Genomic DNA, 114,313 nt, shown 5'->3' with positions numbered 1-114,313 from the left:
CGGCCGCGCAATACGGCCGCTTATGGAGCGCCGTCGCAGATGCGCTCGACGATGAATTCTTCGGCCAGGACAGTCATCCGATGCGCCGTGGCAGCTTCGCGCTGCTTTCGCATGCTGCGCTGGGTTCCCGCGACGGCGGCCAGGCGCTGACCCGCATCGCCGGCTTCCTGCGGCTCGTGCTGGACGACCTGCGATGCGAGATCGACACCAATCCCACGCGGGTAAGAATTCGTCTCGTCGACACCGGTACTGAAAGCCCCTCACCCCGCCCAATGTTCGCTTACGCAACCGCGTTCATCATGATCTATGGTCTGTTGTGCTGGCTGGTTGGGCGTCGCATCCCGGTGCTGGCCGCGCATCTGCGCTGCCCGGAACCGGCGGCAAGCGACGAATACCGGCTGATGTTCTGCGATGCAATGTTCTTCGACCAACCCGCGTCGTATGTCGATCTCGCGCCGGACTGCGTCTCGTTGCCGGTCGTTCAGACCGCCGCTACGCTGAAGGTTTTCCTGCGCGAGGCGCCGGCCAATTTCATCGTTAAATATCGCAACCCCGATTCGCTCGCCGCGCGGATTCGCCGCAAGTTGCGGCAGGCGCCGCCCGTCGACTGGCCTGATAGTGAAGAGATCGCGGCGGCGCTGAACATGGCCGAAGCCACACTAAGACGCCGCCTGAAACAAGAGGGCGCGACCTATCAGTCGATCCGCGATGCGCTGCGGCGCGATCTCGCCATCGCACGGCTTGCCGACACGACGCAGACCCTCGCGGAGATCGCGCATGCGCTCGGGTTCGCGGAACCCAGCGCATTTCATCGCGCATTCAGGAAGTGGACGGGGGTGCGGCCGGCGGCATATCGCGGCGTGCGCGCTGACGCCGACATCGGCCCCGATGCATGACAGCACGCACAACTTTGCGCTGCTATAGTGATATCTGCTGGTCCATTGAAGGAGCGTTGCCATGCCGCAACCGAAAACACCACCGCATAGCAAGCCGAAAGCGTCGGCGGAGGCGAACCATCGTGAGGACGCGCTGGACGAAGCGCTGGACGAGAGTTTTCCCGCAAGTGACCCGGTCGCGATCTCGGTCGATCACGAATCTGCTCCCGAACCGAAACGCCACGACAGCCACAGCAAACGGGCGCGTTAGCCCGCTCTGGCTGTTAGTCGTTAGCCGCGTTAGTCGTCGAGCCCGGTCAGCAACAGGGCCAGCTTCTCCACATGCTGTATCAGCATCGCCCGGTGTTTGTCGATCTGCTCGATCCGGCCGGCTAGATCGGCCTTCACCGGATCGTCCAGTTTTCCCGACGCGCGCAAATCCTCCGCCTTCGCATTGATGCCATCGAGCTGGACCATCGCAAGCTGCCGCTCCACGCGGCGCAGGTCAGTCAACAGCAGGTCGCGGTTGCGCCGGAACATCTGGTCGCGCCGATGCGTCTCCACTTGCTGGAGCGCCTGGTCGGCAATGCGCCGGGTCGCTTCCGTCTGAGAGAGGAGCGGCTCCGGCCCACGCAGGACGGGCCGCTTGGGCGCCGGGTGCGCATTGCCGCGGAACACGGCAGCGGGCGTTTCCTCATCCATTGCGCGCTGGGTCTCGGGCGGAATGTCACGCCGGTCGCGGCGCTCGTCCAGCCAGCGCGGCGGCAAGCCGGTGACGGTTTCCACCCCGCGCACGAACTCCTCACTGAAATCACGCCTTCCGGCCAGGATCAGTTTCATGTGCGACGGGGAAAAACTCATCATGCGGGCAATCCTCGCGCCGCCAGCCGGCGATCCTGCGAGCACATTCAGGTTGGCTCGCCACACGAGGTACAGCGTTTCATCGAAATCTTCCATGGGCTAGTCTCCAAGCAGACGGACTCGCAAACGCCGCGCAGTTGGTTCCGATGCGCTTGACGCTTAGGTCCTGGCGAGCCCGTCATTACGGCAACGAGCCGGATCGTGATCGGGGGCATCGCCTGAGTGGGGCATCTGATCGCAATCTTACCGTTATCTCAATAATGCGCGTTTTGTCTGAGCAGGCGGTAAAAACCCGCAGAATCAACAGCAAACACGTGGTTTAAACGCACCCCACGCAAAAGAGGCGGGGAGTTGAGGGTGCGGGGGCGGAAGTCTGATCCACTCTATCCGCTCCACGCGCCGGTATCGCTTGCTGCCAGCGTGTCTCGTTCAAGAATATCTGCCACACGAATAAACGACAATTATTCGTGTGGCAGATAATCGCCAAATATTTGCCACACGCATATTTGACAATTATCTCTCTCACGAATAAAGTTCGTTTATTCGTGAGAGAGATAATTATCATGCAGCAGACCGTGGCAACGCCTTACCAAATGGGTCAGATTCTCGCGGCCGGCCGCCGGCGCGCGCGCCTCACCCAAGCCGAAGCAGCCGCGAGGCTTGGCGTTACCCAAAGTCGTATATCGACGCTCGAGGCCGATTCCGGCGCGTTGACCCTCAATCAGTTGCTGACGCTTTTGGGTGCATACGAGCTGCAACTCCAGGTTCTCGACAAGGGCTCGTCTCCTCCGACCTCGCCCGCACCTGTACTGGAGTGGTAATGCCGGGACGCAAACCGCATTCCCGAGCGCTGTCGGTATGGGTCAACGGCTTACGGATGGGCGTCTGGCGCATACCCACTCGCGGCCCGATGGAACTCGCGTACGACCCCGAGTGGGCTGCCTCCGACGCCAGCCGGCCCCTCTCACTGTCGTTGCCTATCCCGCTCGATAACGCCCCGCTCAAAGGCGATCGGGTACTTAACTACTTCGACAACCTGCTGCCGGACAGCGAAGCCATTCGAAAGCGTATCGGCCAGCGATTCCGCACTGACACGCTGGATGCGTTTGATCTTTTGCAGGCCATTGGCCGGGACTGCGTCGGCGCAGTCCAGCTTCTGGGCGTCGACGAAGAGCCCGCTGGTGTCGAACGGATCGATGGTACCCCGCTCAGTGACACGGAAATCGAGATGCTCCTGAACCAGACTGCTGGCAGCGGCACTTTTGGCCCCCAGGACGACGAAGACGACTTCCGCATTTCCCTGGCCGGCGCGCAGGAAAAGACGGCGCTCCTCTGGCACGAGGGTCAGTGGATGAAACCCCACGGCGCCACGCCCACTACACATATCTTGAAACTTCCGCTTGGCCTGGTGGGTAACCGGCGCGCGGACCTCACCACGTCGGTCGAAAATGAATGGCTGTGCATGCATCTCCTGCGGGCCTACGGCGTTCCGGTCGCCGAAACGGAGATCAAGACCTTCGGCCGGCAACGCGTGCTGAGCGTCAAACGCTTTGACCGCCAGATGCACTCAAGCGGCAAGTGGATCTTGAGGTTGCCGCAAGAGGACTTTTGCCAGGTAATGGGTCTGCCCTCGCACAAAAAGTATGAAAACGAAGGGGGCCCGGGAGTCATCGATCTGGCACGGGTGCTTCAGCAGTCGGAGACGGCGAGCGACGACATAGAAACATTGTTGACCGTGCAGATACTTTTCTGGCTGCTGGCGGCGCCGGACGGGCACGCAAAGAACTTCAGCATCCGGCTGCTTCAGGGCGGACATTTCCGGCTGACGCCGCTTTATGACGTCATGTCCATCTGGCCAGTCGAGGGCAAGGGAGCGAACCAGTGGTCGTGGTACAAGGCCAAGCTCGCCATGGCTGTGTCGGGCAGGAACCGGCACTACGCTTTTCGCGATATCCAGCGCCGCCACTTCAACGCAATGGCACCGCGATGCTCATATGGACGAGATGCCGAACCGATTATCCAGCGGTTGATTGAAGACACGCCCGGTGTTATCGAACGTGTCTCGGCTGAGTTGCCGGAGGGCTTTCCGGCCAGGGTCGCGGATCGTATCTTCGAGGGACTGCGGAGGAACGTGGCCGCACTCGACGCCATGCCCGCCAGATTGGTTGCCTGATAGTTACCCGGTAGCTACCTGAGCGCCGCAATCGATCCATCGGACTATCAATTGCAGTGCAATCCGATGTGCGCGATTCAGCAGCAAACCCGGCCCACGCCGGGTTTGCCTTATGCCACTAATGCCGTCAAGGCACGTCGCGCAAATACCCTACCTTCGACGAATCGCGCATCCGCAGCGAGACGATCCAGGAAATCGCGCACAGTGCCGTCACGTACCAGTAGAAGGTCGACTCGCTGCCGATCGACTTCAGGAACAGCGCGACATATTCCGCCGAGCCGCCAAATACCGCATTTGCAACCGCATACGACAAACCCACACCCAGCGCGCGCACTTCCGCAGGGAACATTTCGGCCTTGATCAGTCCGCTGATCGACGTGTAGAGACTCACGATAGCCAACGCAATCACTACCAGCACAAACGCCATCACAGGACTCGTGACGTCCTTCAACGCGTACAGGATCGGTACGGTGCAGAAAGTGGCGAGGCCGCCAAACCAGATCATCGACTTACGCCGGCCGATCCGGTCCGACAACGCGCCGAACGCGGGCTGCATGATCATGTAGATAAACAATGCCGCGGTCATCACATTGCTGGCCGTCTTGGCATGCATGCCTGCGGTGTTCACCAGATACTTCTGCATATACGTGGTGAACGTGTAGAAGATCAGCGATCCGCCCGCCGTGAAACCAATCACGGTGAGGAATGCGCCTTTATGTTGCATGAGACCGCGAAGGGTGCCGGCTTCCTTCAGCTTGCGGGTTTCGGCCGTGGTGGTTTCATCGAGCGATTTCCGCAAATACAGCGACACTACCGCCGCGAGCGCGCCGATCCCGAATGGGATGCGCCAACCCCACGCCCTCAATTCTTCTGTGGTCAATAACTGCTGCAGAACGACCAGTACGAGCAACGCGGCAAGCTGTCCGCCGATCAGCGTCACGTACTGGAACGACGCGAAGAAACCGCGCCGCCCCTGCAGCGCCACTTCGCTCATGTAGGTCGCGCTCGTACCGTATTCGCCGCCCACCGACAAACCCTGGAACAGCCGGGCGATCAGCAGGAAGAACGGCGCCCATGCGCCAATGCTCGCGTAGGTAGGCAAGAAGCAGATCACGAGCGAGCCCGCGCACATCATCAGCACGGAAATCATCATCGAGGTGCGGCGGCCGTGTTTGTCGGCGATACGGCCAAACATCCAGCCGCCAATCGGCCTCATCAGGAAACCCGCTGCGAACACGCCCGCGGTGTTGAGCAACTGCGTGGTCGGGTTGCCACTTGGAAAGAACGCCGGCGCGAAGTACAACGCGAGGAACGAGTAGATATAAAAGTCGAACCACTCGACGAGATTTCCCGATGAAGCGCCGACGATCGCGAGGACGCGTCGCCGGGTGTCGGCTGAAGTTGAGAGGGCGATGTCGGCCATACTGGGTGAAACTCCTGTCGCGTGTTGAAAACGGCGGCTTGTGGCCGCTCTTGAGCCGGTCTGATGCCGGAGACGGTCCGCCCTGAGCGGCGTTGGCGCGCAGTTTATACGACGAGAAACAGGTTGACGCAATATGACGGTCAGTAAAAATTCAGCTTACAACTTAACCCAACAAGAAAGTTTTTTGTCAGAAAATGAATTGAGCAAAATTCAGCAAAAGCCTTTTTTGGCTTTGAATTTCCACTAGATCAATGGCTTGCGCCCGACTGAGTGAAGCATGAAACGCTCACGAATAAACCTTACAATCGATCATTTTGAAAGTGATTAGTAATTACCCTAAGTAACCAAAAATGTGCTCTTGCCGCCGCGTTGCCGCTCTCTATTCACACGGTTCCTGAGCCGAAGTCTTGCCATAATTGCGGACGCCTGGTTTTTCTGGAGAACCGCATGAATCCGCAGTCCGATCAAACGCATCAAACGCATCGCACGCTCGACGCCGCCCTGGCATCGAAATTCGCCCGGCTCGCACTTGGCCACCTGACGCGCGAATATCCGAACAAGCTTGACCACGTGATGGGCAGCGCCGCCGATGCACAAGGCCCGCGCGCCCTCCATCCGATCTTCTACGGCAGCTTCGACTGGCACTCGTGCGTTCACGGCTACTGGTTGATCGCGCGGCTTGTTGACCGCTTCCCCGCCTTGCCGGAAGCGCCTGCAATTCACGCGTTGATCGACTCGCATTTCACCCATGCCAATGTCGCCGCCGAAGTCGCGTACTTGCAGCGTCCCGAGGCGCGTGGTTTTGAACGTCCGTACGGCTGGGCTTGGCTGCTCTCGCTTGCCGGCCAGCTCCATTCGATGCAGTCAGGCGAAGGCCAACGCTGGTCCATGGCGCTGGCGCCGCTTGCGCACGCATTTGTCGAGCGTTTCACGGAGTACCTGCCGAAATTGACGTATCCGCTGCGGGTGGGCACGCATTTCAATACGGCGTTCGCGCTGACGCTGGCTATCGGTTATGCGCGGCAAGTGGGTGATACGGCGTTTGAAACGCTGATCATCAATACCGCGCGCCGCTGGTATCTGAACGATGCCGGTTGCCAGGCGTGGGAACCGGGCGGCGATGAATTCCTGTCGTCGTCGCTGATGGAAGCCGAGTTGATGCGGCGGGTGTTGCCCCCGGCCGAATTCGCCGGCTGGTTCGACAGCTTCCTGCCCCGGTTGGGCGCGGGCGAACCCGCCACGCTGTTCACCCCGGCCACCGTGACGGATCGCAGCGACGGCAAACTGGCCCACCTCGACGGCCTGAACCTCAGCCGTGCGTGGTGCCAGCGTTCGCTCGCGCGTGCACTGCCGGCGGGCGACGTGCGTATCGGCTTGCTCGACGCCACGGCGAACGCTCACCTGACCGCGGGCCTCGCGCATGTGGCAGGCGATTACATGGGCGAGCACTGGCTCGCGACGTTCGCCTTGCTGGCGCTAGAAGCCTGAGCAAACCGACGCCCGCGCGTTTCAGCCGCGCCTACCCGCGCGGCTGAAACGCAATCACGCTCATGCCGGCCAGCGCGATCGCGACGCCGGCGAGATCCCAGCTCGTTGGGCGAATCCGTTCCACGATCCATAGCCACATGATCGCCACGGCGATGTAGACGCCGCCGTACGCGGCATACACGCGGCCGGCAGCGCTGGCATGCAGGGTCAGCAGCCATGCGAAGAGTGCGAGCGCCACGGCACCGGGGATGAGAAGCCAAGGGGACCCGCCCTCCTTTAGCCATCGGTAGGGGAAATAGCAGCCCACTATCTCGGCAATGGCCGTCACAACATACAGCAGGAACGTCTTCATATAGGGAGCCGGGGTTTCGTGCGCACGAGATGGTTTTTATGAGCTGTTTCTATAAGCGCCGTCTCAATGGCCATTCTCACCAAGCGCTGCCAGCCCTGCGAGCAATGCCTGATGAAACGCGCGCGGGTCCTGCATCTGAGGCGCATGCCCCAAGTCCGCAAACTCGACCAGCTTCGCACCCGGGATCGCCTCCACCGCGCGTTTAGCCAGCTCCGGATAACGCCCGAGCGTCGGCCGGATCTCCGGCGGCGCGAGATCCTTGCCAATCGCGGTCGTGTCTTTATCGCCGATCAGCAACAAAGTGGGTGTCCTGATCTGCCCAAACTCATACACGACCGGCTGGGTATAAATCATGTCGTAGAGCAAGGCAGAATTCCAGGCAACAACGTCCTTGCCCGGCCCGCGATACATTCCCGCCAGCATCTGCACCCACGGCTCGTAACGTGGGTCCCAGTGACCCGCGTAGTACGTGGCTTGCTCGTATTTTCGAATGCCGTCCGCGCTGGTTTTCAGCTCGCGCGCGTACCAGTCATCAATCGAGATGGACGGCACGCCCTTCGCCTTCCAGTCCTCCAGCCCGATCGGATTCACCAGCACAAGCTGCTCGGTCTCCTGCGGATACATCAGCGCATATCGCACCGCAATCATGCCGCCAGTGGAATGCGCGACGAGCGTCGCTTTTTTCACGCCAAGCGCCGCAAGCAACGCGTGCGTATTGCGCGCCAGTTGCTGGAATGTGTACTGATACCGCACCGGCTTGGTCGATTTGCAAAAGCCGATCTGGTCCGGCGCAATCACGCGATACCCCGCTTCGGTGAGCACGTCGATGCTCTCCTTCCAGGTCGCCGCGCAAAAGTTCTTGCCGTGCAGGAGGACCACGGTCCGTCCGTTAGGACGCTTGGATGCGACGTCCATATAAGCCATGCGCACGATTTGCCGCTGCGATGAAATCGCGAATTGGCTGACCGGATACGGATAGTCGAAGCCCTGGAGTTCTGGGCCGTACGCAGGACCGTCGTTGTCGGACAGTGCCGGAGATGAAGCGACCGATGGCGAGGACGCGGCCTCATCGTTGGAAGCAGCCTCATCGTTGGAAGCGGCAAAAGCGGGCGATGCAACCGATACGGCTAAAGCTAGAACAACGCAAAGCATGCGGCTAATCGAAGTCATGGGCGCGGAAGCTCGCAAATGGAAACAAGGGAATAGTCAGCACGGTCGCGGCAAAGTCACAGCGGAGTTGCAGCGGAGTTGCAGCAAATCGGACAAGGATCGTCGCGGCCCCACGATGCAAGCATGCACCATGCAACGGCGAGGGATTTTATCGCGTGCGCGTTTTGGCCGCCGGCAGCATGCATGCCGTCAATAGCATCGATCTCATCGCCACGTGATGGACCCCAGCGCCTTATACTCCCGCCTCGACGAAACCCGCGAAACCCGACCCTGCACGCCGCATGAAAATCCGCCTCACGTTTTTAGTATCTTTGTTGGCCGCGCTCGGCGCTACCGTGTCACTCAATGCCCTCGCGGCCAGCGACTGTCCCCAGTTCAGCCCAGGCGGCCGCGCGCCTATCGTCGCAAACGCGAAGATGCGCGTCTCGACGCAGCAACTCTGTTATTCCGACTTCGCTGTCCTGCATTCCGGCGTGACGCACGGGCCGTTGTGGTCGGCGGAACACTTGACGGCGGAGCACATGGACGATGCCCGCGACAACACCCGCACCAATCGTTTCTTCGTCGATAAAAAACTGCCGCCCGGCGACAGCGCCACGCTCTCGGACTACAAGAAGAGTGGCTACGATCGCGGCCATATGAGCCCGGCTGGCGACCGCTGGGACAAGAAAAGCATGGCGGAATCGTTTTCGCTGGCGAACGTCGTGCCGCAAAATCCGTCGAATAACCGGCGCATCTGGTCGCGTATAGAACAGTCCGTGCGGCGGCTGGTGGAGCAGTCCGGCGATGCCTACGTGGTCACCGGCCCCCTGTTTTCCGGACGGCAGTTGCAGACCATTGGCGAGTCGCGCGTGCTCGTACCCACGCAGTTGTATAAGGTGGTGTATCTGCCGGGACGTGACCTGGCGTTCGCCGTGGTGGTCGACAACACGCCGACGAACGAATACACAGTCAAGACGGTCCATGAACTTGAGGCCATGAGCGGACTGCAATTTCCAGGCATTCCGGACACGCTGAAAGATCAACGCATTGGAGGACTGAAAGGTGTTTAAGCCATTTGCCAACGATACCGATACCCTCAACATCAACGGCGACGCGCTCGTGATCGCCAACGACACCGCGCGGCTTTCCATTTCCGGCGACCTGGAAATAGCACGCGACAAGACTGGCTTGACCACGGCGCTTGCACTGCAAAAGGCGGTAAACGCCATCGTCGATGCGTTGCAGAATGACGCAAGCCTACCCGTGAAACTCGCCGATGAACCGCCGAAGCCCGCGGGCAAGACGGATAATCCGTTTATCTGAGCGTTAAAAAATTGGCTGGAGACGTATCTTGATCGAATGCCACATTGCACCGAGTCCGCTGGGCCACCTCGCGTATCGCGCGGAGGACGACTACCTGACGGGATTGTTTTTCGTCGGCCAGAAACATTTTCCCGCCGGTCTCCTCGATACAGGTCCGCCGAAGTCACGTGCGATCATTGCGGCGAAGGAACAGATCGCCGAGTACTTCGCCGGTGAGCGCACGGTGTTTTCCGTACCGCTGCGGCTCAATGGCACCGAGTTCCAGCAGCGTGTATGGGCGGCATTACAAGAGATCCCGTTCGGCACCTCCTGGACCTACGGTGACCTTGCGCGCCGGATGGGCGTCGCCGCGGGGGCATCGCGCGCCGTGGGCGGAGCAAACGGGCGCAATCCCGTGGGGATCATCGTGCCGTGTCATCGCGTGATAGGCGCCGATGGAGAGCTGACCGGCTACGCGGGCGGCGTAGAGCGCAAGCAACATCTGCTGACGCTTGAAGGCGGCCCAGGACGCGCGCAACTCACGTTGTTCTGAATGTTCTTGAATAGCAACCGATAGATCGGGTACACGCCTCAAAAAACCCCCGCAGGCGCGACGCGCCTGCGGGGGTTTTACGCTTCCGGATGCTTGGCAACATCATCCGGGGCGTTGAAACTACTACATCGATTATTGCTGCGTGCTGACGCGAATTTCCACGCGGCGATTCTTGGCGCGGCCGGCGACGGTCGCGTTCGACGCGACCGGATTCGACGCGCCAAAACCTTGTGCCGTGTAGCTTTGCGAATGCAGGCCATGGCTCTTCAGATACTGCATGACCGATTCCGCACGGCGTTGCGACAACTGACGGTTGTGCGTTGCCGAACCCGTGGAATCCGTGTAGCCCGCGACTGCGACCTGGCGCAACGTCACGCCCTGGGCGGCAGACACGAACTCGTCGAGCGTGTCGCTCGCTTTCGCCGTCAGCGTAGCGCTGTCGGTAGCGAAGTTAGCGTCGCCGCTCAAATCGATCTGGCGGGGCATTTCCGGCGCGGCCTGCGGGACCGGAGCTGGCACGGGCGCCGGCGCGACTTCAGGCTGAGCGGGCGCGCCGCACTGGAACGTCAGGACGCGCGGATCGGCCGAATCTTCGGACGGTGCGCGCAGGCGTTCCATGGTTTCGAGCTTGTATGCGGGCTTGTCGCCGCAGATTTTCTGGGCCTGCTTCACGCATGCCGCCACGCTTTCGAACAAACCATGACATTCAACGCGATAAACCTGGGCGCCGTTGGACGTCTGGATCTCGTTGGCGTTGAAAGTTGGGCCCGAAGCGCTGGAGCAGCCAGCGAGCACACCGATTGACAAAAGACCTGCAGCGATTAGTTTATTGGACATCGTGTTTACCATTCTTAAATTGACGTGTGACTGAGATATCGAGACAAATGCGTACTGGATGGGTCATCAGACAGTTACCCGATTTTCACAGCCACCTTATTCGCCTCAAGCCTTCGATCCGGATCTTGAAAATGATCTGGAATCCGAAATCGCGCGGCATGTTAGCACGCACAAACTAGCATTCCTAACTGGATAATTCCTAATTAGCGAAACACTTTTGAGCGATTTTTGAAATAACGGATAAACATGAACAATCAGAAAACTTTTGCGACGCCATTACCGCGTGGGAAATAAAAAGCGGCCGCGAATGCGGCCGCTTTTTCACAGTTTGAAACGCGCTGCGTGCGATTGAAGCACAGGTGAAAGGCGAACTGGGAAGCCTGAACCGTCAGGTGCGCTTCACTTTGGCAACGGCATCATGTCGACATCCGACTGGCGTTGCAAATCCTGCACCTTGGTTTGCAATGCACGCAATTGCGCTTGCGCGGCGTCCTGTTCCGCGCGCAGCGAACGGATCGCTTCCTGTTGCTCCGCCTGCCGGTCGGCGACCTGACTTTGCTGCGCCCGCGCGACGTCGAGGTCCGCCTGCAGGCGATTTGCGCGCCCTTGCTGAACCGCGATCAGCCGGTCAGCAAAGTTTTTCTCGGCTTCGAGCTTGGTCCGGCGGATCTCGGTATCGGCGAGCGCCGCACTGTTCTTGGCAAAGTCCGCGTAGATGGTTTCCGCTCGCGAATCCACTTGGGTCTTGACCACGCGCCAGAATTTCTTTTGCTGAAACAATGCGATATAGAACGTCATTTCATCGGGGTAAAACAGCATGCTCGCGCCATAGCTGCCGTTATACGTAGTGCGCAATTCCTTTACCTTTCCGTCGCGAATCATTTGCTGCAGTTCCGCGATGTTGCCATTCACCGTTGCCTGCGGTTCGTCGGCTGCGCCGTTGGTCAGAAGACTGCGACGCGCGCTTGAGTCCCCAAGTGCATCGGCTGCCGGGGCACTGCCTTGCATGGGCGCTGTGGGCCCGGCGGCACACGCTGCGCCGCACAGGACGAACCATGCCAAGACCAGGGCCCCGCCTCTCGTTGTAATGTTGGAGTTCATGGAATTTCCGGGTTGAACGCAATTAAGAATGCGAAAGCACCGGAATTATGGCAGATAGAAAAGCTAAAGCGGCAAATGCGTGAAGAGGCTTTTTTACAGTCTCACCATTGACTGAAAACACTCAACGGTTTGAAACGATTCTTGAAGCGATTTGCGCATTTCATCAACGCTCTTCATCGGTATTCCTGCTGCTTTTATAGATCGTGACGCAAGCGCACGTGATCCTGAACGCGCTTCGGGGCACGCGCGTCGCCCGGCATGTCGATAGGCGAGAAGATGCGCCCGTCTACTGGTTGTGTCGGCACTCCGGAAAAGATGCCGCGATCCGCCTTGAAAACGAGTGGCGCGTCGGAGTAGATACCCGGATCGACGGAGGTGTCCGCCATGCTCGGCGAGACCTGCAACAAACCGCCCAACCCAATCAGGCCGGCGATGAAGAAAACTGAACGGATATGCGAAGACATGAGGAGAACTCGCCGCAAAAAATGCCTGCGCGCGAACAACCATTGAACCGCGTACTCGTGACAGGCGTGAACCAGAGATGGAACCTGCGCGCGCCGAATGACCAGCGCTCGCAACCAACCAGCATGAGACCATCACGGTGCCGCCCGGACCATGAGCGAGTTCCGAATTTCTCCTGGATGGCGCTTATCGTTTCCATCCTTTGCGGGTCAGTTGATCCAGCGCAAAACCCACCGGCAACAGGACCGGCACCACGAATGCCGTGAACAATCCGTTCAAGCCCATGCCAAGGCCGGCGAATGCGCCTATTTCCATCGCTGCCCTGGAAAGCGCGCGCCATCCCTTGACGAGCGAAAAAAATTAGGCCGGGAGACGACGTCGCATCACGCCAGGCATCGCGCCGAGCGGCTCGCGCGCTGACCAGGGCGACCGGGCGCGAAAAGTGCACGCCATCAGCCCGTGCGACGGGGGCTAATGCGGAACTCCATGCGGCGCGGGCTCGGATCAAGCCCTCAACTCCCGTTTTCGGTGGATTTGATCGACGGATTCAATCGACGCCGCCATAAAACTTTACAAATACCAACATCGCCCGCCATCTCGGCGATAATCCGTTTCTACGCGACAAGGGCACGAGCCGGGCGACGGCACACGAGATATCCATGACCGACCAAGCAACTCCATCCAGCCAGACCGATTCCGACCCACGCTCCGTGACTACCGTGACAACAGGCGTGCCGGGACTTGACGACATACTCGGCGGTGGCCTGATCAAGGGCGGCTTGTACCTGATCGAAGGCATGGCAGGCGCGGGCAAGACCATCCTGTCCACGCAGATCGGTTTTCATCGCGTGGCCGAGGGTGACTCGGTGCTGTACATCACACTGATCGCGGAGTCGCATTCGAAGCTGCTGTCGCACCTGAAAGGCTTGTCGTTCTACAACGCCGACGCCATCTCGGACAAAATGCTGTTCGTCTCCGGCTACCACGAACTGATGCGCGACGGCCTGAACGGTTTCCTCGCGTTGATCGCGTCGACCATCAAGACAAGCCGCCCACGTTTCATGGTGATCGACGGTTTTCGCAGCGCTCGCGAATTCAGTTCCACCGAATTGGAGTTGTCACAGTTCATCCACGAATTGAGCGCGTTCGTGACGGCCGCGGGATGCACCACGTTGATCCTCGCGCCGCTCTCGGGCAACGAGCCGCATCCGGAACACACGCTCGTGGACGGGCTGGTCGAACTCAATCGTTTCGCCACGGGAATGCGCCGCGCGCGGGAAATCGAAGTGCATAAACTGCGCGGCCGCGATCATCTGCTGGGACGCCACTTCTTCAAGATCACTGCCGATGGCCTCGTCACTTTCCCACGCCTGGAAGCGCGCTCGATGCTGCTCGAAGGAGCACCGGACCTGAAGTCGAAGCTGTCGTTCGGCCTCCCCGACTTCGACACCATGCTCGGCGGCGGCGTAGTGAAAGGCTCGACCACGACGCTGATCGGGCCGTCGGGGATCGGCAAGACGCTGCTGTCACTGAAATTCCTCGAAGCCGGGGTCGCTAACGGCGAACGCTGCGTGTATTTCGGCTTTTACGAATCGCCGGAGCGGCTGGTCGCCAAGGCGGAGTCCGTGTCCATTCATCTTGCCGATGCAGTCGCCGACCGTCGCCTCATTGTCGAATGGCGACCGGCGGTGGAACTCGCCATCGACGAACTGGCGGCCGAGCTGATTGCGGTGGTGAAGCGCGCGGGCGCGTCGCGGCTGGTGGTGGACGGGATTGAAGGGTTCCACGATTCGGCGAACCGCATGGAGCGCTTCGGGCTGTTCCTGAACGCGTTGACGCATCGTCTGCGTCAGGAAAGCGTCACGACGCTGCTCACCGAGGAACTGCCGCTATATGCCGACATGGCGCATGGAGGTTCGATCCGCGCGTCGGCGATGACCGAGAATATCGTGTTGATGCGATACGTGGAGACAAGCACGTCGCTGTACCGCATTGTCTCTGTCGTCAAGCAGCGCGAAAGCGCCCACGATCCGTCCATCCGCCGCTTCGTCATCGATGAAAATGGCTTGCATCTCACGGACGCTTTCATTGGCACGACCACGTTGTTATCGGCGCGCGGCACAATCCCGCTCTCGCTGTCCGACCCGGACACCGGCACGCGGACATGAAAAAAATCCTCGTCGTAGACGATGAATTTGACCTCCTGACCACCTGGCGTCTCGTGCTCCAGATGGAAGGATACGAGGTCAGCACGGCGTCAAACGGCTTGTTGGCGCTCGAGTCTGTGCGTGCCAATCCGCCCGACCTGATCATCACGGACTGGATGATGCCGACCATGGACGGCGTCGCGTTATGCCACGCACTCGCCGCCGACAAAACCCTCGCACAGATTCCCGTCGTGCTCTCCAGCGCCGCCGCGCGCACGCCGACGGTCACGCACCCGCATCTCGAATTCCACCGAAAGCCGCTTTCCATCGATGAGCTCGTAGAAATCGTCGCGCGCCTGCTCGGCACGGCTTGAGGGCGGCCCGCGTAGTACGGGCTCTCCTCCTGGGCACGATCCCTGCTGAATCAAACGCTCCGGTTAGCCGGATTATTCGATAAACCGCTTCAACTAGAACGGGAGGCACCATGGTGCAAGATCAGGTAGAAGGCGCGGCGCAAACCGTCGTGGGCAAGGTGCAGGATGCCGTCGGCGGTTTGACCGGCGACACGGCGACGCAGGCTGAAGGCAAGGCGCGCCAAGTGCTCGGCAAGATTCAGCTCAACTACGGCGAAACCATCGACAACGTCCGTGAGGCGGTCATCGCAAAGCCGATCAATGGCGTGCTCGTGGCAGGTGCAATCGGATTCGTGCTCGGCGCAATCTGGGCGCGGCAACGGTAAGTTGGACGCCACGGGTTGTGTGAAGTTGTGTGAAAAACGGCTGGCCATGCTGAAAAGCACGGCCAGCTTTTTTGTGTCTTGATCAGCGGGATTTCAGGCGAGCTTCACGGATCGGGGCGCGGTTTTCGTTGGAGGTTCAGTTACTTCGACGGCTTTTGGTCCTTGTCGTTAGTCGCGGGCATCGGATCCACCCGCCTTTGATTTGATACCCCTACCGGCTCCGAACTGTGCGATCCAAACCCGCCGCGACCACTCGCTTCGGGCGTGTTGCCGCTGCCCAGCGGGACTTCGGCAGTCTGCTCTGGATGCTGCGTAAGATTGCGGTCGTCCGGCTCACCGGGTTCAGCTTTCGCGCTCGATGGCTGCGGCGCGTCGGCCGGCCTCACCCCTTGGCGCGCATCGCCGCCCGTTGCCGCCCCGCCCGGCAGATTACCTCCGGAGCCGCCGCCGCTCGCGCCAGTGCCGGAGTCGCCAAGCGGTTTGCTGTTATCGAGGTCGCGTTGCGTTGTGGTCGGTGTAGTCATTATGTGCTCCTGTCCTGATGGTTTGAGGTCCCATCATTCGAGCAACAGACGTTCCTCGTCGCGCTTTCCCCGGCGTTTTCCCGCTCGGAGCGACCGGGGTCTCAAAGCGCAACTACCGCGCGGAGCGCGAATCCGCATTGCGGCGGTTTTGCCGTGTCACCCAATCCGCCAGCAGATTCGGCACACGTGGCAGCGCGTGCGGCCAGTGCACGGCTTCCTTCGCCAGTTGCGCGACGAGGCCATGCGAACTGAACTGATCCAGCGCCAGACGCATGATCACCCGGCGCGCGATGGGCCACACGTCGATATCTGGAGCAATCCGCCGTGCCATTTCCTCGATGCTCTGCGCGGAGCGCGCAAGCAACGCCGCCCGGGACGCAATGCCCGTATGGGCGTCGCCAAATGCGTGCTCCAGCGGTCCTTTGCCCAGTGCCGTGAAAAGATCGGCCGCTGTCCGATGTCGATGGGCATCGCCGGCAAAACGCTCCGCCTCCCGCCGATAAGTCGCTTCCACGCGCACCGCATGCTGCGACTCGTGTTCGTCGGGCCGGCCATGCCGCATGTGTTCACGCGCAGCCGCCTTGTGATCGCCGTGCAACAACGCGTTCGATCCGGCAACGAGGAAACTGCGCTCGTGTGCGGCGAAAAACGTGAGCGGGGAATCTCCGTCAAGCACGAGCGCCCCGAAGGTGTCCGGCTCAATGCTGACCGCGGCGCCCGCCGCCTCCAGACCGGCGTGGAACACGCCCTCGCCGAGCGCCGTCTCGAAAAAAACCTCGATCCACATGGCAATCAATTGTGCCGGGTCCAGACCATGGGCGCGCAGCGCCTTGGCGTCCGAGAGCGGCACGGTGCGCACGGCGCGCGTGACGAGCGCCGTGTCGCTGCAAAAATCCCAGAGTACTTCGGGCACGACGACGCGCGAGTCGTGGTTCACCTCGCGCAACCGGTAACGGAGGAAACTTTGATCGGCAGCACGCTGGCGCAAATCAAGCATCCCGGTAATTGATTCCGTCAGGCGTGCGATAAGCGCGCCGACATTCTGCCCCCGAACCTCACGTGAAAAACGCCCGGCCAAACGCGCCGCCGCGTTCGCCACGTCCAGGTCTTGCATCAGTTCGGCGCGGGTATCGGTACGAATCAACGTGACACGCACAGCTACCGGCGCTGCGCTCGCATTGATGCCGGGGGACATGTCCAGCGTGATCCGCGCATGGTGCGTCTGCTGCGCAATTCCGCAGCGTTCAGGCTCGGCGTCCACATCGGTCAACGCGGCAACCCGTCCCGGCGGAAGTGCGGTCGCCAGCGCCTGGCGCAGCGGCGCGTCTTTCAGCGGCGCCTTGAGGGTGTCCAATTCGGCGAGCGCGACGCGCACCGCTGTCTCGGCCAACCCCGGATGTTGTGCCAGCAAGCTCGACGTCATGGTCAGCACACCGGACAGGTTCTGCAACACCGGCACCCGCTGGGCCAGACTGGTGGCGCCACGGCTACGCACGCCGGCGGCGAACGAGCGCAGGACGCGATGGAGCGGGGCGTCGGCGGCGGACTTTACGCGGCTTTCCCGCACGAATAGCGTCGCGAGGCGCCAGATTGCACGCACGCGCTGCATCATAGGTTCACCTGGAGGTTCACCCGGCACATGCTCGAATAACTGATTTTCCGCTCCTTGGATGAGGTGAATACAGGTGGCAGGCAGTAGCGCCCACGCGAGCCAAACCTCAAGAGAATGATCCTTGCGCAATTCACGTTGGTCACGCAAGTGTTTGGAGAATTCTCATGGATAACACTCAGGGCACCGGTGGGTGCCGCCGAGTTGAACAAGATAGAGCAGAACGGCCCGACGCGTTGAACCCGGACTCCCGGACTGGACGATCTGCAGCGTGCATGACGAGCTGCTTGCAAGTCAGCGCGGCCCGAAAGCCAATTGTCCGGCAAACGGTCTGAGCAGTTTTTCGTCACTACGATGTAATTGCGAACCTGAACTAAACAAATTAATTGTCTGATGTTTAAAATGCAATTCTCTTCGCAAGCTGTCAATTTCCGGAATTGTTTCGAATTTCGATTTAAGCTACTAATCCTTCATGCGAATTTCATCACGCCAAAGGACGACCCATGCAATGGATCGCGCCGGGTTCTACCAAGATGCACACCAATATGCGTTTTGGCCTTGAAATCACCATATATATAGCCGCACGTTAAAATCCATGAAGGCCGCCTCGTGCGGCCTTTTTCAAGGGGACCACCCGCTCCCCCGGCGCAATAACGCGCCACTCCGCCAAAAGCGATACCTGCACCATCAGTTGCTCTAACAGGCTGCGGAAATACCTCACCCCGGAGTCACCCAAAAGGTCAGTTCAAACGTTGTTAGTGAAGACCCCACAACTGTGAGAAGCGATGCGATGCGCGGCGCGGATACCTTTACCGAGAATTTGTTCACGTTGCGTAAGCTGGAGGACTTTGTTCCAGCCGATCATCCGCTGCGCTCGATTCGCAAGATGGCCAACGCAGCATTGGCCAAGATGGATCGCTTGTTTGCCGGCATGTACGAGGCTGATATCAAAGGTGGGCGGCCCAGCATTGCCCCGGAGAAGTTGCTGCGCGCGATGCTATTACAAGTGCTCTATAGCGTTCGCTCGGAGCGCCAGTTGATGGAGCAGGTTCAATATAACCTGCTGTTTCGTTGGTTCATCGGGCTGTCGATGGACGATGCCGTTTGGGTGCCCACTGTCTTCACCAAGAACCGCGAGCGCCTGATCAAGCATGACGCGGTCATCGAGTTCTTCAACGAGGTTGTGGGCATTGCCGAGAAGAAGTGCTGGCTTTGCGGTGAGCACTTCAGCGTCGATGGCACGTTAATTCAAGCATGGGCCGGCCATAAAAGCTTTGTGCGCCGCGATGATGATCAGGACCCCGAAGACGGTGGGAGCTTCAAGGGTGAGACGCGCAGCAATGAGACGCATGAATCGAAGAGCGACCCCGATTCGCGGCTGTATCGTAAGGGCAAAACGGCAAGCGAGCTACGCTACATGGGCCACACGTTGAGCGACAACCGCCATGGGCTGATCGCCAGCGCCGTGGTGACGCTGGCCGACGGCTATGCCGAACGCGAAGCGGCCAAAGTGATGATCGACGATGCCCGTCAGGCGCTTGGCGATCCGACGCGCGAGATCACGCTGGGGGCAGACAAAGGCTATGACGCGGCGGAGTTCATCGAGGCCTGCAAGACCATGAAAGTCACGCCTCACGTGGCGCAAAACAACTCAGGCCGCCAGTCGGCGGTGCCCGAGTCAATCGCCCAGAGTGCGGGCTATGCGGTTTCCCAGCAAAAGCGCAAGCTCATCGAACAAGGTTTCGGCTGGGCTAAGAGCATCGGCGGTATGCGTCAAGTGATGGTGCGCGGCTTGAAGAAGGTCGATCAGATGTTTGTGCTGACCATGGCCGCGTACAACCTCGTGCGCATGCGCACCTTGGGAGAGATCCGGCCGTTGCAGCCGCTGTGAGCCAAAAATGCCCAAGAGAGCGTCATAAACAGGTCCGAAAACCGAAATTAACCGGTCCGCATTTCAAACTATGAGAAATTCCTCGCTGAAAATTCTGATTAAGCTCACGGCTCAGTAAAGTCGGCCTCTATTTCCGCAGCCTGCTAAGCGAGTTCAATTCTGCAACGACCTGCGGATTTGATTCTCTTCGTCACAACACACAAACCCGTCAAACCAGTGAAATAAACATGCAAACAATTTAACTGTTTCTTGTTTGGAGAATTTTCATGGCATCTGCGAATAATTTACACGTTTCGGAAATTTAGACACGAGTGTGTTTTCCAGAACCCTACATGACGATTACTAAATCTCGGCGATTACCGTGAATGGAGACAATTTATAAGCTGCAACGTCTCAGAAATCTATTTCGACGCAGTAAACGTTATGGCATTCGAATCGGTAATTTTATCCTTTCGACATGAATTATCTGCTTCGGATGAGCAAAATTGACCGGAATTTCTGAAGCGTCCGAAATGGGATCCATCCAGACGCATTGTTTCCTCCTCCTGTCTACCTGAGCGTTATAGCGTCGAACTCTGTAACGGCCTATCGGTAAGTCCCGCTTTCATGATTGGCCCGTTTCATGCTTGCTGTACTGAATTGGCACAGTCAGTTTTTGTCCACCCTTGATTATCACTATGCTAACTACTCCAGTGATCGAAACACACCTGAGTGCCTTCCATGAAGTAATTGCAGAATGCACCGACCTCAAAACCCGTGTTGAGACGGAGCGCGTCGCGGTGTCGGCTATTACAGCCGCGATCGTCAATGCAAGTGAAACCCTCGCCAGGCGGGGGTACATGACGCCGCAAAAGGTGGAAGGGCTGACCTTGTCGATAGAAGAGAACGCGCTGGACCTGAAAGCCGCGCTCGATGAAGTCGACGCCTCCATTCGCACGGCCATCGGCCCTGTCGAGAAATTCGCCGCAGTGACGGAACGTATGAGGCTGCTCCAGAGAGTTGCACTTCCGGTTCACGTCACGGCGGTGCCGGGTCACTCAGAAGGGTCGGAAGCGTCGATGTTCGATTCAATGACGGCCCAACATTCCGCCTTGTGCGAGCATTTGCTGGAAAGCGTGCGGGAACTGGCCAACAAAGCCGCGTACCGGCTCGATGATCTGCGGGAAAAGATCGACCGGCTGCAGTCGTCTTATGGAGAAATCACTGCAGCAATGGCCTCCTGAAGCGTCGCGCGACGACGCCGGTGGCATGCGCATGTCGCGCCGCGTTACGTTGCGGACGTAACTGCGGACGTAACGTCGGCCGGAACAGGCTTAGGACCCCGGCGGTTGGAAGCTGGGCCCTCCAAGGGTCGACGGAGAGGCCCGCTTAAGCATCCTGCCCAGCACCCGCAGTGCAAAAGCCGGCAGAGGCAGTCCGGTTCAGCCCGCCAAGCCAGCAGCCGCCCAGCTCGCTACCGCGCCTGTTCGCCGCCGAACGCACGGCGGAAATGGAGGATTCCGCATTGCACCGTGGCATGCTATCGTTTTCATGCCGGAATCAGAACGTCCGGCACATGTCAATCATCTTCGTGAGCTCCGCCATGAACGATGTACGCCACAATCTCAGCCCGACCGACCGCGTGGAATTGCTCTGCTGGCTTACGTGCGGGAGCCTCGGTGCCTATTATCTGAACGGCTCCTGGCCCACTTCAGCTTTTCACGTGCAAGCGGCTCACAAGTGGCTGGACAGGCATAAGCGCCAAGCTGAATGGCTCGCCATTGCGAAGCTATCGGCCATTGCAGCCGACCTCGCCCAGCGCCACTCAGAACTCGTGGATGCCGACTGGGCTCGTGATGCCGTGGAAGAGATCCTGGACAGCGACGACCTCAACTATCAATCGGAGTTGGTGTTGCGCGTGCTCGATGAATGCAAGCGCGCGCTCGCCGACAAACGGCCAGCCGACTGACCCGGCAAAACCAGGGGCCTTTCGTTGATCGGGAATCATCGATTCGACGAAAGACCAGCACGTCGGCCGGTTTTCAGGGCATCAGCCTCAGAACTCGAGGAACGTCAATGCAAACGCCCGCGTGGGCGGGCGTCGAGTTTCCGGACCGTCCGCGCGCGGTCATTGCGTCGGGGTCGCTATTGCCGACCATCGCGCAAGCACTCGCCGATACTTCCAACGAAGGCTGCGCGCTGATCGTTTCTCACGCGCAAGACGACATCCTTCCGGGCGAAGGCGTATTCAAACGCTTGTGTCAGAAGCCAGGCCACAGCTCATACCATTCGTAAGCAATGCACATTAAATTTTGTTGTTGCATTCGTCAGGCTCAACGGGCAAGCCTAAAGGCGCCATCCATACGCACGTGAACCTGTACTGGACCGCGGAACTGTACGCGAAGCAGGGGCTAGGTATCCGTGAAGACGATATCGTGTTTTCCGCGGCTAAGCTGTTCTTTGCAGATGGGCTGGGTAACACGTTGACTTTCCCTCTTTCAGTCGGCGCAACGGCAATCCTCATGGCCGAGCGGTCCACGCCAGCTGCCGTCTTCGCACGCCTCGCCCAACACAAGCCGGCCATTTTCTGCGGCGTGCCCATGCTCTACGCCGGCATGCTTGCTTCGCCCGCGATGCCGGCGCGCGCCGATCTCCGCTTGGCGGATGTGCACGTCAGCGGGAGAAGCGTTGCCGCGCGAGATCGGCGAGCATTTTGCGGTCCATGCGGGCTGCGAGATTCTGGAAAACCGCGACTGGTAAAATCCAGAGGTTTAAATTACGCGAACCGGCACTCGATGCCTGAACGTCCCCCTCCATTGTCTGGCTGCGAGTCATGGAACGATTAGTACAGCACATCCCTGCAATCTGTGTGGCCAATCTGCCCGCAACAGACGACCGGGAATCGCTTCGTCTTGAGTATCAATGGTTGAACGCCGACCAGACCGATGCGCCTCTCGCCGTCTTCCTGCACGAAGGGCTCGGCTCCATTTCAATGTGGAAGGACTGGCCGCAGAAGCTATGCGAACAACTGGGGTTCCGTGGTCTCGTCTATTCGCGGCCGGGTTATGGCGGCTCGACCGCGCGTGCAGCGAACGTGAAATGGCCGCTCGATTTCATGCAACGGCAGGCTCATGACGTTCTGCCGGCAATGCTCGACGTTCTCGGCATAGGCAGCGCCGAACGTGCCCGGATGTGGGTTATTGGCCATAGCGACGGCGGTTCTATTGCGTTGCTTTATGCGGTGGCTTTCCCTGACGCGCTGTGTGGCGTGATCGCAATTGCGCCGCATGTATTTGTTGAAGATAAGTCAGTCAAGGCGATAGCGGAGGCAACCGCTCTATATACGCAAGGCGATTTGCGAGCCAGGCTGTCGCGGTATCACGCCGACGTCGATTCAGCTTTCTACGGATGGAACGATATCTGGCTGAATCCCGACTTCAGGCACTGGAACATTACGGCCCTGCTGCCTTCCATCCGGTGCCCGCTGCTTGCTGTGCAAGGATATGACGACGAGTACGCAACGATGGCGCAGATCGACGCCATTGCATCGCACGTGCCGCAAGCACAGCTCGCCAAGCTGCCGGCTTGCGGACATTCTCCGCATCGTCAATGCCCCGCCATGCTCGATGCCGCGATCGCGGCGTTCGTTAAGAGTATTTGAAGCTCCGGCATGAACCACGACCGCTGAAGGACGCGGCGCGCTGACTTGGGAAGACCGAAATCTCGATACAATCGGTCACCCTCCAACACTCTTCGCATCCTTTCAAAACGCATGACTGGTTCCTCGCTGCTCAAACCGAAGGTTTCACCCAGTCTGCGTTGGCTCACCCTGTGGGGACCGGGCCTGCTCGTCATGCTCGCCGACTGCGACGCCGGTAATGTGGTGACAGCGGCGCAGAGCGGCGCGCAATGGGGCCCTCAGCTACTGCTGGTTCTGCTCGCGCTCATCCCCCTGCTCTATATGGTCCAGGAACTCACCGTCCGGTTGGGTATTTTCACCGGGCAGGGTCATGGCGAGCTCGTTCGCTCGCACTTCGGTCCCGCATGGGCATGGGTCTCGGCAGTCGGGTTGGGCGTCGCCGTGCTCGGCTCTCTGGTGACCGAGTTCACCGGGGTCGCTGGCATAGGGGAAATGGTCGGCGTCTCGCGGTCCGTCACGTTGCCGCTCGCCGCCGCATTCCTGGTGGGCATTGTGTTCACTGGCTCGCACAAACGCGTGGACAAGCTCGCCATCGTCATTGGCGCTTTCGAGCTGTCATTCTTCGCGGTCGCCTGGCATGCCCACCCGGACATTCCCGGCATGTTCCGGCAGATGACCCAGCTTCCTCTCTCCGACCATCATTACGGTTATCTCGCGGCTGCACTGATTGGCGCGACCTTCAATCCCTGGATGATCTTCTACCAGCAAGCCGCGGTCGCCGATAAAAAGCTGGGCGCCCAGGACTATTCCGCGGCGCGAATCGAAACTGCCGCCGGTGCGGTTCTCACGCAGTTGCTAACAGCAGCGGTGCTGGTTGCCGTTGCGGCGACGCTGTCGAGAGACGGTCAGCGGCACTCTTTTCAAAGCGTAGGCGAAATCAGCGATGTCCTCACAATGGCCGTAGGACCGCGCGCCGGACGTTTTCTGTTTAGCGCGGGTGTCCTCGGGGCATCAATGGTAGCGGCCATTGTCTGCTCGCTATCGCTCGCGTGGGGGCTGGGTGAAGTGGCGGGATACAAGCGCTCGCTTGAGGGCGGACCGGCGAATGCGCCATGGTTCTACGGTGTGTACGTAGTCTCGGTCGTTGGCAGCGCGACCGTCGTCTGGCTCGCGCCCAACCTCGTTTCGCTGAACGTTGCCGCGCAAGTCGTCAACGCGCTAATGCTGCCACTAGTGGTCGGCTTGCTGATTGCGCTCAGCGTGACCGCGCTACCGCCTCAGCACCGGCCTCGCGGCATCTACCTAGGGCTTGTATGCGGCATTGCCGCGCTGGTGTCCGCCTCTGGTGTCCTGGGTGCCGCCCTGAGCTTTTTCTCCTGATAAGCGACTGCACTGTCTCGCGTCAATTCCGTATTTGATTGCCACACTACATGCCTTGTGTGGCGCGCAGTCGGTATTGAATTCCGGATCACATCTCTGTAGTCCGTCAAAACGACCATCTGAAAAGATTCACCGTCTTCCATCGGGTAATCACTCGAAATATTTTTGATCGCGTACGCATCCGTCTCACGGTCGACATGCGTATCCACCCGTACGTGACATGAGAGACGCCAGATCAGCCCTGCTGCTGCGCGTCATGCTTCGTCACGAGTTCGTGATTCACGTTTGACACAGGCAGCTCGCCTGGCGCCTCGTCGTCTGTTGTCCGCTGCTCTTCTGACTCTGGTTTTCATCGGGCACAGTCGCCGTATTGGTTAGTTCACAGAACGGTTCAAGGAGATATCATGTCAGAAGATTCAAAGGTCATGGATGTGCTCGTCCAGCGTTCCGACAAGCTCGCAAAACGCAGGCAGTTCTTCAGAAGCGCAGGGGGCGTCGGTCTTGGACTTATCGGCGGCACGATCCTTGGCGCATGCGGCGGCGGCTCGTCGAGCGCATCGGCGCAAAGCGGCCCGACCGATCCGGAGATCCTCAACTTCGCGCTTAACCTCGAATACCTCGAAGCAACCTTCTATGCGTATGCAACGACCGGTGCGGGCCTTCCGGCTAGCCTGATGAGCGGTGCGGGCACTGCGGGCACAGTCATCCCAGGCCATGCAGTAACGTTCTCCGACCCGGTGGTTCAGGCCTATGCCAACGAGATCGCTAAAGACGAACTTGAACATGTCACGTTCCTGCGCACGGCGCTCGGTGCGTCGGCGGTAGCCATGCCTGCCCTCGATGTCGGCTACCAGAATCCAAACGGCGCCTTCTCCAAAGCAGCGCAGGCAGCCGGACTGGTTCCTGCGGGCACGGCGTTCGACCCTTACCTGAACGACGAAACGTTCTTGCTCGCCGCCTTCATCTTTGAAGATGTTGGTGTGACGGCTTACAAGGGGGCCGCGCCGCTGATCTCGAACTCGACCTATTTGTCAGCTGCCGCGGGCATCCTCGCTGCCGAGGCTTATCACGCTGGTCTGGTACGCACGACGCTTTATGCAAAAGGTATTGCGACCCCGTCGCTTGGCCTTATTGCAGCGGCAGGCGCCATCTCCAACGCACGCAACGCGCTCGACAACGTGGGCAACGACGACCAGGGCATTGCAGGAGCGACGCCGAGCATCTCCAACATTGTGCCGCTCGATTCCAACGGCATCGCGTTCAGCCGCAATTACGGGAATGTCCTGAACATCGTCTACCTGACGAATGCGTCAGTGACTCAGGGCGGCTTCTTCCCGGTAGGCGTCAACGGTACGCTGCACATGAGCGCCTGATAGAAGTCGGGAGCATCCTGGCCTCACCGCGCCGGTTTCTATCACTTGTGATGGGAACCAGCGCGGCTTTGATTTACGTCGACAATTGAATTGAAGCTTTCAAATAATAAAGCATAACTAACTTTTTCAATCAACAGGGTACGGAATCAAACCGTGTTCTGAATAGAGCCTGGGCAATCCTCGCCGTGGCGCTATGGCAACGTGCGCGCTCACCATCGCCACGCTGGCGGACGCCAAGCGGGTGTAGCCCGTCCATTGCGCTCGCATGGCATCCGTAAGGGAAACGAAATATTTCCGGTTCGCCTTAGCCCTTCAAAAATTCTCAAAAACCTTCAAAAAGCCGACAAGCACGTTCAGCATCAAGATGCATTAAGCAGATGCTGACCTGTCCCGGGCCCCTGTTGCTGCACCCGCTTGCCTGTGATCTCCGGCGGACCACCCCCATAGACCGGATCATCGCGGCAAAAAACGGAACTGTTTCACCTCCGAGGTTGTGCCTGAAACACGGTTTGTAGTAGTGTCGGGCCGTTCAGAAAGAACGGTCGAAATTACCCGGACAAAATCGTGTCCAGACTAGCCGCGCGCATGCCATTGCCTAGCCGCATCCCTTAACCACCAACGACGATCAAAGCTTACAGTTCACGTTTTTATCGCGGCTTAGTCGCATGCTGATGCCCTCATATGTTTGCATCGGTGAATCAACGCATGGCGGCATCCAAGGCTCGGACCTCGAAGGGCACGCCGCCATGTTTTCATGCATAGCTGTTCGGAGAATATATGGACTTCGGATTCAACCTGAACCGCACGGCCAACGCGTCTGCCTGGCGCTTGTTGCCTAATCGATGGGACTTTGTCGCGTTCCCTCTGATCATTTGCGTGATTGCGATGGCCGCCATCGGCTTCCATCAGACCATGGCGCCCATCGCCACGCTCAAGACGCAAGTGATCTCGCTCGCGCCGTCGAACCTGCCTGAATATGCGCTGCGCACAACATTGCGGATGCTCGCCGCCATGATTGCTTCGCTGGTATTCACGCTCATCTACGGCACCCTTGCGGCCAAGAGCCGTCGGGCAGAAAAGGTGCTCGTGCCGATCCTGGACATCCTCCAGTCGGTTCCTGTACTTGGCTATATCTCGTTCACGGTCACGTTCTTCATCGCGTTGTTTCCGACGCGCGTGGCAGGTGCCGAATGCGCGGCGATCTTCGCGATCTTCACGAGCCAGGCGTGGAACATGACGTTCAGTTTCTACCAGTCGTTGCGCACAACGCCGCGAGACCTGGAGGAAGTCGCCCGCAGCTTCCACCTGACGGCATGGCAGCGATTCTGGAAGCTGGAAGTCCCCTTCTCAATGCCGGGCCTCATCTGGAACATGATGATGTCGATGTCCGGCGGCTGGTTCTTCGTGGTTGCCTCCGAGGCAATCACGGTCGGCAACAACACGATCACGCTGCCGGGCATCGGCGCGTATCTCGCGCAGGCGATCACCGAAAAGAACATGGGCGCGGTCGGCTGGGTCATCCTCACGATGACCATTGTGATCCTTGGCTACGACCAATTGCTGTTTCGTCCGCTCGTTGCCTGGGCCGACAAATTCCGCATGGAAACGTCCAGTTCCGGTATCGCCCCGGAGTCTTGGGTGCTCGGCCTGGTTCGACGCACGCGCCTGATTCACCGCTTGCTCGTGCCAGCCGGCTGGGTCTTCGCCAGCGCGGCACGCATCCCGATGCGACTGCCTTCGTTCGACCGGGTGAATTTGCGCATGACGAAGCGCAAGACGCCGTCACGTGTCGGCGACATTGCCTGGAGCATCGTGGTCATCGCGGTTACGCTTTATGTGGTGTGGCGCGTGGTCACCTACGTCCGCACCGGCGTGGACCTGCATGAGGTAGGTCACGTGGTTGTCCTTGGATTGATCACGTTGTTGCGCGTGGTGATCCTGATCGCGATCTCATCGGTGATCTGGGTCCCGCTTGGCGTGATGATCGGATTGCGTCCCGCGCTTGCCGAGAAAGTGCAGCCAATCGCGCAATTCCTGGCGGCGTTTCCGGCGAACCTTTTGTTTCCCATCTTCGTGATCGTGATTGTCCGCTTTCACCTGAACCCCGATATCTGGTTGTCGCCGCTCATCGTGCTCGGAACGCAGTGGTACATCCTGTTCAACGTGATCGCGGGCGCGACGGCTTACCCGAACGACTACCGCGAGGTGGCCACCAACTTCCGGATTCGTGGCTGGCAATGGTGGCGTCAGGCCATGCTGCCAGGCATCTTCCCGTACTACGTGACGGGCGCGATCACCGCTTCAGGGGGTGCGTGGAACGCCAGTATCGTCGCCGAGTTCGTGCAGTGGGGCGACACCAAGGTCGTGGCGCATGGCCTGGGCGCGTACATCGCGCAAACCACCGCTGCGGGCGACTATCCGAAGATCATCCTGGGCATTGCCGTCATGTCGTTGTTCGTCACCCTTTTCAACCGCCTGCTGTGGCGCCCCATGTACACCTTTGCCGAAGCCAAGCTTCGAGTCGATTGAGGACCTATCAACATGCCAAATTCAGACTTCAACGTGGTTTCCCCCGTGACGCCGGCGAGCCCTGCTTCCCGTGCTGCCGAAGAGATCCTGAACGTCAAGGGTGTGTCGCGGGGCTTCAAGAAAAGCCAGGGCGACCTGCTCGTGCTCGACGGCGTCAACCTCTCATTGCGAGAGGGTGAGATCGTCGGCTTGCTAGGACGCTCGGGCTCGGGCAAGTCAACGCTGCTGCGTATCATCGCAGGCTTGATCGAGCCGACCACCGGCGACGTCACCTATAAAGGCAAGCCGCTCGAAGGTCCCGCCGATGGCGTCGCCATGGTGTTCCAGACGTTCGCGCTGTTCCCGTGGCTGACTGTGCTTCAGAACGTGGAAGCGGGGCTGGAGGCGCAGGGAGTGGGTGCTGCGCCGCGCCGGGCGCGGGCGCTCGCCGCAATCGATCTGATCGGGCTGGACGGTTTCGAGAACGCGTATCCGCGTGAACTGTCGGGCGGGATGCGCCAGCGGGTGGGTTTCGCCCGTGCGCTGGTAGTCGACCCGACGCTCTTGCTGATGGACGAGCCCTTCTCCGCGCTCGACGTGCTGACGGCCGAGAACTTGCGTACTGACCTGCTTGACCTCTGGACGCAGGGCAAGATGCCGATCAAGTCGGTGTTGATCGTGACGCACAACATTGAAGAAGCGGTATTCATGTGCGACCGGATCATGGTGTTGTCGTCGAATCCGGGTCGGGTGATTGCCGAGATCGAGGTGCCGTTCAAGCATCCTCGCAATCGTCTCGATCCGGCGTTCAGATCGCTCGTCGATGAAATCTACGCCAAGATGACGGCGCGGCAATCCGGTGAGGCGACCAAGCAGACGCTCGAGTTTGGCAGCCGGTTGCCGCATGTGTCGACCAACTTGCTGGCCGGCCTGATTGAAACGCTTGCCGCCGATCCGTACCATGGCCGCGCCGACATGCCGGAGATTGCGCGTTCGCTGCATCTGGAAGTTGACGACCTGTTCCCGATCGCGGAAACGTTGCAGCACCTGGGTTTCGCCGAACTGCGCGAAGGGGATATCTATCTGACGCCCGCGGCCCATGTGTTTGCCGATCTGGGTACTCACGAACGCAAGATGATGTTCGCCGATCATCTGTTGAAGCACGTGCCGCTGGCCGCCCGCATCAAGAAGGTGTTGAATGAGCGGCCGGGGCATCGGGCTCCGCGCGTGCGCTTTGAACAGGAACTGGAGGATTTCCTGACCGACGGCGCCGCGGAAGACACGCTGGATTCGGTGATCAACTGGGGGCGTTTCGGGGAGGTGTTTTCGTACAACGACCAGACTGAGTTGTTCAGCCTGGAAGACGTGGAGGTCTGAAGGTTTTCGCTCGCGCCGGTGGACGGGTTTTGGATCCTGGCGGGTAGGGGTTAGCGGTTGGGTTAGTGCCGGCGGGCCAGGTGCCGAAAGCAGCAACCCGGCATTGACCCCGACCGCTAACCCGGGAACCTGGCAACCTGGGATCGACTCCGCCCACTACGCCCCAAACCACCAAACCCCGCCCACCGGCGCGAGCGAACGTTACGTCCGTCCCATGTGTTCAAAGAACCTGATAGCGCGCGCATCGTGGGTATGGGCCGTGTTGATCCGCACCCATGCCGACACCTCGCCATTCGGGCGGTAGTAGCTCCCCGGCGCGAGCGTGATACCAAACTTCAGCGCGTGATCGACGAGGACCATCGAATCGTCTATGCCCGGCACTCGCGTCCACACAAAATTGCCGCCGCTGGGTTCATCGAAGACCTCCCAGCCGTTTTCCTCAAGACGCTGAACGGCCGTTGACAGCGTATCGTGAATCCGGCGCCGCAAGCGCTCGAGGTACTTGCGATACGTGCCTCGCTCAAGCAACGCCGCCACCACGCATTCGCTAAAGCGCGAACCGCCGAGGCTGGTGAGCACCTTCACGTCTACCAGGTCCTTGATCAGGTCGCGCTTGGCTGCCAGATAACCAATCCGCAACGACGACGACAGCGTCTTCGACAACCCGCCCACATAGATCACATGATCGAGTTGATCGAGCGACGCAAGCCGTTGAGTCGGCGTCGCCTGGAAGTCCGCATAGATATCGTCTTCCACGATCATGAAGTCGTGCTGCTGCGCGAGCTGCAGCAACTTGAACGCGACCTGCGGCGCTACATTCGTCGCGGTCGGGTTATGAAAGACGGTATTGATGAAGAACAGTTTCGGCTTGATGGTCTTGAGCAAATGCTCCGCGACATCCACATCGGGCCCGCTCGCCAGGCGCGGAACGCCGACAATCCTGACGCCTTGCAGCTTGAGCAAGCCGAACAGGTTGTAGTAGCCGGGGTCTTCCACGAACACGGTATCGCCCGGCTTTAGCATGAACCGGACGACCAGATCGAGCGCTTGGCTCGCACCGCTCGTGACAATGACGTTCGAGATGTCCGCTTCAATGCCGACTATCCCGAGGCGCATCTGGATCTGGTGCCGCAAATTCGCATCGCCATGCGGCATGGCGTAGTCGATCACGCAACTTGGGTCCATTCGCATGACCTGGCGCACGGTCTGGGCAATGCCCTCAATGTCTCGCCACGCTTCCGGCACGAACCCGCTGCTCAGCTTTAAAGTTTCACCGGGATAGTTGAACTGCTGCAGGATCTGATGCGACTCTTCTTCGGCAAGACGAGGATCCGAGCCACCCGACGCGCTGTCCTCGCCTCCCATGTGGTTCGCCACGTAGAAGCCCGAACCATGCTTCGGCACGATAAAACCCAGCGACGAAAGCCTGTCGTACGCTTCAATAACCGGAAAGCGGCTAATCCGCTGGGCGGCCGCCAGCGCCCGGATGGACGGCAGCTTCACGCCGGCCAAAAGCTGCCGCGACCGTATCAGACCTGAAATGCCGGTCACAAGCTGGTCGGTCATGGGGACGCCGCTTTGTGGATCGATGACGAGGTTCATCGCGTGATCTCTTGAAGTGTGCAGGGAAAATCACTGAACAGTACGGCACAACTGTTCGCGACTGTACATTCCTAAGATTGAAGTTTAAATAAATAATGCAGTCAAGAGGCCGTCTCTTTGTGAGTGGCCGTGATGGGAGAGGGACATGCGCGAAATCCGGACCTTGGAGCAAGAACCCCATGATGAGCCAGCCTGCTGGCTCATCGATCGGCCTCATACCCTGACGGTTTGCCGGGGTACAGTGTGGCTGACCATTGAAGGCGAACCGGAAGACTGGTGGCTGCGGGCAGGCGAAACGCTCGAGCTTGCGCCGCGTTCGAAGGTCTGGATCACCGCATCCGAGCCAAATAGCCGTTTCGTTTTGGCCTCTGCACCGGTATTCTCGCCCACGTGGCGATTCGCGTTCTACTGGTTGCTGATGCGTTTCGGCCAGCGCAGAACACGGGCAATGTGAGCGGGTCCCGGCCGTGTACTGCAGCTTAGCCACCCGACAACGCCTTTATTAAGCGAACCCTGATGAACGACCGATACCCCTTCGCCGCAGATTCCGGCACGCCGGATACGTTCAGCATCGCGTGTCCGACGGTCCTGCCACTCTCTTCAATTCTTCCTGAAGAACCTCTGCTGATGATGGGCGCCGGCCCCGTACCGATTCCCGACGCCGTAGCCAAAGCCAACGGCGTCGTGATCAACCATCTTGGCTCAACCATGGCCGCGGTCATCGGGCAGGTCAAGACAATGGCCCGGTATGTGTTCCAGACCGAATCGAAATGGGTGATGGGCGTGGCGGGACCGGGATCGGCAGCCATGGAAATGGCTATCACGAACCTTGCATGGAAAGGCTCGCGCGTACTCTGCATCTGCAATGGCTTTTTCAGCGAGCGCATGGCGGAGATGGCGAGGCGAACCGGTGCTCAAGTCGAAACGCTGAACGTGGTCGACGGCACCGCCGCGGACACGCAGCTAGCGGCGGAAGCTATCGACCGGTTTCGTCCGGAGATCGTGACGATCGTGCATGGCGAGACGTCCAACACCGTCTGGAATCGCAGCCTCGAATCAATTGCCTCGGTTGCCCGCGCCGCCGGCGCGCTGGTGATTGTCGACGCGGTCTGCACGCTGAGCACCATGCCATTGCCAATGGACGCATGGGGTATCGACGCCGTGATCACCGGCGGCCAGAAAGGGCTGTCATCAATCCCCGGTGTTTCGCTGCTCGCGTTCTCTGAAACGGCCTGGCAACGCATCATGTCGCGCCCGGTCCCACCCACGCACTGGTGCCTCGATGCGTCCTTGGCAACGAACTTCTGGCACAACGCGTCCTACCATTACACGGCGCCAGTGTCGGGCGTGCTCGCGCTCCATGAGGCGCTGCGACTGGTGTGCGCCGAGACGCTCGAGCGCCGGTTCGCAAGGCATCATCGATGTTCGAACGCGCTGCAAGCGGGCGTTGAAGCGCTCTCGCTCTCACTCTATGTTCCGAAACCGAGCCGGCTGAATTCGGTCGTGGGTATCGCGTTGCCGCAGGGCATCAGCGGTTCAGACGTATGCGCCCATATCTCGCGCCATCATCATGTCGAGATTGCAGGCTCGTTCGGCGCGCCGATCGTACGGATCGGTCAGATGGGCGAGCAATGCCGCGAGCATCATCTCTTCAGGACCATCCATGCCCTTGGCCGCACGATGATCGACCTCGGCGTGCCGGTGGATCTTCCCGCTGGCGTGGCCGCGCTGGAGCGGTCGTTATCGGCGGCTTGATTTGCGCGAGCACGTGCCGGCTTTCGGGGTTCAGCTCACAAGCGCCCTCGAACGCCGGCGGCTCAGCCACTTGACCGCCAGAAGCCCCACCACCATCACCGTCAGCGACAACATCGTGGTCATCGTGCCGAGCGCATAGATCACGGGTGTGGTGACGGAAGTCGTGAGCCCCTGAAGTTCCAGCGGCAGCGTGTTCTGGTCGCCGATCGCCTGCGACGTGCGCGCGATCTCGTCCCACGACAGTGTGAAACCGAACATCCCGACTCCAATCACCGACGGCCCGATGATCGGCAAAACCACGTGGCGAAAGCTCTGCCAGGGCGACGCGCCAAGGTCGCGAGCCGCCTCTTCATACGCCGGGTTGAAACGGTTGAAGACGGCAAACATCACAAGCAGTCCGAATGGCAGCGTCCACGTCAGATGCGCACCGAGCGCCGAGGTATACAGGCCCATCGAGGTGGTGTAGTTGTCGACGAATGACTGATGCCCCCACGCGCCGGCAAGATACTTGACGCCGTTATCGAGCAGCCGGAACGTCAGGCCGATTCCCAGCGACACAATGATCGACGGCATGATCAGGCTCGCGACGGACACGTAGAACACGGCCGTGTCACCGCGAAAGCGTTTGCGAAACGCGAGCCCTGCCGCGACCGAGAACAGCACTGTCAGCACCGTGGCGACTGCGGCAAGACGCACCGAGCGTCCGAACGCGGCCCATATGTCGATGTCGCCTACGCCTTGACGCAACACGGCGAACCAGTGCAGCGAAACACCGCGCATGGGGAACGTGAGGCCGCCCTCCGGTCCCTGGAACGACAGGATGAAGATTGTTATCACCGGGCCATAGAGGAACAGCACGAATAGGCCGAACACCAGCGCGAGCCAGTAGAAACTGGTGGGACGCGGCTCGCGGTGCTGCTTCAGACTGCGGAGAATCGCGGCCATGTCAAAGCTCCTTGCGAATATCGACTACGCGTGTCAGTGCCCAGACAATCATCAGCACGACGGCCAGCAGGATGATCGCGTTGGCCGCGGCGGCGGGAAACTGGAGGTAGCCGGTCTGCACCTGGATGATTTTTCCGACCGACGCAATCTGCTGCCCACCCATGACACCTACCGTAAGGAAATCGCCCATGACGATGGTGATCACGAAGATCGAGCCGATCACAATCCCCGTCTTCGACAACGGCAACACCACTTCCCGGATCACTTGCCAGCCGCTCGCACCTGCGTCGCGCGCGGCTTCGAGCAACGACCGGTCAATGCGCATCATGGCGTTGAAGATTGGTACGATCATGAAGAACGTATAAAGATGCACGAAGGCGAGCACGACCGAGAAGTTCGAATAGAGCAGCCATTCGAGCGGCTGATCGATCATATGCGATGACAGCAGTGCCTGATTGACGAGCCCGTTGCGGCCGAGTAGCGGTATCCACGAGATCATCCGGATCACGTTGGAAGTCCAGAACGGAATCGTGCACACAAGGAACAAAACCGTCTGCATACCTGATGACCGGACGTGAAACGACAGGAAGTAAGCGATTGTAAAACCGATCACCAGCGTCACCGCCCAGACGATCGCGCAGAACTTGATCGTCGACCAGTAGGTCTTGAAGGTCACGCAAACATCGGTCATCGAAGAACAGCCATCGAAGATCGCCGCGTAGTTCTTGAACGTGAACGCAGGGATGATCTGGTATTCATTGAAGTCCCAGAAACTGACGATCAGCGTGATGACCAGCGGCACGAGAAAGAACAGGACGAAGGTCAACGCGAGCGGCGTCGCCTGCAGCCAGGCGGCCGCACGCCGGTGCTTGACGATCGCCTCCAGCGGTCGGATGGGAAGCTCGATCGATGCCATCGTGGATTACCTATCGGATAAACAGAAGCGGCCGGCTTGCATGATGTTCAGCACGCCGACCCTGTGCACTAAGCCGCGCTAGGCTGCAATAAACTCGTTCCACTTCTGGACCATGTAGATGTTCTCGTCCATCACGGCATTCCAGCACGCGATCGCCCCCATGCGCTGGTTGTACGAACCGCCGTCGCGCACCGTGCCGACCTTCTCGAGCAACTGGCCGTCAGGCGCCTTGATGTCCTGCGCCGCCGGCTTGCCTTCGATCCAGTAGTCCCATTCATACGGCTGCATATGGGTCTTGGCGGTCTCGAGCACACCCGCATAATAGCCCTGGCGCATGAGGTAAGCACCGGCCCAGCCGTCCTGGAACCAGTTGATGAACTCATAGGCTGCGTCAAGCTTGCGGCCCTGCAATGAACGCGGCAGCCCGAAGCCCGACGCCCATGAGCGATACCCTTCTTTCAGCGGCTGGAACTTGCACGCAACTCCCATTGTGCGGACCTTCGTGACGGCCGGGGACCACATCGACTGGATCACGACCTCACCGGACGCCATCAGGTTGACGCTTTCGTTAAAGTCCTTCCAGAACGCGCGGAACTGGCCCGCGCGCTTCGCTTCGATCAGGATCTTGATGGTCTGGTCGATCTCGGCCTTGGTCATGTTGCCCTTATCGCCGTACTTGACATGCCCCATTGCCTCGATCGCCATGGCCGAATCCATGATGCCGATCGCGGGAATGTTCAGGAGTGCGGCGCGTCCCTTGAATTCAGGGTTGAGCAACTCGGCCCAGCTATTGATCGGGCGCTTGATGAGGTCAGGACGGATGCCTAGCGTATCGGCGTTGTAGGTGGTCGGGATCAGCGTCATCCATTCGGTGGGCGTCGCGGAGAACTCGGTCGAGCGTGCGCCCGTCAGGAACATCACCTTCCTGGGGGCCGTGCCCTGGTCGCCGATCTTCTTGCCGTCGACCTCGCCGCGCGTGAGCACCGGCGTGATCTTGTCGGCGAGCTTGATCTTCTTCGCGTCCATGCCCGCCAGCGTGCCGGCGGGAATCAGCTTCTTCAGCGAGAAGTATTCGGTATCGACAATATCGAATGAATTGGGCTGCGTGATGATGCGCTTGGCGACGTCGTCGGTAGTCACCGGGATGTACTGGATCTGGATGCCGGTATCTTCCTGGAATTTCTTGGCGATATCCGAACTCTGGTTCACCGCCGTGCCCAGATAGCGAAGTGTGATCTTTTCCTGCGCATGCACGTACGGAAACCCGGCAATACCGGCCGCGGCTACCGCGCCCTTGAGCCACGTACGGCGCGACATGCCCTTGCCCGTGGCGAGGCTGGATTCCGTCGTGGCGGCACTCGCCGGCGTCTCGCTCGTGCTGGGTTCGGACGGGTGTTCGTAACGCTCGGTCATGGCCATCTTCCTTGGTTGAAATTGTCGTTCACTACAACGCAAAGCGGTCTCTTATGCTGCCAATGCATGGGCGTCCTGTTCGTTCCACCAGACCACGACACGCGCATCGGGCCCCAGGCGCTGCGGGTCGTATTCGTTATCGGGTAGAAGAGAAACCAGGTCGGGTGAACCGTCCAGCGGTGCCAGCGTCATGCGCAAATGGGTACCCTGATATTCGGTTTCGCGGACCGTGCAAGGGATGCCGCCGATCCGGCTGAAGCCACTTTCGCTCATGGGCGGCTGGACCGGTGTGAAGCCGTGCGGCGCTATGCGCAGATGATCGGCGCGTACGGTGAACGCACGGCCGTTTGCGCCGAGCACGTTGTGTCCGCCAAGAAAACGCGCGACAAATTCCGTGCGCGGCCGGTTGAAGACTTCGTGCGGCGAGCCGCTTTGCTCAATGCGCCCGTGGCTCATGACAACGACCATGTCCGCGAGCGCGAGCGCCTCTTCCTGCGAGTGGGTCACGTGCACAAAGGTGATGCCCAATTCCTTCTGCCAGCGCTTGAGTTCGGCGCGCATCTGAACACGCAGGAACGGGTCGAGTGCGGAAAGGGGTTCATCTAGCAGCAGGCAGCGCGGTTCATTCAGCAGCGCGCGGGCGAGTGCGACACGCTGCTGCTGGCCACCCGACAGTTGCGACGGCTTGCGTTCGGCATAGGCGCTCATCGCGACAAGTTCCAGCAGTTCACCCGCCCGCTGGCGGCGTACGTCCTTGGCGACGCCACGCATCTTCAGGCTGAACGCGACGTTGTCGAGCGCGGACAGATGCGGGAACAACGCATAACTCTGGAAGACCATCGCGGTGCCGCGCGTGGCGGGTTGCGCCCGCGTGACGTTGCGCTGGCCAATGAGGATGTCGCCGTCGCTGATCGACTCGTGGCCGGCGATCATCCGCAACGTCGATGTCTTGCCGCAGCCCGACGGCCCGAGCAGGCAGCAGTACTGGCCGCCGGGAATCCGCAGGTCGATCGAATCGACGGCGAGCGAGTCGCCATATTGCTTCGATACATGCACCAGTTCGATATCGGCGGCCTCGGTTTTAAGCACGGCTGAAGTGGGCTGGCTCATTAGTAGGAACTCGTGCAAGAACTCATGCGGGGCGTTTCCTTTTTCTTGATAAGGGCGCGGCGAGCGGCAATCAACGTCAGCGATAACGGCTCCGCAAGACGCCAAATGCAAGACGTATGCCAATTCGTTCTCATACCGACTATTACATCGCAGGCCATTACGCCTATTGAACGCAGACGATATGGCGTGTAAATTGCACACAATTGGAAATCCAACCGTCGGCGATCAAGCCCGTCAACCCGCACAACCGCGGTGCGCCGCGGGTCCGCCACGGGGCGTGATCCCCCAAAAAGGTTCACGCGCGGCACGTTTGTCACTCAGGGCTTTTTGCACATGGACACCATCCGCAACGCTTGCGCGTCGCACGCTCCTGCGTTCGGCCCGCTCGCCACGCATGGCCGTTTTCCTTACCGGCCGATCACCGACACCGACGCGTTTCGTTGGCCGGGCGACACCGGCCTCGCGGTCTATCTTGGCTTCAACATCGAACACTTTGCGTTCGGCGAGGGACTTGGCGCGGCCCTCGGCCCGGTCTCGCCGCAGCCCGACGTGCTCAATCACAGCTGGCGCGAATACGGCAACCGCGTGGGCGTATGGCGCTGTATCGAACTCTTCGATCAGCTCGACCTGCCGTCGGGCACGCTGATCAATACATCGCTCTATGACCACTGCCCGGAAGTCATCGACGCTTGCCTCGCACGCGGCGACGAACTGATCGCGCACGGTCATACGAATGCGCACCGTCAGAGCGACCTTGACGAGAACAGCGAACGCGCGTTGTTACTGCACTGCCGCGAACGCATCGCGGCGCATGCCGGCACGCCGCCTTCGGGCTGGCTCTCGCCCTGGATCTCCGAGTCTCGCGCAACGCCCGACCTGCTCGCGGAAACCGGCTACGGCTACACGCTCAACTGGTGCCACGACGACCGCCCGGTGCGCATGGCAACGCGCTCTGGGTCGTTATGGTCCATCCCCTACCCGCAAGAACTCAACGACTTGCCGATGATGGTCGGCCGCCATCTCGACGCCCGCGATTTCGCCGACATGATCATCGACCAGTTCGACGAAATGCTCGAACAGGCGAACCGCGGCCAACATCCACAGGCGCTCGTGATGGGCATCGCGCTGCATCCTTACCTCGTTGGACAGCCCTACCGGTTGCGCCATTTGCGTCGCGCGCTACAGCACATTGCCGCCGCCCGCGCGAACGGCGACGTGTGGATGACAACGCCCGGCGCAATCGCCCGCCATATGGACGAGATGGAACGCCTGGGCCTCGTCGGCACGCGGCAACAGACCCTGCTCGCGGCAGACAAATGACGCCGAAACCCACATTGAAGCCGGCTGCAAAGCCCCAAAAAGAAGCCGGACGGAATACCGCTCAGGATGCCGACGCTCGCCTCTACCAAGCCATCTTCGACGGTGTGCTCAACCATCGTCTGACGCCCGGCACCAAACTTCCAGAGCCAGAGTTGTGCCAGTTGTTCGGCGTCGGCCGAGCGGTCGTGCGACGCGTGCTGGAGAAGCTCGCCTACGACGGCATCGTTGCATTGCGGCCGAACAAGGGAGCGGTAATCGCCGAGCCGACGCCCGAGGAGACACGCGAGATTTTTGAAGCGCGCCGCTCGATGGAGCGCGTGCTGGTGGAGTTGGCCGTGCAGCGTGCAACCGCGCGCGACATCAAGGAACTGCGCCGTCAGCTAGCCGATGAACATGAAGCCATGCATCGCTTCGACCAGCCTTCCTGGGCGCGGCTTGCAAGCGACTTTCATCTGCGTATTGCGGCGCTTGCCGGCAATTCGATCCTGCAACGCTACCTGAGCGAACTGGTGTCGCGATGCTCGCTGATCGTGGGCGTCTATGAGCCGCCGGGCAACGCACCGTGCGAGCACGAGGAGCATGCGGCGATTGTCGACTGCATTGAGGCGCGTGATGCGGCAGGCGCCATTGCACGCATGGAAGCGCATCTCCGCGAACTGGAAGAGCGCATTGAGACCTCGCGCATGCTGGGCGAAAAGAGCCTCGGGCAACTGCTTGGCATGACTTAGAACCAGACCATCTGGCGCAAGCTCACCAATCCAGGCCATCATGGAAATCGACTTCGAAGCCATCACCGAATATCAGCGATACAAGCTCATGGCGAGCCTGATCGTGCCGCGCCCGATCGCACTGGTCACCACCTTGAGCGCAAGCGGCACGATCAACGCCGCGCCCTTCTCGATGTTCAACATGCTGGGCGAGGAACCGCCAATTGTGATGATCAGCATCAACCGGCTCGACGATGGCTCGCTCAAGGACACAGCCGTGAATATTGCACGCGGCCGCGAGTTCGTCGTGCATCTCTGCGACGAAGCGATGGCCGAAAAAATGCATCAATGCGGGGAACGTCTGCCGCCCGATGTCAGCGAGCTCGAGAAGGTCGGGCTCACGCCGGTTGGTAGCTCGCGGGTCGCGCCGCCACGGATCGCAGAAGCGCCGGTGGCATTCGAATGTACGTTGTGGGAGACGCTGGAAACCACGAGCCGGCAGATATTCATTGGATGCGTTCACCGGCTGCATGCACGCGACGAACTGATCGATACCGAAACCTGGCGCGTGCGCCTGCAGCACTACTTCCCGGTCGGACGGTTCGGCGCGAGCGACTATGTGACCACCCGCGAGCGCTTCACGCTCGGCTGACCGACCACGGAGCAATCATGCGCAACACGACCCTCGCGACGTCCACCGAAGGTATGGTCACCAGTCCCCACAGGCTTGCAAGCGAAGCGGGACTCGAAGTGCTGCGCGCGGGTGGCAACGCCATTGAAGCAGCCATCGCGATCGGCGCGGCGCTGAGCGTGACCTATCCGCATTTCACCGGTCTTGGCGGCGATGCGTTCTGGGTGATCGGTGACCGCACGGGCATGCTGCGAACGTTGTCGGGCATCGGGCAGGCAGCGCAGACATTGCCCGCGTTCTCCACCGCTATTCCGTCGCGCGGCGCCGGTTCTACGCTGACCACTGGAGCAACAGTGGATACCTGGCATCAGGCGCATTCAATCAGCCAGACGTCATGGGGAGGCCAACGCACGTGGTCGTCGCTGTTCGATCGCGCGATCGATTACGCGTCGGAGGGATTTCCGGTCACGCCATCGCAACATTTCTGGCAGCAGTTTCGCGCCGATGAATTGCGCGCAATGCCAGGCTTTTCAGCAGTATTTGCACCCGACGGCCACGCTCCCGAGATTGGCGAGCGCTTCGTTCAACCGGCGCTCGCGCGCAGTCTTGAACGCATCGCAACCTACGGCGCGCGCGAATTCTACGAAGGCGAACTCGCCGAGCGCATTGCACGCGGCCTGCAACAGGCCGGCTCACCGCTGACGCAATCGGACCTTGCGAAGACCCGCGCTCGCGACGAGGCGCCGCTACGCGTGGCGTATCGCGGCGGCGAACTCGTGAGCCTGCAACCACCCACGCAAGGTGTCACCACGCTGCAGATCATGGGCACGCTAGCGCGCTTCGACCTGTCGTCCATCGTCGAGGGCAGCCCCGACTACTATCACTTGCTCGTGGAGGCAGTGAAATGCGCGTTCGTGGATCGGGACCGCTGGGTCTCTGACCCAGAGTTCAACCGGGTTCCTGTCGGTGACATGCTCTCGACCAACACGCTCGACGCCCACGCGCGCTCGATCAGCCTCCACCAAGCGCGACCCTGGCCGCACGTATTCCGCCCCGGCGATACGGCGTTCATCGGTGCATCGGACGGGCAAGGCCGCAGCGTCAGTCTGCTGCAGACGGTCTACTTCGATTGGGGCAGCGGTGTGGTGGCAGGGGACACCGGCATTCTCTGGCATAACCGCGGCGCGTCGTTCAGCGTTGATCCGACGCATCACAATGTCGTGCAGCCGGGCAAGCGGCCATTTCATACGCTCAATCCCGGCATGTACCTGAAGGATGGGCGGCCGCATCTGCTGTTCGGCACGCAGGGGGCGGACGGCCAGCCGCAGACGCTGGCGGTGGTGTTGACGCGGTTGATCGACTACGGCATGGACCCGTTGAGCGCGCTGGCTCGGCCGCGTTTCCTGCTGGGCAAGACCTTCTCGGATACCCGGGATGCGCTGAAGCTGGAACAAGACGCCGGTGCCGAGGTGTTCGCCGCGCTAGCGGCGCGCGGGCATGAAGTGAGCGCTATTGCAGCGCAGAGCCCGCTTGCGGGCCATCCGGGGGTGATTCGAATTGAATCGGATGGTGCACTGTCCGGGGCTCATGATCCGCGCAGCGACGGCCAGGCCATGGGACTTTAATCTCACCACGCGCGCCGTCGGGAACCCATATTGCTTTTGACGGTGCGTGAGGAGGATTATTGAGCAGGATTATTGAAATGTCCTGTCACTTTGTTCTTGGTTCGTCCTCACTCAATTCGAGATTGATTATTTCAGCTCGTCAAAACGTTTATATCGATATTTCTATAAATCATCGATTTGAATATTCCATTTCTCGTTGCGTTAATAATTCCATTACGTCTTCTAGAATCAAGCATAGTATTCGAACGAATCAGTAAACCCGAAAATTAAAGGCTTGTCGAAAGCAATGTCAATTGTTAAGTTGACGTAATTCTCGGTACGCGCGGCATGCCATTCATCGCCAAGCCAGCTGGTTACTGTGAAGCGTTCTTACTCATATCAACCGAGCCGTGCGAATTGCAGTTGAATTCATACCGGAGATTGCCGCAATGAATCTCGATCCATCCATTGCATCAACGACCTGACGTTCCGGGAAGTTTTTATTTCTTTTTTTAAAACGCGATTATTCGATCGCGGGCTTGCACTCGCCTGGAGAAAATCCTATGAACACCGTTTCATCGAAGCAAACCCAAATCGTATCCTTTCAGCTCGGTGGCCCACGAGCGTGGTGGATCTGGGCGCTTTCCGTAGCATTCGTCATCTATCTGTTCAGCGTCCAGACGGGGTATTCAATCGTCAATTCCGATGTACAGAAGAGCGCGTCGCTAAGCGTCGACCAGGTCGCCACCGTGGCCGCTGTTTATACCTGGGTATTCGCCGTCTGCCAGTTCTTCGGCGGCGCTTTGCTCGACCGCCTCGGGGCGCACAAGGTATTGCCAATTTCGGTCGTGCTGGTGACGGCCGGCGTGTTCCTGTTTGCCAACGCGCAGAGCTACGGCACGCTGCTTGCCTCCCAATTCGTCATGGCGGTCGGCGCATGCACGGGTTTTGTCGGTGCTGGATATATAGGCGGCCAGTGGTTCGGCATGTCCCGCTTCAACTTCATGTTCGGACTCGTGCAATTCTGCGCGTCGCTGTCTTCCGCGTTCTCGGTCAATGCACTGCAGCTAGGACTGAATGCAATGCCCTGGCGGGAACTGTTCAACATAGTGGGCGTGGCTGGAATCGTGCTGTCGGTTCTCGCCTTCCTCTTCCTCAAGAATCCGAAGCCGGTCGAATCAACCGGTGGTGGTGCCGGCGCGTTCGTGCATTCGGTCCTGGACGCGCTGTTGCAAGTCATCAAGATCCCGCATGTCTGGCTGTCAGCGTTGATCTGCGCTGCGTTGTTCGGCAGCATGCTCGCAGCCGGCGTAGTCTGGACACCTAAACTCATGGAAATTCGCGGAGCCTCGCCCGCTACGGCAGCATTCAGCTCCTCGCTCCTCTGGCTTGGTCTGGCGGCAGGCTGTCTCGTGGTTCCCGCTCTCTCCGACAAGATCGAACGGCGCAAGATGCCCATCGTGATCGGCATCGCCGTCCAGCTTTTGAGCGCGGGCGCGTTGCTGTATTTGCCGTCTGTATCGATTCCATTCGCGATGGTGCTCAACTTCGTGTTTGGTTTCGCCAACGCAGCGCATATGCTCACGTTCAGTAGTGCGGCCGATGTGGTGCCGCCCCAGTTGATAGGTACGTCAGCCGCTTTTGTGAACGGCCTCGCGTTTATTGCGGGCGGGATCATGATCGCCGCGCCGGGCTCGCGAGTGGTGTCCGCAGTCGCCGCAGGCCTAACGGACCATACGCTGGCGGTCGCCGAATATGCCGCACAGCCCATCATGTTCGCGCTAGTGGCATCGCTCGTCATTGCCCTCATCATGAAGGAATCGCATCCGGCGCGCCGCTGATTCATCGCTTCCCTCCGATCATCGTGGCCTCGGGCCGCACACCAGCACCCGTAACTATCCGGAAGATTGACATGACTACCTTAAAAGCTTTGCGCGCCGACGTGGTTACCTTTCGCGGCGACCCCTTTCTTGACGCCGCCGAAAAATGCCTGGTCCACATTCCTGACGCAATCGTCGTGATCGATGGCGGTCATATTGTTGATGTCGGGCCTGCGTCGGAAGTGGCCTCGCGGCTGCCTCCGGGCGTCAAAGTCCAGCACTATCCCGATGCGATCATCTCGGCGGGTTTCATCGATACGCACATCCACTATCCGCAGACGGAAATGATCGGTGCGTACGGCCAGCAACTCCTCGAATGGCTCAACACCTATACGTTTGTCGCGGAGCAAAATTTCGCGGACCAGCAGCATGCGCAGAAAATTGCGAAAGTGTTCTTACGCGAGCTCTTGCGTTGCGGCACGACGACCGCTGCTGTTTATTGCACGGTTCATCCGGGGTCTGTTGATGCATTCTTCGAGGAGTCGGCGCGTTTCAACACGCGCATGGTCGCGGGCAAGGTACTGATGGACCGCAATGCGCCGGCGGCGCTGCTCGATACCGCCGAACTCGCGCACACCATGAGCTCGGAACTGATCGCGAAGTGGCATAAGCGCGGGCGGCAGCTGTATTGCATTACACCGCGCTTCGCCCCCACCAGTACGGACGCTCAGCTAGATGTGTGCGGCACGTTGCTCAAGGAGAATCCCGACGCCTACGTGCAGACTCATCTGTGCGAAAACGTGGATGAGATCGCATGGGTGATGGAATTGTTCCCGAAGCGCAAAAGCTATCTGGACGTCTATGCGCATGCGGGCATCGTGGGACCGCGCTCGATCTATGGCCACGGCATTCATCTGACCGAAGACGATCTGTGCACGTGCCACCAGACCGGTGCGGCGCTGGCGCATTGCCCAACGTCAAACCTGTTCCTCGGCAGCGGCCTGTTTCGTTTGTTCGATGCAAAGAATCCAAAACGTCCGGTGCGTGTCGGACTGGGCACCGACGTGGGTGCGGGCACGAGCTTTTCGCAATTGCAATCGCTCAACGAGGCGTACAAGGTCGCGCAGATGAACCAGACGAAGCTCAACGCGATCCAGGCGTTCTACCTGGCCACGCGCGGCGGTGCCGAGGCGCTATACCTGCAGGACAGGATAGGGACTGTCGCGAAGGGGTATGAGGCCGACCTTGTCATACTCGACCGCAAGGCCACGCCGCTGATGTCGTTGCGATCGGAATACTGCAAGGACATTGTCGAACAGCTTTTCGTGCTCATGACGCTCGGCGACGATCGTGCAATCAAGGCGACGTATGTGGCCGGCGAGCAGGTGTATGAGCGCAACACATCGGGCGACGGTTTCCGTTATCCGGCGGCTGCGTAGTTGTCTGGGAAAGGCCGGCGCACATTGGACCATCCGACCATCCAGCGCCGGTTCATGACGTTCGCCTGCTTTATGGCAGCTTGCCCAGAATCGTACCCACTTCATCTTTCGTGAAAGCACGCAGCGTCTGCGTGCGGACATTGCCGGCGGAGCCGAGCGCGAAGCCAAATGCCGAGAGGCTTTCATCGTCCGGAGCCTCCATGATCACGACAAGGTCGTGGTGGCCCAACGTCCAGTAGATCTCTTTCATTTCGCAGCCAAAGCCCTTGGCCATTTCCGCCGCCTGACCTGCGCGTTGCGTGGTGTTTTTAACGGAGCGGATACCTTGGTCGGTGAAGTTTGCAAGAACCACATAAGTCGCCATGTCGATTCTCCCTACGATTGAAACGTCTCGGGATACATCCGCGCTAGCGGGACGCGTTTGCGCGTAACTTGATTCTAGGCAATGGAATCGTGCACGGCCGGCCGTTTTCTCAGGGTTGCGCCAGTCGCGGCTGGGAACAGGAAAACGTGTCCTTCGTCGTGCATCCACGCCACCTATACTGAAAGCGGTGGTCCTTCACGGCAACGCGTCACGAGTTGTCATCGGGCCGCCAAGCCGAAATGGAGCCACTCCATGACAAGCGTTGCGCAAATTCTCAAATCCAAACCGAACCAGAGCGTCTATACGATCACGGCATCGGAATGCGTCTACGACGCGATCAAACTCATGGCGATCAAACAGATCGGTGCGCTGGTCGTCACCGACGGCGACAGCATTGTCGGGATCATCACGGAGCGTGACTACGCGCGAAAAGTGGTGCTGATGGACCGCTCGTCAAAGTCGACGCCGGTGCGCGACATCATGACCCAAGCGGTGCGTTTCGTGCGGCCTGATCAGTCGAGCGACGAATGCATGGCGCTAATGACCAACCACCGCATGCGCCATCTGCCGGTGATCGATCAGGAACGGCTGGTCGGCATGATTTCGATTGGCGACCTGGTGAAAAACATCATCGCGGAACAGGAGTTCACGATCCAGCAACTCGAACACTACATTACGGGCGAGCGGACCTGAGCCGGGGTCTGCGCGAGGCGCGCCAGAATGCTCGCGTAGTCCTCCGGGGTGTCCATATCGACGATAAAGCGATCATGCGCGGCTTCATGAATGAACACCTCGTCCGGATGCTCCGCGATCAGCTTGCGACACCCGGGATTGACGTGTCCGCTGATGACCTCGGCGGCATAGCTGGCGGAAAAAGCCACAGGGTTCCCTCGCTGTCCGTTGAACATGGGAATCAGGATCGACCCGCGCGGCATCGCGGCAAAAGCGTCGACCAGTTCCCGATAGTCAACGGCTTCCAGCAGCACCTGATCGGCAAGGCACACCAGCACGACGCTGCACGGCGCGTGAAGCGCGGCAACACCCGCGGCTACCGACGTCATCTGCCCTTCCTCATAACGCGGATTGCACTGGAACGTGACTGGCAAGCCGTCCAGCGCCTCCATGACGGCGCGCCCCTTGAAGCCCGTCACCACCACGATTTCCTCGGGGCCCGCAGCGGCCAGAACGCTTACCGTGCGCCTGACTGCGGGCTGCCCATCGACTGGCAACAGCAGCTTGTGCGAGCCCTTCATCCTCGATGACAGCCCCGCGGCCAGCACGACGGCCGAAAACGCGGGGCCGGCCATGTTCCGTGCATCGTTCATGTCTTCTCCCGTTCCCGCCTGCCCCGCGCAATCGCAAGATATTTGTCGGGCGAATGTTCGAACTCGATCTTGCAACCATCGCAGCAAAAATAGACACGCTGTCCGCCATAGTCGACAACATGCTTCGCCAACGCGATATCAACGGGCATGCCGCACACCGGATTGAGATAGCGTGGGACCACGGGCTCAACCGATGCCATCGCTTCGCATGGCGGCACGCTTGGCACGGCATTGTCTCCGGCAGTACACCGTGCGCAGGCGTCGGCCGCTGCCAGCTCGAGTTCACGGCGCAGCGTCACCAGTCCCGCGACGGCGCCCAGCGCAATCTCCGGCGGAGTATGCGCATGGATATGGGGGCCAGCGGGCGCATGCAACGCTTTAAGGCGCTCCTGCGCGATGCCGCGCGAACGCATTGCATCGCGCAATTTTTCCGCTTTGCGCTCACTGGCCACAAGCAACACGGCCGATGCCGATGTACGCAAAGCAGCCTCGAGCGCGTCCTCGTCGCAGTCACCCTGCGTGGCAACCAGAATCAGTTGTGGCTTGACCTCGGCCAATGCTTCGGCGTTAAAACCCTGAATAACGTTCGTGAGGCCGAGTGCGATAAGCGGCGCGCTGACATTCGCTGCCGCGCACACGCGCAGCCCCACGCGTTGCGCCAGAACACACGCTTCCAGCGCAGTCGGCGTCGAGCCCAGCACCAATACCAATGGCGCGGGCAACGTCGGCTGGATGAAAAGTTCGAGCGTGCCATTACTCGCGCAAGGCATGGTGTGGAGTTCAACATCCGCATCGGGCATTGCCGCTTCGTTGCTGATGCGAATGCGTTTGGGCTGTCCCGAGCGGATCGCTTCGAGCGCGGCCTGGATCACGATCGCCCGCGAACAACCACCGCCAATCCAGCCGTGCAGCAGCCCCCCGCCGTCGACCAACGCCTGCGCGCCGACCCACGCGGACGTGGGCGGCCCGGCCCGTATCACGGTGACCACCGCAAACGGCTGCGCCTCTGCGATCAGCCGTTGCTCGAGTTGCAGAAGGGTATCAGCGCTCATTGCAGTGTGGACAGTACTTGAGGCAGCACACGCTCGAGACTCGCCAGATCGCGTGCGCCCGCCAGCAGATCGATATAAGGCATCGCAGCCTGCATGCCGACGCTCGACGGTGTGAAGTCGGCCCGGTCCGCGAGCGGATTGAGCCAGACCAGACGGCGGCAACGCCGCCGGATCGTGGCGAGCGCCTGCTGCAGGCTATCGGGTTCGCCGGCATCGTAGCCGTCGCTGACAATCACGACTGCGGTGCGCGAGTGCAGCAGCCGGGTCGCATGCTGCTGAATGAATTCACCTAGACTCTCTCCAATGCGCGTGCCTCCCGCCCACCCCGCCGACAGCATGTGCAGCCGCTCCTGCGAGCGTCGCGGGTCGGGGTCCCGCAACGCTTGCGCGACACTCACGAGCCGCGTGTGGAAGATGAAGCAATGAACGTCTGTTACCCGGGCGCTCAGAACCCTGGCCAACCTCAGATAGAAAAAGCTGTAGAGGCTCATGGAGCGACTGACGTCCAGCAACAGCACGATCCGCGGCCGCAGACGCCGCTTCCTGCGCCAGCCGAGGTCGAGCGGCAGCCCGCCACGCGAGACGCTGCGACGGATCGTCCACGCCATATCGATCACACGTCCGGCGTTCGCGCGGCGTTCACGGCGAATCTGGATGCCTCGCAGCCGAAGGGCAAAACGCCGGATGGCGTCATCGATTGCAAACAGTTCATCCGGCTCGTTGAGATGGCGGAAGTCCGCATGCGAGAGCGAGGTTTCGCCTGAGGCGCCCTGGTCCCCCACGCTACCGTCTGCATGCACGAAATCCCCACCGCGTCCGGCCAACGACAGCGGCATGCCTTCGCTGTCGTCATGCTGGCCAGCGTTCTTATCCCTCTCGATCTGGCCCGTGCCGCCGGCACGCGTTTCGGCCAGCACCCGCCGATTCGGCATCAGGAAGTAAGCGTCGAACAGGTCATCGAAGCGCCGCCATTCTTCGGCACGAGAGCACAGCACGACGCGCAGGCTCCAGCGTAAGATCTGGCTGTTTGTCTGGCCAGTGAGCTGCGCGACTTCCATTGATGCCGCAATGTCGCTTGTCGTCACGCGAAAATCATTCGCGCGCAGCCACCCGGCGAACCCCGTGTAACGGGCGACCAAAACCTCCTCAACGCTCGATGGAAGCGCACGATCACCGGTGCAGTTATTCACGCTCAACATGCGGCCACCAGTTTCTCAACGATCGGGCGCGTCAGGCCCGCCTGATCCTCCCGCGTCTTGACGAGCGCGGACAACGAATCCATGATCTGCTCAACGCCATCCGTATCAATCACGCTCACTCCCAAACGTAGCAGCGCAGACACCCAGTCAAGCGTCTCGGCCAGACCGGGCTTCTTCTGCAAATCCATCTGCCTGACCGACTGTACGAATTCGACCATCTGCCGCGCCAGTTTGTCTGGCACTTCCGGAATCTGAGTACGCACAATCAGCAGCTCCTTTTCGAATCCGGGGTAGTCGATGTACTGATACAGGCAGCGCCGGCGCAACGCGTCGGAGATCTCGCGCGTTCCGTTTGAAGTAAGGATGACGAAAGGCTTTTTCGTGGCGCGTATCACACCGAGTTCGGGAATCGACATCTGGAAGTCGGACAATAACTCCAGCAAATAGGCTTCGAACGCTTCATCAGTACGGTCGATCTCGTCGATCAGCAAGACAGGCGCCGGCGTGGTGGTGATCGCTTCGAGCAGCGGCCGCTTGAGCAGATAGCGCTCAGAGAAAATATCCTGCTCCTTGTCGAGAACCGATCGCTCGTCCTGTTCAAGCAACTTGATCGCGAGCAGTTGATGCTGGTAGTTCCACTCGTACAGCGCGGAGTGCGCATCAAGGCCTTCATAGCATTGCAGCCGGATCAGCCGCGTATCCAGGAGCCGCGCGAGCGCTTTCGCCACCTCGGTCTTGCCGACTCCGGCCTCGCCCTCAAGCAACAAGGGCCGGCGCATTTCCATCGTCAGAAGGAGAGTCGCCGCAAAGCTGCGCTCGGCGATAAAACCATGCCTCTCCAGTCTCTGCTGCAGGCTCACGACATCATTCATCCGGTCGGTCACCATGGCTGCCTCTGTCCGGTTTCAGACCGACTTGCGGGCGAAAATCCCGCGTAACCATTCGCGGATGACGGCCCACGCCAGCGCAAATCCGTTCAGCTCGGAGTGCGGGACGTGAGCGGCTTCGGGCGTGATGGCTACAGGGGCGCTCGTGGATGCGTCAGACCCCGCAGGAGTCATCTGCGGGGTCTGAAATGCCTGGAGCCGTGCCGCAAAGTTAGCGACGAACTGCTTGAGCATCTGGTCCGCGACCGGCCCCATTAGCCGGCTGCCGAGCGCCGCGGCCTTGCCGCTCATCGTCACCTCGCTCCTGCCGGTGAGCTCGCATGCATCGGCGGCGGGCTGCACGCTCGCGACCAGATCCATCGACGCGGCCGAGCTGCCCGTGGCATCCGTGCCCTTGCCGACCAGATGAAGACTGCGCGCCGCTGCATCGAGGTTCAACACCTCGATATCGCCTTTGAACGACATCGTGGCAGGACCGAGCCGCACAGTAATCGTCCCTTTGTAGTGGGTCGCGTCCACGCGTTCCGTAATCTTGGCGCCGGGCATGCATCCCGCCACCGTCTCGATGTCCTGCAGCAATTGCCAAGCGCTATCGGACGAGGCGGCTAACGGAAACACTTTTTCGAGTACGACTTTCATTCAGTCATCCTTTACATAAACTAGCGTTGCGGGCAACCCGCTACTGCCTCGTCAGCCCCAACGAATGGCACTGCTGCCACACGCGATACGCGTTGTGCGGCATATTCATATGCGTCACGCCCAGATGCGCGAACGCATCGACCATGGCCGATGTAAAACATGGAATCGATCCAACGTGCGGCGATTCAGCCACGCCCTTGGCGCCAATCGGATGATGCGGCGACGGCGTCACGGTGAAATCGGTTTCCCAATGGGGCGTCTCAACCGAGGTCGGCACGAAGTAATCCAGCAACGTCGCGCCCAGCAGGTTGCCCGCTTCGTCGTAGGGCATTTCCTGCCCCATTGCCACCGCGAACCCCTCCGTCAAGCCACCGTGGATCTGCCCTTCAATAATCATCGGATTGATCCGCGTGCCGCAATCGTCGAGCGCATAAAAGCGGCGCACGCGCGTTTCCCCCGTATAGCGGTTCACGTCGAGCACGCAGACATAAGCGCCGAACGGAAACGTAAAATTCGGCGGGTCGTAATAGTCGACGGCCTCAAGCCCCATCTCCATGCCATTGGGAACATTGTTATAAGCAGCCCAAGCCACTTCCTTGATGGTCTTGAACTGCTCGGGCGAGCCCTTGAGCACGAAGCGGTCCAGATCGAACTCGATGTCGTTCGGACTGGCTTCCAGCAAGTGCGCTGCGATCTGCCGGGCCTTCTCGCGGATCTTGCGCGACGCCCGCGCGATCGCGGCGCCCGCCACGGGGGTAGAGCGCGAGCCATAGGTGCCGAGTCCGTAGGGCGCGGTGGAGGTGTCCCCCTCCTCGACCGTAATCACTGAGGCAGGAATGCCGGCTTCCGAAGCAATGATCTGCGCATAGGTCGTCTGATGCCCCTGCCCCTGCGTGATCGTGCCCATGCGTGCGATCGCGGACCCGTCGGGATGCACCCTGATCTCGCAGGAATCGAACATGCCGACGCCCAGGATGTCGCACATCTTCGACGGCCCGGCACCCACGATTTCGGTGAAGTTCACAAGGCCAATGCCCATCAACCACTCGGCATGCGGATCGGCGCGCCGCGCGGCCTGCTCGGCGCGCAACGCCGGATAATCGACAGCCGCGAGCACCTTCTTGAGCGCCGGCTCGTAGTCGCCTGAATCGTATTCGAGCCCGAGCGGCGTGGTGTACGGGAACTGGTCCTTATGGATGAAATTACGCAGGCGTATTTCGGCCTTGTCGATACCGAGTTTCTGCGCCAGCACGTCAACCATCCGCTCGATCAGATAGACCGCCTCCGTCACCATGAACGAACATCGATAAGCAACGCCGCCTGGAAACTTGTTCGTATAAACACCATCGACCGATACAAATGCATTGGGGATGGCATAGGAACCCGTGCAGACGTGGAACATGCCCGCGGGCCACTTGGTGGGATCGGCGCAGGCATCGAACGCGCCGTGATCCGCCGTGACGTGCACCCGCAGCGCCTTGATCCGGCCGTCGCGATCAGCGGCCAGTTCGCCCTTCATGTGATAGTCGCGGGCGAACGCCGTCGAGCTCAGGTTCTCGATACGCGACTCGATCCACTTGACGGGGCGTCCAAGCACGATGGAAGCGACGATCGACGTGACATAGCCGGGATACACGCCGACCTTGTTACCAAAGCCGCCGCCGATGTCCGGCGAGATGATGCGGATCTTCGACTCCGGAATGGCCGACAGCAAGCCCACCACCGTGCGCACCACATGCGGCGCTTGCGATGTGATGTAGACCGTGAGGTCGCCTCGCGCCTTATCGAAAGATGCAACACAGCCGCAGGTTTCCAGCGGACACGGGTGCACGCGCGGATACAGCATGTCCTGCATAACCGTGACGTCCGCATTGTCGAACGCGCGATCAGTCTTGTCCTTGTCGCCGATATTCCACGTAAAAATGTGATTCGGATGCGTACGTGCGCCGTGCGCTCCGGTCTGCTTGTCGCGGATGTCCTCGCGGATCACTGGGGCATCCGGCGCGAGGGCGGCGAACGGATCAACCACCGCCGGCAGTTCCTCGTACTCGACTTCCACCAGTTCCGCCGCGTCGGCAGCGACATAACGATCGTCGGCCACCACGAACGCCACCTCCTGATTCTGGAAGCAGACCTTTTCGTCGGCCAGCACTGCCTGCACGTCGCCCGCCAGCGTCGGCATCCAGTGAAGCTTGAGCGACTTCAGGTCGTCGGCGGTCAGCACCGCGTGCACGCCGGGATGAGCGAGTGCGCGCGACTTGTCGATCTTCTTGACCCGCGCATGTGCATAAGGACTACGTACCATTACGCCGAACAGCATGCCCGGCATCTTGATGTCGTCAACGTAGGTGCCTTTCCCCTGAATGAAGCGCGGATCCTCGCGGCGTTTGCGCGAGCAGCCCATGCCTTCCAGCGCGGCGAGACGATCGAGATTGGTGTCGATATTTCCCATCACGGTTCTCCTGGCGTCAGTGCGCGTGCGCGGCCATCAGCGGATGCGAGGTCTCGACCGTTTCGCCGCGCAGCTTGCGCGCGGCGTATTGCACGGCCTTCACGATGTTCTGATAACCCGTGCAGCGGCACAGATTGCCCGCCATCCAGTAGCGGATCTCCTCTTCGCTCGGGTCCGGGTTTTCCTGCAACAGCCGATAGGCCCGCATCAGCATGCCGGGCGTACAGAAACCGCATTGCAGGCCATGCTCCTGCATGAACCCTTCCTGCAGCGCGTGCAGTTCACCGCCGGGCGCAAGACCCTCAACGGTCAGTACCTGCGCGCCTTCGGCCTGCACCGTCAGCATCGTGCAGGATTTGACCGACATGCCGTCGAAATCAACCGTACATGCGCCGCAATGCGATGTCTCGCAACCGATATGCGGTCCGGTATGCAGGCACTTTTCGCGCAGAGTATGAATCAGCAATTCGCGCGGCTCGACCACCACATCGGTTTCCTTGCCGTTCAGCGTGAACGACACCATGACTTTCTTGTTCATGTCTTGATCTCCAGGAGCCTTCGTTCAGTGCTCAGTGAGCGGCGCGCGAAAAGGCGGTGGCCAGCGCCCGCCGCGTCATTTCGCCAGCCATCGCCGTCTTGTATTCGACGTCACCCCGCAGATCGGCGACCGGCGCGCATGCGGCCATGGCCAGACGCGCGGCGTCGGCTACCGTTTGCTCATCGAGGGGCTTGCCGCGCAACGACTGCTCCGCGGCGGTTGCCCGAAAAGCGGTTTCCGCAACATTCGTCAGAGCAATGCGCACATCGGCCACGGTGCCGCCGTTCATGCGCAGCGTCACTGCCGCGGCCGCGGTCGCGAAGTCACCGGTCTTGCGCTTCAGCTTCGCGTAGCAATAGCCGCCTCCCGCCACGGGGACGGGAATGCGGATCTCCGTCAGGATCTCGCCGGGTTCAAGCAGCGTCATATAGGTGCCGATAAAAAATCCGTCGGCGGACACGACACGCTCGCCGCTTTCACTCACGAGCACGAACGAAGCATCCAGTGCCAGCATCAGTGCGGGATGATCGTTACCCGGATCGCCATGCGAAATGTCACCGCCCAGCGTGCCCCGGTAGCGGACCTGCGGATCAGAAATCTGGCGCGCGCCTTCCACGATCAACGGACATTTTGTTTGCAGCAGGCCGGACCAGATCAGTTCGTTCTCGGTGGTCATCGCGCCGATGAGAATCTCGTTGCCTACCTCGCGTATGCCCTTGAGTTCCGCAAGCTTGCCGAGGTCAATCAGATGACCTGGCTCGGCCATACGCAGCTTCATCATCGGCAACAGGCTGTGGCCGCCGGCAAGCAGCTTCGCGGTGTCGCCATGCTCGCTCAGCAGCGCAATAGCCTCGGGCAAGGTGCGTGGAGCGTAATAGTCGAATGGACGGGGGATCACGCTGACCTCCTTCGGCTTTCATCCGTCAGTGAACTAGAGCGTTGCAGCATCGCCTTGCGGTCAGCATTTCACATTCGAGCGCCGTCATTCAATGCGATTTCCCGAACGGCAGTTCGCGTGCGCCAATTAACGGAAAACGGGCATGAAACCCGCGTCGGCCCCACACGCCTGTCCTGCGCGAGGCTTCGGCCACGCGGCCCAATAAATCACCATTTCACGACGTCGTGCAGCGGTTCAAGCGGAATTCCTGAATGGCAGGTTTGCCTGCGTGAACGGCTCCAAAACTTGCGCGAATTTCGGAAAAGAAATACAACGAAGAACAGTCGCCATAGAGCGACGACCGCCTTTAAGGGCAGGAGACCCGGGATGAAACCGCTTGAACACGCCGACCCGTCGACGCCGGAGTATCGTCGTAACGAGACATTCCAGCACAAGCTGGAGCAGTTCAATCCGGGGATGGTCTGGCTCGATGCACAGGGGCACGTGACGGCCTTTAACGACGTCGCGCTCCAGATCCTCGGACCGGCCAGCGAGCAGTCGCTAGGCGTCACCCAGGACGAGCTGTTCGGCATCGACGTGGTGCAGTTGCATCCGGAGAAGAGCCGCGACAAGCTGCGCTTCCTGCTGCAATCGAAGGATGCGGGCGGCTGCCCGGTAAAGTCGCCGCCGCCGGTGGCGATGATGATCAATATCCCCGACCGGATCCTGATGATCAAAGTGTCGAAAATGACGGGTATTCATGGCGCCTGCGGCACTTGCATGATTTTCTACGATGTCACCGATCTCACGACCGAACCGTCCGGACAACAACCCGGCGGTAATGTTGCACTGCCGCGGCGCCTGTTCAAGATTCCCGTGTACCGCAAGAACCGGGTGATCCTGATCGACCTCAAGGACATCGTCCGTTTCCAGGGCGACGGCCACTACACGACAATTGTTACCCGGAGCGACCGGTATCTTTCCAATCTTTCGCTAGCGGATCTCGAACTGCGACTCGACAACAGCATCTATTTGCGCGTGCATCGCAGTCATATTGTGAGCTTCCGTACGCGGTCGAACTGGTTAAGTCGGACGAAACCGTCAACCTTGTAATGGACGACGCGGATCAGACGCCGGTGCCGGTTAGCCGGTCGAGAACAGCGCAATTGAAAGAGTTGCTTGGGGTGGTTTAGGCGCGGCGACGTCGTCTGGAACGGAATACTTCGAGCGCACTGAAGCACGGATCGCGGGGCGGATGGAACAACCGATCGACGAATGCCGTGTTGGCATCGTTGAGAAAATCCGCAGTAACCGCACAAACGATGCCCGCTCGTCGAGCACCCGCATGGCAGCCTCACCGGGAACACCTCGCTTGTGGAGGAACGGCGCTTGGAGACGGCGAAGTCACCTCATATGCCAGCCTGGGGGGCGTCGACCTACTCCTCGCACACAAAAAAAAGGCACCCAAGGGTGCCTCAAAGTGAATCCAGTTATTGTTTTTGGTCTCTCTCGCACTGGTCCCAAATGCCGACGGCGCCTCAATAAGTGAATTGAAGCCATTACAGTGGTAACTTGGAGATGCCCCGATGCGTGAAGGTATTAACGGCACGAATCGCTCAAACTTGAGGGGACTGGGGAATCTACTAGTCGCACCGAAATAGGCAACAACTGCAACCAACGCCTCCCATCCGCGAGTAGTACGAGAGACATGAAAGACCAACCTCTACATACCGACGATATCAACGTGTCCGGACGAAGCACTCCTGATCATTGACCCGTGGAGTCAACAATCTCTTCAGGCCACCTCGAAGAGAACCCCGCACAACACACGGTCCAGCAGCAAAGCATGGTTTTTTCCGGTCCACCAGCGCGCAAAAAACCTTCCGGATGATGCCCGATGACAATCAAGTCGATCTTCAGGGAATTGGCGAAGCGCGGAATCTGATCAACGGGATTGCCAGTCGCAAAATGTCCCGTTGCGGTGACGTCCCACTCACGGATCTGGTTCACTCCCTCCTGGAGAATCTCACGGGCAGCCTGTTCGTCGCGTTCGAAGTTGACCGCGGACAAGACATCAAACCCCGTGACCAATACGAGCAGTCGATAATATTGATGAATAGGATAGCTAATAAACAACCCGCTTAAGATCTGGCACCGCAGCGAACACTGGAACTGTCGAGTCAACCGGCGCTTCGAGCAGCGTGAATCAATTCAACCGTTCGCTCGTTCTGGTTCCAAGCAAGTTGGCACAGCGCTGTGCAGGGAATCATCACATGAAAACTACCCTTGAAGAAATTTATCCCACATATTGATCATTTGGCGAAATGCACATTAAGATGATCGCCTCGCATCCGCAATCCGTCAGGCAAACCGGCTCGCGGCGCAAGTCAGCTTCTCAACGAATGAAGCACCTATTACATAGGAGACGACAATGCTGAGTCCTCATGAGTTCGCAACCCTAATGCTGCTCAGGGACGGTCCAGAGCAGATCGACGTGGACCGCGCAGATCTGGAAGCCCTGCTTGAACGCCAACTCATTACGCTGGAAAGACTCACATCCGGGCAACCGCGGCCACTTATTACCATGAATGGACGCTCGGTTCTCAAGGCTGCTGCGCGCATCCGATGAATGACACTTGCATTACACGGCGTGCCGCCCGATCCGGGCATGATGCGCAATTCGATCCTTATCCGATCGAACACCGTCCCGAAGCTTGATCAGATTCCGCAATGGAAAGGAGTCGTCCGTGACCGACCTGTGGGCGGGAATTATCGTGGGTTCATTCGGGCTGGCCATCGCTACGTTGCTCGTCGTCGGCCACTATCGTCGCGAATGGATGCGGCGGCAGCAGCTCAAGCGAATGGATCATCGACACTGTTGGGACTTGATGCGAAACCGTCGCTAATGGCACTTGCCGGTCGCTGTGGGCGATCAATTCAACAAGTACGCTTTTCGCAAAACGCGTTGACGCGCTCCGGAGATTCGTCCTGGCAGAAGCCTCGAGCCGCAGTGTCAGGTTCAGAAGGCACGGTGAGAAATGCGCCATCTGCAGCAGGCAGAGTCCGTCCTTCGCTCTAAGCCAGTGTCCCGGTTCGGGGCGTCAATACATGGCCCCTGCTCGTACGAACCAGCAACGCATCCTTGAATACCTCCTTCAGCTTTCTGATCAAGCGACTGCCTGATCAGAAAATTGCAACTCGCTCCTCGCATCTTTTTATATCTCAATATGATGTATAATTTGATTGTGAGTTTGTTTTTCTGCGTCCTTTTCCGGGTGTCATCAAAGCCGGATCACGCGCCGGGAGAAAGGGTCATGATCATCAGCAGTGACTTTGAAATTGGGTATTTGCTGGCTGCCCTTGCGCTGCTCGGCGTTATTCTGGTCGGTAGCCTTCTTACAGCGCTGCACCTGAACCGATGGCACCCGAAATTGGTCAGCGCGACGATTGGCGTATTGCTCGGTTTCGCACTAATCGAAGCAGTTCCGCTGTTCACGTAGCTTGAAATCGTCGTACGTCTTTAGCGACGTGCGAGCCTGCTTCAGAGGGTGCGCTTCGGTACGTGAGCTATTGAGACTTGGGAGTCGTTGATGTCTTCATTTGACCGTATCCTGCTTTGCTATGACGCTACACCGGAGGGACAAGCCGCCTTGCGGTGCGGCGCGGAGCTCGCGAAACAACTCAAAGCCGAGACCCATTTAGTCGCGATTTTCAATTGCGCGCGCTGGACACGTGGATTCGATGTCTTGTCTTCAGTCGGTTTTGACATCGACGAAGAGGGCGCGCGAGCCGTTCTTCAAAAAGGCATCGACAGACTTCGGGAGTGGGACGTTAACGCAACCATGCACCTTGTTACGGGAAACCCCCTCGATGAGATTCCCCGCCTTGCAAATAGCCTTAAGGTAAATTTGATCGTCGTCGGGCACCACCACGAAAATTTTCTTACCCGTTGGTGGGGTGGCGAAAACCATGCGCAGTTGCTTGAACGGGTGTCGTGTGATGTTCTGTTCAAAAGCGCTGATCCTGAACAGGATAACGAAATACTTTCTCCACGGACTGCTCCGGCGGTCGCCAGCGAAATTTCTTAGTGGTTCGGCAGTGTTCCTGCCGTGATCAACGTTCCGGCCATGTGCCGCGCGACGCCTAAGCCCCCGTCGGCAAGCGGCCGGGCCGATCCCGCCTTCGCGGTATTTGTGCGAATCACCCCGCTGGTTAACGCGGGACAAGCGCGCAGAACGTGCCCCGCGGTTGGACTGCCACGAGCGCCTGGAATGACCCGCGAGCGTGAACAATACGTTGATATATGTCATAATCACATATTTTTACAATGCGTTTCGCAGGAGACGCTGCCTGACGGCGAGGACGGGCGAGGACGTTCCATGTGACCTCGCCCGCTCACGATATCTTCCACGCTTATGGTCCAATCTGCTCTCGCCCGCTGGCTTCTCAGCTTCTCGCCATCACCTGTCACGCTGGGTTGGCCCGAACGATTCAGGTCCTGTCTCGGCGCACTGCTCGGCATATCTTTCACCGCGGGCGTGATGCATGTTTTGCTGGGAGACAACGCGCTCATCCCGCTCCTGGTCGCGCCGATGGGCGCCTCTGCAGTGCTGCTGTTCGCGGTGCCGGCGAGTCCGCTCGCTCAACCCTGGTCGATCATCGGCGGCAATATAGTTTCCGCGGTCATCGGCGTGGCGTGCGCAAGGTGGATCACGAACCCGATCGACGCCGCGCCGATTGCGGTGGCAATGTCAATTGGAGCGATGTTCGTGTTCAGGTGCGTGCATCCTCCTTCGGGTGCGGTCGCGCTCACCGCCGTGCTCGGTGGACCGGCCGTGCATGCCCTGGGATTTGGATTCGTCTTTGCGCCAATAGCGGCACAGTCGTTTGGACTGCTGGGCGTTGCGATCGTGTTTCACGCGGCGACCGGGCATCGCTATCCACATGCGGCGCGCTCAGCCAAAGAAATCAGCGTCCGTTCGCCAGCGGCCAGCCCTGGATTCACGCGGGAAGACCTCGAGGCGGTACTCGGTCGTCGCAACGAATTGCTGGACATCGACCCAGCGGATCTCGAATCGCTGCTCCTGGAAATACAGCTGCAATCGTATGCGCGCAGCTTCAGCGGACTGAGCTGCGCGGACATCATGTCCAGCCCCGTCGTTTCGATTACATCCGGCACGACAGTCGCAATTGCCGCTGCCCTACTCAAGCGTCATGGCGTCAAGGCACTTCCTGTCATTGACGACCGCGGATTCGTGATCGGTATCGTCACTCAAGCCGACATCACGAGAAACATGGCGGCCGGATGGCTTCGGGTGCTGGCGACATTCATCGAACGATGGTTCGCCGGCCCCGGTTCAGCGCTCACGGTAGCGTCCATCATGACGACCCACGTATCGACGGTCAGCGTCACCACTTCGATCGCGAAGCTCGTGCCGATATTCGCTGCTTATGGCCATCACCATATTCCGGTACTCGATACGCAGGAGAAACTCGCCGGCATGATCACGCAGGCAGACCTGATACTAGGCATCTACCGGCAAACACACGCCTAGGGGAAATGCGCCAAATATTGGAGGCGACATCGATTCCGATGTGCGCACCGGAACTTTGCGGCGCTTCAATTTCGGATGACGAAGTATTGTTGCCGGACCTGAAAACTCATGGCATCTGAACTTGCGGCGCAGAAAGGTATGCCCGAAGAAACCGTGATAGCGGCACTCACGAAGGCGGCCAAGGCGCAGCGTATCTTCCATGCATACAGCCACCAACAGCCACCAACAAGTCTCCGGCTATCCGACCTGACGGCGCAGCGGAGTCGGTTTCATCTCCGCGGCCTTGATAGGCTTTCCGCTAATTTCGTCGCTATTGCTGGCGCTCAGTCCAGCAAACCGGCCATTGGTCTGCGCCTTCTGCAGCACGTCCTGCGGAATCAACAACGCCAGCGCGAAAGTCACGCCAACCCCTGCCGCCATCAGGGCGATTGCGCCGACTATCAATAGTGCGATGCCCATTTTCGACTCCTTCACTTGATCGAACATGGTTCGATTCTTCAACGTCCATTACCGTCGTTTGAAACCGGAAAACTCGCAGCATCGAAAGCATTTCCGACAGTCAGTCAAATGCGGCGTCAAAGGGATCCGGCATCTACTGTCGAGACGTAAACAAATTACCTCCGTTTCATTTAAGCATCCGAATTACATGACAACAAGTTAAATATATTTGTGTTTATATGCAATAATTTTGAATATAAAAGCGGTTGCAGCGATGGCGCCTTGGCGCGGGCCTGCGCCCTTCAAATCAAACTATTTGCACGCAGACACCATGGACGTCGAACTCGCACGTACGTTTCTCCAGGTGGTCAGGTCGGGAAGCCTCGTCTCCGCGGCGGCGCAACTGCACGTCACCCAGACTGCGGTGACAGCACGAATCAAGAACCTCGAGGCGCAATTGAACTGTCGCCTGTTCGAACGCAACAAAGCGGGGGCGAGGCTCACCACCGATGGTGAAAAATTCCTCGGCTACGCCAGCCAGCTCGTCCAGACGTGGGAAGCGGCGTGCCGCGATCTGCCATTGCCAAGCGGCCACGACGACATGTTTACGTTCGGTGCGGACATCAGTCTCGCGAATCCACTGGTCCTGCATTGGGCCGCCCGGTTGCGCCAAGACCTACCTGCCTACGCGGTGCGCGCAGAGTTGGGAGATGGTGCCGTGCTCCAGAAAAAAGTGCGCGGAGGCGTACTGGATGCAGCACTCGTATATGAACCAGAGTATGTCGCGGGCATTCAGGTCGAAGAGGTAGTGGAGGAAAAACTAGTGCTGATCCGGACGTCGCAAAAACCGGGATCGTATGTCTACGTCGACTGGGGCGCCGAATACAGACGACAGCACGACATATCGCTGCCCGAGTACGCGAAGTCGTCGCTGTATTTCAATCTCGGCCCGCTGGCTCTGCAATACATCCTCCAGTTCGGCGGCTCGGGCTATTTCCGAACACGGGTCGTCCAGCCTTACCTCGATCATGGCGTCCTTGAACGGGTAATAGAAGCACCTGAGTTCTCCTATCCGGTGTACGTCGTGTATCCGCGATCATCGAGCAGGACCGGCTTGCAGGCCGCTCTGCTCATCTTGCGGCAAGTAGTAAAGGAAGACGCCGACTGGTCGCAGCGATGGGACTTCCTCGTCTAGGGCCACACCAATCTCGAGCACGCTTTGCCAGTGATGTATGCGCCGGCACAAGAACAAGTCTCCTGCGGTCTATGAAGTTAATATCGCTTGCATGCGTGACCTTGTGCGCTACGTGCGCTGCCTCGCACATCTATCACCATGTGATACAATTTCAATGTAGGTTTATGACAGGACTATCCCTATGAAAGAAGCTTCTCGCGCACTGAGAAAAGAAGACTTTGAGCAGCTCTCCGAGTTTCGTTACCAGATGCGGCGATTCGAGCGGTTCTCCGAGCAAGCGGCTCAGGACGAAGGCATTACGCCACTGCAGTATTTGCTGTTGTTGCATATCAAGGGTTATCCGGACCGCGATTGGGCAACCGTCGGCGAACTGGCTGAACGGCTTCAGGCACATCACCACGGAATAGTTGCGCTTGTGACGCGGTGCGAAGCGCTGGATCTCGTCAAGAGAAAGCCTAGCGAAACTGATCGCCGCCAAGTCGAGGTTCATCTGCTGAAACCCGGAGAGAAAATCCTCTCGCGGCTAGCCGAATTGCATCGGGCAGAACTGAAGTCGCTCGCGGGCACCTTCCGCGTTCCGCAGGTCGATCTCTAGCTCGATCATTAGGTCGGTGCGTGCCAACACTGCCCACCTTCGTATGGAGTTGCAGCAAGGTCACGCCATTCCATCAACCAAAACAACGCAAATAAGTCCGAATTGATCAGGAGTTAATGTGCACGAAAACGCTTCACGAGGTGATTTTGCAGCGAATGGTCATCTGTTGCGCATCACAGCCATTGCGATAGTGATCGGCGCGTTGAGCACGTTGACCGCCTATGTCCTGCTCCACCTGATCAATTTTTTCACCAACCTTTTTTTCTTCCAGTCCCTGTCGTTCGAGAATCACTCGCCTGCAGGAAATAGCCTCGGTCTCTGGATCATCGTGATTCCCGTGATCGGCGGTCTGGTGATCGGACTGATCGCACGCTATGGCAGCGAAGCCATCCGTGGACACGGCATTCCGGAAGCGATCGAAGCCATCCTGTTCGGCAAGAGCAAGATGTCGCCGAAGGTCGCCGTGCTCAAGCCTCTTTCTTCCGCGATCGCTATCGGCAGCGGCGGCCCGTTCGGTGCGGAAGGGCCAATCATCATGACGGGCGGCGCAATAGGGTCGCTGCTCGCTCAGTATTTCCACCTGACTGCTGGTGAACGCAAGACGCTGCTCGTCGCCGGCGCCGTAGCCGGGATGACAGCGGTTTTCGGTACGCCTGTAGCGGCCGTCCTGCTCGCGGTCGAACTGCTGCTGTTTGAATTGCGCCCGCGTAGCCTGCTGCCCGTTGCCGTCGCGTGCGCGGTGGCCGGTTTCACGCGCCCGCTTCTGATCGGCAGCGGCGCCCTCTTCCCGTTGCAAACCATTCCGCTGGGTCCGCTCGGCCTCGTTTCATGCGTGGTCGCGGGTCTGATGGCCGGCGCGATGTCCTGGGGCCTGTCATCGGCGCTATACAAGGTCGAGGACCTCTTCGGCAAATTGCCGATTCACTGGATGTGGTGGCCGGCGCTTGGCGGCATTGCTGTCGGCATCGGCGGATATTTCGAGCCACGCGCGCTCGGCGTAGGCTATGACGTCATCGGCGATTTACTGCATAACCATCTTGCCATCAGTGTCGTGGCCGGGTTGATACTTGTGAAGGCGATCATCTGGGTCATCGCCCTCGGCTCTGGCACATCCGGCGGCGTACTCGCTCCGCTGCTGATGATGGGTGCGGCCATGGGAACAATCGTCGGACCGTTCATGCCTGGTGGCGAGCCAGCAGTATGGCCACTGGTATTCATGGCGGCGACGCTCGGCGGAATGATGCGCGCACCGATCATGGCAACCGTGTTCGCGTTCGAACTCACTCATGACGCCAACGTACTGTTGCCTTTGCTCATGGCTTCTGCCGTTGCATACGGATTCACGGTGCTGCTGATGCGGCGCTCCATCCTGACCGAGAAGATCGCGCGTCGCGGTTATCACATCTATCGGGAGTACGGCATTGATCCTCTTGAACGCCATTTCGTCGAAGAGGTGATGACGCACAAGGTCGAGACCATCGATGCGGATGTGCCGGTTGCTGACGTGCTGGCGAAATACTTTGGTGAAAAGCAAATCCATCGTGCGTTTCCGGTGACACGAGACGGCGCGCTGGTAGGAATGATCGAGCGTGACGGATTGATCGCGCGATCCGGCAATCCAGCCATCAAGGTCATGAGTGACCTGTTCGGCGCAAACACACCGATCATGGCGTTGCCCGGGGAAACCTGCCGGATTGTGTCCAACCGGCTGGCAGTGCATGGCCTCGAGCGCTTGCCAGTGGTGTCGGACCCGCAGTCGCGTCGTCTGGTGGGCTTGATAAGCCGTAGCGACCTGGTGAAGCCGTCGCTCGCCTTCTTCGAGGAAGAGGAGCGGCGCGAGATGTTCCGACGCACTCCCCTGCACCACCTGAGGAAACGGTTTGCACCCGTGCGCAGGCACAAAGACGACACAACCCGGGAGCGTCCATAAGCCTGTCCTGAGGCCGGGCAGCCCGACACTTGGCGGCTCATCGCGTCGACCTAATTGAAAAACGCCATGTCTTACAAAACTATCGAAGACACCATCGGCAACACGCCGCTGGTCCAGCTCCAGCGGATCCCGGATGACGACATCCGCGCGCGCGGGACCGTGATTCTCGGCAAGCTTGAGGGACACAACCCCGCGGGCTCAGTGAAGGACCGTCCCGCACTGTCGATGATCACAAAAGCGGAAGCGCGCGGCCGTATCAAGCCGGGCGATACGTTGATCGAATCCACGAGCGGCAATACGGGTATCGCGCTCGCCATGGTGGCGGCAATTCGGGGCTACCGGATGGTCCTGATCACGCCGGAAGATATTTCTCTGGAACGCCGCCAGAGCATGGCGGCCTTCGGCGCGCACATCATTCTGACGCCGGCAACCGGCGGCATGGAGTACGCCCGCGATCTGGCCGAAAAAATGCAACAGGAGGGCCAGGGGGTGATCCTCGACCAGTTCGCGAATCCCGACAATCCGTTGGCTCACTATGAGACCACCGGACCCGAGATCTGGCGGGACACGGCGGGACGCATCACCCATTTCGTCTCCGCGATGGGGACCACCGGCACGATCATGGGGGTATCGCGCTTTCTCAAGGAACAGAGCGGGAGCGTGGAAATCGTCGGAGTGCAGCCGGAGGATGGTTCACGCATTCCGGGCATCCGCAGATGGCCGGAATCTCATACGCCCAAGATTTTCGAGCGAAGCCGCATAGATCGGATCGAGACCGTGAGTCAGGCGGCGTCAGAAGCGATGGTGCAGCGCCTGGCCGCCGAAGAAGGCATTTTTTGCGGCGTTTCAGCAGCGGGTGCGTGCGAAGTGGCTTTACGCATCGCTCGTCAGGTTGAAGATGCAACCATCGTCTTCGTTGTCTGCGATCGCGGTGACCGTTATCTGTCGACCGGACTATTTCCCGCGTAGGAACCGGGTTTTTCGTCGACTATTCTTTCGCTGTGCGGTGTGCAATGTCGCTTTCCTGCCTGATCAATATCGCTCAGCCAATTCACTCTATATCACGTCGCGATATAATATTGATGAGGCAATAGTTTCTCGTCCGACTCGGTCGAAGACCCACGCGTGCCCGATACGAACTCGTATGGAAACTGACGTCGCGTTAAATCACACCCATGGTTTCATCTAACAGGAGGTGGCCTGCCATGTTAGTCACATTCAAATCGCGAGCATCACCCGATGTTTTGATGCTTGCCGATCTCGCAAATTACCTTCTTGGTATCGTTGGCAAACGCCTTGGTTCGCGTGGGGTTATCGCGCGCAATGAGCTGCCAGATGCCATTGGCCGGATGGAAGACGCCATCGCGGAAGATCAGCGAATGTCGGATGCACACGATGAGATGCACTACGGAACACCAACGGGTGTACACGAGCGCAGCGCCGGACTCGCACAGCGCGCGTATCCTTTTTTGGATATGCTTCGTGAAGCTCAAAAGCAGGACACAGACATTATTTGGGGTCTGTAGATACGCGCTTGCGGAGGGGATCTCAATCCCCTCCGTGCTGATGTCGCTTTCCTCCCAACCTCCGAGAGGCACCTCGGGATGATGCGTCACGGCATCGTTCAGCCCGATAGATCCATACGCAAGGCATCTGCAAGGCGACGCTGCCGCACAGGATCTGCCATGCCGTTTGGTCGAAGCTCGATGCTGCATGATCTCTCCAAAGAAGTGCTCGCCTGACGGGAACGCAGCCCAACTGCTGATCAGATCCGACAAGATCAGCGATTACCCCGATGCGCGTGCACGGCAACCCATACGACGGGCTCGCGACTATTCTGGCATTTCGTTTGCGCCCCGCGGATTTCCTGTCACTCCTATAATTAAATCAATGACTTGATTCTCTGGTTGCATCGTCATGCCGGGTGGCATAGCCGAAGTCGACGACCACATGAACCGCGGCCGCAACATGGACACCCGTACGCCGGCATCGCAGTGCCAGTTTGTTGCTTGACACCGTGTGACCGTAAGCCCGGGATCGCCATGGCCTGCGGCGGGTCATGCCGGCCCAACACAAGATTCAGATTCTGGAGACGGCGAAAATGTCGAACGCTAACGCAACACAATCCAAATTTGGAATGGTTGTCCGGGTGACCAGCGGCAATTTCCTGGAGATGTTCGATTTCTTCCTGTTTGGCTTTTATGCAACCTATATTGCCAAGACCTATTTCCCGGCCGACAGCGAATTTGCATCGCTGATGCTGACGTTCGGCACGTTCGGCGCGGGCTTCATCATGCGGCCTGTCGGCGCGATTGTTCTGGGCGCCTATATCGACAAGGTGGGCCGGCGGCAGGGGCTGATCACGACACTCGCCATCATGGCGATGGGCACTGTGCTGGTGGCCTTTGTGCCCGGGTACCTGACCATTGGCCTGTTCGCGCCGCTGCTGGTGCTGATCGGCCGCTTGCTGCAAGGTTTCTCGGCCGGCGTGGAATTGGGCGGTGTATCGGTCTATCTCGCTGAAATGGCGACGCCGGGTCACAAGGGCTTCTATGTGAGCTGGCAGTCGGCTAGCCAGCAGGCTGCGATCATCGTGGCCGCCGTGATTGGCTATACCTTGAGCGCCACCATGGGACAGGCAGCGATTGCCGCATGGGGCTGGCGAATTCCGTTCTTCATCGGTTGCATGATCGTGCCGTTTCTCTTCGTGATCCGCCGTTCGCTGCAGGAAACCGAGGAGTTCACCGCTCGCAAGCACAGGCCGAACGCGAGCGAAATTTTTCGCTCGATGATGCGCAACTGGGGAATCGTACTGGCCGGAATGATGCTGGTCGTGATGACCACGGTGTCGTTCTACCTGATCACCATCTATACGCCGACCTTCGGGCGCAGTGTGCTGAAACTCTCGGCGGAGGACAGCCTGATTGTCACGTTCTGCATTGGCGTGTCGAACCTGTTCTGGTTGCCGATAATGGGCGCCCTGTCCGACCGCGTCGGACGCAAGCCGCTGCTGATCGGTTTCACGCTGCTGACCATCCTGACCGCGTATCCGGTCATGGTCTGGCTGGTGAACGGCCCGACTTTCCAGAAGATGCTGATTGCCGAGTTGTGGCTTTCGTTCCTCTACGGCAGCTATAACGGGGCCATGGTCGTGGCGCTCACCGAGGTGATGCCGGTCGACGTTCGGACTTCCGGGTTCTCGCTGGCGTACAGCCTGGCCACTGCGATCTTCGGGGGCTTCACTCCCGTCATTTTGACCTTCCTGATCCAGGTAACTAACAACAAAGGCGCACCGGGTTTGTGGATGAGCTTCGCCGCCGTGTGCGGCCTGATTGGCACCCTGATACTTTACCGGCGTAGCGCAGTCGCCAAGCGGGAGCACGTGTCACTGGCGGCGTGATCACACAGGATCTGATCGAGTACGATTTCTCCGTAATTCGTCTGGATAACTATGCTTTATAAATTACACGAACAAAACCGCGCTCTTTTCGCGCCCTTCGTCGAATGGGCGCACGCGTGGGAAAAATTGCTGATCGATCCGGTCTCGCCAACGGCGCGCTTACCGTTTGCGCGCCGTATCGCGGCTGGATACGAGTTGATGTACTGACTCAGCAAGGACTCAGACACGGAAACGATCCATCGCTGTTGGCAGTGGCATTCGTCAGTCCAGAAGCAAGTTACGGTTTCTCGACAGGTACATTTTCACGCTGACGTTGCGCCTGCCAGGCAGCCGTTCGCGTGCGGATGTAGTCGTCGTAGTCATCGCTCGTTTTGAGCTCCGGCAGTTGACTGTGCATGTGCCCCTGGCTGTCGGCGACTGGCAGTCGCGACACCAGTTCGGCATGAATCATCTGCAGGTGCGAAGGCGCGTTCCCGCCTGGGAATGAGGTACCCGACTTGGGAACCGTCACCCCGGTAAGCGGATTGTCAGTGCGCGGCTGCCTGCACGTGAAAGCTGCGCTGACGTCCGGAGCGGCTGCATCTCGGGCAGTGAGCGGTGGCAAGCTCCAGAGCACTTCGACGGTCTTCAGGATGCTGGTGTGATCGAGTGGCGTCCCGGTCTCTGCCACCTGGAATACGGTGCCCTTCTCAATCCACGGCGATACCAGCACCGTCGGCACACGTACACCGAAGCGCGTGAAGTCGAAGCCGAACTCGCCCGCAAGGTTGTCCGGCGCGACCGCGCCTGCAGGTGGCGCGACATGGTCATAGCCGCCGCCGTGTTCGTCATAGGTAATGATCAGCAGCGTTTGATTCCACTTCGGCCCGGTGGAGACCGCCTGGTAGACGTCGTAAATCAATTGCTCGCCAAGGGCCACGTCGTAGTTGGGATGCTGACTATTGCCCGTGGGACTCCAGCTCGGCTCCAGAAAACTGAAGGCCGGCAACGAACCTGCCCTCGCTGCTGCCTGAAAATCGCTGAACAGGCCGAAGTGCGAATCAGACGCCTCGGTCACGTCGGGAAAATTTTGACGCGTCATCGGCGGAGTGTCGTATCCGTAGATGACCCAGTTCAGATTAGCATCCGATAGCCGGCCAAAAATGCTCGGGCAGGTGAACGTCTTGGCCACATCGTCCATATGACCCTGGCTCGTCGCGGCGCAGGCGAACGCGCGATTCGGCATCGTCTCGGTCGGCACCGACGCGTACCAGTGGTCACAGACGGCGTAGCCCTGTGCCAGCCCTGACAGCACCGGGAGCATCGCCGGTGTGAACACGCCCATAATGTTTCCAGCGACCGTGCCTGGCAGGATCGACCAATCGTTGTTGGCTTCCCACTCAAGAGTTTGTGCAAAGTCCTGCACGAAGCCGCCATTGCCCGGTTGCTGTCCAGGCGCGACCGTCGCGGTCCCGAACAGTTGCACGTTGGTGGCAGCATAACCCTCGCCTGGATCGGCGCCGGGCATGAAATACGCGTTCTGGTCCGTGGGAGCGATCTTGAACACAGCTACCGGGTTGCCCTGACTATCACTGTTGGCCTCCTCTCCTGTGAGACCTTCAAATGGCTGGCCATTGGGCGACCTGTTCCCCTGATCCGCGTAGAGAAAGCCCAACATGTGATCGAACGAACGGTTCTCAAGCATTAGCACGACAATGTGCTGAGTCGACGTGAAGGCAGCAGTATTCATTACGGAATCCTGATTGTGCGGCTGTTCAGATCGGATCCGGCTGGTCGCCCGCGAGCAGTAACTGTGGCACCTGGCTAAAGCTGTAGTTGCTACTCCCGGCCTCGAGATCGAACACCCAGACCATATCGAAACGGTCGCCCGGCCAGCTTTGCGGAGCGGTCGTGTTACCGAGTATGGCGTTGGCGATCAGCGGGATGTGCTTGTGCTCCCAGCCCACGAGCACCGCACCGTCACACGCCATGGCGGCCGTCGCCAGTTGAGTCTCCTGTCCAACCGTGTAAGTTGTATTGGTCGTGAGCATCAACTTTTGCGCGAGGACACTCAACGTCTCGACGGGACGCTTGCTTTTGGTTCCCTCTTCGTCTGTCGCTGCAAACAGGTATTGCGGTTGTGCAAGGTCGGGGCTCTGCAACGGACCACGACTTGGCGCAAAAAGGTCTGCCAAGGCGCCGGCACGAGTCCATCCGGCAACGAGTAACGAATCGGCATCCTGTTCGCCGTCGGCGGTGACGCCGTACGGCGGCGACACGGCCTGCGGCTTTTCGCCGTGACGAACGACCATGATTTTCTGTGCCCGCGCCATGATTTCCTCCGACGGGATTAGGGAAAAACTTTCGTGTCTGTCACGCCTTCTCTGCCGGTCTCTTCACAATTGTCTTTGTTGCACGCCCTGTTCGAGCAGTCCTTGGCGCGGGTGACATCAACCTTCTGCGCGGCCCACGTACTGATCACACTTTCACTCCAACGGTCATGTTGGACCGTGCGCTCTCGCTGATCATTGATCGCGGCCTACCTGTGATCCGCAAAGGTGGTTCTGATGGCGTCGTTATGGTGTTGTGGATTTGGTTGCGTGGTCGACATGCATTCATTTTTCGATGTCGCCGCGCTCGCCAAGCTGGGTTGAATCGGAAACCTGATTGGCGACAGCTGATGTCGGTCTGTCAGACGTCGCAAGCCTCAACAAACCGCCGCCACGACTATTGACATGGCTCGCCCGGCCGGTTCGATGTGTATCCCTCATTCGTATTGGCAAGCCGACCTAGGTCCCGCTCGAAAAGCGAACAACATCGAATTGGCCGCACACGACGCCACCATTCAAGCTAGGACTTCGGATTTCGGAAGTCAAGGACGCGCCGCCGATCACCCCGCCGGCCGTTTTCGCATGCTCCATGCGCGAGGCGACGCCAACCGGAATGACGAGCACCTACGTCACGCCGGAACGACCTGCGTAGCCGATACGCCCGCCGCTCGAGAGATCGAAGGGATCTCACCCCAGGGAAGCACTGGAACGCCCGAAACTCGCCTCTCTGATGTTGATGCCACGAAGGCCCGACGTGCGGACGTCCCTGGCCATCCCAGACAGCAAAAAGCCCGCTGGGCGCGGGCTTCGGGGAGATCATCGGGCTTCTTCTGACATCTTGAAACAGTAATGTGGTGGGCCGGGTGGGATTCGAACCCACTATCGGTCGATTATGAGTCGACAGCTTATACCAATTAAGCTTCCGGCCCTTTTGCAGGAAAACACCCTGCCGCGAGTCAACGAGCTAAGGGAAGACGTCAAGCGACGCTTCCGTCGCGTATCGAATTCAGCATCGATTCTATCCGACTGCACTCACGAAGGTCTGCGAGTTTGCCTTGAAACGGTCCATAAAACAAGCGCGGCGGACCATTTGGCCCGCCGCGCTTGGATCCTCACCAACCCAACATCAATTCCCTTCCAGGAACGACTTCAGCTTGTCCGAGCGGCTCGGATGACGAAGCTTGCGCAGCGCCTTCGCCTCGATCTGGCGAATCCGCTCACGCGTCACGTCGAACTGCTTGCCCACTTCCTCGAGCGTGTGGTCCGTGCTCATCTCAATACCGAAACGCATCCGCAACACCTTCGCCTCGCGCGGCGTCAGGGAATCGAGCACGTCCTTCACCACGTCGCGCATGCTGGCATGCAGCGCGGCGTCGGCCGGCGCCACCGTGTTCGTATCTTCGATAAAGTCGCCAAGATGCGAATCGTCGTCGTCCCCGATCGGCGTTTCCATGGAGATCGGCTCTTTCGCAATCTTCATGATCTTGCGGATCTTGTCTTCCGGCATTTCCATCTTTTCGGCGAGCGTTGCCGGATCCGGCTCAAGCCCGGTTTCCTGCAGGATCTGCCGCGAAATACGGTTCATCTTGTTGATCGTTTCGATCATGTGAACCGGAATCCGGATGGTGCGCGCCTGGTCGGCGATCGAACGCGTGATGGCCTGACGAATCCACCACGTGGCGTACGTCGAGAACTTATAACCACGGCGATATTCGAACTTGTCCACCGCCTTCATCAAACCGATGTTGCCTTCCTGGATCAGATCCAGGAATTGCAGGCCGCGGTTCGTGTACTTCTTGGCAATCGAAATCACGAGACGCAAATTCGCTTCCGTCATTTCGCGCTTCGCCTGACGCGCCTTCAGTTCACCGGCCGCCATCTGGCGGTTGGTTTCCTTCAGGTCCTTCAACGGCAACACAACACGCGCTTGCAAGTCGAGCAAACGTTGCTGCTGTTCGCGAATCGCCGGAACGTTTCGCTCCAGGATCACGCTATAGCCATGATTCTCGGCAACAACCTTCTCCGCCCACTCTAGATCCGTCTCGCTACCCGGGAACCGGGCGATGAATTCTGCACGCGGCATGCCGCATTTATCGACTACGGTATGCAGGATCTGACGTTCCACCTGACGCACTTCGTCCACTTGCGCGCGCAACGTGTCGCACAAACGCTCAACGGTCCGCGCGGTGAAGCGAATGGTCATCAGCTCGCTCTGAATGGCTTCTTGCGCCTTCAAATAAGCCTTCGACTTATAGCCTTCCTTCTCGTACGCGCGACGCATCTTCTCGAACCACTCGCTGATCAGCGAGAACTTCTCGAGCGATGCACGCTTGAGCGCTTCCAGCTGCGCGGCGTTGGCATTGGCCTGAGCGGTGGTTTCGTCGACTTCTTCCTCGTCCTCGCTCGCCTCTTCCTCTTCTTCCTCTTCGCTTTCAATGGCTTCCGCTTCCTGCTCGGAGAAACCATCGGCGTCAGCAGCGTTCGGATCGATCAGGCCATCAACCAGTTCATCCACGCGCGTTTCTTCGTTCTGCACGCGCTCGGCCATGGCCAGAATGTCAGCGATAGTCGTCGGGCAAGCAGAAATGGCCATGACCATGTGCTTGAGGCCGTCTTCAATCCGCTTCGCGATCTCGATTTCGCCTTCGCGCGTCAGCAGTTCGACGGTGCCCATTTCACGCATGTACATGCGGACCGGATCGGTCGTCCGGCCGAATTCGGAGTCGACGGTAGAAAGCGCGACTTCAGCTTCCTCTTCAACTTCATCGTCCGATGAAGCCGCCGGGGCGTTGTCATTGAGCAGCAGCGTTTCAGCGTCTGGCGCTTGCTCGTAGACCGCCACGCCCATGTCGTTGAACGTGCTGATGATCCCTTCAATAGCTTCCGTTTCCGTGAAGTTATCGGGCAGGTGGTCGTTGATTTCAGCGTAAGTCAGGAAGCCGCGTTCCTTGCCGAGCTTGATCAGCGCGCGCAGCTTCGCACGCCGCTCCTCGAGCTCTTCAACCGTACCGGGCGCGCTCGAGGCGAACGCGTCCTTCAACAGCGCTTTTTCCTTCGCACGCCGGTCGCGCGCCTTGACCTTTTCGACCTTGGCCGGAGGTGCGGCTACAGCATCCGCAGCAGAGGCCGTGGCCGGGTCGGCCTGCACGTTTTGCGCGTTTTGCGTTGCGTCGTCATCGACGGGTACTTCGTTCAGCTTTTTCGTCATGGAGTTCGCCGTACCGGCATTAGTCTCGACTCGCGGCTGCTGGACGACAGCCGATGGAACCGTGGATACAGAATATGCGCGCGCTGCCTTGTCCTGCGTACCCTTGGCAATTCGTCGCCCCGAGTCCTGCGCCGGTCCCCGCTTCACGACGCGCACGCGAGCCAGCTTCGACCCCTGCTTCGTGTTGCGTTTCCGGCCCGCATTGGCAGCCGCTTCCGTTGCACTCGCTTGCTTGCCGGCCGAATTTTCGGCCTTGCCACTCCTGCCAGTTTCGCCCGCCACCAGGCCAACCTGATCCTTCGACTGACCCGGCGTCTTCTTGCCCGCCGGCCTCACGACATTCGCCGTTCTGACCGACCCCACACTCACTGCCGACGCAAGCGAGTTTTTTTTGCTTGCACCCGATGGCGGAGAGGGAATGGCGATCGCCCTGGTTTTCGACACTCCGGGGGAAGGAACTGACCGGCTATGGGCCACTGCCCGTTTCGACTCGCTCGAGCCGCGTACCGTCGTTTTCTTCCCGCCAGCAGTCTTAACCATGCGTGCCTCACCTCTTCCGCAAATGAGCACAAAAGTCAAAAAAACAACTTGCTGAAAACCTTTAATTGTAGCATGCAGGTCTTAAATGTCCCGACTCACCCCGCGCAAGGCCTTAATTTGAGCAGCTTTAGCCGATAAATCCGAAAATTCGGCAATTTCTTCCGCAGTCAAGCTCGATTGCTGCGCCAGTTGATCCAGCCGATTCCTATAGCTGTCGTGTCTCAGCTTGACAACCGTTGCATGCAACTCTTCCGCGAGCAGCTTTTTCTGCTCCTGTACGCGTTCGTTGGCGCCTTCGTCGGCCGGATCGCGCATCAACAGATCCCGTACATTTTCATCATAGGCGAGAATTTCCTGGAAGATATCCTCGTAAGTCGGGGCATTTGCCGCGTTGCGCAAGAGATCCGACAGCATCTGGAACTCCGCCGTTTCCCCCAACTCGCGCGCGTGGCCGATTACCTCGCTAAACAACTCGCCGTGTTCGGTCATGGTGATCAGCGTCTGCTCGCTTTCGTGATCGAGCGTGCCGTAGATCGCCGGGTACATCACCAGGTTGCGCAGCGCGCGCTGTTCATGGCCCTTTACGCGACGCCGCTCGCTCTTGGGCAGCGCAGCCCGGGCGACAGCCGCCGCTCGCGAGTCGATGTCACACAATGCCGCGATTTCGCCGAACGGTGTATTCAGCCGATCGGCCAGCATATGCAGGATCTGCACGCGCAGCGCGTTCGCCGGCAACGCCTGAAGCAAAGGCTTCGCGTCGAAGAGCGCCTTCGCGCGGCCTTCCGGCTGGTCAAGTTCCTTGTCGTTCAGGACTTCGTTCAGCAGGAACTGCGACAGGGGCATCGCGCGATCGACCTGCTCACCGAAACCGTCAGTGCCGAATTCACGCACGTAGCTGTCCGGGTCGTGTTCCTTCGGCAGGAACAGGAAGCGGATCGTGCGGTTGTCGGCGGCATGCGGCAAACAGGCGTCCAGTGCACGGCGCGCGGCGCGGCGGCCGGCCGAATCGCCATCGAAACTGAACACAACGGTATCAGTCTGACGAAACAGCTTCTGTACGTGGACCGGCGTGCAAGCCGTGCCAAGCGTGGCAACGGCGTTCGCAAAACCCAATTGCGCCAACGCAACAACGTCCATATACCCTTCGACGACCAGCGCGTACCCGAGTTCGCGAATAGCCAGCCGCGCCTCAAAAAGGCCGTATAACTCGCTGCCTTTGCTGAACAGCGGTGTTTCAGGCGAATTCAGGTACTTCGGCTCTCCGCCGTCGAGCACGCGGCCGCCAAAGCCGATCACATTGCCCTTCACATTGCGGATGGGGAACATGACGCGTTCGCGAAAGCGGTCGTATCGGCGAGACTGGCCCTGGTTGTCGCTTTTCTCGCTGACGATCACCAGACCTGCTTCCACCAGATTGTCGTTCTTGTAATCGGGGAACGCGGCTTCGAGGCTCTGCCAGCCGTCGGGCGCGTAGCCGAGTCCGAAGCGCAACGCGATTTCTCCCGTCAGGCCACGCTTTTTCAAATATTCGATAGCGTTGGGCGCCCCGCGCAACTGCTTGCGATAGAACTCGCAGGCAGTCTGCATGACTTCGGTCAACGCAACGCTGACGGCTTTGCTCGGCGCGGGAGCGTAACCTTCGCCGCCCGAGCCGCCGCCTCCGCCACGCATGGACGGTTCCTGCGGCACGGTCAGGCCGGCCGACTGGGCGAGGTCCTTGACTGCTTCGGGGAACGTGAGCCCGGTGTGCTCCATGAGAAAGCTGATTGCCGTGCCGTGCGCGCCGCAGCCGAAGCAGTGATAGAACTGCTTGGTTGGGCTGACCGTGAACGACGGGCTCTTCTCGTTATGGAAGGGGCACAAGCCCATGAAGTTCGCGCCGCCCTTCTTCAACTGCACGAACTTACCCACCACGTCGACGATATCGACGCGGTTCAGCAAGTCCTGAAGAAACGAATGCGGAATCACTAAATTGAGTTTTCTGGATCAGACTTTCGGGTCACGTTTTCTTCAGCAATTTCTTCAACAATGTCTTCGGCAAGTAAGCAAGCTTATTTGGCGAGCGCTGCTTTGACCAGGCCCGACACTGCGGTCATATCTGCACGGCCCGCCAGCTTTGGTTTCAGCACGCCCATTACCTTGCCCATGTCCTGCGGACCGGCCGCGCCAGTTGCCGCCACAGCCGCCTGAATTTCGGCGTTGATGGCTTCATCCGACATCTGCTCGGGCATGTAAGCCGCCAAAACGCCTAGTTCGGCTTGTTCCTTCGCCACCAGATCGTCGCGTCCCGCCGTCTGGAACTGGCTGATTGAGTCCTTGCGCTGCTTGATCATTTTATCGATGACGGCCGTGATGGCTGCGTCGTCCAGCGTCACACGCTCGTCGACTTCGCGCTGCTTGATTGCCGCGAGCAGCAGCCGGATAGTGCCGAGGCGTTCGGTTTCGCGGGCGCGCATCGCGGCTTTCATGTCGTCGGTGATCTGGTCTTTGAGGCTCATCGCTTGGGAACTCTGCTGGTGCTGTGTTGAGAGAATGCGGACGTCAGCCGTTCATGGCGCTAAAGCAAAAACCCGCTTGGGACGTTTCCTCAAGCGGGATCATGAACAGGGTAATTCGGGTACCTTTGAAGCCGGCTGGCACAACGCCGAGACGTGGTCGAGTGGCCGCTCGAGGCAGGGATCGTCTTCTTTCCTCATGCATCACCGCCCCGTTTTGACTCATTTTGCGCTCGTGCCCCGCTCGTGCCGATTACCGCTATGAACAAAACAGTATAGCAGGTCGAAACTATGATTTCCCAGGGGAACCAGTCTTGCAGAGATGCCGGTCCTTACGGGTGAAAGCTATACTGGTCATGCCTTTGCGCTTCTAGGCGCGAACCAGTTCGGCCGCAGCTTTGCCCGCCGCCACGCCCGACGCCCATGCCCACTGGAAGTTGTAGCCACCGAGCCAGCCGGTGACATCGACCGCCTCGCCGATGAAATATAAACCCGCGACGCGCGAACTCATCATGGTTGTGGATGAAAGCTCCCGGGTGTCCACGCCGCCGCGCGTGACCTCGGCCTTCCGGTACCCTTCCGTGCCGTTCGGTGTAAGCGTCCAGCGCGACAGCGATTCGCCGATCTGGCGCAGCGTTTTGTCGGGGAGATCAGCGAGACGGGCGTCGGCGGCCACGCGTTGAACGTCGAGCCAGGTTTGGGCGAGCCTCGCCGGAACGCGCTCGGCGAGAAACGTGCCGACTTGTTTGCGGGTTTCCCGTTTGGCCGCGATCAGTTCGCTAATGGCATCGACGCCAGGCAACAAGTCGATGCAAATCGGCTCCGATGGGTTCCAGTAGCTCGAAATCTGCAGCACGCCCGGCCCCGACAAACCACGGTGCGTGAGGAGCAGGTCCTCGCTGAATTCCCCACGGCCGCGGCCTGCGCCCGCGCTGAGTTCGACTGGCACGGACAAGCCGGATAACGCCGCGAACGGCTCCCAGTCTGCGGGAGCGAAGGTCAACGGTACCAAGGCGGGACGGGTATCAACGAGCTTGTGGCCGAATTGCTTCGCCAGCCGATACGCAAAATCCGTCGCGCCGATTTTCGGGATCGACAGGCCGCCGGTTGCTACGACGAGTGCTGCGCTTGAGATCGTGCCGGCGTTGCTGTCGAGGAAAAAGCGGGTGCCGTCGTGGCGGATCGTATCGACGGTGACGGGCCGGCGCCACGTTACGCCACCCGCATCGCATTCGCTTTTCAGGAGTTGGATAATGGATTCGCTGGAGTCATCGCAGAAAAGCTGGCCTTTGTGCTTCTCATGCCAATCCACGCGATAACGCTTGAGCAGCGCAAGAAAATCCTGAGGTGTATAGCGGGCGAGCGCAGAGCGGCAAAAATGCGGATTTGCCGAGAGGAAGTTGGCCGGTCCGGCATTGATGTTCGTGAAGTTGCAGCGGCCGCCGCCCGAGATGCGGATTTTTTCCGCGAGCCGTTCGGCATGGTCGATCAAGACCACCCGGCGGCCGTTTTGCGCGGCCACGGCGGCGCACATCATGCCCGCCGCGCCCGCGCCGATGACTGCGATATCGTAGGTTTCCATGGCGCGCATTGTAACGGGTGGTGCGCCTGGGTTCGAGGCGGGGTTGGACTGCAGGCCACTGCGGGGCGCGACTGGAGCAATCAAAGCAACACCGTCGGGCGAACGAACCCCAACCCGCCCGCTGCTATACTTATCCCTTAATCCAAACAGCTCCACCCCATGCTTGTTCTAGGCATCGAAAGTTCTTGCGACGAAACCGGCCTTGCGCTCTACGACACCGAGCGAGGCCTGCTTTCGCACGCGCTGCATTCGCAAATCGCCATGCATCGGGAATACGGTGGTGTGGTGCCAGAACTGGCCTCCCGCGACCACATCCGCCGGGCGCTGCCCCTCCTCGAGCAAGTCATGGCGGAGGCCGGGACGGTGCCAACGGATATCGATGCTATTGCGTTCACGCAAGGTCCTGGGCTCGCTGGCGCGCTGCTGGTGGGCGCGAGCATTGCCAATGCACTCGCCATGGCGTGGGACCTGCCGACTGTCGGGATTCATCATCTGGAAGGGCATCTGCTGTCGCCACTGCTGGTGAGCGAGCCGCCGCCGTTCCCGTTCGTCGCGTTATTGGTGTCGGGCGGCCACACGCAATTGATGCGCGTGACCGACGTAGGTGAATATGAAACGCTCGGCGAGACGCTGGACGACGCCGCCGGCGAAGCCTTCGATAAAACCGCCAAACTGCTGGGACTGGGTTATCCGGGCGGCCCGGAAGTCTCGCGGCTCGCCGAATTCGGTACATCTGGCGCAGTTAAACTGCCGCGCCCAATGCTGCATTCCGGCGACCTGGATTTCAGTTTCAGCGGGTTAAAAACCGCGGTCCTCACTCACAGCCGCAAGCTTGGCACGAACGTGTGCGAGCAATCGAAAGCGGATCTGGCGCGGGGTTTTGTCGATGCAGCCGTCGACGTGCTGACCACCAAGTCGATCGCGGCGTTAAAGCAGACGGGTCTGAACCGGCTGGTCGTGGCGGGCGGAGTGGGCGCGAACCGCCAATTGCGCGAGGCGCTATCCGCCGCCGCGAAAAAGCGTCGCTTCGAAGTGCATTACCCGGACTTGTCGCTATGTACCGATAACGGCGCCATGATCGCCCTCGCCGGAGCCTTGCGTCTCGCGCGCTGGCCCGATCAGGCCGTGCGCGATTATGCGTTCACGGTGAAGCCGCGCTGGGATCTGACATCGCTGGCGGCGGCGTAAGTGGCTTCAATGAGCGTGATGCGCTATTGCTGCCCCGGACCTTCAAATAGCCAGCGCTGAAACCCGCTTGTCATGCTCGATCACGGCGTAAGCGCTGTGATTGTGGATCGATTCGAAATTCTCGGCCTCCAGCACATACGCCACAATCCGTTCGTCCGCATTCAGTCGCGTGGCGACATCGCGAACCAGGTCTTCAACGAATTTCGGATTTTCGTAAGCACGCTCGGTCACGAACTTCTCGTCGGGCCGCTTCAGCAAGCCCCACAATTCGCACGACGCTTCTTCCTCAGCAATCCGAATCAAATCCTCGATTGAGACATCACCCTCGAACTCCGCCGCGATGGTCACGTGCGAGCGCTGGTTATGCGCGCCGTACTGCGAAATCTGCTTCGAGCACGGGCACAGGCTAGTCACCGGCACGAGCACTTTCAGCGAGATCCGCGTCTCGCCACCGCACGCAACGCCAGTCAGCGTGACCTCGTAATCCATCAGGCTTTGCACGCCTGACACCGGCGCGGTCTTCATGACGAAGTACGGAAACGACACCTCAATACGCCCCGAATGCGCTTCAAGTTTCGCCAGCATCGCCGTGAGCATGGTCCGCAATGCGGCCTGGTCGAGCGGCGCGCGATTTTCGTCGAGTAAAGCGACGAAGCGCGACATGTGCGTGCCTTTTTGATCGGCGGGAAGATGAACGTCGAGACTCCAGACGCCAACGCCCGGCTGCAATTCGCCACCGGAAGTCCGGATCGTCAGCGGATATCGAACTGCTTTTACGCCCACGCGCTGGATTGGGATCTGCCGGACGTCGAGCGAACTCTGGACATCGGGCATCGCGAAGGCGGGATTCATCTGATTCATTCTTTTTCCTTGTCCGTGGCGTGAATCTCGTCGCGCGAGCCTTGACGCTAACGGATAAAACCAGACAGGCGTCCCCGACGCCTGTCTTCACCACGCGTTCTGCGATCAGGCGACGCGTTTAGTCAGCTTGGCTGCATCGGTTTCGACGTTGTTAAGAAAGCGCTCGCGAATCGAATTGGCGATACCCGCGCCATCAAGCCCGCACGATACCAACAGCTTGACCGGATCGCCGTGATCGATGAATACATCCGGCAAGCCCAATTGCAGCACGGGCTTGATGACCGCGCTCGCCAACAGGCTTTCCACACATGCCGAGCCCGCGCCGCCCATGATCGCGCCTTCTTCCACGGTCACGAGCGCGTCGTGCGTGGCGGCGAGTTCGCGCAGCAGTTCGGCATCGACCGGCTTCACGAAGCGCATGTTCGCGACGGTCGCATCGAGTTCCTCAGCCGCCGCCAACGAAGGGGCGACCATGGTGCCGAACGCAAGGATCGCGATGCGCTTGCCGGAACCCACTTTCTGCGTGGACTCACGGCGGATTTCGCCCTTGCCAAGCGGAATGGCGGTCATCTTCTTGACGGTCTTCACGCCCGTGCCCGCGCCGCGCGGGTAACGGACAGCGGAAGGACCGGGCTGCTGCAAGCCCGTGTACAGCATCTGACGGCATTCATCTTCGTCTGAAGCCGCCATCACGGTCATGTTCGGGATGCAGCGCATGAACGCGAGATCGTAATTGCCAGCGTGCGTCGCGCCGTCTGCGCCCACCAGACCGGCGCGATCGATAGCGAATACCACCGGCAGGTTCTGCAACGCGACGTCGTGGATCAACTGGTCGTAGGCGCGCTGCAAGAACGTGGAATAGATGGCGACAACCGGGCGCATGCCGTCGGCGGCGAGACCGCCCGCGAACGTCACGGCGTGTTGCTCCGCGATACCTACATCGAAATAGCGATCCGGGAAACGCTTTTCGAACTCCACCATGCCGGATCCTTCGCGCATGGCCGGCGTGATGCCGACGACCCGCGAATCCTGCGCGGCGGCGTCGCACAGCCATTCGCCGAATACCTGCGTGTAAGTCTTCTTCGATGGCGCCGTCGACGGCTTGATGCCTTCCGCCGGATTGAACTTGCCAGGACCGTGGTAGAGGACCGGATCGGCTTCGGCGAGCTTATAACCCTGCCCCTTCTTCGTCACGACGTGCAGGAACTGTGGGCCGCGCAATTCCTTGATGTTTTGCAGCGTCGGAATCAGGGATTCCAGATCGTGGCCATCAATCGGGCCGATATAGTTAAAACCGAACTCCTCGAACAACGTAGCCGGAACGATCATGCCCTTCGCGTGTTCCTCGAGCTTGCGAGCGAGGTCCAGCATAGGAGGCGCCACGCGCAGCACACGTTCCACACCGGCACGCGCCGCCGCGTAGAAACGCCCCGACATCAAGCGCGCGAGATGACGATTCAACGCGCCGACCGGCGGGGAGATCGACATGTCGTTGTCGTTCAGGATCACGAGCAGCGGCACGTCGTCGGCCACGCCTGCATTGTTCATGGCCTCGAACGCCATGCCGGCGGTCATCGCGCCGTCGCCGATCACGGCGATGGAGTAACGGTTGTCGCCCTGCAGCTTGCTGGCGATCGCCATGCCGAGCGCCGCCGAAATGGACGTGCTGGAATGCGCGGTGCCGAAAGTGTCGTATTTCGATTCGCTACGGCGTGGGAAGCCGGAAATGCCGCCGGCCTGGCGCAGCGTCTTCATCTGATCGCGACGGCCGGTCAGGATCTTGTGCGGATAAGTCTGGTGACCGACGTCCCAGACAATGCGGTCGTGCGGGGTATCGAAGACGTAATGGAGCGCGATCGTCAGTTCGACCGTTCCGAGATTCGACGACAAATGGCCGCCCGTCTGCGACACGCTGTCGAGCACGTAGGCACGCAGCTCTTCGGCCAGCGGTTTTAGTTCGTGGCGGTCCAGGGCGCGCAAGGCGGCCGGATCGTCGATGGTTTTCAGCAAGTCGTACATCGTCGTCCCATTTAGGAAAACTGGCGGAAGCCGTTCGGTTGTTGTCCGGTGGTGCTTACGCAGCATGCGTAAGGTGCGTAAGTTGCATCAGGCACGACCGCCGGTCCCGCGTTTTATCGTATGTTTCAGTGCACCCGGTTTACAACCAGGTCAGCCAATTCCCCGAGCCGACCGGCACGCGGGCCAAAAGGCGCGAGCGCAGCGTGCGCGTCGCGGCCCAGTTGTGCCGCCAGTTCGCGCGATGCATCGAGTCCGATGATCGACACGTAGGTCGGCTTGTCATCCTTCGCGTCCTTGCCCGCCGTTTTGCCCAGCGTGGCTGAGTCGGCCGTGACGTCGAGAATGTCGTCCACCACCTGGAACGCAAGCCCGACCGCGGCTGCGTAGGCGTCCAGCGCGCTCATGGCGGCTGCATCCGGCGCTTCGCCACAGAGTGCACCCATTCGCACCGCCGCGCGCAGCAATGCACCGGTTTTCTTGCGATGCATGGTTTCCAGTTCCGGGCGCGACAGCTTGCGGCCCACGCTTTCCAGATCGATTGCCTGACCGCCTGCCATGCCGACCGAACCGCTCGCCGCCGCCAGTTCGCGCGTAAGCGACGCCTGCTGCGCCGCGCTCAGGCCGTTGTCCGCTGTCAGCACAACGAAAGCTTGCGACTGCAACGCGTCACCCACTAATAATGCCGTTGCTTCGTCATATTGCACGTGTACCGTTGGTTTTCCGCGACGCAAAGCGTCGTCGTCCATGGCCGGCATGTCGTCATGAACCAGCGAATACACGTGAATCATCTCGAGCGCCGCGCTCGCCGCTTCCAGTTGCTGCGAACCGGCGCCAGTCAGCTCACCAGCCGCGTGGCACAACAGCGGGCGAACCCGCTTGCCGCCGCCGAGCACCGCGTAGCGCATGGCTTCGTGCAGTTTGGCGGGCGCGATGTCCGTTCCCGGCAAATAATGCTCCAGCGCCGTTTCCACGCGGTCAAGGCTCGCGCGCATCCATTGATCGAAAGTCATAAGTCGTCCCCGTTATCTGCCGTTGTGCCGGCGCCCTGAGTGGCGCGCTGGACCTCGGCGGGCAGCGGTTTTAGTGTGTCGCCGTCGAGCACGCGAACTTGCTGCTCGACCTTCTCTAGTTGTTGCTGGCAAAAGCCGACGAGCGCCGCGCCGCGCCGATAAGCCGCTAGCGATTCTTCAAGGCTCAGCGCGCCGCCTTCCATGCGCGCCACGAGCCCCTCCAGTTCGGCCAGCGCCGTTTCGTAATTCTCCGGGAGCGGCGCGTTTTCCGCGCTGGCCGAGCCTTCCTGCGTTGCGGTCTTCGCCATGAATCGTGGGTGTAGTGTCTGATTTCGGGAAACAAGTCGGACATTCTACGGCAAAAGCTGCTTTTCCGACCTTCAGCGTGCTCTCACCCATGCCTATGGCCAATCTCAGGCCATTCCTGCCCATCTGTGACAAAGCGCAGAAAGGATGTCGCCGTGTGGAACTCCTCACCATGAATTGACCCAAATCAAGGCCTTAAGTGCCCCATTGAGGGGGTTTTCGGTATAATCGCGGGCTCCCCAAATCGAACTTTTCGAATTTTCGATGGTTGGGTTGTTCACTGCTTTCACGTCTTCACGGGAGTGGGAATGTCCAATCTGAGCAATGCATTGCAACTGAACGCAATTCACAGTCAGTTGCCAGTCACGGCTTACTTTGACGAAGCGCTTCTCAAGCGCGAAATCGACACGCTATTCAAACGCGGTCCTCGCTATATCGGGCACGAACTCATGGTGCCCGAGGCGGGAAGTTATTTTGCTTTGCCCGGCGAAGGCGAAGGGCGTCTGCTCGTCCGTAACAAACAGGACGAAATCGAGCTCCTCTCGAACGTGTGCCGCCACCGTCAGGCCATCATGCTCAACGGGCGCGGCACGGCGGAGAACATCGTGTGTCCGCTGCACCGCTGGACCTACGACCTCGACGGCCAGTTGCTCGGTGCGCCGCATTTCGCGGATAAACCTTGCCTGAACCTCGGCAAATCTCCCTTGCAGAACTGGCAGGGGCTGCTGTTCGAAGCGAGCGGGCGCGACGTCGCGGCCGACCTCGCCCGACTTGGGCCGTCCAGACATTTCGACTTTTCGGGCTTCATGTTCGATCACGTCGAAGTGCACGAGTGCAATTACAACTGGAAGAGCTTTATCGAGGTGTACCTCGAGGATTATCACGTCGCGCCGTTCCATCCGGGTCTGGGGAGCTTTGTTTCCTGCGACGACCTGACGTGGGAATTTGGTGACTGGTATAGCGTTCAGACGGTGGGCGTGCACAAGAACCTGGAAAAGCCGGGTAGCCCCACGTACCGTAAGTGGCACGACGAAGTGCTGCGCTTCCGAGACGGGAAACCGCCCGAATTCGGTGCTATATGGATGGTGTATTACCCCGGCATCATGATCGAGTGGTATCCGCATGTGCTCGTGGTGTCGTGGCTGATTCCGCAGGGTCCTCAGAAGACGACGAATATTGTCGAGTTCTATTATCCCGAGGAAATCGCGCTGTTCGAGCGTGACTTCATCGAGGCGGAACGGGCGGCGTATATGGAAACGGCGCGCGAGGACGACGAGATCGCCGAGCGCATGGACGCCGGAAGGCGCGCGCTGATGAATCGCGGCGAGTCGCAAGTCGGGCCGTACCAGAGCCCGATGGAGTCAGGGATGCAGCATTTTCATGAGTTCTTGCGGCGGCAGTTGGGCGATATTTGAGGGGGCGGGCGTCTCCGGTCAACAACACAGGCTATGAAAAAAACCCATCGGATCGATGGGTTTTTTTTCGGATTACGCCTAGATCAACGCGGCCTGCAAGGGTGCGCGATGCTCGTGGACCTTGAGGATGCGGAACTCAGTGCGTAGCGTGCCGTTGGCGACGGTCTGGATTTGTTGAAGGTCAACCACGAGCACGTCACCCTTTCCGAAGCGCTCCCCTGCGTTGACTTTATTCAGGAATTCACCGTCGTCCATGGCCGTAAAAAACGCCGACTGGCCATCGTGTACACGCCATTTGTTCTGGTCTTTAAACGTCACCGACTCGATCAGCAGCATTTTTCTCGAGGTGGAATCTGAGACCACATCCTCCTGCTCGTCCGCAAAGGCAAACGCCGCCAGTTCCACGCTGTCGATATCCAGGTCGATATCGTTTCCTCGGACCACACCGAAGCTCGTGACGCCGTCGAGTTCGAGCGGAGACAGTGCCTTTTGCAAGAAAACGCGCACGGCCCTCGTTTTATAAAGCCGGAAAACCGGCCTCGATACCTCCACCACTTCAGTTTCCGCCATCCAGACGCTGACGGATTCGCCATTATCTTCGATATGTTCGGGGCGCCGACCGCGCAATTGCCGGAGAAAACCGATCAGTCCGCCGCCACCAACAAGACCCACTACCGCCAGGATGGCCGAAGCATTGGACACCGCGGTCGCGGTCGAACTGGCAAACATGTCGCGCAATTGAACAAGCAGCGCCTGCGTGAAGATCAATTCGATCTGGAACGAGCCCGACTTGAAGTTGCCCTTGACCTCGACGCGGACATCTGCGGAATTGCCGTTGAGTTCTGTGTTGGCCGCCGAGAACAGATCGGCGATGGCGACGAGCGCGGGCGCAAGGTCGCGGATATTCATCCGGTGCTCGTCGAGCGCTGGGCCGTCGTAGACGACGTGGAATTGTTCGTGGTTGCTCATTGAGCCGGAGTTTATAACGGGCGGGACGGGAGCATCGGGTGATTTTGTCGCCATTCGCAATCCTGGGGTTTTCGGCTAGTTACGTAACGTAGGTAGCACGCTCGACTCGGAGCGAGCCCGGTGTCGAACAAGTTACGCATATGGATTGCGCATGCCTGAACAGTTGCGCGGTGATTGATACTGGCGGCAAAGAGCGGGACTCGATACACGAAACATCCTAATTCAGCGACGATTTTTCGTAATACCCCAACGCTCACCCCAACGCTTGCCGAGTGGACTAAGCCCGAGCGCAAGCTCTTCCGCCTGACCAGCAAAGACAAACATCAACGATGTGCTCAATCCTTTGTAGTTTTTGTTTAGACTTGAAACTTAACTACCGTAACGCGCCGTCCCTCGGCCCACCAAGCCGCGCGTTCGCTCCGGGAGCTGTCATGCCGCACACGCACCACACCACGCTTATTTCCGCGACCAATCTCGCCGAACGACTCGCCGCCGCGCCCGGTAGCGCGCTTATCGTCGATTGCCGCTTCGACCTCGCCGCGCCCGAAGCCGGGCAAGCCGCTTACGCAGCAGGACATATCCCGGGCGCGCATTATCTGCATCTCGACCGAGATTTGTCGGGCGCCAAGACAGGCAAGAACGGCCGCCATCCGTTGCCGGAACGTGCGGCGCTGGTCGCCACGCTCAAGCGCCTGGGCCTGAAGGAAGGCCAGCAAGTCATCACCTACGACGCTCAGGGCGGCATGTACGCGGCACGTCTCTGGTGGCTGTTGCGCTGGCTCGGCCATGATTCCGTCGCACTGCTCGACGGCGGCCTCAACGCATGGCAAGCGGCCGGCCAGCCCCTCGATACCGCGACCCCGGCCGAGTCCGAAGGCACGTTCAAGGCCGGCGCGCCCCTGGCCGTCACGTTCGACGTCGACGCTGTCGTACGCAACCTGGCCACGCACGAGCGTGTGCTGATCGATGCCCGCTCGGCGGACCGGTATCGCGGAGAGAACGAGACGCTCGATCCGGTCGGCGGCCATATTCCGGGTGCGCTGAACCGCTTTTTCAAGGACAACCTGAGCGCCGATGGCCGCTTTAAAACCGCGCACGAACTGCGCGAGGCATTTAGCGGGCTGCTTGGGGCGACATCGCCGGATCGGGTGGTGCTGCAATGTGGCTCGGGCGTGACAGCCTGCCATAACGCCCTGGCGATGGAGATTGCCGGCCTGCATGGCGCGGCGCTTTATGGGGGATCGTGGAGTGAATGGTGTGCTGACGCATCGCGGCCGGTGGCTACGGGGCCGGCGGCTTGAGATTTTTGCTTCGCCGGGAACTGATGCAAGAACGGGTACGTGGATGGGCGGCCGCCCAAGCCGCCCATAGCAAGAGACAAGAGCCCCGCGTTAGCAAAGCAGAGCGGCCACGTTCGGCGTTCGGCGTTCGGCAGTTGGAAACGACAAAACCGCGGCGACAGCGTCGCCGCCCTTGCCCCTCATTTCACGCCGTGCTCCCTGAACCACGCCAGCGCGCGCTTCCAGCCATCTTCCGCATCGGCTTTCCGGTAACTCGGCCGATAATCCGCGAAAAACGCATGCGGCGCGTCGTCATAAACCACGATCTGTGAGCCGCGCGCGACCGCCGGCCCCGACGCAATCGCCTGCTTCATCTGCTCGAGCGAGTCCTGCGGAATGCTTTGATCCAGCTTGCCGAAAAGGCCAAGTACCGGCGCCTTCAAGTTTGACGCGAGGTCGAGCGGATTCGCCGGATTGTTCGCCGTCTTGGGTCCCACTACGCGCCCGTACCAAACCACCGCCGCTTTAAGCTGCGGATTGCGCTCGGCATAAAGCCACGTGATCCGGCCACCCCAGCAAAAGCCCGTAATCCCAAGCCGATGCAAATCGCCGCCATGTTCGCCCGCCCAGGCAACGGTCGAGTCGATATCGGAGAGCACCTGGTCGTCTGGCACCTTGGAGACAAGCTGCTCGTTCAACTGCTGCATCGACGTGAATTTCGACGCGTCGCCTTCGCGTACATAAAGATCGGGCGCAACAGCCAGATAACCAAGTTTGGCGAAGCGCCGGCAGACATCGGCAATATGCTCGTGCACGCCGAAAATCTCGTGAATCACGATGATCACCGGCAAGTGCGTCTTACCTTTGGGCTGCGCACGATACGCGGGCACGAGCGTGCCGTCGGCGGCCTTGAACCCAACCGGGCCGGCTTCCAGACCGTCGCTATCGGTAATGATGGTTTGCGCGGAGACCGGCATCACGCAAGCGGCAAAACCGCTGCCGACCGCGGCCTTGATAAACGTGCGCCGGTTGAACGGGACATGGGGAACGAGGCTATCGATATCAGGCGTAAGCATGCAAAGCTCCAGCGGCATGGGCCGCGAAGGACCACTGGTCGATCACTGGCATGAGATGCCAGTGAACCAGACGTCCGGTACGGATAAGCCGCGCTACCGGCCGCCAAGCCGAAAGCACGGCAACGACTTCACGATAACTGCGCACAAAGCATTGCGACTACTTTAACCACTCTGAAGCGCACAAAGCGTCTCAAAGCCGGCTGCCCATTCTATCCAAACAGCTTCAATGCAGCTTGACGCGTGGCGCAGTGGAGCGCCGCAACCAATGAGCGACAGTATCAAGCGCCATGCGCGCCCAGCCGTGCAGCGCCGCAATATGCATGCGGTACAGCGATTGATACATGAATCGCGCGAACAGCCCTTCAATCAGCATATTGCCGCCGATCAGCCCACCCATCAGGCTCCCGACCGCGCTGAAATGCCCGAGCGACACAAGCGATCCAAAGTCTCGATACGTGTAGTCGGGCAACGGCTTGTCCTCAAGCCGGCGTTCCAGCGACTTCAGCAGAAAACTTGCCTGCTGATGCGCGGCTTGCGCACGCGGTGGCACGTTGCGCCCTTCTTTCTCGCCGCCGGGCCACGGACACGCGGCGCAATCGCCGAGAGCGAAAATGTTGTCGTCGGTTTCGGTTTGTAGCGTGCGGCGCACAATCAACTGGCCGAGCCGGTTGGTGGCCAAGCCGTCGAGTTTCGCGAGCACGCCCGGCGCGCGAATACCGGCCGCCCAGACGGTGAGATCGGCAGCAATAGTCTTGCCGCTTGCCGTGCGAATGGAGCCGCGCGACACTTCGGCCACCGTCTCGCCGGTCATCAGCGCGACGCCGAGCTTGTCCAGCAAGTCGGCGGTCGCGGTGGATACGCGCTCGGGCAACGCGGGCAGAATGCGCGGCCCGGCTTCGATCAGTACGATTCCGATATCGTGTTTCGGATCGAGCTTGTGCAGCCCGTAAGCGTGCAGTACTTGCGCCGTGTTGCGCAGTTCCGCCGATAACTCCACGCCCGTCGCCCCGCCGCCGACAATCGCCACCTGGATCCGTGGCTGCCTTGCCCCGGCATTGGAAGCGCCTGAGGCGCTGGTTGCTTCCGCCTCCGGCGCCCGATACTCCGCTCGAATACACGCCGCGATCAGCCGTTTGCGGAACAACTCGGCCTGATCGACGGTATCGAGGGCGAGCGAATTTTCCTGCGCGCCCTGGACGCCGAAAAAGGCCGTCGTGCTGCCGATCGCCACAATCAACGTGTCGTACTCCAGATCACGCTGCGGCATCAACTCACCGGCTTCGTCGTCGAGAAGGGGGGCGAGCGTGACACGTTTGGCTGTCCGGTCGATGCCAAGCAAATCGCCCTGCTGGAACTCGAAACCATGCCAGCGCGCCTGCGCCGCATACGGCAATTCCTGCGAGAACGGGTCCATGCTGCCGGCCGCGACCTCGTGCAGCAACGGTTTCCAGATATGCGTGGAATTGCGGTCGATCAGCGTGACTTGCGCACGCGGCGTGCGTTTGCTGTCTGCGCTGCCGAACTTGTCACCAAGACGCGTGGCCAGTTCAAGCCCGCCCGCTCCGCCGCCGACGATGATGAAACGATGCATTCAGACTCCCCTATGACATCATTCAAAACTAGCTGCTTGGGCCACCCGGCACGCTCAATCGCCTCAGTGGGCCCTCAGTGGGCTTCTTCCCAGTTATTGCCCACCCCGACTTCCGCCACCAGCGGCACCTTCAGTTTGGCAACGCCGCACATCAACTCCGGCAGGCGCTTGCGGACTTCAGGCAACTCGGCTTCGGGCACTTCGAGCACGAGTTCGTCGTGGACCTGCATGATCATCTTGGTCTGACTCTTCGATGCTTCCAGCCAATCCTGCACGGCGATCATTGAAAGCTTGATGAGGTCCGCCGCCGTGCCTTGCATGGGCGCGTTGATCGCTGCACGCTCGGCACCTTGCCGGCGCGGTCCGCTGCCACCGTTGATCTCGGGCAGCCACAAGCGCCGTCCGAACACGGTCTCGACAAAACCATCGCGCTTCGCCTTCGTACGCGTTTCTTCCATGTAGTTGGCGACACCCGGATAGCGCAGGAAATAGCGGTCGATATAAAGCTTCGCCGCATCGCGCGAAATGCCGATATTCGATGCCAGCCCGAACGCGCTCATGCCGTAGATCAAGCCGAAGTTGATGACCTTCGCAATGCGCCGCTGATCGCTCGACACCTCAATAGGCGTGACGCTGAAAATCTCCGCCGCGGTCGCCCGATGCACGTCCTCGCCTTCGGCGAACGAGCGCATCAGCGACGGATCGCCGGAGATATGCGCCATGATCCGCAACTCGATCTGCGAGTAATCCGCCGACACAATCTTGCTGCCCGGCGGCGCAATGAACGCCTCACGAATCCGCCGGCCTTCGCCCGTACGCACCGGAATATTCTGCAGGTTCGGCTCATTCGACGAGAGCCGCCCCGTCACTGCCACCGCCTGCGCATAGTTCGTATGCACACGGCCGGTCTTGGCGTTGACCATGCGCGGCAGCTTGTCCGTGTAAGTAGACTTCAGCTTCGACAAGCCACGATGCTCCAACAGGATCTTCGGCAACGGATAATCTTCGGCGAGCTTCTGCAGCACTTCTTCGTCGGTGGAAGGCGCGCCGCTCGGGGTTTTCTTGACCACCGGCAATTGCAGCTTCTCGAAGAAAATCTGGCCGATCTGTTTCGGCGAACCCAGATTGAATTCGCCGCCCGCGAGCATGTACGCCTCGGCTTCCAACTGAATCAGACGCGTGGCGATCTGGCCGCTTTGCACGCGCAGCAATTCGCCGTCGATCAGCACGCCATTACGCTCCATCTTGCGCAACACGCGTGACGTCGGCATTTCAATGTCGCGATACACCTTCAGCAATTGCGCTTCATCGGCGAGTTGCGGATAAAGCGCTTGATGCAGCCGCAATGTGATGTCCGCGTCTTCCGCTGCGTAGGGCGCGGCCTGGTCCAGCGCCACTTCGTCGAAGCCGATCTGCGAAGCGCCCTTGCCCGCCACCTCTTCATACTTGATGGTCTTCGCGCCCAGATGCCGCAGCGCGAGATTGTCCATGTCGTGGGGCCGGTGCGACTCCAGCACATACGATTGCAACAGCGTGTCATGCTCGACGCCGTTCAATTCAATGCCGTAGTTCGCCAGCACTTGCTCATCGTATTTCAGATGCTGACCGACCTTCTTCTTCGACGGATCTTCCAGCCACGATTTAAGCTTTTGCAGGACTTCATCGCGCGGCAGTTGCAGCGGCGCGTCCGGCCCGCGATGCGCGACCGGAATATAAGCCGCATGCCCCGGCTCAACCGACACAGACAACCCGACGAGTTGCGCGAGCATGGGGTCGAGCGCGGTCGTTTCGGTATCGAAGGAAGTCAGCTCGGCGGCGTTGATGCGCGCGAGCCATTCGTCGAATTGCTCCCATGTCTGCACGGTGTCGTAATGCCGCTCCATTTCGGTGGCCGGCGCGGGTGGCGTTGGCGTGTCCTCGGGACCTTCCACCGCATCCGCAATTTCCACTTCCCGCAGCCAGGTCTTGAAACCGTGGCGTGTGAACAGGTCGCGCAGTTCGTCGCGGGCCTCGGGCCGCGCCGGAAGCGTTTCCTCGATCGACACGATCTGCTCCGTCAGGTCGCATTCCGTCTGTACGGTAACCAGCCTTTTCGCCAGGGGGAGGAACGGCAAAGCCTTGCGCAGATTGTCTCCCACCGCACCTTTTATTTCGTCCGCGTGTGCCACGATGCCATCAAGGGTTTCGTATTGTGCAAGCCATTTCAACGCCGTCTTCGGCCCGCACTTTTCGACACCCGGTACGTTATCGACCGTATCGCCGATGAGCGAGAGATAGTCGACGATCCGCTCAGGCGGCACGCCGAACTTACCCAGCACCCCGGCGCGATCGAGCGTCTCGTTGGACATCGTATTGATGAGGGTGACATGATCCGTCACAAGCTGCGCCAGATCCTTGTCCCCGGTCGACACGACCACTTTCATGCCGCGCTTTTCGGCGGCAACCGCAAGCGTGCCAATGACGTCGTCGGCCTCCACGCCCTCGATCATCACCAGCGGCCAGCCGAGCGCTCGCACGATCACGTGGATGGGCTCTATCTGTTTCGAGAGGTCATCAGGCATGGACGGCCGGTTTGCCTTGTAATCCGGGTACCAGTCGTCGCGAAATGTCTTGCCCTTGGCGTCGAATACGCACGCGCTATACTCTGCATTGATGTCCTTTCGCAACCGCCGCAGCATGTTGATCATTCCATACAGCGCGCCGGTTGGACCGCCGTCAGGCCCGCGCAAATCCGGCATGGCGTGGTAGGCCCGATAGAGATAGCTGGATCCGTCGACCAATAGCAGGGTCTTACCTTCAAGATTAAGTTCTTCAGGCATTATGAACAAAAGAAAAGTGATTCCGAGTCTGCGATCGCTCGCAGATCAAGAGCGCGCGACGGCCAAGAAGGCCCGCGCATCGTGGCAGATGTTCACGATTATGGCAGAGTTTATCGAGGCGACCGAGTACCTGTCGGAGATCCGCCCTGCCATCAGCATCTATGGTTCGGCGCGCCTGAAACCGGAGTCGCCGTACTACCAGCTCACCATAGAGATCGCGCAAAAATTCTCCGACGCCGGCTTCGCCGTCATCTCCGGCGGCGGCCCCGGCATCATGGAGGCGGCCAACAAGGGCGCCCATGCGGGAAAGTCGCCGTCGGTGGGGCTGAACATCGAGTTGCCGCACGAGCAGTCGGGCAACCAGTGGCAGGACATCTCGCTGCGCTTCCGGCACTTCTTCACGCGCAAGGTCACGTTCGTGAAGAATTCGGACGCCGTGGTGGTCATGCCGGGCGGTTTCGGTACGCTCGATGAAATGGCCGAGGTGCTGACGCTGATCCAGACCAAGAAGTCGCGGCACGTGCCTATCGTGCTGGTAGGCGCCGAGTTCTGGGAAGGCTTGCTCGCGTGGTTCCGCAACACACTTGTTCCGACCGGCGTGATCAGCGCGAAGGATCTGGATTTGATGCAGGTGATCGACGACCCGGATCAGGTGCTGGAAGCGGTGCTGCAGTTCTACGAAGACCGGGAGACAGCCGAGGAACAACCGGCCGAAGGCAAGTCGGACGAAGACCGGATGTTCTATCTTTGAGGTTTTGATAGCGGGTCTGACTGCATAAGCACTCGCTGAGCGGCTCCTTTCGGAGCCGCTTTTTGCGTTGTTGGAATGCCCTATTGGAACGCCTTATTGGAACGCGACTTCAGCAAAACCTCGCAACTTCCGGCTATGCAGTTTCGATAGCCCGTTCATCCGCAGCAACTCCATTGCCTTGACGCCGATCTGCAAGTGCTGATCCACCTGCGCACGATAAAACTGGTCAGCCATGCCGGGCAATTTCAATTCGCCATGCAAGGGTTTATCGGAGACGCAAAGCAAGGTTCCGTAAGGCACGCGAAAACGGAATCCATTGGCCGCAATGGTTGCGCTTTCCATATCGAGCGCAATCGCCCGGCTTTGCGACAAACGCTGTACCGGCTCACGATGATCGCGTAACTCCCAGTTACGGTTATCCACGCTCGCGACGGTTCCCGTGCGCATGACGTGCTTCAAATCCACGCCTTCGAGTTTCGTCACTTGCGCGACCGCGCTCTCCAGCGCGACCTGGACTTCAGCCAATGCGGGAATGGGGATCCATAAGGGCAAATCGGCGTCGAGCACGTGATCTTCACGCACATAACCATGCGCCAGCACATAGTCGCCCAGGCGTTGCGTATTCCTCAATCCCGCGCAATGCCCAAGCATGATCCACGCATGCGGCCGAAGTACCGCGATATGGTCCGTGATCGTCTTCGCATTCGACGGTCCCACGCCAATATTGACCATGGTGATGCCGCTGCCATCGGCGCGTTTCAAATGATAGGCGGGCATTTGCGGCAGCCGAAGAGGCGCCACGCCCTGCTGCTCCTCTTGCGAATCACCAAGGTTCTCATTGCCCGTAATCACGTCGCCGGGTTCCACGAACGACATATATTCGCTTCTATACGCCCGTGTTTCCTCATCGTCCGAGCGGGACATGATCCTGCGTCCGAGCTTCACGAATTCATCGATATAAAACTGGTAGTTCGTGTAAAGCACGTAGTTCTGGAAATGCGTGGGCGAAGTCGCGGTGTAATGCTTCAGCCGATGCAAGGAGAAATCCACGCGCGCCGCCGTGAACAATGCGAGCGGATGCGGCTCGCCCGCAACTGGTTCATTCGTACCGTTCGCAATGCGGTCGTCGAGGAGCGCGAGATCGGGCATATCGAAGATATTGCGCATGGCGAGCAGCCGGTCGCGATCGAGGTCGCCTTCCAGGTGAATGCCTTCCGCAAACGCGAAGTGAATGGGCACGGGTTGCGCCGACACACCCACCTCAATCCCGACATGATGATTCTTGGTAAGAAGCCGCACTTGCTCGCGATAATAATGGCCGAATAAATCCGGCCGTGTCAGCGTAGTTTCGAAAATACCCGGCCCGGCGACAAAGCCATATGAACGGCGTGAATCAATTTGCGTATTCAACTCGGTACGCACACGCACGAACGGATAACACGCTCGCACGCGATGTGAAAAAGGTTCGTTCTTTCTATAGCGCGCGAAAGCGTCTCGCAGGAAAGAGGTGTTGGCTTCGTAGATTGCGGATACCCGCGCAACCGCGGCCACGGGGTCGTCGAAAGACTCCGTCGGAAAGTTGTTGGCAGGCGTGGAATGGCTGGCTTGAGTCCGGTCGTTTGTCATGATCTTGTGCGCTCTTGTGATGAATCGACATTAACACGGAAGAACAACACGCCCATGAACACCCCTCAAGGCGATGCGTTTCTTCAACACGTTCCGCCACGCCAACACGCTTTCAATGAAACCAGCGCAAAATAAGGCTTTTGGGAGGGGCTCAACGTCCCTTTAGCGAGTGCGTTTTGCTAAAATCGGGCACTCATCTGGAGAAACATCATGAACCCGCTTCAATCTGTCGCCATCGCGGCCATTCTCGCCGCAGCCAGCATGGGCGCCTATGCGCAATCGGCCCCCGCGACGGATAGTCCTCCGGCGCACGTCATGTCGCCTGAAGAGAATGCCGGGCTGCCGGACCTGAGGGCCATCAACCGGCCCGCCGCACAAGTCACGTCGAAGGTCGAAATTTCGCCGCCACGCCTGCCGAGCTATCACGAAGAGAGCACGAACGGCACTGAAATCACGGAGTACCGTGACAAAGGCAAACCTGTGGAAATCAACGTGCGCTCGAATTTCGGCACGCGTTATTCAATGAGCGCGCCCGCCGACACGTCGCCTACCGTCCGCGACAACGGCAAAGCCAGCACGCGCCTGCCTTCGTGGAACCTGAAGTACTGAGCGTTTGCTGAAGGTTGTTGAGTACTTGCTGAGTGTTTGTTCCGTGCTCAACAACCTGCGACCGCTGCCCGTTTCATCTGCCGTGCCCTGCCCCGCGCCGCCGTTTCCGCGGCAACGCAACGCCTGACTGACGCGTCCGTCGGTCATCCTGCATGTTCAACCTCACCAAAGCTCTCCCGCATGGCCGTATTCACCGCTGTCACCGATTCCCAGCTCACCGACTGGCTGCAACACTACGAACTCGGCGAAGCCGTCGATTTCCGCGGCATTGCATCCGGTATCGAGAACAGCAACTTCTTCCTGACGACCACGCGCGGCGAGTATGTGCTGACGATCTTCGAGAACCTCACGGCCACGCAATTGCCGTTTTATCTCGATTTGATGCGCCATCTGGCCTCGCACGCCGTGCCGGTGCCGGACCCCATGCCACGTCGCGACGGCGCGCTTTTCGGCATGCTGAACGGCAAGCCGGCAGCAATCGTGACGAAACTGGACGGCGCGCCGGAACTGACGCCGGGTCCCTTGCATTGCATCGAAGTAGGCCAGATGTTGGCGCGGCTTCATCTGGCCGGCCGGGATTTCCCCGCGTATCAGCCGAACTTGCGAAGCCTCGCGTGGTGGCAAGAGAACGTGCCTGCGGTGCTATCGCATTTAAGCGACGCGCAGCGCACGCTGGTCACAAGCGAACTCGCGCATCAGGCGGCGTTTTTTGCATCGGAAGAGTATCGGTCCCTGCCAGAAGGCCCATGCCATTGCGACCTGTTCCGCGACAATGTGCTGTTCGCGCATCCGACGGCGGATGAAACGCGGCTCGGCGGGTTCTTCGACTTCTATTTCGCCGGCAACGACAAATGGCTCTTCGATGTCGCCGTGTGCGTGAACGATTGGTGCGTCGATCTGGCAACTGGCGCGCTGGATATCGCGCGGGTCGACGCGTTGCTGCGCGCCTATCAGACAGTGCGGCCGTTCACGCCGGCCGAAACGCATCACTGGAACGACATGCTGCGCGCGGGCGCGTTGCGCTTCTGGGTATCGCGTCTTTATGATTTTTACCGGCCACGCGAAGCCGAGATGCTAAAACCACATGATCCCGGCCATTTCGAACGCATTTTGCGCGAGCGCATCAAAGTTGCGCCTCCTCCCGTTCACGGTAATTAATCAATGCAATTGATCGAAGTCCCCGCCAAAACCGGTTATGTGTGGTTCCGCCAGGGTATCTGGCTGTTTCGCCGGAATCCGCTCGCGTTTCTCACGGTGTTCTTCGCCTATCTGTTTGCCATGACGCTGATCTCGCGGCTGCCGCTGATTGGTCCCGTGCTGCCGCTGCTGCTGATTCCAGGCGTGGCCGTAGGGTTCATGGTGGCTTGCCGCAATACGATCGCCAAGAAACCGGTGTGGCCGACGGTGCTTATCGACGGCTTTCGTGCCTACGGGCAGATCGTCGCGCGCCGCCTGCTTGTGCTGGGCGTGATCTACGTGGCAGCCATGGGTTTGATCTTCGCCGCGTCCGCGCTGGCCGACGGCGGCTTGCTGCTCAACATGATGCTCGGCAACGGCCCGGCTGGCGATCCGGAAACCGTGGCCGCAAGCTTCAACCCGCTCGCGGTGCTGGTCGCCATGGTCTGCTATCTGCCGGTCGCCATGCTGTTCTGGTTCGCGCCTATTCTTGTCGCGTGGCACGACGTGCCGCCGGTAAAAGCGCTGTTTTTCAGCTTCGTCAGTTGCTGGCGCAATCGCGGTGCGTTTGTCATCTACGGCGTGTTGTGGATTGGTATTGCGCTCGCGGTGTCGTTTGGACTCAGCGCGTTGATGCAGGTGCTCGGTGCTGCGCAAGACATGGCCCTCGCGGTGTTGATGCCAGCGTCCATCCTCGTGACAACTGCATTGTATTGCTCGTTTTACGCCACGTATCGCGGCTGTTTCGGTGTGCAATCGGAAGATTCACCTGATATCCCGGATCCGTCCGAACCGCCGGTGTGAGTCTTTGCCGATAATCGAACGCCGATGACCATTTAGTCATCGGCGTTTTGTTTTGTTGCGTGTCGGGAAGCCGGACGCGCTGCTTCCTTAGTGTGCTAAATATTTGCGTACACTATCGTCATATTCGTTTTAGCGCACTCAGGCGCGACCGTCATGACCTCTTCCCCGCAATTCCCGCTCGAACTCGACGCCCAGCTTTGCTTTGCGCTGTACTCGACCTCGCTCGCGATGACCAAGACGTACAAACCGCTGCTGGACAAAGTCGGGCTGACCTATCCGCAGTACCTGACCATGTTGGTGTTGTGGCAAAGCGACGACCTGACCGTCAAACAGATGGCCGAAAGGCTCAGCCTCGATTCGGCGACCATGACGCCGCTGCTCAAGCGTCTTGAGGCGCAAGGGTACGTCAAGCGCGTGCGGGGTCTTGAAGACGAACGGCAAGTGCATATCCATCTTACCGACGCCGGCCGTGACCTGAAGAAGGCCATCCGCGATATTCCCGGCGAGATCTACTGCGCGGCCGGATCGGACGCCGACCGGCTCATCAAACTGCGTGACGATCTGATGCGACTGCGCGCGTCGCTGATGGAACACAACGAAGCCTAAACCGCCGATAGTTATAACCAATCGTTCGTACATCAATTTAGTTTGCACGCAAATTATTATCGCGATATATTTATTTCCGTTGGCACCGCATTACCGAACTTAGACCTGCAGTACCCTCTTTCTGCCGCCGCGCGGCAAACCACTGAACAGGAGAAGATCATGAGCATTCTTTACACAGCAACGGCAACGAGCACGGGTGGCCGCGACGGCCGGGCAGTATCGTCGGATGAAAATCTGGACGTGAAATTGAGCGCGCCGAAAGAATTGGGCGGCTCGGGCGCAGCCGGCACGAACCCGGAACAACTGTTTGCCGCTGGCTATTCAGCCTGTTTCCTGAGCGCGATGAAGTTTGTTGCCGGTCAGCAGAAGAAGACCATTCCCGCCGACACGACCGTCACCGCCGACGTAGGCGTGGGCCCGAACGACAAGGGCGGCTTCGCACTGGACGTTGAATTGCGTGTTTCATTGCCGGGACTCGATGCAGCGGAAGCGCAAAAACTAGTAGAGACGGCCCATCAGGTGTGCCCGTACTCGAACGCGACGCGCAATAACGTCGACGTGCGCGTGAAGTTGGTCTAAGCAAAGCGAGGGCGCTTGAGCGGTGGAAACACCGCGCCTCTCGCTCCCGTAAGCGATCTCCAGACGCAAAAATGCCGGCCTTCGTGGCCGGCATTTTTTTGCTTCGACAACACCGTCTTCGGCGTGACGAATCCTGCTTGTCCTTTTACTGACTTCGAATTACTGCCGAATTACTGTGCGAGCCACGAGGGATGACGCGACGATGCGCGACGATCCAGCTTCTGCATGCGGTATTCGAGGTCGTAAATGTCAGTGGCTTCGGCCAAATAGGCGTCGTTACGTTCCTTGTCACGCTGGTCGGCGGATTTCGTCAGGAACAGAAAGAGGCGGCTGAGCAGATACATGGTGAACCTCGCTTGAATGATTAGGGTAATTACCTAGTGCTTTGAACAAAGTATAGGGTAATCCCTAATCAAATGCTAGTGCTCAAAAAAGAATCTCGTTGATGCGAAAGGCTTTTTTACAACACCGCGGGCTAAACGAGGCTCTCGTCCCGCACGGCTGATTGCACACGGCGTTGGTATTTGAAGAATTCCCACAGCATGGCCGATGCGTCCGGGCCTTTCGCCGAATGGAACTGCACGGTGTCGTCGCCACCGCTCCAGGCATGGCCCAACCCGCGCACGATGCACGTCTTGATGACTCGTCGGCCGTTTTTGACGTAGTCCGTCACAGTGCTGCCGTCCTGGGTTTCCTCGCGACGCTCGCCGTTGCGCCAGACACCGTTTGCGTCGATAAAACGGTTCAGGCGCAGGAATTCCGTTGTCAGCTGCTCAGCATTGGTCTTCGATACGACCGAATCCAGCTCGCCGTGCACAATAATGGCCGGCATGCCGGGGTAAGCGGCGACGTTGACTGCGGCGTCGATCAGGCCGACAGGGTCGCTGCGGCTGCCGCGCCGCATGGCGTCCATTGCACCGATTGCGGAATTTGCATCGCCGAAAACCACGCCTGAGTGCAATCCGACGGCCGCAAACAGCGACGGATATTTGACGGCTAGCATGGCTGCCAGCCCCGCACCGGCAGACATACCGGCCAGATAGATACGTTCGGCGTCGAAATGGTGACGCGCAACGACCTCGTGCACCAAGGAAACGACCGCAGCCGCCTCGCCGCCGCCAGAATTGGCCGAATCTTCGTACCAATGCCAGCAGCGGTGGACGTGCGCGGTTTTCGACTGCTCGGGGTACAGCACGGCAAATCCGAAGCGGTCGGCCAGCAAATTGATGCGCGTGCCCTGCGCGAATTCTTCAGCCGATTGCTGGCATCCGTGCATCATCACGACGAGTGGCATGTCCGTGAGGGATGCGCCGGTCGGTAGATATAACGCGTACGCCAGATGATTGACGAACCGGCCCGCTGTTGGCGGGGCCGAATGGAACGACCGGCTCCACTTTCCTGCCGCCCATGCGGAGGCGCGCGGCCTGACCCGCGACTCGCGAGTGACGCGCGGTTTAGGGGTGATTTTGGGTTTCGCCGCGGCCGGTTTGACCGCCTTCGCGCGGACAGGCTTCGCCGGAGCGCGCGTTTTCGGCGCTCGGGGCGGAGCGATCTGCGTCGCTACAAGGCGTTTCAAGCCTCGTAGCCAGAGTTTTGTCAGGCTTTTTGGCATCGAATTAAGGGTCCGCACAGAAGAATGGATCGCCAAACCCTTCGGGAATGACGAATGTTGTGCAGTGCACAATAGCATCTATTTCGGGAGCGTGCGCGCACCACAGAATTTCATATTGCGTCACGTTGTCGTCATGTACGCGGTGGATGCCGTACGTTGCAGTAATTTTGTCCAATCCATTGTTGTTTTTAGATTCCCTCTAAAAAATTTCGGAGTCCGCTCGGCAGGTATACTGTCGGCTTCCCCCCGCTCTGCAGAATCAATCTTCATGCCTGACTTGCCGCTTTCGCTTTGGCTCTCCATTACTTCGCTTGGCGGCGTAGGCGTCATGATTCCGCTCGCGCTTGCGGTGGCCGCATGGCTGGCGCTGGGTTATCCGTGGCGTTACGCCGTGTGCTGGCTTGCTGTGCTCGGCGCGGCCAGTGGACTCGTGGCGTTGACGAAAATCGCGTTCATGGGATGGGGTGTCGGCGTGCGCGTTCTGGATTTCACCGGAATCAGCGGTCACGCCATGGTTTCGTCCGCAGTATTGCCAGTGGCTTTGTTCGTCGCGTGTTTGCCCGGGCGACGATGGGTGCGCGCGCTGGGGGTGTCGGCGGGGGTGCTGATCGGAATCGTGGTGGGCGTGTCGCGGATCTTGCTGAATGCCCATTCAGTGTCGGAAGTCGTGACAGGATGCGGTCTCGGCGCGCTCGCCGCGCTTGTGTTCGTGGCGTTCGCCTGGCGCGCGGAACCCGGCAAGTTATCGGGGGCGCCGGTTGCGGTGAGTCTTGCATTGGTGGCTCTCACGCTACATGGGATTTCGGTGCCAACGCAGCGCTGGATCACGGATATCGCCCTGCACTTGTCAGGCCGCGAGCAACCTTATATTCGCGCTCGATGGAAGGCCGGACGCTATGACAAGCCGGTTGCACCGCCGGCGCAACATATCGATGTACGGTTTTCGGGGACGACGGAGTCGTAAAGGGGCTTTCGCTCGCGCCGTTTGGAGGGTTCCGCGCTCGTGAATTCGATGCCTTGATGACGGCTCCAGGGTTAGCGGTCGAGGGTCAAGGAAATAGAGCGCTCGTCAAACCCGGGCGAATGAACCGGCTATCGTTATAACCTCAAGTATATTACGATACGCTTTCCATTCCTTCGACCTGTCCATCGTGTTCAATCTCAAACACTCGCTGATCGCCGCTGTCTTCACGTTCACACTGCAATCCGCCGCCCACGCCGATGAAATCGTCGTCTCCGCTGCAGCAAGCCTGACCAATGCGTTCAAAGCCATCGGCGATGCCTACGAGAAGCAACATCCGGGCACGAAAGTCCTGATGAACTTCGGCGCCTCCGACGTGTTGATGCAGCAAATCGTGAAAGGCGCGCCCGCCGATGTATTCGCCTCGGCCGATCAAAAAGCCATGGACAAGGCTATCGACGAAAAGGTCATTGCCACCGACTCGCGCCGGGACTTTGCTGCAAACTCGCTCGTGCTGATCGTGCCGAAAGACAGCAGCTTCGCTCCTGCCAGTGTCAAGGACCTCACGGCCGCCAGCGTGAAACGCGTGGCTTACGGCGATCCGGCATCAGTGCCGGTTGGCCGTTATACCGAAGGCGCGCTGAAGGAAGCCGGCGTCTGGGACGCAGTCAGCGCCAAGGGCGTGCTCGCGGCTAACGTGCGCCAAAGCCTGGACTATGTGGCGCGCGGCGAAGTGGACGCCGGCTTCGTATTCAGCACCGACGCCGCCGTGATGCCGGATCGCGTGAAAGTGGCGCTGAGCGTGCCAACACAAACATCGATTACCTACCCTATCGCCCAGGTAGCGCAAAGCAAACACGCCGCCGATGCCCAGCAGTTCATCGCGTATGTGTTGTCACCGGACGGGCAAAAGACGCTCGAGCAATTCGGCTTCAAACCGCCGGTGAAATAACGCTGCTATATAAAACGATATAGAACACAGAACCATGGATCAGGCGTGGATTCCATTGCTGTTGTCGCTGAAAGTAGCGGGATGGGCGACAGCAATCGATGTCGTGCTCGGCGTCGCGGTGGCATTCGGTTTGTCGCGCTGGCGTTCGTCGGCGCGTGAGCTCGTCGACTCTTTGCTAACGCTGCCGCTAGTCATGCCGCCCACCGTGCTCGGTTATTACCTGCTCGTGTTGCTAGGCCGGCGCGGCGTGATCGGGGCATGGCTCGACAAGTTCGACATCCAGTTGGTGTTCACGTGGCAAGGCGCGGTGATCGCGTCGGCCGTGGTCGCGTTTCCGCTCGTGCTGAAGTCGGCGCGTACCGCATTTGAGACGGTCGATCCGCAATTCGAACGTGCCGCGCGCACGCTCGGCATCAGTGAAGCCGCCGTGTTCTTTCGCGTAACGCTGCCGCTCGCCGCCCGCGGCATCCTGGCCGGCGCGTTGCTCGCGTTCGCGCGGGCGCTGGGCGAGTTCGGCGCCACGCTGATGATCGCGGGGAACTTGCCGGGCAGGACACAGACACTCTCTGTCGCTGTCTACGCCGCCGTCCAGGCCGGCGACGACAGCACCGCAAACATCCTCGTGATCGTGACCTCGGTCACGTGCGTGGTCATCCTGCTCACAGCCGGACGACTGCTGCCGCAGCGCTCCACGGCATCGGTGCGCTGAAGATGACCGCCCTTACCGTCCGCCTGCGCAAGCATTTCATCACGCCCGAGCGCGACTTCATGCTCGATATCGCGTTTCGTTCAACCAGTCAGCGCATCGTGCTGTTTGGCCCGTCGGGCGCAGGCAAAAGCCTGACGCTGCAAACCATCGCCGGCCTGATCACGCCGGACGAGGGCGAGATCGTCCTGAATGGAACCACGCTGCTGCATACGGCCAACGCAATCGATTTAAGCCCGCAAGCGCGTCGGATCGCCTATCTGTTTCAGGACTACGCGCTGTTCCCGCACCTGAACGTGCGCCAGAACATTGCCTTCGGTCTGAAGCGCGGCTGGTGGAATCCATCGAAACACGTCGCGCACGCCGATGTGGACTACTGGTTGAACGCGTTCGATCTGACCCAGGTCGCGCGGCAGTTTCCGGCGCAATTATCGGGTGGGCAAAAGCAACGCGTTGCGTTGGCGCGTGCGCTGGTCCCGCATCCGCAATTGCTGCTGCTCGACGAGCCTTTTTCAGCGCTCGACATGACCTTGCGCCAGCGCATGCGCCAGGAACTGGCCGATCTTCAAGGCCGCCTGGACATTCCAATGGTGCTCATCACGCACGATCCCGACGACGTCGCCATGTTCGGCGATCAGGTCGTGAGTTTGCGCGAAGGTATCGTGCAACCGGAAGATGCCCTCAACGCCCTCAGTCCGTCACGCCAAGAATCACGCTCGACGCCTTGAACGCCGCAATAGCGGCCTGACCTTGCACCAGGCCGAGCGTCGTCACGCTCTCGTTGGTGATGATGGCAGTGACGGTGGTGGCGTCGTCCAGTGCTAAAGAAACCTCCGCGTTCACTGCACCCGGCGTCACGCTCGACACCTTGCCGCGCAACTGGTTGCGCGCCGAGATCCGCATGGGTTTGGAAGAGCCTTCGGCGTCATCGACCATCAGCATCACCCATGACGCCTTCACGAGCGCGAACGCCTCAACGCCTTCCTTAAGACCGAGCGACGCGGTGCTTTCATGCGTGACCACCGCGACGATCGATTGGCCGCCGGGCAAAGCGAGCTCGACCTCGTCGTTGACGGAACCGCGCGTGACTTTGCTGACCGTGCCAAACAGCTGGTTGCGTGCGCTTGTTTTCATACCGATTCGCCCAATAAGCCGCCAGTCCTGCGCGAAACCTTCAATCGCCGCGCCCGCGCGCTCCAGAAACGCCTGATGCTCCCGCTCGATAACCCGATAGGTATCGATCAGTCTCAGCGCCTTCGCGGTCAACGTGGTCCCGCCGCCGCCCTTGCCGCCCGTGGCACGCACGACGAGCGCGGTGCCGGCGAGGTTGTTCATGGTGTCGATAGCGTCCCACGCCGCCTTGTAGCTCATGCCGACCGCCTTCGCCGCGCCCGTGATTGAACCGGTCTGCTGGATGGCCGCGAGCAACGCAATGCGCGCCGCGCCGCCAAGCGTGGCGTCCCCGCTGCGAAGCCAGACTGAACCACCCACTTCGATGGCATCGTGCGGTGTACTACGGGATTCGTCGGTCATGGGGCGAGCGCGGAACAGCGTGATAAGAGAGTGCGACGATTATATCGATGCATTCACTCACTTGATCCGCGGCGGTTTTATCTTGCGCAGAATGCGCTCGCCTTCTATTGCGCTCATCCGTTGCGCGCTGACGGCGAAGCCCTTCGCCAAACCCTTCTGGAAGTCGCCGGCTTCTTTCAGGTCGGCCAGGCGCTGAGCAGCGACAGCCGCATCGTTGCCTTCGCCCAGGACGCTTTGCAAATTCCCCAATGCCTCTTCCACTTGCTTACGGGTTTTCCGGGTCAGCAGCGAGCGGAAAAATTCGAGTGCGTAGCGCAAGCGCTTGGCGTGTATCCGCACTTTGTGTCGCGTCGGGGCGTCGAGCGTGGTGAGATCCGGGGCGCGCTCGATCTTCCGATAATGCTTCGTGATGCGCTTCTGCGCATACGCGGCGAGCGTCTGGTCCGCTTGGCCAGCGGGCACTTCGAGCGTGCTGAACCACTCGACATATGACAGCGCGAGGCGCGCGTAGCGCGGCGATTTCATCGCGTCCTGCAGACGTTTGCGGGCAGCGATGCGGTTGCTATCGGCGGCGCTATGGGTCGGTTTCCACGCGTCCTTGTGATGCGGGTCATCCGATGCCGCATAAGCGGCAAGCGTGGTGTCGGTGAAGACGTCCCAATCGCGGGCATCGCCCAGCAGGTCACCGAACCATTTCAGATCGGGTGCAACGCGGGTAGTCCAGGTCTCGTCGATCCATTCGGGGAAAAGCTTGAGCGCCGTCTTCAAGCGGCGCTGCGCGACACGCAATTGATGCACGTGTTCCACTTCGAGCCCGCCACGCGACGCGGTGTCGTTGCCGAACCACTGCGCCGCAACCGACTTGCCGATTGCGACGAACGCATCCGTCGGACTCGCGTCCTTCGCCAACTTCAGCTTGCTGGCCTTGACCGGTTCACGCGAGGCGCCGTCTATAGCGACCGGGACGACCAGAAAGGGCAGCGTCTCCACAATCTCATGCGCGATCGCGAACAGCGCTTCGCTTGCATCGGGGGCAGCCGTGAGCGTCAGCATTGCCCGGCGATCCGCATCGAGCCGCAGCGTGGCGCGCACGTGGACACCGGTATCCATTTCGCCGGGCGTGTCCCATTCGACGATCGCCGCCTCGGTGGCCTGGCTCAATGTGAAGCTGGCATCGCCGATCAGGGCCTTGAGATCAGTCAGTACTGCCTCCGACTTGATCCAGCCATGCAGCGTGTCGAAGGGCCCTGCCTCGGTTTCAATCCGCTGGACCAGCGGCCAGTCACGGTGCATTGCCACGAAAACACGATGGTCATCGTGCGTCTCGATCCCAACGTCCCACTCAGCCAGATTTAATCCGGCCTTGTGCGATCGCAGCACGAAATCCGTCCGGCGCGCCGTGGCAAACCGGCTCAGTCGCGCCAGCGCTTCGTCCAGCGGACCGTTCGGCGCATCCAGAGAAACCATCCTCAACTCGACGAGTTGCAACATAACTTCCCCATGATGAGCGGGTGCCCTTGCCGGGCAGCAAGACGCGAACCGCTACTTCAGTTCAGACGAATTTCAATTCTTTCAAAAGTCATCAAAGCGCCATAAAGCCTGTGCAACCATGGCCGCGGCATTACCAGAAGAACGCCTTGCAGATGTTTTCCTTAAGCCTGAATCCCCTTCCGTACACGCGCAGCCTCTAGCTCAAAGGACGTTCCATGCCTGACTTGACTCTACCCGACAGTAACGACAGCAACGGACCTCGCTCGCTCGGACGCCGGCTGAGCATGCCGATATTCCTCGTCGTGATCGGCGTTGGCATTATCTATTGCGTGACGCACCTGATGCACGACCTGGAGTCGGTCCAACAGTCTTCAATACTGCCGTACATCCTGCTCGGCGTCGCCTTGATGATCGCCCTTGGCTTCGAATTCGTAAATGGTTTCCACGATACGGCCAATGCGGTGGCCACCGTCATCTATACCCATTCGCTCGCGCCGAACCTGGCCGTCGTCTGGTCGGGCCTGTGGAACTTCGCCGGCGTGCTGGTTTCGAGCGGCGCGGTGGCGTTCGGCATCCTGCAACTGCTGCCGGTCGAACTGATCCTTGGCGTGGGCTCATCGCAGGGTTTTGCGATGGTCTTCGCATTGCTGATCGCGGCAATCATCTGGAATCTTGGCACCTGGGCGCTGGGCATTCCTTCATCGAGCTCCCATACGCTGATCGGCTCGGTGATCGGCGTCGGCTTGATGAACCAGATGATGCACGGCCCATCGGGAACCTCGGGCGTCGACTGGGGCCAAGCGCTCGCAGTAGGCAAATCGCTGCTGTTCTCGCCAGTGGTCGGCTTCATCCTGGCGGGCTTGCTGCTCTACGTGATGAAGCTCGTGGTGCGCGTTCCCGCGCTCTATAAAGAGCCGAAGAAAAACACGCCGCCGCCGTTCTGGATTCGCTGCCTGCTGATCCTGACCTGCACGGGGGTGTCGTTTGCGCACGGCTCCAACGACGGCCAGAAGGGCATGGGCCTCATCATGCTGATCCTGATCGGCACCGTGCCGACCGCCTATGCGCTGAACAAGGCCGTTACGCCGGCCGAGACGCAGACCTTCCTGTCGGTCGGCCATCACGCGTCCGAAGTGCTCGGCAAATACACCAACGGCGCCGCGCCCGCTGCCGACCCGCGCGCAACGGTGCAGCGCTACGTGCAGACCAAGGCGGTCCAGCCGGACACCGTTGTCGCGCTCAAGCAGCTCACCGATATCATCGACGGACAAGTCGGGCCTTCGTCGTCGATGGCGACCGTGCCGCAAAATATTGTGAATAACGTGCGCAACAACATGTATGTGGCCTCCGAAGCGCTGCGCCTGATGGACAAGCAAAACGCGCCCACGTTCGCCCCCGATGACGCCGCCGTGCTCAAGAACTTCAAAGGCCAGCTCGACCATTCGACCAAGTTCATTCCGACGTGGGTGAAAGTGGCCGTGGCGGTGGCGCTCGGCTTGGGCACCATGGTTGGCTGGAAGCGGATCGTGGTGACGGTCGGCGAACGGATCGGCAAGACCCACCTGACGTATGGACAAGGGGCGTCGGCGGAACTTGTCGCGATGTTGACCATTGGCGCCGCGGACGTCTACGGCCTGCCGGTCAGTACGACCCACGTGCTGTCTTCAGGCGTGGCCGGGACAATGGCGGCGAACGGTTCAGGGCTGCAATGGCGCACCGTGCGCAGCCTCGCACTTGCCTGGATCTTGACCCTACCCGTTTCGATCGCGCTCGCAGCTGGATTGTTCTGGGTGTTCCGCGGGCTGTTCTAAGCGTCGAATGAGTAGATTTACCGGGCTTGGTCAAACACGGTTTTAAGCCCGTTTGTACCGGCTCCGGTTGTTTGGACACGCTTTTGTAGTTCAGGCGGCCAGCTTCATCGGCCTTTGCTGACGGGCTTCGAGGGGTGATTTGAAGCCCAGCTTTTCAAGACGCCAGTCGCGGTTGTATCGATCCTTGAACGCGACAGCGGCGGCACGAACTTCCTCCAGGTTTTTGAAGTTGCGTCCATGAATAGCCTGCTCCTTCATGGTTCGGTTGAACCTCTCGGCCACGCCGTTGGTCTGCGGCTCGGCGACGAAGGCGTAGCTCGGCGCGATGCCCCAGAATTTGATCTGGTCGCGAAAGTCGTCCGAGGTGTATTGCGAACCATGATCCATGCGCAGCGACAGCCCGCGACCCGCGTCGGCACCCACGGAGCCAAACTCGCCCAGCAGCCCCTGGGAGATCGGCTCGAGGGCGGCGAAACGGTCACCAATTTTCGCGGCATGAATGCCGGTGCACATGCCGTCGCAGTGATCGACGGCGCAGAAGATCCACACCATGCCGTCGTCCACGGTCGCGATGCGCACGCCGTCGGTACCCCACATTTCATTGGGGCGATCAGTCGTAATCCGGCCGTCGTGAAGGATGGGTTCGCCTCGCGCTTGACGATGCGGCGAGAGCAGACTGTGCTCCCGCATCAGCCGCAACACGCGGGTCCGGGAGACACGGATGTCATGCAGGATGCGCAGCCGTGCCCAGACCTTGCGATGCCCCTCGCCCTTGAAGGGCGAAGCCGCCAGATCGTCACGGATGGCCTTGAGCAAGTCAGCATCGGGCATCTTCGGCTTCGGCCCACGCCTGCGCACAACCATCGGCGTCACGCCGGCGCTCGCTCTGGCACGTACGGCGTAGATCGTCGAGCGCGGGAAGTCGAGCACCTGGCAAACTCGTTGCAATCCAAAGGGCTTGCCGACGCTCACGGAGATCTCGTGGCTCATGTCGATGATCTCCGAGCGCTCAAAGGGCGACGGGCCTGCCGCTCGCGTTCCTTGTTCAAAATCTCGATTGTCATCGTGAGCTCGCCGACGCGCCGGACGGCCTCGTTGAGTCGGGCTTCCAACGGATCGCTAGTGCGTGCCTTCAGGCCTGCCTCCATGCCCGCCAGAGCCTGTTCACGCCAGCATTCAAGCTCGGCGATCGTCACGCCAACTTCGCGCGACACGGCATCGACGGGTTCGCCGCGCAGCAATCGAAGCACCACGCCACGTTTGCGCCCGGTCGACCAGCGTTTGACTTCGGCGGCGCCAGAGGCGCTTCCAGTCGCGCTACGCGCGCCTTCCAGCGCCTCTGGCGCAACTGCATTCGCATCAGCTTTCTTCAACATGAACTACTCCAGTTTGGAACACACGTTTTACCCCAAATCTGTGTCCAAAAAAACCGGAGGCGCCGCAGTTTTAAGCCCGTTGCACGTTGCAGCGCGAGCGGTTTTTCAAACCGCTCGCGCGCTTGCAGAATTTGCCGATCACAAGCGGCTGATTGTCATCTCTCCGGCTTCCCTCCCCGCCCCACATGTTTTTCGCCATAGGCACAGCGCTTGCTCTATCAAAGCAGTAATCGCGAGGGTATGGGCGCTGCGGACACGTAAGCTGAAGCAATCCGCCAATACTCGCGCCGCACCAAAAGCGGCATCGCCATTCACTCTTCAGCAGACTTTAATAATTAAGGAGAAGTGGAATGATCGGAACAATCTTGCTTGTCGTGTTGATCCTGCTCTTACTCGGGGCTTTCCCTTCATGGCCGCACAGCCGTAGCTGGGGTTATGGCCCAAGCGGGATCCTGGGCGTGGTGGTAATCATTGTGATCGTGCTGCTGCTCATGGGACGAATCTAGAGTCACAAGCCGATCGGTGCCAGCCGCCTGCCTTATGTCAAAGGCTGACTCGAAACCGGCTACGCTTTATCAGAATGCTTGAACCGCTGTGTATCCGCTGTATATCGCCTGCCAAAGTAGAACATCGCTTATGGCGGGCGGTTTTCATTGGCCACAGACTGCTCTTCGATATCCGCTAATCAAGGAGTACACATTTCATGGACCTCCACCTGGAAGGCAAACTCGCGCTCGTCTCGGGATCAACGAAAGGCATTGGCCTCGCCATTGCCACCGGATTGGCGCGCGAAGGTGCGCGCGTGATCGTGAACGGGCGCAAGCAGTCATCTGTCGATGAAGCCCTGGAAAAGCTACGTGCTCAAGTGCCCGGCGCGAACGCGGAGGGTTTCGCCGGCGATCTCTCCGATGCCAGCCAGATCGATGCGCTGGTTGCGCGTTATCCGGCGGTCGACGTGCTGGTGAACAACCTGGGCATCTTCGATCTGAAGCCGTTCGAGGAAATTCCGGATGACGAATGGTTGCGTTTCTTCGATACCAACGTGATGTCAGGCGTACGGCTGGCGCGTGCGTATCTGCCGACGATGAAAGCGAAGAACTGGGGCCGTGTGGTGTTCATCAGCAGCGAGAGCGGCGTTCAGATTCCCGTCGAGATGATTCACTACGGCGTCACGAAAACGGCGCAATTGGGGTTGTCGCGCGGGCTTGCCGAGTATTGCGCGGGTACGGGCGTGACGGTAAATGCGGTACTGCCGGGTCCGACGCATTCCGACGGTCTCGACGAAATGGCCGCGAAGGGCATGGGCAACAAGTCGTTCGCCGAGTTCGAGAAAGGCTTCTTCGAAACGGCGCGGCCGAGTTCGCTGCTCAAGCGTTTTGCCACGACGGAAGAAGTAGCAAATATGGTGGTGTATGTGTGCTCGGAAGCGTCGGCGGCCACGAACGGCGCTGCGCTGCGGGTGGACGGCGGAGTCGTGCGGTCTGCTTTTTAGAACGGTGTACGCCGCGCTGGATCAACGCCTGAACTCGCAAGGTCACACGCGCAAGACACGTCCGTCCGGCCCGATCAGCGGCGGCAGGCGCGGCGTTGAGTCCGTTCCTTTGGGCGCCGTTTTCACGTGTCCCGGATTCGCCGGGGAAGACGTGAGTGCCGGCGGCGCTACATTGGTTTTATCGGCGACTTGCTTGACGGCCGGCCCGCTCTTGCGCTTTTTCTTGACCTGCGCCGACTGCACGCCGCGCGGTTTGGCCTTCGATTTATGCATCTGCGCTTCGGGCGGATTCCAGACTTCGACGTATCGCTCAGCCGCTACCGCTGCAAGCGAGCCCAAACCCATGAATCCGGCCAGAACCGCGACTACGACGTTAGAAGAGAGTGTGGATAAAGCAGATCTCACAACAAGTGCTCCAGAGTGTTCAGTGTCCGCCAGCGCGCGAGAGTATAGCGTCGAGCGAGCGCTGCGAGGTGTCGAGTTCAAGCAACGCGCTGTCCAGCCGTTGCAGCGCCAACGCGACTGTGCGGCCTTCCGCGTCCAGTTCCGGTTCACTGCGCGTAGCGTCAAAAGCAGCCGATACCGCGCGAGTAGCCTGCACGTATCGCGCGAGCGCAGCGGCTTCAGCAGAAGAATGACTGTTCATGTTTCTTGTCCATGCAAAGCACTCACCTGTATGAATATACAGTATTGCCGCGCGACGGAAAAGCATTCGTGCGGCAATGCGCAGTGTGCACGTAAACCCGTCTGGTTTTAAGTTGCACTTAATTGTCTGAAGGCACATTACAAACGCGAGCTTTTATCGCCGCCATCAAGGGCGGCTTTTAAATCAGGGCTTTCACCGCGAGGACACGTCATGGCCGCCAGCGCATCGTTTCAGAACATCAAGTCCACGATGAAAACCGACCACTCCCTGCCGCTGCACGAGTGCCGGCTTTCCGAGGCTGTGGAAAGGCCGTGGGGCAAGCCGTATCGAATGGTCGAATGGGCACGCAAAAGCGATCCATGCAGTCAATTGAGCGTCGTGCCGGCAGAGTTCACAACGTCGGAGATTGCAGAAGTATTGCGCGCGCATGTGTCAGGGCGGCGCTACGGTCCCACGGATTCCGACGGGACCGTCCAGGAATGACGCTTCCCATATCTGGCTGAACACCAGCAGCGGCGCTTTGCGCCCCGCTGCGAACGGACACAGACCTGGACGCGGTGCCGGATTGCAGTTAAAACTTGATATAGTCCACAAATGGACTAATATATGAATCAAGTTCTTAACGAGACTTTCTCATGTCGCGCGTTCAACGTGTCCCACGTCCCATTCCTGCGCCACAGCCTTCTATTGCGGACATGTCCGCGGCGGGCTTGCGTGCGTTTTTCAATATCGCGCGCGATTGGGCCCTGTCCGCCGATGAGCAGATTGTCCTGCTAGGTTCTCCCGGGCGGTCCACGTTCTTCAAGTGGAAAGCCACGCCGCAAACGGCGCGTCTCGGGCGCGACACGCTTGAGCGGCTTTCGCTGATTCTCGGCATTTATAAGGCGTTGCAGATCCTGTTGCCGCAAGCCGAAGCCGCGGATGGCTGGATCAAGCGCGCGAATACCGCGCCGCCATTTGGTGGACGGCGCGCGCTTGACCGCATGCTCGCGGGCAACGTGAGCGATCTCGTGGCGGTTCGCCAATATCTCGATGCGATGCGGGGCGGTTGGGCGTGAGCGATCTATCCAATCTGCCGCAAGCTGAAAACGACTGGCATGCTGACTGGCCGCATATCGACCTCAACTGGTCGCCGGCCTATCGGGTGATTCCTACGCGTTTTCCTGCCGTGAACCTGTTCGACCGCGTTGCGTCGCCTCAGGATTTCGATGCCCTCTACGCGCTCGAGGCAATGACCAATGACCGCTTGCGCACCGAAGTGGGCGACCTGGATCTGGTGCCGCTCGCCGAGCGCCAGTTCGGGGCCGGTTACGGCCCGATCATGGCGGCCTTCACCCATCTGAACCCGAACGGCAGCCGTTTCTCCGATGGCAGCTACGGCGTATTTTATTGTGCGCGCGACCGGCGTACGGCGATTGAGGAAACGCGTTATCACTCGGCGCTGTTTCTTGCGGACACGAAACAAGCCCCCTTGCGCCAGCAGATGCGCCTCTACACGGTCTTGGCAAAAGGCGATGTCATCGATCTATGCGAGGGCCGACTGGAACAAGCCGCGCTCGATCCGGCGATTCTTTCGCCATCCAGTTATGTCGCGGGGCAGGCGCTGGGACGGGCAGCGCGGGAAGCCAGTGCACCTGGAATTGTGTATCCATCGGTGCGGGATCAGGGCGGCGAATGCCTCGCCGCTTTCCGCACTACTTTGCTGCGCGATTGTCGTCACGCTGCTTATCTGGAATACGAGTGGAACGGTGAGACCGTGACCAACGTCTTCGAAATGAGCAAGGTCGGATAAAAGCAGCTAGCCGATAGCGACAGCCGTCGACGACCGTACACGCGCGATCTTTTTGGTTGCAGGGCGTGCGGCCGTCGATGCGGCTTTCGGTGCAGCGGTTTTCGACACCGCCGCCAGCGCCTCCATCCTGACGTCTTTCGATGAGTTCTTGAGTGCCGCCGCTTTCGCTTTTTGACTGGACTTGGCGAGCAACCGGGTGAGCCGAGGATCCGCGCCATTCGCCTGGATCTTGCGGCCTCGTGCTGCTTCACGAGCGCGGCGCTTTGCGTCCTTTTCCAGAAAAATGGCGAGCATTGCTTCGTCGGTTTTCAGGCCGGATCGGCGGGAGGGTGGCAATTCGTCGGCGAGCTCGCCGGCTTCGAACGCTGCGATCACCGCTGGATGGACATAGCATTTTCGGCACACTGCCGGTGTATTGCGCAATATCTTGGATACTTCCTTGATCGTGCCGACCACATGCTTGCGTGCTTCGGTCACGGTTTCCCACGCCAGCTTGCGCAGCGCCGCCAGGGCGAACACGCTGCCGGCCCATGTCCGGTAGTCCTTTGCCGTGAAGTCGGCGCCGGTGATGTCGTGGAGGTAGTCGTTGATATCGGAGGAGCTGACGGTGTGGCGTTCGCCGTTCGTGTCGAGGTACTGGAACAGGTCATGACCGGGCAGGTCCATGCAGCGTTTTATGATCCCGGCAATGCGCGCGTCGTTCACCGAGACATCGTGCTCGATGCCGCTTTTGCCGCGGAACTGAAAGCGTAGCGTGCCGGATTTGACGCTCAAGTGTTTCTTGCGCAGGGTGGTGAGTCCGTACGACTTATTTTCGCGTGCGTATTCTTCGCTGCCTACGCGAATCAGCGTGGTGTCGAGGAGCCTGACTACTGTGGCCAGGACTTTGTCGCGGGGCATGCCTTCGAGTTCGAGATCCCGGGTTACGCGTGCGCGAAGTTTCGGTAATACAGCGCTGAATGCCAGCATTCGTTCGTACTTGGTGGCGTCGCGGGTTTCGCGCCAATGCGGGTGATATCGATATTGTTTGCGCCCCCGCGCATCGCGGCCGGTGGCTTGCAAGTGGCCGCGTGAGTCGGGGCAGATCCAGACGTTCGTGTAAGCGGGTGGGATAGCGAGCGCGTTGATGCGTTTGATGTCGGCGTCGTCGGAGAGCGGGTTGCCCTGGGTGTTGAAATAGACGAAGGTGCCGTTTTTCCACTCGCGCGTGTAGCCGGGGCGGGAATCATCGACGTAGCGCAAACCCGGGGGCAGGTCTTCCGGGCAGCCCTTGATCTCGCTCTGCGGTTGTTGCTCCAGGGGGGATGTCACTGCGCGCCTCGCTTAGGTCTCGCTCAATTAGACGAGACTCAAGCAATGGCCATACCACAGGGTTTTTCGTTCGCACTCGGTTTGGGGATTGGGGTCAGTTGTAGGGGTTCGAGAGTTAGCGGGCGGTCGGGGTCGGGGTGCTGGTTCCGGCGTTGGTGGTCGGGGTCTATGCCGGGTTGCCAGGTTCCTGCGTTGGCGGTCGGAGTCAATGCCGGGTTGCTGCTTTCGGCCTTAGCGGTCCGCGTGAGTCGGATATTCTCTTTATCACTATTAGCCACTGCGCGTGGCGGCGCGTCATTTCTTTGTCCAAAGCGACAAAGAAACGAAGCAAAGAAAGCGCTTTCAAAACGCGCTACC

General features: G+C 59.8%; 109 protein-coding genes, 1 tRNA gene and 3 pseudogenes (1 of these 113 cut by a window edge). 62 read left to right on the top strand and 51 right to left on the bottom strand.

What is annotated here, in order from left to right; translation table 11 throughout:
• Positions 1–896 carry the 3' portion of an AraC family transcriptional regulator gene (locus SBC1_RS28440; RefSeq protein WP_241202353.1) on the top strand. The gene continues 184 nt to the left of window position 1, outside the view, so 896 of the gene's 1,080 nt are visible here — the last part of the coding sequence; its start codon lies off the left edge, out of view; the stop codon is at positions 894–896.
• Between the two features lie 61 nt (positions 897–957).
• On the top strand, positions 958–1,146 hold the full coding sequence (locus SBC1_RS28435; protein WP_165102633.1) for a hypothetical protein: 189 nt from the start codon (positions 958–960) through the stop codon (positions 1,144–1,146).
• Positions 1,147–1,175: 29 nt separating this feature from the next.
• Here SBC1_RS28435 and SBC1_RS28430 read toward each other — a convergent pair whose 3' ends face one another.
• Complete coding sequence (locus tag SBC1_RS28430) at positions 1,176–1,832, bottom strand: hypothetical protein (RefSeq protein WP_165102630.1); 657 nt, start codon at positions 1,830–1,832, stop codon at positions 1,176–1,178.
• 467 nt (positions 1,833–2,299) lie between these two features.
• Between SBC1_RS28430 and SBC1_RS28425 the strand changes: the two genes are divergently transcribed.
• Positions 2,300–2,557 (top strand): helix-turn-helix transcriptional regulator, encoded by a 258-nt coding sequence (locus tag SBC1_RS28425; RefSeq protein ID WP_165102627.1) that lies wholly within the window; start codon positions 2,300–2,302, stop codon positions 2,555–2,557.
• On the top strand, positions 2,557–3,909 hold the full coding sequence (locus SBC1_RS28420; RefSeq protein WP_165102625.1) for a type II toxin-antitoxin system HipA family toxin: 1,353 nt from the start codon (positions 2,557–2,559) through the stop codon (positions 3,907–3,909). Before SBC1_RS28425 ends, SBC1_RS28420 begins: the two co-directional genes overlap by 1 nt.
• 127 nt (positions 3,910–4,036) lie before the next feature.
• Here the strand turns inward: SBC1_RS28420 and SBC1_RS28415 are convergent, their stop codons facing one another.
• On the bottom strand, positions 4,037–5,332 hold the full coding sequence (locus tag SBC1_RS28415; RefSeq protein WP_165102622.1) for an MFS family transporter: 1,296 nt from the start codon (positions 5,330–5,332) through the stop codon (positions 4,037–4,039).
• A gap of 447 nt (positions 5,333–5,779) precedes the next feature.
• Between SBC1_RS28415 and SBC1_RS28410 the strand changes: the two genes are divergently transcribed.
• On the top strand, positions 5,780–6,820 hold the full coding sequence (locus SBC1_RS28410; protein ID WP_165102619.1) for a DUF2891 domain-containing protein: 1,041 nt from the start codon (positions 5,780–5,782) through the stop codon (positions 6,818–6,820).
• A gap of 31 nt (positions 6,821–6,851) precedes the next feature.
• On the opposite strand, the gene SBC1_RS28405 is transcribed toward SBC1_RS28410, so the two are convergent.
• Together SBC1_RS28405 and SBC1_RS28400 are read right to left on the bottom strand one after the other, a co-directional pair.
• Positions 6,852–7,172 carry a YnfA family protein gene (locus tag SBC1_RS28405; protein WP_165102616.1) on the bottom strand — a complete coding sequence of 107 codons (321 nt, stop codon included), beginning with the start codon at positions 7,170–7,172 and terminating at the stop codon, positions 6,852–6,854.
• A gap of 63 nt (positions 7,173–7,235) precedes the next feature.
• A complete protein-coding gene (locus SBC1_RS28400) occupies positions 7,236–8,342 on the bottom strand; it encodes an alpha/beta fold hydrolase (protein ID WP_165102613.1) in 1,107 nt (368 codons plus the stop codon).
• Between the two features lie 281 nt (positions 8,343–8,623).
• Between SBC1_RS28400 and SBC1_RS28395 the strand changes: the two genes are divergently transcribed.
• The 3 genes from SBC1_RS28395 to SBC1_RS28385 are packed head-to-tail and all read left to right on the top strand — an operon-like array spanning position 8,624 to position 10,179.
• Entirely contained in the window at positions 8,624–9,394 is a 771-nt protein-coding gene (locus tag SBC1_RS28395) for a DNA/RNA non-specific endonuclease (RefSeq protein ID WP_165102610.1), read from the top strand.
• The gene (locus tag SBC1_RS28390) at positions 9,387–9,647 is read left to right on the top strand and encodes a hypothetical protein (RefSeq protein WP_165102607.1); all 261 of its coding nucleotides are present in this window, start codon (positions 9,387–9,389) and stop codon (positions 9,645–9,647) included. The genes SBC1_RS28395 and SBC1_RS28390 overlap by 8 nt, the downstream gene beginning before the upstream one ends.
• Before the next feature lie 28 nt (positions 9,648–9,675).
• Positions 9,676–10,179, top strand: a complete 504-nt coding sequence (locus SBC1_RS28385) for a methylated-DNA--[protein]-cysteine S-methyltransferase (protein ID WP_165102605.1) — start codon at positions 9,676–9,678, stop codon at positions 10,177–10,179.
• 132 nt (positions 10,180–10,311) lie between these two features.
• Here SBC1_RS28385 and SBC1_RS28380 read toward each other — a convergent pair whose 3' ends face one another.
• From SBC1_RS28380 to SBC1_RS28365, 4 genes and pseudogenes are all read right to left on the bottom strand, one after another.
• On the bottom strand, positions 10,312–11,016 hold the full coding sequence (locus SBC1_RS28380; protein ID WP_165102602.1) for an OmpA family protein: 705 nt from the start codon (positions 11,014–11,016) through the stop codon (positions 10,312–10,314).
• A 399-nt stretch (positions 11,017–11,415) separates the two neighbouring features.
• A complete protein-coding gene (locus SBC1_RS28375; RefSeq protein ID WP_241202352.1) occupies positions 11,416–12,117 on the bottom strand; it encodes a DUF2968 domain-containing protein in 702 nt (233 codons plus the stop codon).
• Positions 12,118–12,311: 194 nt separating this feature from the next.
• A complete protein-coding gene (locus SBC1_RS28370; RefSeq protein ID WP_165102599.1) occupies positions 12,312–12,581 on the bottom strand; it encodes a hypothetical protein in 270 nt (89 codons plus the stop codon).
• Between the two features lie 207 nt (positions 12,582–12,788).
• Positions 12,789–12,922 (bottom strand): annotated as a pseudogene (locus SBC1_RS28365) (LrgB family protein); the annotation flags it as partial.
• A gap of 316 nt (positions 12,923–13,238) precedes the next feature.
• On the opposite strand from SBC1_RS28365, the gene SBC1_RS28360 reads away from it, so the two are divergent.
• The 3 genes from SBC1_RS28360 to SBC1_RS28350 all read left to right on the top strand — a co-directional run bounded on the left by SBC1_RS28360 (position 13,239) and on the right by SBC1_RS28350 (position 15,465).
• A complete protein-coding gene (locus tag SBC1_RS28360; protein WP_165102596.1) occupies positions 13,239–14,747 on the top strand; it encodes an ATPase domain-containing protein in 1,509 nt (502 codons plus the stop codon).
• Complete coding sequence (locus SBC1_RS28355) at positions 14,744–15,100, top strand: response regulator (RefSeq protein WP_165102593.1); 357 nt, start codon at positions 14,744–14,746, stop codon at positions 15,098–15,100. The genes SBC1_RS28360 and SBC1_RS28355 overlap by 4 nt, the downstream gene beginning before the upstream one ends.
• Before the next feature lie 110 nt (positions 15,101–15,210).
• Positions 15,211–15,465 carry a CsbD family protein gene (locus SBC1_RS28350; protein WP_031360863.1) on the top strand — a complete coding sequence of 85 codons (255 nt, stop codon included), beginning with the start codon at positions 15,211–15,213 and terminating at the stop codon, positions 15,463–15,465.
• 140 nt (positions 15,466–15,605) lie between these two features.
• Here SBC1_RS28350 and SBC1_RS28345 read toward each other — a convergent pair whose 3' ends face one another.
• Both SBC1_RS28345 and SBC1_RS28340 read right to left on the bottom strand, forming a co-directional pair.
• On the bottom strand, positions 15,606–15,989 hold the full coding sequence (locus SBC1_RS28345) for a hypothetical protein (RefSeq protein ID WP_206366140.1): 384 nt from the start codon (positions 15,987–15,989) through the stop codon (positions 15,606–15,608).
• Positions 15,990–16,101: 112 nt separating this feature from the next.
• Positions 16,102–17,601 carry an AarF/UbiB family protein gene (locus tag SBC1_RS28340; RefSeq protein WP_165102588.1) on the bottom strand — a complete coding sequence of 500 codons (1,500 nt, stop codon included), beginning with the start codon at positions 17,599–17,601 and terminating at the stop codon, positions 16,102–16,104.
• Between the two features lie 787 nt (positions 17,602–18,388).
• On the opposite strand from SBC1_RS28340, the gene SBC1_RS28330 reads away from it, so the two are divergent.
• From SBC1_RS28330 to SBC1_RS28285, 10 genes and pseudogenes are all read left to right on the top strand, one after another.
• Positions 18,389–19,489 carry an IS5 family transposase gene (locus SBC1_RS28330; protein ID WP_165989099.1) on the top strand — a complete coding sequence of 367 codons (1,101 nt, stop codon included), beginning with the start codon at positions 18,389–18,391 and terminating at the stop codon, positions 19,487–19,489.
• Between the two features lie 677 nt (positions 19,490–20,166).
• Complete coding sequence (locus tag SBC1_RS28325; RefSeq protein ID WP_165102581.1) at positions 20,167–20,712, top strand: hypothetical protein; 546 nt, start codon at positions 20,167–20,169, stop codon at positions 20,710–20,712.
• A 359-nt stretch (positions 20,713–21,071) separates the two neighbouring features.
• Positions 21,072–21,437 carry a hypothetical protein gene (locus tag SBC1_RS28320; protein ID WP_165102577.1) on the top strand — a complete coding sequence of 122 codons (366 nt, stop codon included), beginning with the start codon at positions 21,072–21,074 and terminating at the stop codon, positions 21,435–21,437.
• 107 nt (positions 21,438–21,544) lie between these two features.
• Positions 21,545–21,763 carry a hypothetical protein gene (locus SBC1_RS28315; protein WP_165102572.1) on the top strand — a complete coding sequence of 73 codons (219 nt, stop codon included), beginning with the start codon at positions 21,545–21,547 and terminating at the stop codon, positions 21,761–21,763.
• 23 nt (positions 21,764–21,786) lie between these two features.
• Positions 21,787–22,213: pseudogene (locus SBC1_RS28310) on the top strand (AMP-binding protein); the annotation flags it as partial.
• Positions 22,214–22,301: 88 nt separating this feature from the next.
• Positions 22,302–23,129, top strand: coding sequence for an alpha/beta fold hydrolase (locus SBC1_RS28305; RefSeq protein WP_165102567.1), 828 nt, complete (start codon positions 22,302–22,304; stop codon positions 23,127–23,129).
• 111 nt (positions 23,130–23,240) lie between these two features.
• Positions 23,241–24,488, top strand: a complete 1,248-nt coding sequence (locus SBC1_RS28300) for an NRAMP family divalent metal transporter (RefSeq protein WP_206366139.1) — start codon at positions 23,241–23,243, stop codon at positions 24,486–24,488.
• A gap of 404 nt (positions 24,489–24,892) precedes the next feature.
• The gene (locus SBC1_RS28295; RefSeq protein WP_165102563.1) at positions 24,893–25,861 is read left to right on the top strand and encodes a ferritin-like domain-containing protein; all 969 of its coding nucleotides are present in this window, start codon (positions 24,893–24,895) and stop codon (positions 25,859–25,861) included.
• A 777-nt stretch (positions 25,862–26,638) separates the two neighbouring features.
• Positions 26,639–28,390 (top strand): ABC transporter permease subunit, encoded by a 1,752-nt coding sequence (locus SBC1_RS28290; protein WP_165102560.1) that lies wholly within the window; start codon positions 26,639–26,641, stop codon positions 28,388–28,390.
• Positions 28,391–28,402: 12 nt separating this feature from the next.
• A complete protein-coding gene (locus SBC1_RS28285) occupies positions 28,403–29,746 on the top strand; it encodes an AAA-associated domain-containing protein (RefSeq protein WP_165102557.1) in 1,344 nt (447 codons plus the stop codon).
• Between the two features lie 201 nt (positions 29,747–29,947).
• Here the strand turns inward: SBC1_RS28285 and SBC1_RS28280 are convergent, their stop codons facing one another.
• The gene (locus tag SBC1_RS28280; protein ID WP_165102554.1) at positions 29,948–31,348 is read right to left on the bottom strand and encodes a PLP-dependent aminotransferase family protein; all 1,401 of its coding nucleotides are present in this window, start codon (positions 31,346–31,348) and stop codon (positions 29,948–29,950) included.
• A 145-nt stretch (positions 31,349–31,493) separates the two neighbouring features.
• Here SBC1_RS28280 and SBC1_RS28275 point away from each other — a divergent pair, with 145 nt between their 5' ends.
• Positions 31,494–31,802 (top strand): DUF2917 domain-containing protein, encoded by a 309-nt coding sequence (locus SBC1_RS28275; RefSeq protein WP_165102551.1) that lies wholly within the window; start codon positions 31,494–31,496, stop codon positions 31,800–31,802.
• A 62-nt stretch (positions 31,803–31,864) separates the two neighbouring features.
• The gene (locus SBC1_RS28270; RefSeq protein ID WP_165102547.1) at positions 31,865–33,103 is read left to right on the top strand and encodes an alanine--glyoxylate aminotransferase family protein; all 1,239 of its coding nucleotides are present in this window, start codon (positions 31,865–31,867) and stop codon (positions 33,101–33,103) included.
• Between the two features lie 30 nt (positions 33,104–33,133).
• On the opposite strand, the gene SBC1_RS28265 is transcribed toward SBC1_RS28270, so the two are convergent.
• The 4 genes from SBC1_RS28265 to SBC1_RS28250 all read right to left on the bottom strand — a co-directional run bounded on the left by SBC1_RS28265 (position 33,134) and on the right by SBC1_RS28250 (position 37,487).
• Positions 33,134–34,048 carry an ABC transporter permease gene (locus SBC1_RS28265; RefSeq protein WP_165102544.1) on the bottom strand — a complete coding sequence of 305 codons (915 nt, stop codon included), beginning with the start codon at positions 34,046–34,048 and terminating at the stop codon, positions 33,134–33,136.
• A 1-nt stretch (position 34,049) separates the two neighbouring features.
• The gene (locus tag SBC1_RS28260) at positions 34,050–34,964 is read right to left on the bottom strand and encodes an ABC transporter permease (protein WP_165102539.1); all 915 of its coding nucleotides are present in this window, start codon (positions 34,962–34,964) and stop codon (positions 34,050–34,052) included.
• A gap of 78 nt (positions 34,965–35,042) precedes the next feature.
• Positions 35,043–36,281 (bottom strand): PotD/PotF family extracellular solute-binding protein, encoded by a 1,239-nt coding sequence (locus SBC1_RS28255; RefSeq protein WP_206366152.1) that lies wholly within the window; start codon positions 36,279–36,281, stop codon positions 35,043–35,045.
• A gap of 147 nt (positions 36,282–36,428) precedes the next feature.
• Positions 36,429–37,487 (bottom strand): ABC transporter ATP-binding protein, encoded by a 1,059-nt coding sequence (locus SBC1_RS28250; RefSeq protein ID WP_165102531.1) that lies wholly within the window; start codon positions 37,485–37,487, stop codon positions 36,429–36,431.
• Between the two features lie 333 nt (positions 37,488–37,820).
• On the opposite strand from SBC1_RS28250, the gene SBC1_RS28245 reads away from it, so the two are divergent.
• The 6 genes from SBC1_RS28245 (at position 37,821) to guaD (ending at position 45,008) form a co-directional block, all read left to right on the top strand.
• A complete protein-coding gene (locus SBC1_RS28245) occupies positions 37,821–38,807 on the top strand; it encodes a polysaccharide deacetylase family protein (protein ID WP_165102528.1) in 987 nt (328 codons plus the stop codon).
• Positions 38,804–39,535, top strand: a complete 732-nt coding sequence (locus SBC1_RS28240) for a GntR family transcriptional regulator (protein WP_165102525.1) — start codon at positions 38,804–38,806, stop codon at positions 39,533–39,535. The genes SBC1_RS28245 and SBC1_RS28240 overlap by 4 nt, the downstream gene beginning before the upstream one ends.
• A gap of 40 nt (positions 39,536–39,575) precedes the next feature.
• Positions 39,576–40,166: a flavin reductase family protein gene (locus SBC1_RS28235; protein WP_165102522.1), complete on the top strand. Its 591-nt coding sequence runs from the start codon at positions 39,576–39,578 to the stop codon at positions 40,164–40,166.
• 17 nt (positions 40,167–40,183) lie between these two features.
• The gene (locus SBC1_RS28230) at positions 40,184–41,770 is read left to right on the top strand and encodes a gamma-glutamyltransferase family protein (protein ID WP_165102517.1); all 1,587 of its coding nucleotides are present in this window, start codon (positions 40,184–40,186) and stop codon (positions 41,768–41,770) included.
• 542 nt (positions 41,771–42,312) lie between these two features.
• Entirely contained in the window at positions 42,313–43,590 is a 1,278-nt protein-coding gene (locus SBC1_RS28225; protein ID WP_165102514.1) for an MFS transporter, read from the top strand.
• A 71-nt stretch (positions 43,591–43,661) separates the two neighbouring features.
• Entirely contained in the window at positions 43,662–45,008 is a 1,347-nt protein-coding gene (gene guaD / locus SBC1_RS28220; protein ID WP_165102511.1) for a guanine deaminase, read from the top strand.
• Between the two features lie 70 nt (positions 45,009–45,078).
• On the opposite strand, the gene SBC1_RS28215 is transcribed toward guaD, so the two are convergent.
• Positions 45,079–45,372 (bottom strand): GYD domain-containing protein, encoded by a 294-nt coding sequence (locus tag SBC1_RS28215; protein WP_165989097.1) that lies wholly within the window; start codon positions 45,370–45,372, stop codon positions 45,079–45,081.
• Positions 45,373–45,624: 252 nt separating this feature from the next.
• Here SBC1_RS28215 and SBC1_RS28210 point away from each other — a divergent pair, with 252 nt between their 5' ends.
• Entirely contained in the window at positions 45,625–46,065 is a 441-nt protein-coding gene (locus tag SBC1_RS28210) for a CBS domain-containing protein (protein WP_165102503.1), read from the top strand.
• Here the strand turns inward: SBC1_RS28210 and SBC1_RS28205 are convergent.
• From SBC1_RS28205 to SBC1_RS28170, 8 genes are read right to left on the bottom strand one after another with little or no spacing between them, the layout of a single operon-like run.
• On the bottom strand, positions 46,041–46,697 hold the full coding sequence (locus tag SBC1_RS28205) for an NTP transferase domain-containing protein (protein WP_165102500.1): 657 nt from the start codon (positions 46,695–46,697) through the stop codon (positions 46,041–46,043). The genes SBC1_RS28210 and SBC1_RS28205 overlap by 25 nt on opposite strands.
• Entirely contained in the window at positions 46,694–47,749 is a 1,056-nt protein-coding gene (locus SBC1_RS28200; protein ID WP_165102495.1) for an XdhC family protein, read from the bottom strand. Before SBC1_RS28200 ends, SBC1_RS28205 begins: the two co-directional genes overlap by 4 nt.
• A complete protein-coding gene (locus SBC1_RS28195) occupies positions 47,746–48,948 on the bottom strand; it encodes a VWA domain-containing protein (RefSeq protein WP_165102491.1) in 1,203 nt (400 codons plus the stop codon). The genes SBC1_RS28200 and SBC1_RS28195 overlap by 4 nt, the downstream gene beginning before the upstream one ends.
• The gene (locus tag SBC1_RS28190) at positions 48,942–49,835 is read right to left on the bottom strand and encodes a MoxR family ATPase (protein ID WP_165102487.1); all 894 of its coding nucleotides are present in this window, start codon (positions 49,833–49,835) and stop codon (positions 48,942–48,944) included. The genes SBC1_RS28195 and SBC1_RS28190 overlap by 7 nt, the downstream gene beginning before the upstream one ends.
• Positions 49,836–49,853: 18 nt before the next feature.
• On the bottom strand, positions 49,854–50,474 hold the full coding sequence (locus tag SBC1_RS28185) for an SRPBCC family protein (RefSeq protein WP_165102484.1): 621 nt from the start codon (positions 50,472–50,474) through the stop codon (positions 49,854–49,856).
• Between the two features lie 40 nt (positions 50,475–50,514).
• Entirely contained in the window at positions 50,515–52,926 is a 2,412-nt protein-coding gene (locus tag SBC1_RS28180; RefSeq protein WP_165989095.1) for an aerobic carbon-monoxide dehydrogenase large subunit, read from the bottom strand.
• Between the two features lie 16 nt (positions 52,927–52,942).
• A complete protein-coding gene (locus SBC1_RS28175) occupies positions 52,943–53,464 on the bottom strand; it encodes a (2Fe-2S)-binding protein (protein ID WP_165102478.1) in 522 nt (173 codons plus the stop codon).
• A 31-nt stretch (positions 53,465–53,495) separates the two neighbouring features.
• On the bottom strand, positions 53,496–54,362 hold the full coding sequence (locus SBC1_RS28170; RefSeq protein WP_165102475.1) for a xanthine dehydrogenase family protein subunit M: 867 nt from the start codon (positions 54,360–54,362) through the stop codon (positions 53,496–53,498).
• 366 nt (positions 54,363–54,728) lie between these two features.
• On the opposite strand from SBC1_RS28170, the pseudogene SBC1_RS28165 reads away from it, so the two are divergent.
• Positions 54,729–55,534: pseudogene (locus SBC1_RS28165) on the top strand (LytTR family transcriptional regulator DNA-binding domain-containing protein).
• A 574-nt stretch (positions 55,535–56,108) separates the two neighbouring features.
• Here the strand turns inward: SBC1_RS28165 and SBC1_RS28160 are convergent.
• The gene (locus tag SBC1_RS28160; RefSeq protein ID WP_165989093.1) at positions 56,109–56,525 is read right to left on the bottom strand and encodes a universal stress protein; all 417 of its coding nucleotides are present in this window, start codon (positions 56,523–56,525) and stop codon (positions 56,109–56,111) included.
• Between the two features lie 247 nt (positions 56,526–56,772).
• On the opposite strand from SBC1_RS28160, the gene SBC1_RS28155 reads away from it, so the two are divergent.
• The 5 genes from SBC1_RS28155 to SBC1_RS28135 all read left to right on the top strand — a co-directional run bounded on the left by SBC1_RS28155 (position 56,773) and on the right by SBC1_RS28135 (position 59,896).
• Positions 56,773–56,970, top strand: coding sequence for a hypothetical protein (locus SBC1_RS28155; protein ID WP_165102468.1), 198 nt, complete (start codon positions 56,773–56,775; stop codon positions 56,968–56,970).
• Between the two features lie 118 nt (positions 56,971–57,088).
• On the top strand, positions 57,089–57,247 hold the full coding sequence (locus SBC1_RS28150) for a hypothetical protein (protein WP_165102465.1): 159 nt from the start codon (positions 57,089–57,091) through the stop codon (positions 57,245–57,247).
• A 408-nt stretch (positions 57,248–57,655) separates the two neighbouring features.
• Positions 57,656–57,841, top strand: coding sequence for a hypothetical protein (locus SBC1_RS28145; RefSeq protein ID WP_165102462.1), 186 nt, complete (start codon positions 57,656–57,658; stop codon positions 57,839–57,841).
• A gap of 90 nt (positions 57,842–57,931) precedes the next feature.
• A complete protein-coding gene (locus SBC1_RS28140; protein ID WP_165102459.1) occupies positions 57,932–58,429 on the top strand; it encodes a universal stress protein in 498 nt (165 codons plus the stop codon).
• Between the two features lie 327 nt (positions 58,430–58,756).
• On the top strand, positions 58,757–59,896 hold the full coding sequence (locus SBC1_RS28135) for an HPP family protein (protein WP_165102456.1): 1,140 nt from the start codon (positions 58,757–58,759) through the stop codon (positions 59,894–59,896).
• Between the two features lie 237 nt (positions 59,897–60,133).
• Here SBC1_RS28135 and SBC1_RS28130 read toward each other — a convergent pair whose 3' ends face one another.
• Positions 60,134–60,382 carry a hypothetical protein gene (locus SBC1_RS28130; RefSeq protein WP_165102451.1) on the bottom strand — a complete coding sequence of 83 codons (249 nt, stop codon included), beginning with the start codon at positions 60,380–60,382 and terminating at the stop codon, positions 60,134–60,136.
• A gap of 283 nt (positions 60,383–60,665) precedes the next feature.
• On the opposite strand from SBC1_RS28130, the gene SBC1_RS28125 reads away from it, so the two are divergent.
• The 7 genes from SBC1_RS28125 to SBC1_RS28095 all read left to right on the top strand — a co-directional run bounded on the left by SBC1_RS28125 (position 60,666) and on the right by SBC1_RS28095 (position 67,661).
• Positions 60,666–61,529: a LysR family transcriptional regulator gene (locus tag SBC1_RS28125; RefSeq protein ID WP_165102446.1), complete on the top strand. Its 864-nt coding sequence runs from the start codon at positions 60,666–60,668 to the stop codon at positions 61,527–61,529.
• 181 nt (positions 61,530–61,710) lie between these two features.
• A complete protein-coding gene (locus tag SBC1_RS28120; RefSeq protein WP_165102443.1) occupies positions 61,711–62,124 on the top strand; it encodes a MarR family winged helix-turn-helix transcriptional regulator in 414 nt (137 codons plus the stop codon).
• A gap of 118 nt (positions 62,125–62,242) precedes the next feature.
• On the top strand, positions 62,243–64,054 hold the full coding sequence (locus SBC1_RS28115) for a chloride channel protein (protein ID WP_165102439.1): 1,812 nt from the start codon (positions 62,243–62,245) through the stop codon (positions 64,052–64,054).
• A 66-nt stretch (positions 64,055–64,120) separates the two neighbouring features.
• Positions 64,121–65,023, top strand: coding sequence for a cysteine synthase CysM (gene cysM / locus SBC1_RS28110; RefSeq protein ID WP_165102434.1), 903 nt, complete (start codon positions 64,121–64,123; stop codon positions 65,021–65,023).
• Positions 65,024–65,259: 236 nt separating this feature from the next.
• Positions 65,260–65,580 (top strand): DUF1840 domain-containing protein, encoded by a 321-nt coding sequence (locus SBC1_RS28105; protein ID WP_165102431.1) that lies wholly within the window; start codon positions 65,260–65,262, stop codon positions 65,578–65,580.
• A 575-nt stretch (positions 65,581–66,155) separates the two neighbouring features.
• On the top strand, positions 66,156–67,454 hold the full coding sequence (locus tag SBC1_RS28100) for an MFS transporter (protein WP_165102428.1): 1,299 nt from the start codon (positions 66,156–66,158) through the stop codon (positions 67,452–67,454).
• Between the two features lie 51 nt (positions 67,455–67,505).
• Positions 67,506–67,661, top strand: coding sequence for a hypothetical protein (locus tag SBC1_RS28095; RefSeq protein ID WP_165102425.1), 156 nt, complete (start codon positions 67,506–67,508; stop codon positions 67,659–67,661).
• Positions 67,662–67,731: 70 nt separating this feature from the next.
• Here the strand turns inward: SBC1_RS28095 and SBC1_RS28090 are convergent, their stop codons facing one another.
• The 7 genes from SBC1_RS28090 to SBC1_RS28060 form a co-directional block, all read right to left on the bottom strand.
• Positions 67,732–69,183: an alkaline phosphatase family protein gene (locus SBC1_RS28090; RefSeq protein ID WP_165102422.1), complete on the bottom strand. Its 1,452-nt coding sequence runs from the start codon at positions 69,181–69,183 to the stop codon at positions 67,732–67,734.
• Positions 69,184–69,208: 25 nt separating this feature from the next.
• Complete coding sequence (locus SBC1_RS28085; protein WP_165102419.1) at positions 69,209–69,766, bottom strand: hypothetical protein; 558 nt, start codon at positions 69,764–69,766, stop codon at positions 69,209–69,211.
• An 849-nt stretch (positions 69,767–70,615) separates the two neighbouring features.
• Positions 70,616–70,692 (bottom strand) — tRNA-Ile (locus SBC1_RS28080).
• A gap of 197 nt (positions 70,693–70,889) precedes the next feature.
• Entirely contained in the window at positions 70,890–73,511 is a 2,622-nt protein-coding gene (gene rpoD / locus SBC1_RS28075) for an RNA polymerase sigma factor RpoD (RefSeq protein WP_241202351.1), read from the bottom strand.
• A gap of 81 nt (positions 73,512–73,592) precedes the next feature.
• Complete coding sequence (gene dnaG / locus SBC1_RS28070; RefSeq protein WP_165102416.1) at positions 73,593–75,479, bottom strand: DNA primase; 1,887 nt, start codon at positions 75,477–75,479, stop codon at positions 73,593–73,595.
• Positions 75,480–75,562: 83 nt separating this feature from the next.
• Positions 75,563–76,009 (bottom strand): GatB/YqeY domain-containing protein, encoded by a 447-nt coding sequence (locus SBC1_RS28065; protein ID WP_165102413.1) that lies wholly within the window; start codon positions 76,007–76,009, stop codon positions 75,563–75,565.
• A gap of 367 nt (positions 76,010–76,376) precedes the next feature.
• Positions 76,377–77,588 (bottom strand): NAD(P)/FAD-dependent oxidoreductase, encoded by a 1,212-nt coding sequence (locus tag SBC1_RS28060; protein ID WP_165102407.1) that lies wholly within the window; start codon positions 77,586–77,588, stop codon positions 76,377–76,379.
• A gap of 159 nt (positions 77,589–77,747) precedes the next feature.
• On the opposite strand from SBC1_RS28060, the gene tsaD reads away from it, so the two are divergent.
• Positions 77,748–78,776, top strand: a complete 1,029-nt coding sequence (gene tsaD / locus SBC1_RS28055) for a tRNA (adenosine(37)-N6)-threonylcarbamoyltransferase complex transferase subunit TsaD (protein ID WP_165102404.1) — start codon at positions 77,748–77,750, stop codon at positions 78,774–78,776.
• Between the two features lie 42 nt (positions 78,777–78,818).
• Here the strand turns inward: tsaD and folE2 are convergent, their stop codons facing one another.
• The 4 genes from folE2 to SBC1_RS28035 form a co-directional block, all read right to left on the bottom strand.
• Positions 78,819–79,637, bottom strand: coding sequence for a GTP cyclohydrolase FolE2 (gene folE2, locus SBC1_RS28050; protein ID WP_165102401.1), 819 nt, complete (start codon positions 79,635–79,637; stop codon positions 78,819–78,821).
• Positions 79,638–79,742: 105 nt separating this feature from the next.
• Complete coding sequence (gene dxs, locus SBC1_RS28045; protein WP_165102398.1) at positions 79,743–81,656, bottom strand: 1-deoxy-D-xylulose-5-phosphate synthase; 1,914 nt, start codon at positions 81,654–81,656, stop codon at positions 79,743–79,745.
• Between the two features lie 125 nt (positions 81,657–81,781).
• Complete coding sequence (locus SBC1_RS28040) at positions 81,782–82,666, bottom strand: polyprenyl synthetase family protein (RefSeq protein ID WP_165102395.1); 885 nt, start codon at positions 82,664–82,666, stop codon at positions 81,782–81,784.
• The gene (locus SBC1_RS28035; protein WP_062086216.1) at positions 82,663–82,974 is read right to left on the bottom strand and encodes an exodeoxyribonuclease VII small subunit; all 312 of its coding nucleotides are present in this window, start codon (positions 82,972–82,974) and stop codon (positions 82,663–82,665) included. Before SBC1_RS28035 ends, SBC1_RS28040 begins: the two co-directional genes overlap by 4 nt.
• Positions 82,975–83,280: 306 nt before the next feature.
• On the opposite strand from SBC1_RS28035, the gene SBC1_RS28030 reads away from it, so the two are divergent.
• A complete protein-coding gene (locus tag SBC1_RS28030; protein ID WP_165102392.1) occupies positions 83,281–84,387 on the top strand; it encodes an aromatic ring-hydroxylating dioxygenase subunit alpha in 1,107 nt (368 codons plus the stop codon).
• A 78-nt stretch (positions 84,388–84,465) separates the two neighbouring features.
• Here the strand turns inward: SBC1_RS28030 and SBC1_RS28025 are convergent, their stop codons facing one another.
• Positions 84,466–85,410 (bottom strand): hypothetical protein, encoded by a 945-nt coding sequence (locus SBC1_RS28025; protein WP_241202350.1) that lies wholly within the window; start codon positions 85,408–85,410, stop codon positions 84,466–84,468.
• Between the two features lie 377 nt (positions 85,411–85,787).
• Between SBC1_RS28025 and SBC1_RS28020 the strand changes: the two genes are divergently transcribed.
• Positions 85,788–86,657 carry a sulfurtransferase gene (locus SBC1_RS28020; RefSeq protein ID WP_165102389.1) on the top strand — a complete coding sequence of 290 codons (870 nt, stop codon included), beginning with the start codon at positions 85,788–85,790 and terminating at the stop codon, positions 86,655–86,657.
• A 179-nt stretch (positions 86,658–86,836) separates the two neighbouring features.
• On the opposite strand, the gene SBC1_RS28015 is transcribed toward SBC1_RS28020, so the two are convergent.
• From SBC1_RS28015 to polA, 3 genes are all read right to left on the bottom strand, one after another.
• The gene (locus tag SBC1_RS28015; RefSeq protein WP_165102385.1) at positions 86,837–87,712 is read right to left on the bottom strand and encodes a dienelactone hydrolase family protein; all 876 of its coding nucleotides are present in this window, start codon (positions 87,710–87,712) and stop codon (positions 86,837–86,839) included.
• A gap of 223 nt (positions 87,713–87,935) precedes the next feature.
• Positions 87,936–89,303: an NAD(P)/FAD-dependent oxidoreductase gene (locus tag SBC1_RS28010; RefSeq protein ID WP_165102378.1), complete on the bottom strand. Its 1,368-nt coding sequence runs from the start codon at positions 89,301–89,303 to the stop codon at positions 87,936–87,938.
• A gap of 74 nt (positions 89,304–89,377) precedes the next feature.
• Positions 89,378–92,122 carry a DNA polymerase I gene (polA, locus tag SBC1_RS28005; RefSeq protein WP_165102375.1) on the bottom strand — a complete coding sequence of 915 codons (2,745 nt, stop codon included), beginning with the start codon at positions 92,120–92,122 and terminating at the stop codon, positions 89,378–89,380.
• 1 nt (position 92,123) lies between these two features.
• Here polA and SBC1_RS28000 point away from each other — a divergent pair, with 1 nt between their 5' ends.
• The gene (locus SBC1_RS28000) at positions 92,124–92,873 is read left to right on the top strand and encodes a TIGR00730 family Rossman fold protein (RefSeq protein ID WP_165102371.1); all 750 of its coding nucleotides are present in this window, start codon (positions 92,124–92,126) and stop codon (positions 92,871–92,873) included.
• Between the two features lie 93 nt (positions 92,874–92,966).
• Here SBC1_RS28000 and SBC1_RS27995 read toward each other — a convergent pair whose 3' ends face one another.
• Positions 92,967–94,499 (bottom strand): AMP nucleosidase, encoded by a 1,533-nt coding sequence (locus tag SBC1_RS27995; protein WP_165102367.1) that lies wholly within the window; start codon positions 94,497–94,499, stop codon positions 92,967–92,969.
• A gap of 210 nt (positions 94,500–94,709) precedes the next feature.
• Between SBC1_RS27995 and SBC1_RS27990 the strand changes: the two genes are divergently transcribed.
• The 5 genes from SBC1_RS27990 (at position 94,710) to SBC1_RS27970 (ending at position 98,273) form a co-directional block, all read left to right on the top strand.
• Positions 94,710–95,108, top strand: coding sequence for a hypothetical protein (locus tag SBC1_RS27990; RefSeq protein ID WP_165102364.1), 399 nt, complete (start codon positions 94,710–94,712; stop codon positions 95,106–95,108).
• A 180-nt stretch (positions 95,109–95,288) separates the two neighbouring features.
• A complete protein-coding gene (locus SBC1_RS27985; RefSeq protein WP_165102361.1) occupies positions 95,289–96,266 on the top strand; it encodes a homoserine kinase in 978 nt (325 codons plus the stop codon).
• Positions 96,267–96,269: 3 nt separating this feature from the next.
• Positions 96,270–97,088: a BPSS1780 family membrane protein gene (locus SBC1_RS27980; protein WP_165102358.1), complete on the top strand. Its 819-nt coding sequence runs from the start codon at positions 96,270–96,272 to the stop codon at positions 97,086–97,088.
• A 153-nt stretch (positions 97,089–97,241) separates the two neighbouring features.
• A complete protein-coding gene (locus tag SBC1_RS27975; RefSeq protein WP_165102354.1) occupies positions 97,242–97,694 on the top strand; it encodes a MarR family winged helix-turn-helix transcriptional regulator in 453 nt (150 codons plus the stop codon).
• Positions 97,695–97,853: 159 nt separating this feature from the next.
• Positions 97,854–98,273: an organic hydroperoxide resistance protein gene (locus SBC1_RS27970; RefSeq protein WP_165102351.1), complete on the top strand. Its 420-nt coding sequence runs from the start codon at positions 97,854–97,856 to the stop codon at positions 98,271–98,273.
• A 170-nt stretch (positions 98,274–98,443) separates the two neighbouring features.
• Here the strand turns inward: SBC1_RS27970 and SBC1_RS27965 are convergent, their stop codons facing one another.
• Both SBC1_RS27965 and SBC1_RS27960 read right to left on the bottom strand, forming a co-directional pair.
• Positions 98,444–98,617, bottom strand: coding sequence for a DUF3563 family protein (locus tag SBC1_RS27965; protein ID WP_075645337.1), 174 nt, complete (start codon positions 98,615–98,617; stop codon positions 98,444–98,446).
• 131 nt (positions 98,618–98,748) lie between these two features.
• On the bottom strand, positions 98,749–99,885 hold the full coding sequence (locus tag SBC1_RS27960) for a PHB depolymerase family esterase (protein WP_165102346.1): 1,137 nt from the start codon (positions 99,883–99,885) through the stop codon (positions 98,749–98,751).
• Between the two features lie 268 nt (positions 99,886–100,153).
• On the opposite strand from SBC1_RS27960, the gene SBC1_RS27955 reads away from it, so the two are divergent.
• The 4 genes from SBC1_RS27955 (at position 100,154) to SBC1_RS27940 (ending at position 103,232) form a co-directional block, all read left to right on the top strand.
• Positions 100,154–100,849, top strand: coding sequence for a phosphatase PAP2 family protein (locus tag SBC1_RS27955; protein WP_165102343.1), 696 nt, complete (start codon positions 100,154–100,156; stop codon positions 100,847–100,849).
• A gap of 184 nt (positions 100,850–101,033) precedes the next feature.
• Positions 101,034–101,798 carry a molybdate ABC transporter substrate-binding protein gene (gene modA, locus SBC1_RS27950; RefSeq protein ID WP_370469708.1) on the top strand — a complete coding sequence of 255 codons (765 nt, stop codon included), beginning with the start codon at positions 101,034–101,036 and terminating at the stop codon, positions 101,796–101,798.
• A 34-nt stretch (positions 101,799–101,832) separates the two neighbouring features.
• Positions 101,833–102,507: a molybdate ABC transporter permease subunit gene (modB, locus tag SBC1_RS27945; RefSeq protein ID WP_165102340.1), complete on the top strand. Its 675-nt coding sequence runs from the start codon at positions 101,833–101,835 to the stop codon at positions 102,505–102,507.
• Positions 102,508–102,509: 2 nt separating this feature from the next.
• Positions 102,510–103,232 carry an ABC transporter ATP-binding protein gene (locus SBC1_RS27940; protein WP_165102336.1) on the top strand — a complete coding sequence of 241 codons (723 nt, stop codon included), beginning with the start codon at positions 102,510–102,512 and terminating at the stop codon, positions 103,230–103,232.
• Here the strand turns inward: SBC1_RS27940 and SBC1_RS27935 are convergent.
• Together SBC1_RS27935 and SBC1_RS27930 are read right to left on the bottom strand one after the other, a co-directional pair.
• Positions 103,195–104,037, bottom strand: a complete 843-nt coding sequence (locus tag SBC1_RS27935; RefSeq protein WP_165102332.1) for a TOBE domain-containing protein — start codon at positions 104,035–104,037, stop codon at positions 103,195–103,197. The two genes, SBC1_RS27940 and SBC1_RS27935, sit on opposite strands and share 38 nt — an antisense overlap.
• 57 nt (positions 104,038–104,094) lie before the next feature.
• On the bottom strand, positions 104,095–105,528 hold the full coding sequence (locus SBC1_RS27930) for a CHAD domain-containing protein (protein ID WP_165102329.1): 1,434 nt from the start codon (positions 105,526–105,528) through the stop codon (positions 104,095–104,097).
• Positions 105,529–105,743: 215 nt separating this feature from the next.
• Between SBC1_RS27930 and SBC1_RS27925 the strand changes: the two genes are divergently transcribed.
• Positions 105,744–107,339 carry an inorganic phosphate transporter gene (locus SBC1_RS27925; RefSeq protein WP_165102326.1) on the top strand — a complete coding sequence of 532 codons (1,596 nt, stop codon included), beginning with the start codon at positions 105,744–105,746 and terminating at the stop codon, positions 107,337–107,339.
• A 90-nt stretch (positions 107,340–107,429) separates the two neighbouring features.
• Here the strand turns inward: SBC1_RS27925 and SBC1_RS27920 are convergent, their stop codons facing one another.
• Positions 107,430–108,329 (bottom strand): integrase core domain-containing protein, encoded by a 900-nt coding sequence (locus SBC1_RS27920; protein WP_165989091.1) that lies wholly within the window; start codon positions 108,327–108,329, stop codon positions 107,430–107,432.
• On the bottom strand, positions 108,326–108,715 hold the full coding sequence (locus SBC1_RS27915; RefSeq protein WP_165989089.1) for a transposase: 390 nt from the start codon (positions 108,713–108,715) through the stop codon (positions 108,326–108,328). The genes SBC1_RS27920 and SBC1_RS27915 overlap by 4 nt, the downstream gene beginning before the upstream one ends.
• A 350-nt stretch (positions 108,716–109,065) precedes the next feature.
• On the opposite strand from SBC1_RS27915, the gene SBC1_RS27910 reads away from it, so the two are divergent.
• Positions 109,066–109,221, top strand: a complete 156-nt coding sequence (locus SBC1_RS27910) for a DUF3309 family protein (RefSeq protein ID WP_089160383.1) — start codon at positions 109,066–109,068, stop codon at positions 109,219–109,221.
• Between the two features lie 197 nt (positions 109,222–109,418).
• Positions 109,419–110,207, top strand: coding sequence for an SDR family NAD(P)-dependent oxidoreductase (locus tag SBC1_RS27905; protein WP_165989087.1), 789 nt, complete (start codon positions 109,419–109,421; stop codon positions 110,205–110,207).
• A 42-nt stretch (positions 110,208–110,249) separates the two neighbouring features.
• On the opposite strand, the gene SBC1_RS27900 is transcribed toward SBC1_RS27905, so the two are convergent.
• Entirely contained in the window at positions 110,250–110,612 is a 363-nt protein-coding gene (locus SBC1_RS27900; RefSeq protein ID WP_165102319.1) for a hypothetical protein, read from the bottom strand.
• Between the two features lie 19 nt (positions 110,613–110,631).
• Entirely contained in the window at positions 110,632–110,853 is a 222-nt protein-coding gene (locus tag SBC1_RS27895; RefSeq protein ID WP_089160385.1) for a hypothetical protein, read from the bottom strand.
• 210 nt (positions 110,854–111,063) lie between these two features.
• Here SBC1_RS27895 and SBC1_RS27890 point away from each other — a divergent pair, with 210 nt between their 5' ends.
• The 3 genes from SBC1_RS27890 (at position 111,064) to SBC1_RS27880 (ending at position 112,645) form a co-directional block, all read left to right on the top strand.
• Positions 111,064–111,336 (top strand): DUF2866 domain-containing protein, encoded by a 273-nt coding sequence (locus tag SBC1_RS27890; protein WP_165102316.1) that lies wholly within the window; start codon positions 111,064–111,066, stop codon positions 111,334–111,336.
• A 152-nt stretch (positions 111,337–111,488) separates the two neighbouring features.
• Positions 111,489–111,911, top strand: coding sequence for an MbcA/ParS/Xre antitoxin family protein (locus SBC1_RS27885; RefSeq protein ID WP_165102313.1), 423 nt, complete (start codon positions 111,489–111,491; stop codon positions 111,909–111,911).
• 14 nt (positions 111,912–111,925) lie between these two features.
• Positions 111,926–112,645: an RES family NAD+ phosphorylase gene (locus SBC1_RS27880; protein ID WP_370469707.1), complete on the top strand. Its 720-nt coding sequence runs from the start codon at positions 111,926–111,928 to the stop codon at positions 112,643–112,645.
• A 6-nt stretch (positions 112,646–112,651) separates the two neighbouring features.
• Here SBC1_RS27880 and SBC1_RS27875 read toward each other — a convergent pair whose 3' ends face one another.
• A complete protein-coding gene (locus SBC1_RS27875) occupies positions 112,652–113,956 on the bottom strand; it encodes a DNA topoisomerase IB (RefSeq protein ID WP_165102310.1) in 1,305 nt (434 codons plus the stop codon).
• Positions 113,957–114,313: the final 357 nt, after the last annotated feature.

The sequence above is a fragment of the Caballeronia sp. SBC1 genome (assembly GCF_011493005.1).
Lineage (GTDB): Bacteria > Pseudomonadota > Gammaproteobacteria > Burkholderiales > Burkholderiaceae > Caballeronia.
This window is presented reverse-complemented; position numbering and strand designations above follow the sequence as displayed.

Coding starts and splice junctions, on each gene's coding strand:
- SBC1_RS28435 (WP_165102633.1), top strand. CDS start 958: ATGCCGCAACCGAAAACACCACCGCATAGCAAGCCGAAAGCGTCGGCG.
- SBC1_RS28430 (WP_165102630.1), bottom strand. CDS start 1,832: ATGGAAGATTTCGATGAAACGCTGTACCTCGTGTGGCGAGCCAACCTG.
- SBC1_RS28425 (WP_165102627.1), top strand. CDS start 2,300: ATGCAGCAGACCGTGGCAACGCCTTACCAAATGGGTCAGATTCTCGCG.
- SBC1_RS28420 (WP_165102625.1), top strand. CDS start 2,557: ATGCCGGGACGCAAACCGCATTCCCGAGCGCTGTCGGTATGGGTCAAC.
- SBC1_RS28415 (WP_165102622.1), bottom strand. CDS start 5,332: ATGGCCGACATCGCCCTCTCAACTTCAGCCGACACCCGGCGACGCGTC.
- SBC1_RS28410 (WP_165102619.1), top strand. CDS start 5,780: ATGAATCCGCAGTCCGATCAAACGCATCAAACGCATCGCACGCTCGAC.
- SBC1_RS28405 (WP_165102616.1), bottom strand. CDS start 7,172: ATGAAGACGTTCCTGCTGTATGTTGTGACGGCCATTGCCGAGATAGTG.
- SBC1_RS28400 (WP_165102613.1), bottom strand. CDS start 8,342: ATGACTTCGATTAGCCGCATGCTTTGCGTTGTTCTAGCTTTAGCCGTA.
- SBC1_RS28395 (WP_165102610.1), top strand. CDS start 8,624: ATGAAAATCCGCCTCACGTTTTTAGTATCTTTGTTGGCCGCGCTCGGC.
- SBC1_RS28380 (WP_165102602.1), bottom strand. CDS start 11,016: ATGTCCAATAAACTAATCGCTGCAGGTCTTTTGTCAATCGGTGTGCTC.
- SBC1_RS28375 (WP_241202352.1), bottom strand. CDS start 12,117: ATGAACTCCAACATTACAACGAGAGGCGGGGCCCTGGTCTTGGCATGG.
- SBC1_RS28370 (WP_165102599.1), bottom strand. CDS start 12,581: ATGTCTTCGCATATCCGTTCAGTTTTCTTCATCGCCGGCCTGATTGGG.
- SBC1_RS28360 (WP_165102596.1), top strand. CDS start 13,239: ATGACCGACCAAGCAACTCCATCCAGCCAGACCGATTCCGACCCACGC.
- SBC1_RS28355 (WP_165102593.1), top strand. CDS start 14,744: ATGAAAAAAATCCTCGTCGTAGACGATGAATTTGACCTCCTGACCACC.
- SBC1_RS28350 (WP_031360863.1), top strand. CDS start 15,211: ATGGTGCAAGATCAGGTAGAAGGCGCGGCGCAAACCGTCGTGGGCAAG.
- SBC1_RS28345 (WP_206366140.1), bottom strand. CDS start 15,989: ATGACTACACCGACCACAACGCAACGCGACCTCGATAACAGCAAACCG.
- SBC1_RS28340 (WP_165102588.1), bottom strand. CDS start 17,601: ATGATGCAGCGCGTGCGTGCAATCTGGCGCCTCGCGACGCTATTCGTG.
- SBC1_RS28330 (WP_165989099.1), top strand. CDS start 18,389: ATGCGCGGCGCGGATACCTTTACCGAGAATTTGTTCACGTTGCGTAAG.
- SBC1_RS28325 (WP_165102581.1), top strand. CDS start 20,167: ATGCTAACTACTCCAGTGATCGAAACACACCTGAGTGCCTTCCATGAA.
- SBC1_RS28320 (WP_165102577.1), top strand. CDS start 21,072: ATGAACGATGTACGCCACAATCTCAGCCCGACCGACCGCGTGGAATTG.
- SBC1_RS28315 (WP_165102572.1), top strand. CDS start 21,545: ATGCAAACGCCCGCGTGGGCGGGCGTCGAGTTTCCGGACCGTCCGCGC.
- SBC1_RS28305 (WP_165102567.1), top strand. CDS start 22,302: ATGGAACGATTAGTACAGCACATCCCTGCAATCTGTGTGGCCAATCTG.
- SBC1_RS28300 (WP_206366139.1), top strand. CDS start 23,241: ATGACTGGTTCCTCGCTGCTCAAACCGAAGGTTTCACCCAGTCTGCGT.
- SBC1_RS28295 (WP_165102563.1), top strand. CDS start 24,893: ATGTCAGAAGATTCAAAGGTCATGGATGTGCTCGTCCAGCGTTCCGAC.
- SBC1_RS28290 (WP_165102560.1), top strand. CDS start 26,639: ATGGACTTCGGATTCAACCTGAACCGCACGGCCAACGCGTCTGCCTGG.
- SBC1_RS28285 (WP_165102557.1), top strand. CDS start 28,403: ATGCCAAATTCAGACTTCAACGTGGTTTCCCCCGTGACGCCGGCGAGC.
- SBC1_RS28280 (WP_165102554.1), bottom strand. CDS start 31,348: ATGAACCTCGTCATCGATCCACAAAGCGGCGTCCCCATGACCGACCAG.
- SBC1_RS28275 (WP_165102551.1), top strand. CDS start 31,494: ATGCGCGAAATCCGGACCTTGGAGCAAGAACCCCATGATGAGCCAGCC.
- SBC1_RS28270 (WP_165102547.1), top strand. CDS start 31,865: ATGAACGACCGATACCCCTTCGCCGCAGATTCCGGCACGCCGGATACG.
- SBC1_RS28265 (WP_165102544.1), bottom strand. CDS start 34,048: ATGGCCGCGATTCTCCGCAGTCTGAAGCAGCACCGCGAGCCGCGTCCC.
- SBC1_RS28260 (WP_165102539.1), bottom strand. CDS start 34,964: ATGGCATCGATCGAGCTTCCCATCCGACCGCTGGAGGCGATCGTCAAG.
- SBC1_RS28255 (WP_206366152.1), bottom strand. CDS start 36,281: ATGTCGCGCCGTACGTGGCTCAAGGGCGCGGTAGCCGCGGCCGGTATT.
- SBC1_RS28250 (WP_165102531.1), bottom strand. CDS start 37,487: ATGAGCCAGCCCACTTCAGCCGTGCTTAAAACCGAGGCCGCCGATATC.
- SBC1_RS28245 (WP_165102528.1), top strand. CDS start 37,821: ATGGACACCATCCGCAACGCTTGCGCGTCGCACGCTCCTGCGTTCGGC.
- SBC1_RS28240 (WP_165102525.1), top strand. CDS start 38,804: ATGACGCCGAAACCCACATTGAAGCCGGCTGCAAAGCCCCAAAAAGAA.
- SBC1_RS28235 (WP_165102522.1), top strand. CDS start 39,576: ATGGAAATCGACTTCGAAGCCATCACCGAATATCAGCGATACAAGCTC.
- SBC1_RS28230 (WP_165102517.1), top strand. CDS start 40,184: ATGCGCAACACGACCCTCGCGACGTCCACCGAAGGTATGGTCACCAGT.
- SBC1_RS28225 (WP_165102514.1), top strand. CDS start 42,313: ATGAACACCGTTTCATCGAAGCAAACCCAAATCGTATCCTTTCAGCTC.
- guaD (WP_165102511.1), top strand. CDS start 43,662: ATGACTACCTTAAAAGCTTTGCGCGCCGACGTGGTTACCTTTCGCGGC.
- SBC1_RS28215 (WP_165989097.1), bottom strand. CDS start 45,372: ATGGCGACTTATGTGGTTCTTGCAAACTTCACCGACCAAGGTATCCGC.
- SBC1_RS28210 (WP_165102503.1), top strand. CDS start 45,625: ATGACAAGCGTTGCGCAAATTCTCAAATCCAAACCGAACCAGAGCGTC.
- SBC1_RS28205 (WP_165102500.1), bottom strand. CDS start 46,697: ATGAACGATGCACGGAACATGGCCGGCCCCGCGTTTTCGGCCGTCGTG.
- SBC1_RS28200 (WP_165102495.1), bottom strand. CDS start 47,749: ATGAGCGCTGATACCCTTCTGCAACTCGAGCAACGGCTGATCGCAGAG.
- SBC1_RS28195 (WP_165102491.1), bottom strand. CDS start 48,948: ATGTTGAGCGTGAATAACTGCACCGGTGATCGTGCGCTTCCATCGAGC.
- SBC1_RS28190 (WP_165102487.1), bottom strand. CDS start 49,835: ATGGTGACCGACCGGATGAATGATGTCGTGAGCCTGCAGCAGAGACTG.
- SBC1_RS28185 (WP_165102484.1), bottom strand. CDS start 50,474: ATGAAAGTCGTACTCGAAAAAGTGTTTCCGTTAGCCGCCTCGTCCGAT.
- SBC1_RS28180 (WP_165989095.1), bottom strand. CDS start 52,926: ATGGGAAATATCGACACCAATCTCGATCGTCTCGCCGCGCTGGAAGGC.
- SBC1_RS28175 (WP_165102478.1), bottom strand. CDS start 53,464: ATGAACAAGAAAGTCATGGTGTCGTTCACGCTGAACGGCAAGGAAACC.
- SBC1_RS28155 (WP_165102468.1), top strand. CDS start 56,773: ATGCTGAGTCCTCATGAGTTCGCAACCCTAATGCTGCTCAGGGACGGT.
- SBC1_RS28145 (WP_165102462.1), top strand. CDS start 57,656: ATGATCATCAGCAGTGACTTTGAAATTGGGTATTTGCTGGCTGCCCTT.
- SBC1_RS28140 (WP_165102459.1), top strand. CDS start 57,932: ATGTCTTCATTTGACCGTATCCTGCTTTGCTATGACGCTACACCGGAG.
- SBC1_RS28135 (WP_165102456.1), top strand. CDS start 58,757: ATGGTCCAATCTGCTCTCGCCCGCTGGCTTCTCAGCTTCTCGCCATCA.
- SBC1_RS28130 (WP_165102451.1), bottom strand. CDS start 60,382: ATGTTCGATCAAGTGAAGGAGTCGAAAATGGGCATCGCACTATTGATA.
- SBC1_RS28125 (WP_165102446.1), top strand. CDS start 60,666: ATGGACGTCGAACTCGCACGTACGTTTCTCCAGGTGGTCAGGTCGGGA.
- SBC1_RS28120 (WP_165102443.1), top strand. CDS start 61,711: ATGAAAGAAGCTTCTCGCGCACTGAGAAAAGAAGACTTTGAGCAGCTC.
- cysM (WP_165102434.1), top strand. CDS start 64,121: ATGTCTTACAAAACTATCGAAGACACCATCGGCAACACGCCGCTGGTC.
- SBC1_RS28105 (WP_165102431.1), top strand. CDS start 65,260: ATGTTAGTCACATTCAAATCGCGAGCATCACCCGATGTTTTGATGCTT.
- SBC1_RS28100 (WP_165102428.1), top strand. CDS start 66,156: ATGTCGAACGCTAACGCAACACAATCCAAATTTGGAATGGTTGTCCGG.
- SBC1_RS28095 (WP_165102425.1), top strand. CDS start 67,506: ATGCTTTATAAATTACACGAACAAAACCGCGCTCTTTTCGCGCCCTTC.
- SBC1_RS28090 (WP_165102422.1), bottom strand. CDS start 69,183: ATGAATACTGCTGCCTTCACGTCGACTCAGCACATTGTCGTGCTAATG.
- SBC1_RS28085 (WP_165102419.1), bottom strand. CDS start 69,766: ATGGCGCGGGCACAGAAAATCATGGTCGTTCGTCACGGCGAAAAGCCG.
- rpoD (WP_241202351.1), bottom strand. CDS start 73,511: ATGGTTAAGACTGCTGGCGGGAAGAAAACGACGGTACGCGGCTCGAGC.
- SBC1_RS28065 (WP_165102413.1), bottom strand. CDS start 76,009: ATGAGCCTCAAAGACCAGATCACCGACGACATGAAAGCCGCGATGCGC.
- SBC1_RS28060 (WP_165102407.1), bottom strand. CDS start 77,588: ATGGAAACCTACGATATCGCAGTCATCGGCGCGGGCGCGGCGGGCATG.
- tsaD (WP_165102404.1), top strand. CDS start 77,748: ATGCTTGTTCTAGGCATCGAAAGTTCTTGCGACGAAACCGGCCTTGCG.
- folE2 (WP_165102401.1), bottom strand. CDS start 79,637: ATGAATCAGATGAATCCCGCCTTCGCGATGCCCGATGTCCAGAGTTCG.
- dxs (WP_165102398.1), bottom strand. CDS start 81,656: ATGTACGACTTGCTGAAAACCATCGACGATCCGGCCGCCTTGCGCGCC.
- SBC1_RS28040 (WP_165102395.1), bottom strand. CDS start 82,666: ATGACTTTCGATCAATGGATGCGCGCGAGCCTTGACCGCGTGGAAACG.
- SBC1_RS28035 (WP_062086216.1), bottom strand. CDS start 82,974: ATGGCGAAGACCGCAACGCAGGAAGGCTCGGCCAGCGCGGAAAACGCG.
- SBC1_RS28030 (WP_165102392.1), top strand. CDS start 83,281: ATGTCCAATCTGAGCAATGCATTGCAACTGAACGCAATTCACAGTCAG.
- SBC1_RS28025 (WP_241202350.1), bottom strand. CDS start 85,410: ATGGCGACAAAATCACCCGATGCTCCCGTCCCGCCCGTTATAAACTCC.
- SBC1_RS28020 (WP_165102389.1), top strand. CDS start 85,788: ATGCCGCACACGCACCACACCACGCTTATTTCCGCGACCAATCTCGCC.
- SBC1_RS28015 (WP_165102385.1), bottom strand. CDS start 87,712: ATGCTTACGCCTGATATCGATAGCCTCGTTCCCCATGTCCCGTTCAAC.
- SBC1_RS28010 (WP_165102378.1), bottom strand. CDS start 89,303: ATGCATCGTTTCATCATCGTCGGCGGCGGAGCGGGCGGGCTTGAACTG.
- polA (WP_165102375.1), bottom strand. CDS start 92,122: ATGCCTGAAGAACTTAATCTTGAAGGTAAGACCCTGCTATTGGTCGAC.
- SBC1_RS28000 (WP_165102371.1), top strand. CDS start 92,124: ATGAACAAAAGAAAAGTGATTCCGAGTCTGCGATCGCTCGCAGATCAA.
- SBC1_RS27995 (WP_165102367.1), bottom strand. CDS start 94,499: ATGACAAACGACCGGACTCAAGCCAGCCATTCCACGCCTGCCAACAAC.
- SBC1_RS27990 (WP_165102364.1), top strand. CDS start 94,710: ATGAACCCGCTTCAATCTGTCGCCATCGCGGCCATTCTCGCCGCAGCC.
- SBC1_RS27985 (WP_165102361.1), top strand. CDS start 95,289: ATGGCCGTATTCACCGCTGTCACCGATTCCCAGCTCACCGACTGGCTG.
- SBC1_RS27980 (WP_165102358.1), top strand. CDS start 96,270: ATGCAATTGATCGAAGTCCCCGCCAAAACCGGTTATGTGTGGTTCCGC.
- SBC1_RS27975 (WP_165102354.1), top strand. CDS start 97,242: ATGACCTCTTCCCCGCAATTCCCGCTCGAACTCGACGCCCAGCTTTGC.
- SBC1_RS27970 (WP_165102351.1), top strand. CDS start 97,854: ATGAGCATTCTTTACACAGCAACGGCAACGAGCACGGGTGGCCGCGAC.
- SBC1_RS27965 (WP_075645337.1), bottom strand. CDS start 98,617: ATGTATCTGCTCAGCCGCCTCTTTCTGTTCCTGACGAAATCCGCCGAC.
- SBC1_RS27960 (WP_165102346.1), bottom strand. CDS start 99,885: ATGCCAAAAAGCCTGACAAAACTCTGGCTACGAGGCTTGAAACGCCTT.
- SBC1_RS27955 (WP_165102343.1), top strand. CDS start 100,154: ATGCCTGACTTGCCGCTTTCGCTTTGGCTCTCCATTACTTCGCTTGGC.
- modB (WP_165102340.1), top strand. CDS start 101,833: ATGGATCAGGCGTGGATTCCATTGCTGTTGTCGCTGAAAGTAGCGGGA.
- SBC1_RS27940 (WP_165102336.1), top strand. CDS start 102,510: ATGACCGCCCTTACCGTCCGCCTGCGCAAGCATTTCATCACGCCCGAG.
- SBC1_RS27935 (WP_165102332.1), bottom strand. CDS start 104,037: ATGACCGACGAATCCCGTAGTACACCGCACGATGCCATCGAAGTGGGT.
- SBC1_RS27930 (WP_165102329.1), bottom strand. CDS start 105,528: ATGTTGCAACTCGTCGAGTTGAGGATGGTTTCTCTGGATGCGCCGAAC.
- SBC1_RS27925 (WP_165102326.1), top strand. CDS start 105,744: ATGCCTGACTTGACTCTACCCGACAGTAACGACAGCAACGGACCTCGC.
- SBC1_RS27920 (WP_165989091.1), bottom strand. CDS start 108,329: ATGAGCCACGAGATCTCCGTGAGCGTCGGCAAGCCCTTTGGATTGCAA.
- SBC1_RS27915 (WP_165989089.1), bottom strand. CDS start 108,715: ATGTTGAAGAAAGCTGATGCGAATGCAGTTGCGCCAGAGGCGCTGGAA.
- SBC1_RS27910 (WP_089160383.1), top strand. CDS start 109,066: ATGATCGGAACAATCTTGCTTGTCGTGTTGATCCTGCTCTTACTCGGG.
- SBC1_RS27905 (WP_165989087.1), top strand. CDS start 109,419: ATGGACCTCCACCTGGAAGGCAAACTCGCGCTCGTCTCGGGATCAACG.
- SBC1_RS27895 (WP_089160385.1), bottom strand. CDS start 110,853: ATGAACAGTCATTCTTCTGCTGAAGCCGCTGCGCTCGCGCGATACGTG.
- SBC1_RS27890 (WP_165102316.1), top strand. CDS start 111,064: ATGGCCGCCAGCGCATCGTTTCAGAACATCAAGTCCACGATGAAAACC.
- SBC1_RS27885 (WP_165102313.1), top strand. CDS start 111,489: ATGTCGCGCGTTCAACGTGTCCCACGTCCCATTCCTGCGCCACAGCCT.